Genomic DNA, 115,343 nt, shown 5'->3' with positions numbered 1-115,343 from the left:
TGTCGCTCGCATCAAGGAACGTGCAGTTGGACAAGATGTTTTGAAAAGCTTAACGCCAGGACAAATGGTTATTAAAGTGGTAAATGAAGAGCTGACTGAGCTTATGGGCGGTAACGTCTCCAAGCTAGCTGTCTCTAACCGGCCACCGACTGTTATTATGATGGTTGGTCTACAAGGTGCGGGGAAAACAACCACAACCGGTAAACTGGCTAAGCTATTACAAAAACAAAATCGTAAGCCTATGCTAGTTGCTTGCGATATTTATCGCCCTGCTGCAATTAAGCAGCTACAAGTACTAGGTGATCAACTGAGTGCTCCTGTATTTTCTATGGGTGATCAAGTCAGTCCTGTAGAAATCGCTACGAAAGCGATTGAACATGCTAAAGAAAATCACTACGATTACGTGATTCTTGATACGGCAGGTCGTCTGCACATTGATGAAACTCTTATGGAAGAGCTTCAACAAGTGCGTGAAGTGGCAAAGCCAGATGAGATTTTGCTGGTTGTGGATGCTATGACTGGTCAGGATGCAGTCAATGTAGCAGAGAGCTTTAACAATCAATTAGAGCTTACAGGTGTGATTCTTACTAAGCTAGATGGAGACACACGTGGTGGTGCGGCCCTTTCCGTTAAAGCAGTGACTGGTAAACCGATCAAGTTCGCAGCAATGGGTGAAAAGCTTGATGCCTTGGAACCATTCCATCCCGATCGTATGGCATCACGCATTCTGGGTATGGGCGATGTACTGAGCTTGATAGAAAAAGCACAGGAAAACGTCGATGTGGATAAAGCAAAAGAGATGGAGCGCCAAATGCGCCAAGGGGAATTCACTTTTGACATGTTCTTGGATTCCATGCAGCAAATGCGCCAGTTAGGACCTCTTGAGGACCTATTGGGAATGTTGCCTGGCATGAATAAGATGAAGGGCATGAAAGATCTAAAGGTGGATGAAAAGCAAATTGCTCGTACGGAAGCCATCGTGAAATCGATGACAAAGGAAGAGCGCGCTAACCCTGATGTCATGAATGCAAACCGTCGCAAGCGTATTGCTGCTGGTAGCGGAACCACGATCCAGGAAGTGAATCGTTTTATCAAACAGTTCGAAGATATGAAGAAAATGATGAAGCAATTCACAGGCATGACGGACAAAATGAAAAAGAAAAGCAAGAAAAAAGGCGGATTCCTTCCATTTAAAGGAAATTCACCAATCGATCCGTTTGGTGGCATGGGTGGAGATACCGATGATAAAAAAGGTGGCTTCAACTTCCCATTTAATCCGTTTAAATAATGTAGGCTTGAACTCTCTTCGCTCTATAAAGGCGATAGTTCAGATATATAGACACATACAACGTTTATCGTTGATTCTTTTAGGAGGTGAACAACATGGCAGTTAAAATTCGTCTAAAGCGCATGGGTTCTAAAAAGGCTCCTTTCTACCGTGTGGTAGTTGCGGATTCTCGTTCCCCACGTGATGGTCGTTTCATTGAAGAGATCGGCTATTACAATCCAGTTGCTCAACCAGCAGTGGTTAACATTGACAGCGAGAAAGCTGTTCAATGGATCATGAACGGAGCGCAACCTACCGATACAGCTCGTAACTTGCTTTCTCAAGTAGGCGTACTTGCGAAAGTACACGAAGCAAAAATCGGCAAGAAGTAAGATTGGGACGGTGATCTTTAGATGAAGGCTTTGATCGAAACGATCGCGAAAGCTCTTGTGGATCATCCGGAACATGTGAAAGTGAACGCAGTGGACAAGGAGCGTATCTTGGTTTTCGAGCTTTCCGTTCATCCAGATGATATGGGTAAGATTATTGGAAAACAAGGTCGCATTGCGAAAGCCCTGCGGACGGTTGTAACGGCTGCTGCAGTGCAGACTGATAAGCGGATTACCGTTGAAATCGTATAAAAAAGACTGGGGGTTTCTCCAGTCTTTTTTCGTATCTACATACGTGTTAATCCCACATGCAAAGGTATAACGTTACTAAATGTGTTTATATAAACGAAAGCAACGAAATAACTTTCTTAGCTGTCGGGAGGCGGGGCCTATGATCAGCATTGAGAGATTGGTGCATGTAAAAGTTGTTTTAACGGAGAAAACAAAGGCGTTATTACGGGAAGAATACGAAAGAAAAGCACAATATGTGCATATGGAATTGGAGCAATGGCGATTCCAGCGTAAAAAAATATTAGCTGAAGCAGAAAAAAGAGGAAGCGAAGGGGTTCGTTTAGCTTTGGAACGGTTGGATCAGGAAGAAGGAACCTTACGTGAAAAATTGGAACTTATTTCTATTCAACTGAAACAAGTAGAAAGGCTTCCCTTAGAAAGTGAACTCCATCAGCAAACCCTTAAAAGTCAAGTTGAAATGGAAGTAGGGGACCGTTGGAATGAAAAAATGGCGGATGCCGAAATTATTATTCGTGATGGGATCGTAATAGAAATACGTCAAGGAGGCAAAAGCTCGTGACACAACCAAAATTTTATACGGTAGGGAAATTGGTTAATACACAGGGATTACGTGGAGAAATGCGTGTTGTTTCTACAACAGATTTCCCAGATGTTCGTTTTAAAAAAGGTAATAAATTGCATTTGTTCCATCCAAGCTTGACTACACCGGTAATCGTTGAAATTGCTTCGTATCGTGAACATAAAGATTTTATCATCTTAACCTTTAAAGGGTACTCATCTATTAATGACGTAGAAAAGTATAAGGGTGGGGAATTAAAGGTTCCTGAAACGGAACTACTAGATCTGGAAGAAGACGAGTTTTATATCCATCAGCTCATTGGTTGCGAAGTAATTACGGACACAGGTGAAGTATTAGGCAAGATTACAGAGGTTCTACAACCAGGTGCCAATGACGTTTGGGTGGTAAAAGGAAATAATGGTAAAGAAATCATGCTACCTTTCATTGATGATTGCATTAAAAAGGTAGATGTTCAGAATAAAAAAGTAATTTGCCACATCATGGATGGATTGCTGTAGAGGAGAGTTAGATCATGCGTATTGATGTACTAACACTGTTCCCAGAGATGTTTACAGGGGTATTCTCTACCAGTATTTTAGGAAAAGCAGCAGAGAAAGGAATCGTCGATTTTGGAGTGATTAACTTTCGCGATTATTCGAAAAGCAAACATGGAAACGTAGATGACACTCCCTATGGAGGCGGTGGTGGCATGGTCTTAAAGCCTGACCCGATCTTTGATGCTGTGGAAGGCCTCTCAGTTCATGAGGGTGCTTCTAAACCGCGCGTTATATTAATGTGTCCGCAGGGAAGACGATATGATCAAAAAATGGCAGAAGAGTTGGCTCGGGAAGAGCATCTCGTGTTCATTTGCGGTCACTATGAAGGCTATGATGAGCGTATTCGTGAGCATCTGGTGACGGATGAAATCTCTATAGGTGATTATGTGCTAACAGGTGGAGAATTAGGTGCTATGGTTGTGATTGATAGTGTTGTTCGCTTACAGCCAGGAGCTCTAGGTAATGAAATGTCTGCTGTAACAGACTCTTTTTCTACGGGACTTTTAGAGCATCCTCATTACACACGTCCTGCTGACTTCAGAGGCTGGAAGGTGCCTGATATTCTATTATCTGGACATCATGCGAACATTGAAAGATGGAGATTGAAAGAATCTCTAAAGCGCACCTGGCAACGCCGGCCAGAGTTACTGGAGAAGATCGAGAAAACCAAAGAAATCGAAAAGTTGCTAGTAGAAATTCAGCAAGAAGAGAGTGACTCTTAATGCTCACAAGCAAGGAAAGGAGAATTATACCTGAACCTGATTGCCACTGATTTTTATAGTCCGGTTATATCAGTAGATTGAGGGAATTTTATCCTTGATTATTTTCTAATAATGCTTGTTAATAGCCTTTAATTATGCTAAAATATCACTTGTGGCAATTTTGCCGCTGACTTCGACGGTCCGCTACTTGTTCGTTAACCTAACTAGAGGTTTAGCAATAGAGGCGAGTAAGAACGTCTGTGTGGAAGGAGTGAATCATGATGAATCAAATTATTCGTGAATTGGAAAAAGAACAACTGAAACAGGATCTTCCTGCGTTCCGTCCTGGTGACACTGTACGTGTACACGTTAAGGTTATCGAGGGTACTCGTGAGCGTATTCAGGTGTTCGAAGGCGTTGTTATCCGCCGCCGTGGTACTGGTGTAAGCGAAACTTTCACTGTTCGTAAGATTTCTTACAACGTGGGTGTTGAGCGTACATTCCCACTACACACACCGAAGATCGACAAACTTGAAGTAGTTCGCCATGGTCGCGTACGTCGTGCGAAATTGTACTATCTTCGCGATCGCGTAGGTAAAGCTGCTCGCATTAAAGAAATTCGTCGATAAGAATAAGAGGGGGGCTGCTTGCCAGTCCCCCTTTTTTCAGTTACATTCGGTTTTGAATGCCCTCAGTTCTCTAGAAAATACAGTTCATTTCAGATAGATGCACTTATAAAGTGTAAAGATATCTTCTGTCATATATAATAGATAAATGAGACTCTAGAGCAGGAGGAAAGATTATGAGCGAAAACGCCTCGACTACCAAGAAGAAAAATGAAGCTTGGGAATGGATTAAAGCGATTGTTATAGCAATAGCTTTAGCATTCTTCATCCGTACTTTTTTATTTGCCCCGTTTATCGTCGAGGGTCATTCCATGGATTTTACTTTGCATAACGAAGAAAAACTCGTGGTTAACAAAGCTCTCTATCATCTAAGAGAGCCACAGCGTGAGGAAATTATCGTATTCCATGCGTCTGAAAAACGTGATTATATTAAACGGGTCATCGCTGTTGCGGGAGACACCGTTGAAGTAAAAGACGATGTTTTGTATGTTAATGATAAGGTAGTGGAAGAGCCATACTTAAAAGAGAAACGTGATCTTGCGGAAAAAGAGAAGGATCTACCACTAACCACTCCTTTCGAAAAACTAACGATTCCACCTGGGCATATCTATGTGATGGGGGACAATCGCCAAAATAGTTCAGATAGCCGAGAGTTTGGTCCAGTTGAAGTAAGTAAAGTGGTAGGCCGGGCAGAGTTCGTCTTCTGGCCGTTAAAAGATATACGCATGACACGCTAATCAAGTAAACAGCTGTGTAAAAAAGTAGGTGAATGTACGATGACAATCCAATGGTTTCCAGGGCATATGGCCAAAGCTCGTCGCCAAGTAACGGAAAAATTAAAGCAAATTGATGTGGTCATCGAGCTTCTGGATGCAAGGCTACCTTTGTCTAGTCGTAACCCGATGATCGATGAGATCGTGGCAGAAAAACCACGTTTGATATTATTAAACAAAGCAGATCTGGCTGATCCAGCTGTAACAGAAATGTGGACGAGATATTTTAAAGAACAAGGCGTCCGTACGCTACCGATTGATGCTTTATCAGGAAGAGGAGTTAATAGACTCCCTGAGCTATGCCAAGAATTAGCTTCAGATATGTTACAAAAACGTGCAGATCGTGGAATGCTGGCAAGAGCAGTACGAATCATGATCTTGGGTATTCCAAACGTTGGTAAATCTTCACTGATTAATCGTCTAGCCAAACGCTCTGTTGCACAAACAGGAGATCGTCCTGCTGTTACAAAATCACAACAATGGGTAAAAATGGGCGATACACTGGAGCTTCTGGATACACCAGGTATTCTTTGGCCTAAGTTTGAGGATCAAATGGTAGGACTACGCTTAGCTGCAAGTGGTGCTATTAAGGATGAACTAATTGATTTCTCAGAGGTGGCCTTGTACGCAGTTCGTTATATGATGCATTACTATCCAGAGCGATTAAAAGACCGCTATAAGCTAACTGATCTACCTGAAGATGGCGTAGAATTACTTGAAATGATCGGAAAAAAACGTGGCTGTATGGCATCAGGTGGTCATATTGACTATGACAAAGCTTCCGAGTTATTGTTACGTGAACTACGCTCAGGAAAGATTGGTCAAATTACGTTAGAGCGCCCGATTGATTGGGAAATGGAAGTAGCGATTGGCGAACCGCGTTCTATCTATGATGAATAAATAAAGTATGTATGGACCCTTGCCGCAATGGCAGGGGTTTTTGCTTGTTTGATCCAAAGAGATGAAATGTTTTGGATCATCCAATTCGTATTGCTTACTGAGCTGATGCAAAAGATTTTGGCAACGAATAATCATTACTGTTTTATTGATTGATAGTAGTAGATTATTTGAATGACTGTAGACGTGAAAAATTTTTGTCGCAAGGCTAGTCTTACGATAAAATAAAGAGAGAAAGTAAAGGAAGTCGGGAGAGAAAATTAATGAACATAGCGGAAATGTCGATACAAAAGATAAGAGAATGGGTTGAAGGGGCAGATCAGCTGTCTTCTGAGGAACGCTTGAAACTCTCTACAGATCAAAGAAAAGGTGTTCAAGCAATATGGCGCAGATTTATTACTCAGGAAAATCATTTGAAAAAGCAACAAGCCCTTTGGAAAGCTATGACCGAAACAGAGAAATTGTACTGGTCACAAGGTAATGAATACATAGTAGGTATCGATGAAGTAGGAAGAGGCCCCCTAGCTGGTCCAGTTGTTGCTTCAGCCGTTTGTTTGCCCGTTGATTTTTATCTTCCAGGTTTAAATGATTCCAAAAAAGTGAGTGCCTCTATGCGAGAAGCTTATTATGAAGTAATTATGCGAGAAGCAACAGCTGTGGGTATTGGGATCGTTTCTGCTGAGCGCATTGATGAAATTAATATCCTGGAAGCGACGCGCGAAGCAATGTATATAGCAGTAAAAGAGACAGGAATTACTCCAGACCTGTGCTTAATTGATGCTGTACACTTACCACGTTTAGAAACCCCACAGCTCTCTATTATTGGCGGTGATGGCAAAAGTGTTTCCATCGCGGCTGCATCAATCGTAGCTAAAGTGACGCGTGACCGTCTTATGGAAGTATATGCTACAGAGTATCCGGTATATGGCTTTGAACAAAATGCTGGTTATGGTACCGCGGAACACTTACAGGCTTTACGAACGTATGGTCCTTCAGCATTGCACCGCAAGACCTTTGGGGGAGTTAAGGAACTTATTACCGGATAGAGCTGTAATCAGATACGCTCGAGCAAGGCCAAGAATCTTTACTGATCACAACCAGCATTGATGAGGATCTTTCTAGCCTATTTCGTACATAAATATCTCTTTGGAATAATTTTTTAATTGTTTTTACATGAAAGGAGAACGAACGATGATCCAAGCTGGTCAACTGCTATCTAACATGTTGCAACAAACCCGCACAAGTGGAAACAAACAGATCGAGCTAAGCCCTAACCAGGTGGTAAAGGGAACCATAGTAAAAGTACTTCCGGAACAAGGGGCTATCGTCCAAATTGGCGGAATGCAAATGGTTGCTAAAATGGAGACGAATTTGGAAGCGGGTCAAAAAGCATGGCTACAGGTTCAAGGGAATACAGAGCCACTTACTTTGAAGGTGGTTCATACGGAGGCAGGTCAAACCACCAAAGAAGCCTCTCAGGAGGGCTTATTACGCTCTTTTGGATTACCTAATCAACCGGAATTAAAAGAAGCCCTGCAATTTTTACTCGATAAAAATTTGCCTGTAAACAAGCAAACATTAATGGAGCTTGGTCAAATTATAAAAACACAAGGATCAGGTTCAGATGTCATGCAATCCGTGCAAACAGCACTTACTAAACAAATTCCAATCACGCAGGATGTAGTCATGGCGTTGCGCAGCTTTTTATTTGGAAATAATATTTCTGACTCTATTCGTGCTTTTTTACAACAGGTTACTGATACGCTAGCTACACTCCCATTACAGAGTGAGGCAGCAGGAGCTGCTGAGCAGACTCAAACAGCATCGCAAGGCTCCTCCTCAGCTTCTACGTCACCACAATTGCAACAATCTTTACGAACTCTTGCCACCTTATTACAATCATTACCGCTACAGCTAAATGAAGAAACGCCATTGCTAAATGGGAACTCAGGAATGGTGCCAAAGCAATTGATGGGGAATCCTTCGCAAACGTCATTACAACAAAATATAAGTAACCAAGAAGCTGGGACAGGGCAACAAACAGGAGTAGGATTACAAAATGGAGCCTCATCTGTTGGATTAGGTCAGCAAACAGGGCAACAGCAGAATCTTTCGAATCAATCACCAATCCAACAGAAGCTTATGTCATCATCCTTAGCCGATGACACAACTACTTTTTTGTCCACTCAAGGGTCAAATGTGCAAAAAGGAGTAAATGCTGGAGTTATAAGTGGAGCAGATGCAGATGAGCAAACCCAATTGAATGGGAATATTAATGGGGGAAGAGGACGGGCTGCTTTGCAACAAACAGAAGGTACAAGTCAATCATCTTCACTTCCTTCATCTGGAACGACACGCACTCTTACAGAATCAGTCATTACCACAGGGAATAGCAACCAAACAATCAATGCTAGAGGGGATTCTAACCAAAATAGTCAACAACAATCCAGTGTTCAAGCCCCTGTGCAGAATTCTACTGTGAATACGACGATCCAGTCTTCTGGCATGCTTGCCTCAGAAGAGTCATCTAACCAACAATCTATCGTAAATAATCAGGCAGTATCCTCCCAATCAAATGAGGGATCATCAGTGGATCAATCTCATTTACGGAAGAGTACTGGAATATTGCAACAAAAGCTGGAATTGCTAGGTGTCACTAATGAAAGAAATATTTTTCAAGCTGGACGGACAGGCACAGAAACAATTGATCAACAGCAATTACAAAATATAAAAAGTTTGTTATTACAAATTACACAGGCTTCACAAGGCGTATCTTTAGCATTAAAGGAAACGGCAGAGCAATTGCTCCAACACATTACTGGACAACAATTAATGATGTCGACATCTCAGCAGACGCAACCACTGACGCATGTGATGATGCAAATTCCAATTAAGACTGAGCAAGGAGAAGATACGGCTTTTGTACAAGTGGAAGCTCGTAAACAAAAAGGTGGGCAATTAGACCCAGGAAATTGTAGATTATTTTTTCAATTAGATTTACATGCTCTGGGTATGACCATGGTTGATGTAAGCATTGTCAATCGAATTACAACTATTCAGGTATATAATGATCAAGCATGGTTGGAGCAACTGATTCAGTCAGAAAAGCAAACGTTTACCCAGCAACTCCAGGAAGTGGGCTATCAGCTATCTATTTTACGTGTACTGCCACTACCAGATGCCAAATCTGGAAATGGCGGACTTACAAGAGAGACAGAGCAAATGAAAAGTAACTACACAGGTGTTGATTTTCGTATCTAATAAAGAAAGGGGGGAACGTTATGGAACGATCATTTAACAACAATGCCTTTCAAGAAAATCCGGTACCACGATTAAAGAAAGCAGTCGCGTTGCGATACAAAGAAGATCAAGACGATGCTCCACGCCTGGTTGCTAAAGGGGGCGGTTATATTGCCGAGAGTATTCTACAAAAGGCAAAAGAACATAACATTCCTGTTCAGGAAGATCCTTCGTTATTAGAGGTTCTGTCTAAATTGGATTTACAGCAGCAAATTCCCCCTGAATTATATCAGGTGGTAGCAGAAATTCTTGCTTTTGTATATCGATTAGATAAGAAAGAGTGGGGGTAATGACAGATCGAAGAAGACTGATTGGTCAAATCGGGGAAGGTAGAGCGAGTGATTATCTTGAAAGCCTGGGCTATAGTATTATTGGTCGTAATGTTCGGCTCTCTCAAGGTGAGATCGATATAGTTGCGATGGAACAGCGGACAGTTGTATTTGTTGAAGTTCGGACTCGAATAGGCAAAAGAGGAGTTATTCCAAAGTATGGAAGTCCTGTTGAATCTATCACTCCACGTAAACAACAAAAATTGCGACAGCTAGCTCTAGCCTACCTTCAAAATCATAATCAGTCCTATGATACATTTCGGATTGATGCTATTGCAGTATGGATTTCCCCTGATCTTTCACAGACCGAAGAAGGTCTTGAGCATTACAAATATATCTAGTTGATAATGCGACAATTATCTAATTTGTAAGAAATAGGCGGTTCATAGTGATTTATCTACATCAATAGTTAATCTTCGAGCGTAAAATACAATGTACTCGACAAGTTGTAACTCCTCCATATTAGGTAATACATCTGGTTTGGCTGTCTTTAGTCAGAAATGACGTAATGACAGCCATTTTTTTTTGTGCAAGAACTATATTTTACCTGGTGAAATAAAAAAACCGTTTTCTTCCGAAGAAGAGAACGGTTTCTTTGATAATACATAAAGGAAAACATAAATAGTGCGTATGTAACAATAAAAAATTATTCTTTCGTGCCAACAGGCATATCATTCAGACAATCATGGCAAATGATTTTACCTTTGAAGTGAGTAATTTGGTCTGCGTTTCCACAGAAGATACAAGATGGTAAGTATTTTTTCAAGATTACGCGTTCTCCATCTACATAGATCTCCATAGGATCTTTGATTTCAATGTTTAATGTACGTCTCAATTCAATAGGAAGAACGATACGTCCTAGTTCATCCACTTTTCTTACAATACCTGTTGATTTCATAGGTGTAAATCCCCTCTCTGTCAGATGTATTTAGTCAAAATTCGACAGGTTATCTGATTATTATCGTACCAATATTTAATAAATAAGTCAATCTTTACTTCTTTTAAAAAAGTGAATATTCTACTAACATTTATAACTTTGATTCCGCTTACACGAGACTATTTACTTATTATGGTTCCTGCCCATAAAAATAGTACTCAATTTGTTACACTTTGTATTGTGAATACGTCGCTATCTTATCGAAGAGATTTTTTTTGTTTGTTTTATGAATTCACTTCGATAATAGGTAGGAAACATACCCAACAGTTATTTACCCAAAAATGGCGCATGGTTACCTTGTCTGTAAGAGATATTTTTGGGTCATGCGAAAATAGCCTTATCCAATGAACGATATTGAATTGCTTCTGCTACATGCGAAGTTTTGATATCCAGAGAACCATCTAAATCAGCAATAGTACGAGCAACTTTAACAATACGATCATATCCACGAGCACTCAGCCCTAGTTTATTAAAAGCAATGCTCATTAACTCTTGTCCGCCTTTATCAAGTGAGCAATATGTTCGTAATTCTTGTCCAGTCATCGAGCTATTAAATGAAAAACGTTTGTTTTGACGGTAACGCTGAGATTGGATACTACGGGCCATCTCCACACGTGTGAGGATTGAAGCTGAATTTTCCTCCCCTTCTCGCTTTGTTAACTGTTCCACTGAAACACGAGGAACCTCCAAATGAATATCAATGCGGTCTAGTAAGGGACCAGAGATTTTGGAACGATATTTTAATACTTGTAAGGGTGAGCATCGACAGACATTTTGATCTTTGGAACCATAATACCCACATGGACAAGGATTCATAGATCCAATTAGTAAGAAACGTGCTGGATACATATAGGCTTGTTTGGCCCTACTGATGGTAATTTGACCATTTTCGAGAGGTTGTCGTAATACTTCAAGTACCCCCCGAGAAAATTCCGGCATTTCATCAAGAAAAAGGATTCCACCGTGAGCCAGACTACACTCTCCCGGACGTGGGATTTGAGATCCACCACCTGCTAAAGCGGCTTGGGTGATTGTATGGTGTGGTGCACGCAAGGGGCGGGTGACAATGAGTCCATGCCGAGTTGTTAAGCCCGCAATGCTATAAATCTTGGTTACTTCAAAGGATTCCTCCTGGGTCATTTTAGGCATGATGGATGGAATGCAGTTGGCCAATAAAGTCTTTCCTGATCCAGGAGGACCAACTAGCATTACATTATGAAATCCAGCTGCTGCAACTTCCAGACCCCTTTTTACGAAATGTTGTCCCATTACATCAGCAAAATCGTAAGAAGGAATCACATTAGGATGTCTACTTTCGTTTCTAAGCTCAATGGAGCTTGGATGAGTGTAGTCAGTATTAACTAGAGTAGGATCGATTACATGGACCCATTCGTTCCCTTTATTAGCCTCCACAGCTGTTCGTAAATGAGGTACAGGCATGGTTTCTAAAGGAACGAGCTCTGCTTCTGCTTGATTAGCAGTGGGTAAAATTACTCTCGAAAAACCTCTTTGATGAGCCTCCAATAGCATGGGCAAAACACCTGGAATGGGGCGTAAGCTACCATCCAGTGCTAGTTCACCGATAATGAGTGGAATAGCTGATGTCATTTCAATTTGTTTAGATGCTAGTAAGATTCCAAAGGCAATCGCTAGGTCAAAGACTGATCCTTCTTTTCGCACATCTGCAGGGGCTAGATTAACGGTAATACGCTGCATAGGGAAGTCGAATCCAGAATTTCGTATGGCGGATCGGACACGATCCCGTGCTTCTTTAACAGCGCTACCACCTAAACCAACCACTTCAAAATGTGGCAATCCATTAAAAATATCAACCTCTACCGTAACTAGCATGCCATCTATTCCATGAATAGTAGCTGAATAAATTTTTGCATACATGTTAGATATCCCCTTTACCAGTCATTACAAGTTGATTTGAACTAGATGCAATCCATTTTCAAGTCATCTGAATAAGGAAAATAAAATCAAGTTCAAACCTATCAATGTATACATTAGATGTAATGTAAGCTCAAATAGAGCGATCCTATGCTATAAACCATCTAATTTTGACTGTATAAAAAGTTAAAGGGTATCTGCAACAAAAATGATTTCGTCTTCCAAAATCGTGCTAGCTGTTCCCATTAGGCCTGTCATTTTGTACAATGAGAAGTAAGTCCATGTACGATAACAACATTTTACTCTACGTTTCGTTAAAAACAGATTTTGTAGAGTATTACGAACGGACATCTTATATAGAAGTAAGGATGATCAGATTGAATATACTAACAGTGGATCATATTAAAAAAAGTTTTGGAGAAAAAATCTTATTTGACTCCATTTCCTTTCATATTGCTGAGAACCAGCGAATTGGTTTGATTGGTGTAAATGGTACAGGTAAGTCTACCTTGCTTAAAATTCTTGCGGGTATTGAGGAAGCTGATCAGGGGGAAATCCTTCATTCCAATCATTTTCGAGTAGAATATTTGCCACAGAATCCAGAATTTGATGGAGGTTCAACTGTCCTAGAGCAAGTATTTTATGGAGATACCCCTCTCATGCAGGCATTACGAGAATACGAGGTTTCTTTGGAAGAACTACAGCAAGATCAGGAGAACGAGCGCAAGCTACAGCGGTTATTACGTGCCCAGCAACAAATGGACGCAACTAATGCTTGGGATGCAAATACCAAAGCAAAAATGATACTCACCAAGTTAGGAATTACCCAGTTTGCGCAGAAAGTAGAGAAGCTTTCTGGTGGACAACGTAAACGGGTAGCGATGGCCCGTGCGCTAATTCAACCTGCCGATTTACTAATTTTAGATGAGCCAACCAACCATATTGATAATGAAACGGTAGAATGGTTAGAAGAGTACCTCTCTTCCTTTAAGGGTGCATTATTACTAGTAACCCATGATCGTTATTTCCTTGATCGAGTAACAAATCGAATTTTTGAATTGGATAATGGTAAGCTGTATAGCTATGAAGGTAACTATGCATCATTTCTAGAAAAGAAGGCAGAACGAGAAGAAAATGAAATGGCTCAAGAAAGCAAGCGACAAAATCTGTTGCGTAGAGAACTGGCATGGCTGAGAAGAGGAGCTAAAGCACGAACCACTAAACAAAAAGCACGGGTACAGCGAGCAGAAGAGCTACGTGACAAGAAAGTAGACGGTCCACAGGCCAAGCTTGATATTGCTTTGGGGGCAAGTCGTCTTGGTAAGAAGGTAATTGAAGCAGAGAAGGTCTCTAAAGCATTTGGTGAACGTACACTCCTTAGCGATTTTAGTTATATTGTAGTACCTGGAGATCGAATTGGAATTATTGGACCTAATGGTAGTGGAAAATCAACGCTGTTAAACATGCTTGCAGGTCGCTTACAACCCGATAGTGGGACTATCGAAACAGGAGAAACGGTTAAGCTTGCGTTCTACACACAAGAAAATGTGGAAATGGATGAAAACGTACGAGTCATTGAATACATTAAAGAAGTGGCTGAACAAATCAAAACAGCTGATGGATTCACCTTGTCCGCTTCGCAGATGCTGGAACGATTTTTATTCACCCCCAATCAGCAATGGACGTACATTTCTAAGCTATCTGGTGGGGAGCGTCGCCGTCTGTATCTGCTACGGACGTTAATGGGCGAGCCAAATGTTTTGTTCCTTGATGAGCCTACGAATGATCTGGATATACAAACGCTTAGTATTTTAGAAGACTATCTAGATAACTTCCCAGGGGCTGTTATTACTGTCTCACATGATCGTTATTTCTTAGATCGAACGGTTGAGCATCTGTTTGCTTTTGAGGGGCAAGGAACAATTCGTCATTATATGGGAAATTATTCTGAGTACCTAGACGAGAGTAAGCAAGAGAAAGCATTAGCTGAAAAAGCGGCTAAAGGAAGAGCGGAGGAACAAAGATCAGATCAATCATCCACTCAGGCCACTAGAGGTGGAAATCGAACCAAAAAATTATCCTATAAAGACCAACGAGATTGGGATGAAATAGAAGATCGCATTGCTGAATTGGAGGAAAAGCTCTCAGAGATAAAAAATCAGGTTGCAAATGCTGGTAGTAATGTGGAGCGAGCGCAGGAGCTGTTCGCGCAGGAGCAAGAGATAGCCAGTCAATTGGAGCAAGCTATGGAACGCTGGACGGAGCTTTCTCTCATGGTGGAAGAATTAGAGGAAGCAAATAAACGAGAGTAACAAAATATGGAAGGTCTAACATCATTCAAGTAATTGTTAGATCATTGGAGGGAAGGTTGAAAAGACCTTCCTTCTTTTTTTTGAACAATCATAAACTGATTCATTCCTATGTAAAATGTGTAAAATTATGCTACAAGTGCATCATATAATTTTTCACATTCAATGAAGAATGGGATTACCAGAACCATCATAATATATTTTCAATGGTATTCAGGCAAAAGTCCTAAGACAAGAATGGGTGAAATTACCTGACAATAAACGGTGGACTCACCTAGCAATTTACAGTATATTCAAAAGGAAATCACGCACGTTTATGGTAGTACACCCATCATTTTCTGTGCGTGTAGTCGGAATAAAAGAATTACATGATGATTTGATTAAAAACCTGTGGAAGAGAGGGAATTAACATGAAAAAGCAGAGTAGAATACAACTGTTAGTAGCGGGTACCATGATATTGTCTTCAGTGATAGTACCTCAGGCAATTCTGGCGAAGCCTGTAGCAGTGAAGCCAGTTCAAACTAAGACAGCATTTACGCAAGGAACTGGTTATCAAGCTGGGACCTATGATTATCAAGCAGCACAACCTTCTACATATAATTGGACCCGCCAATCACGTTATAATGTTGCTCCTAACCCAGTAGAGAAATGGTCAATTACTTCGGGAAAATCTATTAAATCCTCACCTGTGGTTACAGCCAATGGAACAGTCTATGTAGCCTCTAATGGAGGAGAACTTTATGCCTATCAAAACGGGCGTGTTAACTGGAAAGCTCTGCTAAAAGGTGATTTGTCTAGTAGTGTAATCGGAAAGGATGGAACGATTTATACGGGGTCGTCTGAACATTCCTTGTTTGCTGTTTACCCAAGTGGAGTGAAAAAATGGGAGAAACGTACAGTTGGTGAAGTAACTACGTCACCTGCACTTGGTTCAGATGGAACGATCTATGTAGGAACTGGCGATGGTAAATTACAAGCTTTTAACGAGAATGGATCCGAAAAATGGACATTTAGTGCAAAATCACCTGTAACTACAGCCCCCATCATTTCAAAGGATCAAGTGGTCTACCTGGGGACTTCTGACGGTAAATTGTATGCTGTCCATGCTGCATCAGGAAAAATGAAATGGACGTTGACATTAAATACTCCTATGAAGCAATCACCAGTAATCGGAAACGACGGTACTCTGTATTTGGGTACAGAGGATGGAACGATATATGCGATTGCATCCAATGGGAAAGAAAAATGGTCTACATCTGTTGGAAAAAAAATAACCTCGTCACCTGCGATTGATTCTAACGGAACACTTTATGTTGGAACAGATAGCGGTATGTTTATCGCATTTGATTCTAAAAACGGTAAATCAAAGTGGTCCTTTAACGGAGGACATCAGATCGATTCAGCACCAATCCTTGACGCCAATGGGGTTATTTATATGGTAACAGGAAACGGTATGTTGCGTGCCCTTGATCAAAAAGGAAACCGAATTTGGGAATACAACATGAAAGACAATACAGTCTCAGCACCTGCTATTGGTGCGGATGGTACTATTTATCTTGTGTCTCAAAATGGACGTGTAACAGCAGTTGGCAAGTAAGCAGATATAAAAATAGGTAAGAGGAAAGCTAACACATATAAATGAATGGGAAGGGAATCGCTTCTGTATGATAAGTGATTCCCTTTTTTGTTGACTAAAATTTCGATAATGAATAGTCTTTTCTGAATACCTGTAAAAATCAGGCGCGAATTATGCTATTTTTGAATAGGTTCATTTTAGATAAAGCGGTCCATTATGGGGCGCTTTTTCTGTGAAAAAACAGTAAGAACGGAGAAATTGAAATCAGATCAGTTTTTGTCTTTGTTTTGTAATATTACTTTAGTATGATAAGAAAAATTAATTGAAATGAGTACAGGTAACATAAACTAAAAAAGAATAAGATATGTAAAAGTAAGGAGCCTCCTAACGGGAAAGAAGATTGATTTGACCGAAAAGCTTGCATAATGAACATCTTCATAAAAACAGTGGAAAGGCAACGGGGTGAATGATGAAATCCTTATGTACTTTTCTTGCAGAGATCCATCGTGTCTCGGAGAGTGAAATTCTGTTTGATTTGTTCCATGATCGTCTTCCTTCCATACATCCAATGCTACTTAAACGGTTACTTGTTTTACCACGTGTATATTTTGACTTTCTTATTGAAAAAGGGGTTTTGCAGGTAAGGGGAGTGGATACTTATCAACCTACCTATCGTAACAGTGTCGCAGTTGGAATGAACATGAAGTCGTTAGGGAGCACGGTTCTATTTGATATGTGTTTTTCTAAAGAAACCTATCAGCTATGGCAAAAGATGGATGCAGTCATTGAAGATATATCATTACCAGCCGATCTATTTGAAGATTATGTTTATCGATTAGGAGCGCTGAGTCGTTTTCGCCATTTAGGCAGATTGGATGACCCTATAATAGCTACTAAGCTGGGTGAAAACGATATGATTGAATTTAAGCAGGACTTCTTAAATTCAAAGCAAGCGATCATCAAAGCGATTGTCGCCTTTGCCAATAGTAATAATGGTAATATATTTTTAGGCATTAGCGATGATTCAAAGATTGTGGGCGTGAACGATGAGCTAGCTCATTATGGTGATCCTGATAAATACTTACTTGCTATCACGCAGTATATTCAAATTAAGACTACGCCGATTTTACACCCTTTTCCCAAAATCTCCTTACGGGAGGTAGAGGGAAAATTTGTAGTTAGTATATTCGTAGAGATTGGTAATGAATTGATGTGCGGACTAGATAAAAATAATGAAAAATATGTCTCGATTCGAACAAACAATCGCTCCTTCATTGTCAAAGATCCTCATCAAATCGGCGAAATTTATGTAAAACGTAAATTAGGCAGCGATATTAGCCGTCGCCTAGGACTGCTGTAGATATACAGCAAAGAAACAGATCAGGAGGGGACATGCGTGAAAAAAAGCTGGCATGTTTGCTTGATGTCCGTTATATGGACTTGTTTCGTCGTTGTTGGTTGCTCCACGCAATCAAGCGGTTATGGATCAGAGGAGAAAGTAGACCTTTCACAGGTTTTTCAGGCACTGGTAGGTGTCTCTGTCCTCACTACAACCGGACAAGAAATACTATTATCTATGGAAGAGTTTGAGAAAAATTTTACAGGTCGTCGCCTATCATTGATGATGTCAAAGGATAGGCTGGAGGATCAGGAGATTAAATTTAGACTAATTGCCTATAGACAAAAAGAAGCTCCACTGGTTATGGAGGTTGGAGAGCATGGTTTCACCTATGCAAACAATACATATCGAGGTGAAAATGCAAGTGTGTTCTATCAAACCGCTCGAAAGCAACTTGGGCTAGCTATTATAGGTGTTCAAGAACTGGATGGGTTAGAATTCAAAGCTCTAGACTTACCCCAGACAAATACCCTGACAGTGCGAGGGGCAGTAGCCCATGAGGCTATTAAATTGTTATCAGAGAGCAAAATGGTAGACCGACCTGTTCAGGTGTACCCACTTTATCCTTCCTATCAGGTGAGCTATCCTCAGAGACAGAACGAACTTCATTATGAACTACTCCAACCAACATTACTTCGTTGTGTGGTAGGAAGAGAAACGATTTATTATCAAACAAATTCCTCCTTGTATCAACTGGTAACCAAGTTGTTGCCAGAGAGTCCTAAAAAGACAGTATGGGAGGAATTATATGAAGCAACACGATTGGAAGCGAAGAATTACCGACAACAAGACAATAGGAGAGAAGCTCACCTTAACAAACAGAACCTTATGCAACAGGGTAGAATACATCAAGTAATTCGTGTACTTACACGTACACAACATTCCACCTCTACCATTGTACGTCAAGAAAATTCGACAACATCATTGAATCTGATCTTCTATATCAATAAACAACAGTATCAAATGAAGATAGAGGGAGATTATGTTTTCTATCGAGGTAAGCAATACTATTGGCCTAATTTACAAACGAATCTTGAATCTATTCTATTTACGATGGAAGACTAAATAATTTACTTAGTTCATAAATGATAACGTACCATTAAGTGAGTGACTTTTTTCATATCTTATCGTAAAATAAATACGTCATAACATTGACACTTTTTGCCCGACCAGAGCCTATTAGGGCTGGTTTTTGCTTGGTCTAGCAAGAAATTATACTTTTGCTCACCATTATTGATTCAAACTGCCATAGGAGGTTGCAGAATGAACATTCATGAGTATCAAGGAAAACAGATACTAAAACAATACGGAGTAAAGGTACCGGAAGGCCGAGTAGCTTTTTCCGTAGATGAAGCAGTGAAAGCAGCAGAAGAGCTTGGCACCCAGGTCGTAGTGGTAAAAGCACAAATTCATGCTGGTGGTCGCGGAAAAGCTGGTGGTGTTAAAGTCGCTAAGAATCTGGATGAAGTCCGTACATATGCGAACGAAATTCTTGGTAAGGTGCTTGTAACCCATCAAACAGGTCCAGAAGGCAAAGAAGTTAAGCGCTTACTAATTGAGCAAGGCTGTGACATTAAGAAAGAATATTACGTAGGGGTAGTAGTTGATCGTGCCACCAATCGTGTTGTCATGATGGCATCAGAAGAAGGCGGTACAGAGATTGAAGAAGTAGCAGCCCATACACCTGAGAAGATTTTTAAAGAAGTAGTTGATCCTGTTACGGGTTTACTACCATTCCAAGCTCGTCGTTTGGCTTTTGCGATTAATATTCCAGCTGAGTTAGTAAATAAAGCAGCTAGTTTCATGATGAGCTTATATCAAGCGTTCGTTGACAAGGATTGTTCCATCGCTGAGATTAACCCGCTAGTTGTTACAGGTGACGGCGAAGTCATGGCTTTGGATGCAAAATTAAACTTTGATAGCAATGCCCTCTATCGTCATTCTGATGTATTGGAATTACGTGATTTAGAAGAAGAAGACGAAAAAGAGATTCAGGCCTCTAAATATGATCTATCCTATATCGCCCTAGATGGTAACATCGGTTGTATGGTGAATGGGGCTGGTTTGGCAATGGCAACTATGGATATTATTAAATTCTATGGTGGAGATCCGGCCAACTTCCTAGATGTTGGGGGCGGTGCGACAGAAGAGAAAGTAACGGAAGCTTTCAAAATCATTCTGTCAGACCCTAAGGTGAAAGGTATTTTCATCAATATCTTTGGTGGTATTATGAAATGTGACATTATCGCAAGTGGTGTAGTAGCAGCAGCGAAACAAGTAAGTTTGGACAAGCCTCTAGTCGTACGTTTGGAAGGTACAAACGTTGATCTTGGTAAACAAATCCTGAAAGATTCAGGGTTAGATATCGTTGCAGCTGATTCCATGGCTGATGGGGCCGAGAAAATCGTTGCTCTCGTAAAGTAGGATATTGTCCGTTACAGAAGCAAGAAGACGATAAAAAGGTGGGAAACATACGCGATGAGTATTTTAATTAATAAAAATACTAAAGTGATTACACAGGGGATTACAGGCTCTACAGCTTTGTTCCATACTCGCGGTGCTGTTGAATACGGAACACAAATGGTAGGTGGCGTACGCGCTGGAAAAGGTGGACAAGAAGTAGATGGGATTCCTATTTTTGATACCGTTGTGGAAGCTGTAGAAAAAACAGGTGCCACTGTATCTGTGATCTACGTACCGCCAGCAGGTGCAGCAGATGCCATTATGGAAGCTGTAGATGCCGAGCTTGATTTGGTTATTTGCATCACTGAAGGAATTCCTGTTCTTGATATGGTTAAAGTGAAACGGTACATGGAAGGCAAGAAGACTCGTTTAATCGGTCCGAACTGCCCAGGGGTAATCACTCCAGGTGAGTGTAAAATCGGGATTATGCCAGGGTACATCCATACACCAGGTAAAGTGGGAATTGTATCCCGCTCTGGTACTTTGACATATGAAGCAGTACATCAAACAACAACCCGTGGTATGGGGCAATCAACAGCAGTTGGTATTGGTGGCGATCCAGTCAACGGCACCAACTTTATCGATGTATTAACATTATTTAATGAAGATCCTGATACAGAAGCGGTTATTATGATTGGTGAAATCGGGGGTACAGCAGAAGAGGAAGCGGCTGAATGGATTGCAGCTAACATGAAAAAGCCGGTAGTTGGATTCATCGGTGGTCAAACAGCTCCTCCAGGCAAACGCATGGGTCACGCAGGAGCGATTATCTCAGGAGGCAAAGGAACTGCTGCTGAGAAAATTGCTAAACTAGAAGAATGTGGCGTACGTGTTGCTAAAACCCCTGCTGTTATTGGAGAAACATTAGTAGAATTCCTTACAGAAAAAGGAATGCTAGACAAAGTAATGAGCAAATAATTACTTCCAAAAAGTCAACAAGCTGAACTACTCCAAAAACAAGATTTGGAGCAATGTTTGGGTTTGCTTGGCTTTTTGTTTTTTTTTATTTTTGTGCTATCCCTCTTACTCTTTTTATAATGAAGAAAAAGAAAGAGTGAAGATAGATGAAGGAGCTAGAGGACCGTGATTGGATATATACATTGAGTAGACATCGTGGCGTAGGTAGAAAAACACTATGGGCTATATATGAAGAAAAGAGAAGCTTTGAGCCTCCTTATAACCTGGACTGGCTAGGAAGAAGAGAACGAGATAGGGGCTTTCTTACTGGTATTACTGCAAAACAGGTATATGAGGAAAAGGTAGAGAGGAAACGAAAGGGAATCCAATTCATCACGTATTGGGATCAAGAGTACCCAGATCATTTACGGGAGATACCTGATCCACCTATTCTTTTATATTATCGTGGAAATGTGGACTTACTACGTAAAATCTCAATCGGTGTTGTGGGCACAAGAAATCCTTCAGCTTATGGTCGAGATGCTTGTAAGATGCTGGTAAGTAGTCTAGCTAAATCCGGAATGGTCATTGTGTCAGGTGTTGCTAAAGGGATTGACACCATTGCTCATCAGACGGCCCTCCAACATCAGGCAGAAACAATTGGTGTTCTTGGAAATGGACTGGATCAGATTTATCCTGCTCAAAATAGGTTATTATATGCTCAAATGGCACAACATGGCTTGGTTGTATCTGAATATTCAGATGGCACTGCTCCAAGAACTGGTTTTTTTCCTGAACGCAATCGGATTATTAGTGGACTTTGTTGGGGGACAATAGTTGTGGAGGCAGCAGCGAAAAGCGGATCACTTATTACTGCGCGTTGTGCCTTGGAACAAAATAGAGAGGTATTTGCTGTTCCTGGTTCCATTTTTGCTAAAGGAAGTGAAGGGACTCATTATTTGATAAAAGAAGGAGCGAAACTAATAGGTTCATTAGAAGACTTCATAGAAGAATTACCCTATCATTTACAAGTTACATTCCAAAAGAAACCTTTAGATACGGAGGCAATGGATTTGTCAGCAGGTGAGAAAGCCATACTATCTAGTATGAAAGAAAATAGTCTTCATATAGATGAAATAAAGCTCAGAATATCAAAGGATTTTCAGAAAGACTTTCATATTTTTTTACTTTTATTGGTAGGAAAAGGTTTGATCGAAGAGGAAGCTGGACAATTTTATAGAAGAAGAGAAGTATAGAAGGAAAATATTAGAAGTTTGACAAATGGATATCTCGTATTGAATAATAGGGGAGATTCATTTTGTAAGGGGGAAAAAATAGAATGGCTGATACTCTCGTTATCGTCGAGTCCCCGGCGAAAGCAAAGACGATAGGTAAATATCTGGGCAGCAAATATGTCGTGAAAGCGTCAATGGGCCATGTACGCGACCTTCCTAAAAGTCAAATGGGGGTTGATGTTGGTAACCATTTTGAACCCAAATACATAACCATTCGTGGTAAAGGTGACATTTTAAAAGGATTGAAAGATGCAGCTAAGAAAGTGACTAAAGTATATCTCGCAGCTGACCCGGATCGCGAAGGGGAAGCTATTGCTTGGCATTTAGCCACATATCTTGGTCTTGATATATCAAAGCCTCTACGTGTAGTGTTTAACGAAATCACGAAAGAAGCTATCAAAGATGCTTTTAAGCATCCAAGACACATTAATATGGATTTGGTTCACGCTCAACAAGCTCGCAGAATTTTGGACCGTCTCGTGGGCTATAATATTAGTCCTATCTTATGGAAGAAGGTACGCAAGGGCTTGAGTGCAGGTCGTGTTCAATCTGTAACAGTGAAAATGATAAATGACCGAGAAAAAGAGATTCAGCAGTTTATTCCTGAAGAGTATTGGACGATTACTTCTACATTAGAATCCAACAAAAAACCATTTGAAGCTCGTTTTTATGGATATGCTAATGAGAAAGTAGAACTCTCTTCAGAAGAGAATGTGCAAGAGATTTTGAGAAAAATCAAGAAAGACGAATACAGAGTCGTAAAAGTGCAAAAGAAGGAACGCAAGCGTCATCCAGCTCCTGCTTTTATCACAAGTTCCTTGCAACAGGAAGCGGCTCGCAAGCTTAATTTCCGTACCGCTAAGACGATGATGATTGCTCAACAATTATACGAGGGTATTGATTTAGGTAAAGAAGGTACTGTCGGTTTAATTACGTATATGCGTACAGATTCAACACGCGTATCACAGACCGCTCAAGACGAAGCGAAAGAATTCATTACGAACCAGTATGGGCAAGAGTTTTCTCTAAAAGAAGCTCGTCAAGCACCTAAAAAAGAGAATGCTCAGGATGCACATGAAGCAGTCCGCCCTACGTCTGTCTTACGCACGCCTGATGACATGAAGGAACACCTAAGTCGAGATCAACTTCGATTGTATCGCTTGATATGGGAGCGTTTTTTGGCAAGCCAAATGGCCTCAGCCGTTCTTGATACAATGAGCGTAGATATAGAAAACAATGGTGTAATGTTTCGTGCCAGCGGTTCTAAAGTACAATTTGCGGGCTTTATGAAAGTGTACATTGAGGGAAATGATGACGGCTCCAATGAAGATGATAAGCTGTTACCTCCGATTGAAGAAGGGCAGATTCTATCTGAACAAGCAATCGAACCAAAACAGCACTTCACACAACCACCACCACGGTATACGGAAGCAAGATTGGTCAAGACGTTGGAGGAAAATGGAATAGGTCGTCCCTCCACATATGCTCCTACCTTGGAAACGATTCAAAAGCGTGGGTATGTTGCTTTAGAAGAGAAGAGGTTTATACCTACTGAACTTGGTCAGATAGTCATCTCTATGATTGAAGAGTTTTTCCCGGAGATTTTAGATGTAGAATTTACATCTGGAATGGAGGGAGGGCTCGATCAGGTTGAGGAAGGGATTGCAGACTGGGTAAAGGTTCTCGATTCTTTCTATCAAGGCTTCGCTGAACGGGTTAAAGTTGCAGAAGAAGAAATGAAGGAAGTGGAACTAAAAGATGAAGTTTCAGATGAGATTTGTGAACTATGCGGAAAGCATTTGGTTTACAAATTAGGTCGCTTCGGAAAGTTCCTGGCTTGTTCTGGATTTCCAGACTGTAGAAATACAAAACCAATTGTCAAACATATTGATGTTAAATGCCCTAGCTGTAAAAGTGGTGAAGTAGTAGAGCGGAAAAGCAAAAAGAACCGTATTTTCTATGGATGTACCAACTATCCGGAATGTGAATTTTTATCCTGGGATAAACCAATTTCCAGACCTTGTCCAAAGTGTGGCGAGATGCTTGTTGAAAAGAAACGAAAAAAACAAGGCGTAAATATTGTCTGTACAAAATGTGATTACGAAGAAGAAGGGGATTCATAGAACTTTTTGTTCTATTCCCCTTATCAATTAAATAGTAGGTATAGAGAGGATTTTTCACCATGACACAACCTTTTGTAACTGTGGTTGGAGCAGGTCTTGCTGGTAGTGAAGCTGCTTGGCAAATCGCTCAGGCTGGTGTTGCTGTGAAGTTGTACGAAATGAGACCAGTGAAGCAAACCCCTGCGCACCACACAGATAAATTTGCTGAATTGGTTTGCAGTAATTCACTACGAGCTAATTCATTAACCAATGCTGTTGGGGTTTTAAAAGAAGAAATGCGTCAATTTGATTCTGTAATCATGAAGGCAGCAGATCGATGCCAGGTTCCTGCTGGTGGAGCTTTGGCTGTTGACCGTCATGAGTTTGCAGAGTATGTTACTGAAGCCGTACGCAACCATCCGTTAATTGAGGTAGTGAACGAAGAAATTACGGAAATCCCTGAAGGCATTGTAATCATTGCATCTGGTCCGCTTACTTCACCAGCACTTTCTGAGAAATTAACGGAGCTTACGGGAGAAGAGTATCTGTATTTCTATGATGCTGCGGCACCTATTATCGAGAAGGATTCAATTGACATGGAGAAAGTGTTTGTTGCCTCTCGATATGATAAAGGGGAAGCAGCATACTTGAATTGTCCAATGAACGAAGAGGAATTTAATCGTTTTTATGATGCATTAATTTCTGCGGAAACTGTTCCTCTGAAGGAATTTGAAAAGGAAGTCTTTTTCGAAGGGTGCATGCCGATTGAGGTCATGGCTTCTCGTGGGCGTCAAACAATGCTATTTGGTCCATTAAAACCAGTAGGGCTAATTGACCCACGCACCGGAGAACAGCCGCATGCTGTTATTCAGCTTAGACAAGACAATAGTGCTGCAACTTTGTACAACATCGTAGGGTTTCAGACTCATTTAAAATGGCCAGAACAAAAAAGGGTTTTTCAATTGATTCCAGGACTGGAAAATTGTGAAATCATTCGTTACGGAGTTATGCATCGAAATACGTTTATCAACTCACCAAAACTATTGCGGCCAACTTATCAATATAAAGAGCGGGATAGTTTGTTTTTTGCGGGACAGATGACTGGTGTTGAGGGTTATGTTGAGTCTGCAGCTTCTGGGTTATTAGCGGGGATTAATGCGGCGCGTCTTGCTAAGGGAGAAGAGCAAATGGTTCTTCCGGAGGAGACTGTAATGGGCAGTATGGCACATTATATCACAACAACCAACGCCAAACATTTCCAACCAATGAATGCTAATTTTGGTCTTTTGCCAAGTTTAGGAATTAAAATTAGGAACAAAAAGGAAAAAAACGAAAAGATCGCTGAACGGGCGCTTGGCAGTATTCAGAATTTTACACATAAAAGACATAATTAAAGTTGTTTCATTGTTTAACGCTATGTTACTATATATGTGATTTGGGAGGAGTACATCTCAGATGGACAATTCGTCAGAGTTTTCCGCATGGATCACATCTTACATCCATTACCTAAAGGTGGAAAAAAACGTCTCTCCTCATACGCTGAAGCAATACGTAGCAGATATCAATGAATTTGTCGTATTTATGAAACAGCAACAAATCAATGAATTTGCTGCTGTTTCTTATTTACATGGTCGGTCTTTTTTGGCTCATCTTGCGAGAAAAGGTCTTTCCCGTCGAAGTATTGCGAGAAAATTGTCTAGCTTGCGGAGCTTTTATCGCTTTTTAATGCGTGAAGAGCATCTGGATCAAAATCCGTTTCAGATGGTATCTACACCAAAAGTAGAGAAGAAGCTACCTACCTTTATGTATCCGCATGAAATAGAAACTCTATTAGGTGTAGTTGATACATCTACACCGCTTGGTCTTCGTGATTTCCTTATTATGGAACTTTTATACGCAAGTGGAATGCGCGTGTCTGAATTGGTTACAATGTCAATGAATGATGTTGACCTTCAGAATGGAATCGCTCTTGTTTTCGGTAAAGGTGCTAAGGAAAGGTATGTGCCAATTGGGAGTTTTGCTATTAAAGCCATGCAAAAGTACTTACAGGCAGGTCGTCCGATGTTACTATCCAAGGCTGAAAAAGATAGCCCAATACTCTTGTTAAATTATAGGGGAACCCCTTTATCTGATCGTAGTGTGCGCCGAATGGTAGATAAGTATCTACAGCAAGCAGCCCTTCATCTAGGGATTTCACCGCACAGTTTCCGTCATTCTTTTGCCACTCATTTACTAAATGCAGGGGCAGATTTGCGGACGGTACAAGAGCTATTAGGACATGTGAATATCTCCACTACACAAGTATACACCCACATCACAAAAGAAAGATTACGGGAGGTATACGATACTGCACATCCGCGTGCAAATTTTCACAGGGGGTGAACGACTATGGAACAATTTCATGCTACAACCATTTTTGCTGTCCAGCATAAGGGTGAAGCGGCGATGGCAGGAGACGGTCAGGTTACGTTTGGCAATAGTATGGTAATGAAAAATACAGCCAAAAAAGTACGAAGACTATATCGGGAAGAAGTTATGGCAGGATTTGCTGGCTCTGTAGCTGATGCAATCACTTTGTTTGAGCTTTTTGAAGGCAAACTAGAAGAGTATCATGGGAATTTGCAGAGAGCGGCGGTCGAGCTGGCCAAAGAGTGGCGTTCAGATAAAGTATTACGCCGTTTGGAAGCTATGATGATTGTGTGTAATCGCAAGCATCTTCTTTTAATCTCAGGTAATGGGGAAATTATTGAACCGGACGACGGCATTTTAGCCATCGGATCAGGCGGAAATTTTGCCCTTGCAGCGGGACGGGCTTTGAAGAAATTTGCACCAGAGCTTACAGCTAGGCAAATTGCTGAAGCCAGTCTTTTAACAGCCGCTGAAATTTGCGTCTTTACGAATACGAATTTAGTAATTGAAGACATGAAAATGGAAGGGTAGGGAGAGATGTCCTTGTTATTAAATTGGGAGCAATTGACCCCCCGCTTGATTGTAGAACATTTGGATAAATACATTGTAGGGCAGCAGCAGGCCAAACGTGCCATTGCTGTAGCGCTTCGCAATAGATATCGTCGCAGTCGCTTGCCGGAACAAATTCGGGATGAAGTGATTCCAAAAAATATCTTGATGATTGGACCCACTGGAGTCGGAAAAACGGAGATTGCACGCCGTATCGCAAAGCTAACCGGAGCTCCGTTTATAAAAGTAGAAGCTACGAAATATACAGAAGTCGGTTACGTAGGTCGCGATGTAGAATCGATGGTACGCGATTTAGTCGAATCGTCTATCCGGATTGTCAAAATGGAAAAGATGGAAAAAGTCAAGGAACAGGCGGAGAAAAATGCTGAAGAAGCGCTAGTTCAGCTTTTACTTCCTTCAAAGAAACAGCAAAACAACTTTAAGAATCCGTTTGAGATGTTATTTTCTAACCAGCAACAAACCGAAAAAAACGATCAGGAAGATCCAAACCTGGAGCAACAGCGCAAACAAGTGGCCTGGAAGCTGGCGGCAGGTCAGCTGGAGGACGAAGAGATCGAAATAGAGGTAGAAGATCAGTCGCCGTCCATGCTTGATATGTTGCAAATTCCTGGTGCAGAGCAGATGGGTAATCAGATGCAGGAAATGTTTGGAAGCTTGATACCTAAGCGAACCAAAAAACGCAAGCTGGCCATCCGAGAAGCACGTAAAATCTTGATTCAACAAGAAGCTCAAAAACTGGTAGATATGGATGAAGTGACTCAAGAATCAATATCTCGAGCAGAACAATTTGGGATTATCTTTATCGATGAGATTGATAAAATCGCCGGAAAAGATAGCCGTGGACCTGACGTGTCACGCGAGGGAGTCCAACGTGACATTTTACCGATCGTGGAAGGTTCTACGATTATGACCAAGTATGGACCAGTGAAAACAGATTATATGCTTTTCATGGCTGCTGGGGCGTTCCATGTAGCCAAACCATCTGATCTAATTCCGGAATTACAGGGGCGTTTCCCGATTCGAGTAGAGCTTTCAAGCTTGAAAGTTGAAGATTTTATAAGAATATTGACAGAACCTAAGAATGCTTTAATTACACAATATCAAGCCCTTTTGGAAACGGAAGGAATTAAAATTGTGTTTTCTGAAGATGCTATACATGAGATAGCACGATTGGCAACAGAGGTGAATCAAAGTACTGATAATATCGGAGCAAGAAGGCTACACACCTTATTAGAAAAATTGCTTGAGGATTTATCATTTGAAGCACCAAATATTAATCTGAGTGTGATCAATATTACCGCTCAATATGTACAAGAAAAGTTAAATAGTATTGTACAGAATCGCGACCTAAGTCAATACATTTTATAGAGAGAAAACATATATTGGCGATCTATTTGTGAGAAGATGTCAGGAGGAAATATACGATGGATTTACTAACAAAAACTAGAAGGATTAACCGTATGCTTCAAAAAACGGCTGGTAACGCGGTTAATTTTAATGAAATGTCTAGCGTACTAAGCGACGTTATTGAAGCGAATATTTTCGTTTTAAGTAGAAAAGGAAAATTGCTGGGATATGCAATTGCGCAAGAAATCGATAATGATCGTATTCGCAAAATGCTTGAAGATCGCCGTTTCCCAGAAGAATATAGCAATGGTCTATTAAAAGTAGAAGAAACATCTGCAAACCTAGATGTTAACAGTCCACATAGTGCCTTCCCAGTGGAAATGAAAGAAGTATTCCCTACAGGTTGGACTACAATTGTTCCGATTATGGGTGGCGGAGATCGTTTGGGTACATTGATCTTGGCACGTGTAAACAAAGAATTTGTCGAAGGTGACCTAATTCTAACTGAAGTAGGCGCTACTGTAGTAGGTATGGAGATCCTGCGTGAACGTGCGGAGGCAATCGAAGAAGAAGCGCGTAGTAAAGCTGTTGTACAAATGGCTATTGGTTCTTTGTCCTATAGTGAACTTGAAGCAGTTGAGCATATTTTCCAAGAGCTAGATGGGAAAGAAGGCCTACTTGTTGCTTCAAAAATTGCTGATCGTGTAGGCATCACACGTTCTGTTATTGTTAACGCTTTGAGAAAATTAGAGAGTGCTGGTGTAATTGAATCTCGTTCTTTGGGTATGAAGGGTACATTTATTAAAGTTCTGAATGGCAAACTTCTTCCGGAATTAGAAAAGCTTAAAACGCCATAAACTGACATAAAACCCAGTTGTTATGCGCTTTATTGAAAAATGAAGAAGGGGGTCTATTGACCTTCTTCTCTTTTTTTTCATATTTATCACTTATTTATATAGTATTCACAATAAGTATTCACATTATTAATACATTTATGAAACGAATGTGACAAAATTGGTAAAAAGCACTGTTTTTATGGGCGTTTTCACCAATTGAGACTTTTGTAACATTTTTCCTAGTCCTAGTAAGATAGGGCTTTCTTAGTAGTTTTCTTCATGGTATTATAGGTGCGTGTTAGATGTCGAATTGCAAAGAAAATAGAAGAAAAATGTAAGCTTAGGCACAAAGGAGGGGAGAGAAACTTGATTCAATCTACGCAATTAAATGTACTAGAAAACTCATTGGACGCCGCTATGCTTAGGCAAAAAGTGATTGCCAACAATATTTCTAACATTGATACCCCTCATTTTCAAAGCAAGCACGTAGTGTTTGAAAGCTTGTTGAAGGAGGCATTGGAAGGAAATAATGGTCGAACCTTGGAAGCATATCGAACGAATCAGAGACACATTCCATTTGGCACAGGTTTAGGTAAAATCCCTCAGGCCCAGACTATGACGAACAACGAAACGTTAATTCAAAACAATGGAAACAATGTGGACATTGATTTTGAAATGAGCCAACAGGCCAAAAACACCATCTGGTATAATGGCCTCGTTCAGTTAACAAATGGATACTTTACCAAAATGAAGAGTGTTGTTGAGGGAGGAAGATAGTAGATGAGTCTGTTTCGTGGAATTGATACAAGTGCCTCTGCCTTGACTGCCAATCGGCTAAGGCTGGATACGATTGCTTCTAATATCGCAAATGCCAATACGACGCGTGGGAAATTCGTAGATGGAGCGTGGCAACCGTACCGACGTAAGATGGTAGAATTATCACCAAGAACAGGAGAGTCTTTCGACAATCTTCTACAAGCGGCAGTCGGGAATGTAGAAGGCCGTCAGGAGTCGGGGGTACATGTTACCGGGATTAAGGAGGACAATAGTCAATTCCAGCGGGTCTATAATCCTGAGCATCCTGACGCAGACCTAGATGGCTATGTCCTGATGCCTAATGTAGATGTGACAAAAGAAATGATTGACATGATTTCTGCTTCTAGGTCTTATGAGGCAAACGTTACAGCTATGAATGCACTAAAGGGCATGATGCAAAAAGCACTAGAGATTAATGGTAAATAATAAAGGGGTTGGCTGACAGATGGAAATTAATAACATAGGTTCAGTCATAAATGCACAGCCGCTACAAGTAAAAAACACAGCTTCACCGGCTGAAGTAGCACGAAATTTCTCGGCCTATATGACCGATGCCCTGGATCAAGTGAATCGGGCTCAGTTAGTTTCAGAAGAAATGTCAATGAAATATGCAGCTGGAGAAGTGACTGATGTCCATCAGGTGATGGTAGCGGGTCAAAAAGCTTCTCTAATGTTACAAATGACGATGCAAGTACGTAACAAAGCGATCGAAGCATATCAGGAAATCATGCGCATGCAGGTGTAAGGTTCCAAACTGGTATGCAGCTCTGTAGAGGTGAACCATGAACGAACGTTTATTGTTATATCGAGACAAGGTAAAGACAATGTGGGACAAGCTCACGAAAAAACAAAAACTATTGATAGGTGCTTCAGCTCTTTTCCTACTTATCGCGCTTTCCCTTTATTTATACATAGCTTCTCGTCCTGTATATGTAAATTTATATGACAGATTGAGTGAGCAAGAAGTTGGTGCGATCAAACAAGAACTAGAAGCAAAAAACATCCCATATCGATTAACAGGGAATGGGACAGGCATTGAGGTGCCACAAACGATGGCACAAGATGTCATAGTTGATTTGGCAGCACAAGGAATTCCCAAAGATGCCGGCATCAGCTCAGAAATTTTTTCTAATAATATGTTTGGCATGACCGATCGCCAGTTTGAAGTGATGAAGAAAGATGCTCTTCAACAGGAGATTCGAAAAATCTTGGAAAAAGTAAAAGGGGTTCGCACGGCTCAAGTTATTCTAACCATGCCGGAAGAAACCACGTTTGTTACAGATAACACAGATAAAGCCACAGCATCAGTCATGGTAGAGGTAGACCCAAGTACTCAATTAAACGATGCACAAATCAAATCCTTATATCATATTGTTTCACGTTCAGTGAAAAATTTGCCTGTAGAAAACATAACGATTACCGATCAATATTCCAATACGTTGGAGTTAGCTGGTAAAGAAGAGGGCAGTTCCATGACTGCTTTCGAACAGCAAGAGCGGATACGTAACAAAGTAGAAAGAGAAATACAGAAAAATTTATTCAACATGCTGTCCACCATTATGGGACGAGATAAAGTTGTCGTACATACAATGGTACAAATGGATTTCTCAAAAGAAAACCGAGTCGAAAATTTGGTTTCACCTGTTGTAAATGATGAAGGCATTATAATTAGTTCTCACCTGTTGTAAATGATGAAGGCATTATAATTAGTTCTCAAAAATTATCAAAAGCATATACCGGACAAGGTACCCCTCCTATTGGTGGAGTAGCCGGTACAGGTGATAATCAGGTTGGTAGCTATCAATCTGCTACAGCTCAAGGTAGCAATAGTGAATATGAAGAGCTATCTGACACTGTCAATCGTGAAGTAAATCGTATAACGAAGAACGTAACCGCTAGTCCATATCAAATTGTCGATATTTCTATCAACGTTGGGGTTGAGCCTCCAAATGGAGGAACGTTGGATGACGCTACCAAAGAAAACATACAAAAAGTAATTGGTAATGTTGTTCGTGTAGCCGTCAGCAATAAGAATTTACCCGATGATGAAGTGAACAAGCGTATTTCTGTTTTTGCAAAACCGTTCTCCGGCAAGCTAGACGATAACAACAATGGCTTCTTTACTCCAACCATGATGTATGGAGTTGGGGCAGTTGCATTATTAGCCTTAGGAGCACTAGCATTCGTGCTTATTCGTCGACGCAAACAGCAAGAGCAAGAAGAGGTAGAGTTCGAAGAGGAATTTCCTTTCACTCCATCGCTTGATATTCCAGATCTATCTTCGTTGGAAGATGATACAGATGAAGCGATGGTTCGTAAACAGCTGGAAAAATTGGCTCGAAGCAATCCAGACGAGTTCGTCGTTCTGCTTCGTACGTGGCTAGCAGAAGACTAAGGAGTGAGTATAGTGGCTCGTGTCGCAAAAGAGTTAACCGGAAGGCAAAAAGCTGCGATTTTGCTCATTTCGCTTGGTCCAGATGTCTCGGCACAGGTATTTAAGCATTTACGTGAAGATGAGATTGAACAACTTACACTGGAAATTGCCAGTGTACGTAAAGTGGATCATGAAGAAAAAGGCAAAATACTAGCAGAATTCCATCAGATAGCAGTTGCCAAAGAAGTAATAGCGCAAGGTGGTATTACGTACGCTAAAGAAATTTTGGAAAAAGCATTAGGAGAGAGTAAGGCGCTAGATATCTTGAACCGTTTGACAGCCAATTTGCAAGTGCGCCCGTTTGACTTCGCTAGAAAGGCGGACCCTAGTCAAATCCTTAACTTTATTCAAAATGAACATTCACAAACCATTGCATTGGTACTAGCTTATTTAGAACCACAACAGTCATCTATGATCTTGTCATCACTGTCACAGGATCGTCAGGCAGATGTAGCTAAACGGATTGCTTTAATGGATAGCACATCTCCAGAGGTAATTGCTCAGGTAGAACAGGTATTGGAACAAAAACTTTCTGCAACTGTAACCCAAGATTACACACAAGCGGGTGGTATCGAATCCATTGTAAACATCTTAAATGGTGTTGACCGTAGTACGGAACGAACCATACTTGATTCACTAGAGATTCAAGACCCAGAGCTTGCTGAAGAGATCAAAAAGCGGATGTTTGTATTCGAAGACATTGCTACACTCGACAATCGTTCCATTCAACGCGTTATTCGCGATGTGGACAACAACGATTTGCAACTTGCGCTTAAAGTGGCAAGTGAAGAAGTACGCGAAACGGTTTTCCGCAACATGTCCAAGCGGATGGCAGATACCTTCAAAGAAGAAATGGAGTTTATGGGACCTGTGCGATTGCGTGATGTCGAAGAGGCACAGTCCCGCATCGTTGCTACCATTCGCCGCTTAGAAGAAGCTGGAGAAATCATCATCGCCCGCGGTGGAGGAGATGATATCATTGTCTAGGATTTTTAAGGCAAATCGATATGTCCAGTCTGTGGATACCTATGTACTTGAAGTGACTCAGCAAATGAATGCCGCTATACAAGTACAGACGGATGAAGTAGAAGAAATGTTGCTGGAAAATAAAGTTATGGAACATCAGAAACTGCAAGAAGAAGCAAAGGCCATTATACGAGATGCAGAAGAGTTAGCTGAGAGTATTATGGCTGATGCTTCTACTCAAGCAGAGCAAATGCGCGAGCAAGCTCGGCAGGAGATAGCCGAGTGGTGGGAGCAACAGCAAAAAGCAGCAGAGGAAATGGCGCAGGAGACCAAGGAAATGGCTCGTGTAGAAGGTTACACTCTTGGACAGGAGCAAGGCTTGGAGAGTGCACGCCTCGAACAAGAAGAAAATGTTCAAAAGGCTAAGTATGTTTTAACCCAAGCGTATGAGACCAAAGAGGGTATTATAGCGGAAGCCGAGCCATTCCTAGTTGAGCTAAGCTTGGAAATCTCTCGTAAAATCATTCATGATGAGCTGGTGCTAGCACCAGAGAAAGTCGTTGAGATTGTTCGACAGGCTTTAAAAAGCTCACGTTCGCATGGGGTTGTATCTATTTTGGTGAATCACAAATTGTATCCTTTTGTCGAAGAGCATCGTGAACAGCTGCTTTCGTTAATCGATGGGCAAGCGGAACTAGGCATTTATCCAGATTATGCGGTAGAAGATGAAGGCTGCATTATCCGGACAGCCTACGGAAGTGTGGATGCCAAAATTGATACCCAACTAAAAGAAATAAAACAAATTCTGATGGACGTAGCGCGGGGAAGTGAATCCCAATGATTACATTAAATGCAGAAAAATATAAAGTTGCTATGCAAACAATCACTCCTCACCGCATAAATGGTAAGGTGACGCAGGTAGTGGGACTTACTGTAGAGTCCCAAGGACCTGAGGCTAAATTAGGCGAAATATGTATGATTGAATCGCCTCATCACAAAGAACCAATTATGGCTGAAGTGGTGGGGTTTCGAGATACGAAGGTTCTATTAATGCCACTTGGTGATTTATCGTATATCGGTCCTGGATGTGATGTAGTAGCTACAGGTAGACCTTTATCAGTGAAGGTAGGACCCGAAATTTTAGGAAGTATTCTTGATGGGCTTGGTCGTCCTTTGTCAAATGAATCACTTCCATATGGGCTAACGAACTATGCAACTGATAACACGCCTCCTAATCCATTGACAAGGCCGAGGATAGCAGAACCGCTAAGCCTAGGTGTACGAGCTATAGATGGCCTATTGTCCATGGGAAAAGGCCAGCGTGTAGGTATCTTTGCCGGCTCTGGTGTAGGGAAAAGTACTTTAATGAGCATGATCGCTCGCAATACGACTGCTGACATTAATGTTATTGCTCTTGTCGGAGAACGTGGACGTGAAGTGCGTGATTTTATCGAACGTGATTTGGGCGAAGAAGGATTAAAACGGTCTGTAGTTGTAGTTGCTACATCAGATCAACCAGCAATGATCCGTATTAAAGGTGCGATGATTGCTACTGCGATTGCTGAATATTTTAGAGATCGTGGACTTAACGTGATGTTAATGATGGATTCTGTGACGCGTTTTGCTATGGCCCAACGTGAGATTGGCCTCGCCATTGGTGAGCCACCAGCTACACGTGGATATACCCCGTCTGTGTTTGCTATGTTACCTAAGCTATTGGAACGTTCAGGTACTTCAGATAAAGGTAGTATTACCGCTTTGTATACCGTATTGGTAGACTCTGATGATATGAATGATCCGATAGCTGATGCTGTACGTGGGATATTAGATGGTCATATTGTTTTGGATCGCAAAATTGCTCAACGAGGACATTTTCCAGCGATTGATATTTTGCAAAGTGTAAGTCGGGTAATGAGTGAGATTTGCTCTCCTCAACATTTACAAGCAGCTCAGGAATTAAAACGACACATGGCTACATATAAAGAGGCAGAGGATTTAATTAATATTGGAGCGTACAAGATGGGGACGAATCGAGAAATTGATGCCGCCATTCGCCATAGAGAGACTATCCGAGCATTTACGGCGCAGGGGGTTAACGAACCATCCGATTTTAATACGACTCTACAAGCATTAACCGCTCATTTTGGGAGTGTGATGTAACGTGAAGCCTTTTCGCTTTCATATGCAAAAAGTACTTGATTTAAAGGAAAAAGAAACAGAACAAGCACAATGGGCATTTGGTCGATCGGTACAACAAAAGCAACAAGAAGAGCAAAAGCTATACCGACTTGTTGATAAGCGAAATGATATGTCCGATTCGCTTGTGGATATGCAACATGATGCATGTAGCGCATCAGATTTATTAGCCGTTACGAGATTTCAGCAGGTAGTAGACCGCCAGATTGCCACGCAAAAGCGTCGCATTATTGGTTGTGATAAAGAAATCGAACGATGCAAGGAAAAATTGCATTTCCATTTGCAAGAATCCAAGCTATGGTCAACCCTGCGTGATAAAGCTCAAACCAAGTATATAGAATGGCAAAACCAGGTAGAACAAAAAGAAATGGATGAGATCGGTACGAATCGATTCCGCCGACAATTGAAGCAGGGGTGAAAGGAGGCGTCTTCATGGAAGAGGAAATCCAGGAGGAACGCGAGTATAACAGGCTAGAGTGGCTCTTATACATCATTGTTATTCCTGCCTTATTTGCTAGTTTGTTAGCTGGAATCTTGGCAAGCCTCCTTGGCTACAATGTCGTGGGAAGCGTAAAAGATTGGCTAAATAGCGTTCCATATGTAGAAAAGCTAATACCAGACGATGCACCAACTAGTCAAACGGTAGAGGATAACAAAACAGAACCAGCAAAGGCTCAGGTAAATGAGGAAGCAGCGAAAAGTAAACAGGCCGCTGAACAATTGCAAAAAGAAGTAAGTCAAAAAGATACCACGATTGCGGCTTTACAAAAACAAATTGTTAATTTACAAAAAACAACTGAAGAAAACCGCATAAAAGAGGAAGAAAGACAAAAGCAGTTTCAGGATTTAGCTAAGATCTATAGTTCTATGTCGGCTAAAAATGCAGCTGCGATCGTAGGGAACCTTAGCAAGGAAGAAGCCGTCGTTGTTCTTTCAAAGATGAAAACGGAGGAACAGGCTCAGCTGTTGGCGAAGATGGACCCGAAGAAGGCTGCGGATATTTCTATCCTGCTTAAGGATAATCAAATTTCAAAAGATGATGACATCGCTGCCTTACAACAGCGGGTCCAAATTTTAACGAAAGCCTTAAGTGAAACTAGAGAATCAAGCAAAATAGATGCAGAGAGATTAATTAAAAGCTTTGAGTCAATGAATACAGGAGATGCGTCTAAAATTTTAATCTCATTGTATAAAATCAATACAGAACGCGCTTTAAGTGTACTGGGACAAGTATCTGACAATAAACGGGGCGAGTTATTAGGTGAAATTAGCAAGTCAAACCCCGAATTAGCAGCGCGCATAACGAATGCGTTGCCTCGATGAAGTACAAATGTTCTTCATCGTTTACATAGCAACGAAATTATATAGGAGGTGATTAGATGAATATTGGAAACATGCAAACTGTAATGCCTATGGGAACTGGTACGCCAGGAGTTACTCCTGCATTAAATGGAGGACAAGCTTCTGTAGCCGGCCAAGAACAAGGAGTTTTTTCTTTGCAATTAGGCCTAGCGGTTGGAGCCTTTACTAACATGGCTGAAGTGGAATTTCCTGGTCTTTCTGAAGAAGATGCAAGTGCATTAGGAGACCTTATGGCGATGCTTCAGCAGTTGCTAGGAACCAATCAACAGATGCTCTTGCCACAAGAACAGCAAATCAGCAATGGGGATGGACAAGCTGAAGAAGCTCCTGAAGGCAAGCTTCCAATCATCACACTTACAACGGTTGAGGGAAAACAAACCCTACTTCAGGCTTTGACAGCTCAAGGAATGTCTAAGGAAGATGCTAACAAATTAACTGATTTGTTGCAGAAACTGCCGACGATGACACCTGATCAGGCAAAAGGAGATTATCAAAAATTGCTTGAAACTGTGCAAAAAACGTTGGGACAAATGGGGATTTCTTTACAAAAGGATGGGGTTCTTGAAGAGCAACAATCCGTATTGGTTACTCCTCAATTGAAAAAGCAGTTGACTCCTACTACAGCTAATCGAGTAGAGGTTTCAAATCAAATTTCTACCCAAATGCAACCGGTTCGCGTTCATCATGCATTGAGCCAATATGGACAGGAAGCGGGCATTCAGGTGAAATCGTTCCAATCTACATTACAGGAAGCGATCGCACCAGTAGCTATGAATCCGGAGACAGCTGATGTCGATGTAGACACGACAACTCAACTCCAAGTGGAGAACATTTCAACTACTCCAGTACAAAAACAAGCAGGAACAGCATCAGAAATGAAAAGCTTCCCTGTTCGAGCAGAACAAATGCCACAACAGGTTACGGATATATTTGTCCGTCAGCTGAAAGTGGGTACACTCCAAGGGGTTACGGAAGCGAAACTAATCTTGTATCCACAGGAGCTTGGTAAAGTTGATGTGCGCATTAGCTCACACAATGGTGTGATAACCGCTCACTTTATTGCAGACTCCAAGCACGGTAAAGACATGCTGGATCAACAAATGGCTCAACTCAGAACCGCTTTTGCCCAACAGGGAATACAAGTGGATAAGTTAGAAGTAAGCCAACAAAATAATTCCACTCCATTCTCTTTTGATCAGGGCAAGGAGAATGGTGGTCAGCAGGCTCGTGAGCAATCTCAGGATCAAGGTGCACAGAACGAGCAAGCAGAGGCTTCCTTTGACAGTGTTCTCGAAGGTGAACGTGAAAGCAATACAAGGCTGGGAGCATCTCGCGTAGACCTGAACGCATAAAGGGTATAAGGATGGAGGGATAGCTTTGAACCATCACATACGTGTAGGAAGCACCTATTATCCTTCGCGGCTCTCCACTCCTAAGCAGACGGGGGCTTCGCAACCAACGACTAAGCCGTTTGATCAATGGCTTTCTGATTCCTTAACGACCCAGCAGAGCTCCTCTCCAAAAGCTCTCTCCTTTAGTCAACATGCTGTACAGCGGATGCGAGAGAGTGGAATCGAGTTGCAACCAGAAGATATGCAACGGCTGGAGAGTGGATTTCAAAAGGCGAGGGACAAAGGAGCACGAGAGTCCCTAATCTTAATGGATAATGTCGCCTATGTCGTAAGCATCTCTAATCACAAGGTAATTACGGCTATGGATGAAAGTCGAATGAAGGAAAATGTATTTACCAATATTGACAGTGCAGTCTTTGTATAAATAGGGCCGGCCCTCATGTAGGAAGCCCACGGATTGCCAAATGACTGAGGTAATCCAAACTTTAAAAAACAGGGAGGTTTATTAATGATTCGTTCGATGTATTCCGGTGTATCCGGCATGAAGGGTTTTCAAACAAAATTAGATGTAATTGGTAATAATATTGCAAACGTGAATACGGTTGGTTTTAAAAAGAGCCGTGTAATGTTCCAGGATATTTTGAGCCAAAAGGTTGGTAGTGAATCAGGAACATCCGAAACAAGAGGAAGTGTTAACCCGATGCAAGTAGGGTTGGGAAGTAAAGTAGCTTCTATCGATGTGGTTCATTCTGTGGGGAGTCCTCAAACGACAGGGCTTTCATCTGATTTATCTATTGAAGGTGATGGATTTTTTGTAGTATCGGATGGCGAAGATGCTAAATATTTAACACGTGCTGGTGAATTTGTACGTGATGTTGAAGGGGAACTTGTTAATCCACAGGGACTTCGATTATTAGATGCTAATAATGCACCTATTAAGATTGACAGAGAAACCTACGTTTCGTATTCAATTGGGGCGGATGGTAGAGTCATAGGAGTTACTAAAGACCAAGAAGTTGAGGAAATTGCTACAATTGGGATAGCAGTTGTATCCAATCCAGGTGGATTGGAAAAGATAGGTGGTTCCCTGTATAAAACAACCGTAGCTTCAGGAAATACAGGAAATGAAATAACCAATCCAACCGAAGCGAATAGCAAAGTCCTCTCAGGTCAACTTGAAATGTCTAACGTAGACCTTAGTGAAGAGTTCACTGAAATGATTGTTGCACAGCGTGGGTTCCAAGCAAATTCACGTATCATTACAACTTCCGATAGTGTTTTGGAAGAACTGGTGAACCTAAAACGATAGGTAACAAACAGTAATTAGAAATAATTTTAAGCATCACAACGATAAGGTATGAGGAGGAATTTCTCCTCCTCTACCACCTTTGAAAGGAGTCGTTCGATGATTCGCTTGACCCGGTTTAACGGAAATACATTTTATTTAAACGCGGTTCATATTGAAGTAGTAGAAGCAACACCAGATACCATTATTACCTTAACCACTGGGAAGAAGTATCTGGTCAAAGAGACAGTCGAAGACATCATTCTTCAAATGAAGCAGTTTTATCAGGAATCGTATTTGGCAAAGACGCTTGAGAACCCAAGCGAATCTAGCTAATAACGGGAGGCCGCTATGTTTCAAAATAAATTAGTAAATATGGCACTTATTATTTTAATTGCTATCACTCTGTTAGGTGTGGCAGGATTCTTTATGTACATGTACACGTTTGCTCCATCGAAACAAGCTAATGGAGCCGAGGTAGTTAAGGCATTAAATGCAGATGAAATGAAGGAATACTCGGTAGATACCGAAGACATTACCACCAATCTTTTAACCAATAACTTTGTGGTGGTACGCTTTAGCATTACAGCAGATGGTAAAAATGGTAAAGCTGAACTAGAAAAAAGATTGCCGCAAGTAAAGCAGGTCATCATTAAAAGCTTGGCTGGATTGACTCCAGAAGATTTAAAAGGAACGGAAGGCATTAACAAGCTTGAGGCCAAAGTTCTAAATGATGTTAATACAATTATGCAAGATGGTAGAATCATTCTCGTTAGCACGACTAACCTAAAAAAGACATAAGAGATGGGAAAAAACGATGAGTGGGATGAAACAAAGCGCAAAAGGAGGTGACCGCCATGGCCGAGGTACTTTCACAAAGTGAGATAGACGCGTTATTAGCTGCTCTATCCTCTGGAGAAATGGATGCTAATGAACTAAAAAAAGAAGACGCTGAGAAAAAAATCAAGGTATACGATTTTAAACGAGCGCTTCGCTTCTCTAAGGATCAGATCCGTGGACTGACGCGAATTCACGAGAATTATGCCAGACTCTTAACTACCTATTTTTCAGCGCAGCTTCGGACCTTCGTGCAAATTAATGTCGCCTCTGTTGACCAGTTGCCATACGACGAATTTATCCGATCTATACCGAAAATGACCATCCTAAATATCTTTGAGGCACCGCCTTTAGAAGGTAGAATGGTAATGGAAGTAAATCCAAATATCGCTTATGCGATGTTGGATCGATTATTGGGCGGTCAAGGAATGATCCCTGATAAAATGGGAGCATTGACCGAGATTGAAACGACCGTAATGGAACGCGTCTTCAGCAAGGCGCTAGATAGTTTTCACGAAGCTTGGAAGCAAATTATTGAATTAGATCCATATTTGGAAGTTCTTGAAATGAATCCGCAATTTATGCAGATTGTTTCACCTAATGAAATTGTTGCTGTTATTTCCTTTAGTACCAAGATTGGTGATACGACAGGGATGATTAACCTCTGCTTGCCACACGTGGTATTAGAACCGATCATGCCAAAATTATCTGGGCAATACTGGTTCTCAACACAGCGACGACAACGAGATGAAGCAGAGAGACAGCTTTTAGAAGAGCAAGTCAAAACTGCTAAGTTGCCGATTTGTGCGGAACTAGGAACAAGCAGCATCACCGTACGAGAATTTTTACAACTAACACAAGGTGATGTCATTCAATTGGACCAAACCATTGATAACAGGCTACATGTCAAAGTGGGCGATTGCTTAAAATTCTACGCTCAACCAGGTACGTTAAAAGGCAAGGTAGCTGTGCAAATCGATGAAGTGATAGAGGAGGGGGAGGAAAACTATGAGTAGAGATATGTTGTCTCAAGAAGAGATTGATGCCTTGCTAAAAGCCAACGATAACCTCTCTGAGGAGCCAACGCAAGTGGAGAACAACATCCCTGATGTTGATGAATATCTCTCTCCCTTTGAGCAAGATGCATTAGGCGAAATCGGTAATATTTCGTTTGGCAGTGCAGCAACCGCGTTATCTACTCTGTTAAGTCAAAAGGTAGATATTACGACACCAACAGTCTCCATCGTGAAGAGAAGTGAGTTAGTCGATGAATTTCCACGACCTCATGTTGCGGTGCATGTTGAATATACGGATGGATTTCAAGGTATCAACATGCTTGTTATTAAGGTAGCAGATGCCACTGTCATTGCAGATTTAATGATGGGTGGCGATGGTCGAAATAACGCGCTTGACCTATCAGAAATGCATTTGAGTGCTGTGCAGGAAGCGATGAACCAAATGATGGGTTCTGCGGCAACCTCAATGTCGACCATTTTTAATCAATTAGTCAACATTTCTCCTCCTGGGATTGATATGATGGATTTACAGAATGGCCAAGGAGAAGAAGGATTGCCTAGCGGTGAGGAGCTTGTCAAAATTTCCTTCCAAATTAAGGTTGGAGATCAAGGAGAGCTAATTGATTCTAATATTATGCAGCTTTTACCAATTGATTTTGCCAAACAAATGATTAGTCGTTTGATGGGAAGTGAAGGACCGGAGATGGTTGAAACATCAGCAACAGCTTCTATCATGCATGAATCTTCTATGGATTTTGGAAAACCAGCTGCAACTCCGCAAGCAACACCTGTAGCAGCAGAAGCGCCAATGCCAGCATCAGCGCCTCAACCACCAGTAATGGAACAAGCACCTGGTATGCCGATGAGTGCGGCTCCGAGCGGTTATGAACAACAACCACCGCATCCGTATCCACCGCAACCAGCACCATATGGCTACCCACCAAATCAAGGGTATGCACCATATCCGTACCCATATCCGCCGTACCCACAACCATATGCGCAGTCTCCGCAACAGGCTGGGGGAGCGGTTAACTCACAGGTAGCGGCAGCAAATGTTCAACCAGCACAATTTACACCATTCCAGGGGAATAATGTTGCTCAACCAGATGAGCAGAACCTAGGATTGCTATTGGATATTCCGCTTCAGGTAACTGTTGAGTTGGGTCGTACAAAAAAACTAATTCGCGATATACTAGAGATGTCTGCTGGTTCTATTATTCAGTTGGACAAATTAGCGGGCGAGCCTGTTGATATATTAGTCAACAACAAGCTGATCGCAAAAGGTGAAGTCGTTGTCATTGACGAAAACTTCGGAGTGCGTGTAACCGATATTATTAGTCAATGGGATCGTGTACAGAAGTTACAATAAGCAGATTTCTTTAAGGAGGAACAGTAGGATGTCTAACAAAGTGTTAATCGTGGATGATGCAGCATTTATGAGAATGATGGTAAAGGAAATCTTGACGAAAAATGGTTTTACGGTAGTTGGGGAAGCGAGCGATGGTGCGCAAGCAGTTGAAAAGTATAAGGAATTAGGTCCTGATTTAGTAACCATGGATATTACAATGCCAGAAATGGATGGTATCACAGCTTTGAAGGAAATTCGCAAGATGGATCCTAATGCTCGTGTTATTATGTGTTCCGCAATGGGACAACAATCCATGGTTATCGACGCTATTCAGGCTGGTGCGAAAGACTTTATCGTAAAACCTTTCCAAGCGGATCGAGTAATCGAAGCCATCAAAAAGACGTTGAGCTAAACGATTATGAATGCAATGAACATTCGTAGTTTGTTCGTGGCAATGTTACTAGTTTTTGCTGTAGTAGCGCCTTCACCAACAGTTAGTTATGCGGAGGCGAAACAGACAGAAGGATCGGCTTTTGACTGGTTACAGCAGGATGCAAAACAGGGAAAACAAGGGACTGGGGGAGAGTTATCTACGGATTCTCCAGTTCCAGAAAGCCCTAGTATTCTTGGATATGTGGTCCAAATCGTCTTTTCATTGGCAGTAGTTGTCGGGCTAATCTATCTCTTATTCAAATGGTTAGGAAAGAGACAAGCTGGAGGTTTTCGAGAAAGTGGTCCATTTCGCACTGTAGGAGGCTATTCTCTTGGAACAGGTAAGTCCATTCAATTGGTGATGATTGGCGACTCGCTATATGTGTTAGGTGTAGGGGATAATATTCAGCTTATTCGCCAGATTCCACCCGGCGATGAGTTGGATGTTATTTTAGCCGATATCGAGAATAAAACAGCTCCTGACTGGTCATGGAATAAGCTTGGACATTTGTTTCAAGCACAATCTAAGACTACATCCACGCACACTCAACAAACAGATGCCTCTTTTGATCAGCTACTGGACGAACAGTGGCGGGAAGTCTCCCATGCGGAGCAACAAAAGAATCAATGGGAACAGAACCGCCGCAAAGGGGATTAGTCATGAACAGATTTTTGCCACTTCTACTATTAATATGTGCAACGTTTCTTTGTTTGATGACCTATACACAAGTTGCTGAAGCAAGTACATCAGATGCAGCGGGGCTTTTGAACAAAATTCCACAGGTAGAGTTTAAAATCGGTGGGGGAGCAGATAGTCCCGAGAAAACGGCTTCTTCTATTCAATTGCTGTTAATGTTTACGGTTCTAGCCTTAGCGCCAAGCATCTTAATTTTAATGACTTGCTTTACGCGTATTGTAGTGGTGTTGTCGTTTGTACGTACCGCATTGGCTACTCAACAAATGCCACCTAACCAGGTGATTGTGGGCATGGCGTTGTTCCTAACTTTCTTCGTCATGGCACCTACATTTCAAACCATTAATGATACAGCAGTAAAACCGTTTATGGAGGGAAAAATCACGGAGCAACAAGCATTAGATAAAGCAGTTACTCCGTTAAAATCGTTTATGCTAAAGCAGACTAGACAAAAGGATTTAGCGTTATTTTTACAATACTCGAAATCTGAAAAACCAAAGTCAATTGAAGATGTATCTCTTGTAGCCTTGGTTCCTGCTTTTGCAATCAGCGAATTAAAAACAGCTTTTCAAATCGGTTTTATGTTGTTTATTCCATTTTTGGTTATCGATATGATTGTCGCTAGTATTTTGATGGGTATGGGGATGATGATGCTTCCACCTGTCATGATTTCACTACCGTTTAAAATCCTGTTGTTTATCATGGTGGACGGTTGGTATCTCGTTGTGAAATCACTCTTTTTAAGCTTCTAGGAGGCCTGATGAAACATGACATCAGATATGATCTTACAAATTGCGCAATCCTCGGTATATACCATATTGATCGTGCTTGCCCCTATTTTGGGAATTGCGTTGTTAGTCGGGCTAATGGTGAGTATTTTTCAGGCAACAACACAAATTCAAGAACAAACGTTGGCGTTCATTCCGAAGATCGTGGCTGTGTTTCTTTCTTTGCTTATTTTTGGGCCGTGGATGCTACGTATTGTCATTGAATTTACAGCAAATATCATGGGTAACCTGTACAGATTTGTGGGGTAGAATATGCAACTGATTGAAACGTTCTTGCCCATGTACCTGCTGGTATTTGTGCGAATTATATCCTTTGTGGTATCGGCTCCACTATTTACGCAACGCGGTATGCCTAACCAGTTTAAGATCGGCTTTGCTGCTGCTATGGCGTTCATCAGTTTTGCTTATGTACCCATTGTGGATAAAATTCCGCTTGATATCACTTTTGCTGCTTATGTAGTAAAAGAAACGATCGTGGGCTTGTTATTGGGGTTCTTGTTACAGCTCATGTTTTCGGCTGTACGGGTAGCGGGTGGACTCATGGATATGCAAATGGGTTTAGCTATGGCTAACGTTGTAGATCCTGCTACGGGTGCTTATGTACCAGTCACGGGTCGTTTGAAAGAAATCCTAGCTACCTTATATTTTTTGAGTATTAATGGACATCATTTGATGATTCAAGGCATTCTCAAAAGCTATCAGACAATCCCTATTAGCAAATTGGGAATTTCGTTTTCTTCGGAAGCATTTGGAGAGTTTATGCTAAAGGCTTTCTCGCAGATGTTTTTGAGTGCCTTCATGATGGCGATTCCGATTGTCATTGCTTTATTTCTGGTAGACCTCTCCCTTGGTATTATCGCCAAAATGGTGCCACAATTTAATATCTTTGTGGTTGGTTTGCCTTTGAAACTGTTAATTAGCTTTTTAATGCTCATTTTCGTAATGCCTGGATTCTTTTTAGTACTTAGTAATTATATTTCCAAGATGTTTCAGGCCATGGCGGAATTGATCGGGATTTTGGGAGGAGCATGATGAGTCATCCACGTTTTTTTGTGACAGTAGATCTGCAATTTTTTAACGGCGAAAAAACAGAAAAAGCAACTCCTCAAAAACGTCAGGATTCTCGTAAAAAAGGGCAGGTTGCTAAAAGTTCAGATTTGGCTCCCGCTTTTATGATCAGCTCCGTGTTTTTTCTGTTGATGATTGCTGGCTCTTGGATGTTGGGCATCTTTGAAGGCATTCTACGCGAATCGTTGGGCAGTTATGCGACCTGGGAAGTAAATGCTGAAAATCTTCAGGTGATTACCCTGCAGGTCGTCAAAGAGGCAGCCAAGATTCTGAGTATGGTGTTTGGCGTCTGCATGTTGGTCGCGTTAGTGGTCAACTATTTGCAAGTCGGGGTGCTTTTTTCTTTAGAACCAATTCAATTTAAACTAGAAAAACTAAACCCAATCGAAGGATTTAAGAAAATCTTTTCGATGCGGACCATTGTTGAATTGTTTAAATCCATTTTAAAGATCACAGCAGGAATGATTGTTGTTTACATGATCTTATGGGATATCAAGGATAAGATTCCACGGCTTTCTTTTTCCACCCTTGAAGCAGTGCTGGAGTTTACGGGCTGGCAGGTCGTCAAATTGGGAATTTCAGTCGGTATGCTGTTGGTTATCCTAGCGTTCCTTGACTATCTATATCAACGCTACGAATATGAAAAGAATCTGCGCATGTCCAAACAAGACATTAAAGATGAACATAAAAAAATGGAGGGTGACCCCCTCATTAAAAGTAAAATTAAAGAACGACAAAGACAGATGGCCATGCGCCGTATGATGCAGGAAATTCCTAACGCAGATGTCATTATCACCAACCCGACACACTTTGCGGTAGCGATTAAGTATGATTCTGCTGAAATGATGGCGCCGACGGTGATTGCTAAAGGTCAGGATTTTTTAGCTCTGAAAATCCGAGAAATTGCCAAGAAGCACCGCGTAGTTACCATGGAAAACAAACCACTTGCCAGAGCATTATACGCACAAGTGGAGATTGGACAGACAATCCCAGAGGAACTGTTCAAAGCGGTAGCAGAGGTATTGGCCTATGTCTATAAACTTCAAGGTAAAGTGAAACGATGAAAGGAGGAGACGAGATGGGTGCAAAACAGTTGGGCATGATCATCTTCGTGTTAAGCATTGTCGTAATGATGGTAATTCCTTTACCATCCGGATTGTTAGATATGCTACTGATTGTTAATATATCGTTGGCCCTGGTTATCCTGCTCGTCTCGATGTATACCAAAGAGGCTCTGGAATTTTCCATCTTTCCTACATTATTGCTATTAACAACACTATTCCGATTGGCTCTAAATGTTTCAACTACGCGTAACATTCTATCCACTGGACAGGGTGGAACAGTTATCGAAGCGTTTGGAGATTTCGTAGTAGGTGGTAACGCTGTTATCGGTTTTGTTGTATTCCTAATCTTGATCATCATCCAGTTTATCGTTATCACGAAAGGTTCGGAACGTGTAGCAGAAGTAGCTGCTCGTTTTACATTAGATGCGATGCCAGGGAAGCAAATGAGTATTGACGCAGACCTAAATGCAGGAATGATTAGTGAACAAGATGCGAGACAGCGACGTCGTAAAATTGAGCGAGAAGCGGACTTTTACGGCTCCATGGACGGGGCAAGTAAATTCGTAAAAGGGGACGCTATTGCAGGTATCGTTATCTTTATCGTCAATATTATTGGTGGTTTTATTATCGGGGTAGCTATACATAAATTAAGCTTTATGGAAGCTTTAAGTACCTTTACACTACTTTCGATTGGTGATGCCTTAGTAAGCCAGATTCCTGCGCTACTTATTTCGACAGCAACAGGTATTATTGTGACACGTGCTTCTTCAGAAGGTGGTTTGGGAGAGGATATTACAGAACAATTGTTTGCTCATCCTAAATTGCTGTACGTAGTTGCTGCAGCGATGCTTCTACTCGGATTGTTAACACCAATAAGCTTACTTCCTACAGCTGTAGTAGCAGTCATATTAATTATTGCGGCAATGAAATTAACGAAACAGCAGAAGAGCGAATTAGCGGAATCCTTTACACAGGAAGAAGAGCAACAGCTTGAAGAAGTTCGAAGTCCAGAAAGTGTGGTTAATCTTCTACAAGTTGATCCGATTGAGTTTGAATTTGGCTATGGATTAATTCCGTTAGCAGATGCTAAGCAGGGTGGAGATTTGCTCGATCGAGTCATTATGATTCGTCGCCAGTGTGCACTTGAATTGGGACTTGTTGTACCTGTTATTCGTATTCGCGATAACATTCAACTAAAGCCGAATGAATACATTATCAAAATTAAAGGCAATGTGATTGCAACTGGTGAGATTTTGATGGATCACTATCTAGCAATGAGCCCTGGATTTGAAGATGAATCTGTAGAGGGCATCCCGACGATGGAACCAGCGTTTGGCCTACCAGCTCTTTGGGTCTCTGAGGAAAATAAAGATATGGCTGAGTTGTCTGGCTACACGGTTGTCGATCCGCCATCTGTAGTTGCTACGCATCTAACAGAGATTATTAAACGCCATGCTCATGAATTACTTGGACGTCAAGAGACACGAGCGCTAATAGATAACGTACGTGAATCAGCACCAGTGTTAGTAGATGAATTAATCCCATCCTTACTTTCGATTGGAGATGTTCAGAAGGTTCTACAGAAATTATTGAAAGAAAAAATTTCTGTTCGTAATCTTCCTGTCATTTTGGAAGCTTTGGCCGATCACGCTATGTTCTCCAAAGATCCAGAAGTATTGACCGAATATGTGAGACAGGCATTAGCTAGACAAATTACGTTACAGTATACGCAACCTGGGGAACCGCTCCGAGTCATTACAGCAGGGCCAAGTTTGGAAAAAACCATTTCCGAGAGTGTTGAGCAATCGGAACAAGGCAGTTACTTAGCCATGGACCCTGATACCTCTCAGCGCATCTACCAAAATGTGTCTGAGCAAGTAAATCGTATGGTAAACATGGGTCAACAGCCTGTTATCCTGTCTTCTCCTATGACTCGCATGTATTTACGACAATTGATGGAGCGTATGTTGCCTGACATTCCTGTTCTGTCGTACAGTGAATTAGAACCTCATGTTGAAGTGCAGAGTGTAGGAGTGGTGAATGTATAATGAAAGTCAAACGATACTTGGTTGAATCAATGCCAGAGGCCTTAGAAAAGATTCGTGTCGAACTCGGGAAAGATGCTGTCATTTTAAATACGAAGCCAGTTAAGACAGGCGGCTTCATGGGGATGTTTAGGAAACAGCAAATCGAAGTGATCGCAGCAGCGGAAACCAAGGAAGAAAAGCAGGCCCCAGCAAAGCCTGCTACTTCCGTTCCTAAACTGGATAGGCAAGAGAATGGGAATCCATTTGTAGGCAAACAAGGGTACCAATCGCCTAACAAAAATGAGCCATCCTCTGTTGGACAGCGTCCCAAGGTTATTCAAACAGCTTCTCATTCCAACGCAGCTCCTCACACAAATTCAAAAGAGGGGCTATTGGTAACTCCTGCACAAGATGGGGATTTTGTGCAACAAGAGGAGCAACCAAAGTCATTGGCAGGGGCACTTGCAGCCATCCGCTACCAACAAGCAATACATACCTTAACAGATGCCAATCAGCAATCGGGCACAGTTTTACCCAGTTCAACTCCAGATACTGTTCCTCTAGTACAAGACCGAGAGGAAGGGAAGGAATTCATAGCACCGCAATTGGGTGAAGAGACTTCTACTCCTATCGAAGGAGAGTCTTCATTACCAGATCGTTCTCAGAGATTTGAACCCTCGTTAACAATGAATCAGCCTGATGCTACTGTTCCTACAGAAAGAATGGAGCAAGAAAAACGGCTTGATCAAGCGACAGGTATGCAGGAATATCGCGACATGATTGGGGAGCTTAAAGATATGAGAGTAATGCTTCACAAGCTCTTGTTTGCTAAACAGGCTAGCGAGCAATTACCCCCATCGCTTGCAGAATGGCGAGAGAAGCTATTGCAAAATGAAATGCAGGAAAGTACGATTGCTACTCTATTACATGATATTTTACTAGAGCTACCTGATCCTTATCATGCTACTCAAGAAGAAGTAGATAACCTAATGAAACGCAGGATAGCAGAACGAGTAGCTAAGCATGTTCCTGATGATTCGAAGACTAGGAACCCTCAAAAATATCTATTCTTTTTTGGACCAACAGGAGTGGGAAAAACGACAACAATCGCCAAGCTGGCAGCCTGGCATATGTTAAAAGAGAAGCGAAAGGTAGGGTTTATTACTGCCGATACTTATCGGATTGCAGCAGTGGAGCAATTGAAGACATATGCCAATATTTTAAATGTGCCGTTGGAAGTTGTTTTCTCTGCAAATGAAATGGAGAATGCCTTGGACAAAATGCAGGGCTATGATCTTATTTTTATTGATACAGCTGGACGAAACTATCGAAATGATGAATTTGTGAGTAAAATAAAAGAGTATTTACAATGGGAAGAAATGAGCGAGCATTTACTAGTCATGAGTCTAACTTCCAAATTTGCGGACATGCAGGCAATCATAGAGCAGTTTAAAGATGTGCCTATCTCGCAGGTTATTTTGACGAAAGCTGATGAAACGCTACATTACGGACCAATCTTGTCGTTACTCGAACAATTTGATCTTCCTCTTTCTTATTTGACTACAGGACAAAATGTTCCCGATGATATTGAAGTCATCACAACGGAGAAACTGACCAAGTTGATCGTGGGGGAAGAGGCATATGCATGATCAGGCTCAAAAGTTGCGAGAACAGTTTCAACGAAAGCAGCAAATGCATGATGCAAGTAATATAGAGACACGAAAAACGCGACTCGTAGCCGTTACTAGCGGAAAGGGTGGCGTTGGTAAATCAAATGTCACTCTTAATTTAGCCTTGGGTCTCATGGAGCAAGGAAAGAAGGTTCTTGTATTTGATGTTGATCTAGGCTTGGCTAATCTTGACGTTTTAATGGGAGTTACCCCCAAGAAACATTTATTTCATCTTCTTGAAGCAGACCATACCGTATGGGATATCATTGAAAAAGGTCCTAAAGGTTTGGAGTTCATTGCAGGTGGCTCAGGCTTTAGTGAAATGTCTCAGCTACAAGATTGGGAATTGAGTAAGGTTTTTGATGAATTAGGAAAATTACAAGGTTATGCCGATATTATCCTTTTTGATACAGGAGCTGGGCTCAGCAAAGAATCTCTACAGTTTCTAATGGCATCTGATGAAATTTTGCTGGTGACTACACCTGAGCCTCCAGCTATCACTGATGCGTATGCAATGATGAAGATGGTTCATTTGCAAAAACCTGATGCTAAAATCAAGTTAATTATAAATCGTGCTTCTACAACACGGGAAGGTCAGCAAACCGCTGATAAACTGATTACAGTAGCCCAACGCTTTTTAGAATTTCCTATAGGAATGCTTGGAATATTGCCCGACGACTCGTATGTCTCAAAGGCAGTCAAGCAACAGCACCCCCTTTTACTCGTTTATCCACAGTCTCAGATGGCAAAAGGTATTCGCCAACTGGCTGCAAAATATACTGCCGAGCTCAATCCTTCTTCAACAGAACCGGAAGAGCAAGGTGGACTAAGAGGATTTCTTGCCAAATTACGAAATTGGATGTAACAGATGGTGTAAACGATTGAAGTGACTAGAAGGGAGCGGTAACATGACGAAAATCAAAGTAATAGTGGCAGACGATTCCGCTTTCATGCGCAAGGTCATTTCTGACATTTTGACAAGCGATCCTACCATTGAAGTGGTGGCTCGTGCTCGAAATGGAATGGAATGCTTAGAAAAAGTAAAGGAACTACAACCAGATGTGGTTACACTTGACGTGGAAATGCCTATCTTGGATGGACTTGCAACATTAGAGAGACTGATGGTAGAGCATCCTTTGCCTGTTGTCATGTTGAGTAGTTTGACTAAAGAAGGAGCGGATGCCACTTTAAAAGCGCTGGAGTTAGGTGCTTTTGACTTTATTGGCAAACCCTCTGGGCCTATTTCCTTAGATATCCATAAAGTTGGTACACAGCTTGTCGAAATCGTGAAGGAAGCTGCGGCAGCAAAGGGGCGTATCAGGCATAAACAAATAGCTCCAATGGCTAGAGCTCCTGTTAAAAAACCACTGATAGAGCCAAAGAAGAAGCTACTTCAAACAGAAAAGACGAGTGAGCACCTCCCCACTCCTACGAAAGAAAGTATGGGATTGCAACATACGGAATTGCCGGATAAGTCGGGGACGAAAGTTGTGTTTTTGGGAACTTCAACAGGGGGACCTCGTGCTTTGCAAACTTTGTTAACTCAGATACCTGCTTTTTTTCCAGCACCGATATTAATCGTGCAGCACATGCCACCTGGATTTACAAAAAGTTTAGCCCAACGTCTAGATAGTTTGTGCCAAATCACAGTAAAGGAAGCAAGTGATGGGGAAGAAGTGAAGGCAGGTATAGCTTATATTGCACCGGGGGGCTATCATATGGAAGCTACGCAACCATCCGGTGGAAAAATCATCATTACATTACATCAAGAAGCGCCACGTGGCGGTCACCGTCCGTCCGTTGACGTTTTGTTTGAATCAGCGAGCAAACTTACGCATACAAGGCAGTGGGCGGTCATTTTGACTGGAATGGGAGCTGATGGAACAGCGGGCCTACGACAGATGAAGGAAGCTCATCACGTCGTAGGATTGATAGAAGATCAGAGTAGTTGTGTCGTGTTCGGAATGCCACGTGCAGCCATTCAAGCTGGATTAGCGGATCATATCGTTCCACTGGACCACATGGCGGAGACGTTAGTTCGACTCGTAACATGATGGGGGAGGTTATATATACATGGATATGAATCAATATCTTGATATGTTTATTGAAGAGTCCAAGGAACATTTGCAGGCGATTAACTCCAATCTGTTGTCTCTGGAGACCGATCCGCATGACATTGGAATCGTTAATGAAATCTTTCGTTCAGCCCATACCTTAAAAGGAATGGCAGCAACGATGGGCTTTGAAGATTTAGCCAGCCTAACACATGAAATGGAAAACGTACTTGATTTGATTCGTAATCAGAAGCTAATGATTACAAGCGACATTATGGACGTTATTTTCAAAAGTGTCGATATCATGGAAGGTATGGTTCAAAACATCATGGAAGGTGGAGATGGTGCTGCTGACGTTAGCGCGTTAGTAGGAGTTCTCCGTTCAATCGTGGCGGGAGATTTTAACGAATCATCTCCTGAGCCTACCGATATAATGGCTGAAGGTACCGATTCTGATTCTGAAGCGAATGACCAAGTGGAAGAAGTGCAAACCGAGACACGTGATTATCAGCTGGATGATTATGCGATCACGATTATGCGTCAATCGCAGGAAACAGGGAATAATTTGTATTGGATTCGTGTAAGCCTGCAAGCGGAATGTGTACTAAAAGCAGCTCGTGCTTATATGGTGTTTGACCAATTGGACACCCATGGAGAAGTGATCAAGTCAACTCCTTCTGTAGAAGAGATTGAAAATGAGAAATTTGATAAATTCTTTGAGGTTGTTTATATCACTTCAAAATCTTTAGAAGAGATCCATAAAGCAATTAGCAACATCTCTGAAATCGAGGAGGTATTGATTGAAGAGATTAACTTGGCAGATGGTAAAAAGGAAGTGGCTGTGGCAGCTCCTGTCAAAGAAGTCGCTAAGCCTGAACAAGAGCAAAAGCCAGCAACTCCGGCTACACCGGTTAAAAAACCTGCTGCTAGCAAAACCATCCGTGTCGATATTGAACGTCTAGACATCTTAATGAATTTGTTTAGCGAACTAGTTATCGACCGCGGACGTTTAGAGCAGTTAGCAAGAGAAATCGGTAAAACAGAACTACATGAGACAGTTGAACATATGAGTCGGATTAGCGGGGATTTACAAAATATCATCCTAACCATGCGTATGGTTCCAGTGGAGCAGGTATTCAACCGCTTCCCTCGGATGGTTCGAGATTTGGCTAAAGAATTAAACAAGAAGGTAAACCTAGAGATTTTCGGGGCTGAAACAGAGCTAGATCGAACAGTAATTGATGAGATTGGCGATCCGCTCGTTCACCTATTGCGTAACTCTATTGACCATGGTTTAGAGTCTCCTGAGAAGCGTAAACAATCTGGCAAGCCAGAAGAGGGTGTTGTTCAGCTAAAAGCGTATCATAGCGGTAACCACGTCTTTATTGAAGTACGTGACGATGGAGCCGGTATTGATAAGGATAAAGTACGTAACAAAGCGATTAGCCGTGGAGTAGTAAGTGCTGCTGTTGCGGAAACAATGGCGGATAGACAGATATACGAACTTTTATTCTCCTCAGGATTTAGTACTGCTGACGTAGTATCTGACATTTCAGGACGCGGTGTAGGTCTTGATGTTGTTAAAACCAAGATTGAATCGTTGGGTGGCTCCGTGTCAGTGGATTCAGCGCCAAATGAAGGCTCCGTTTTCCGTATTCAGCTACCATTGACTCTTTCTATTATCTCTGCAATGCTGGTTCAGGTTGAGAATGAAAAGTATGCGGTTCCGTTAAGCTCCATTATTGAGACTGCTGTCTTCAAGAAAAGCGAAATCATGATGGCTCATCGTCAACAAGTAATTGACTTCCGAGGGCGCATTGTACCTCTTGTGTCTCTTCAAGAAATTTTCCAAATTCCAACGAGCGGAAAGGCACGTGAGGATGAGGTAGCTGTCGTTATTGTTCGCAAAGGGGAAAAAATGGCTGGTTTAGTTGTTGATTCCTTTATTGGACAACAAGAAATCGTACTGAAATCGCTAGGCAAGTATCTAGTAAATGTCTTTGCTATTTCGGGAGCAACGATATTAGGTGATGGACAGGTCGCATTAATTCTCGATTGTAATGCCCTAATTAAGTAGGTAGGAGGTCATGAGTATGTTGGATATGAAAGCAGCATCTGAAGAAGTGAAAGTAATTATTTTTCGCTTGGTAGACGAAGAGTACGGTGTAGAGGTTCAACAGGTGAAATCGATTGAGAAGCTGGAGCATATTACCCGAGTACCACGCACACCTGAATTTGTAAAGGGTGTTATCAATTTGCGTGGTGTGGTTACTCCAATTATTGATTTACGTAGTCGTTTTCAATTGGCAGAAACAGAATGCACGGAAGCTACGCGGGTGATCATCGTAGCTGTAGACGAACTGGAAGTTGGACTTATTGTTGATTCCGCAAACGACGTGGTTGATATTCCCGTTAATGCAATCGAACCGCCACCAGCCGTGGTTGGCGGAGTAGAAGCAACCTATTTACGTGGTGTGGCTAAATTAGAAAAACGTCTACTAATCTTATTAAATCTGGATAAAGTGTTGAGCACAGAAGAGATTAAACAATTGGATTCGTTTGAGGTTTAGTCTATGACTCATATTAAGAAATTAGGCGAATTTCAATTAGATGTGCTACGTGAAGTAGGCAATATTGGGGCTGGTCATGCTACCACGGCACTTTCGCAATTGATTCAAAAAGAAATCGACATGACCGTTCCACAAGTCAAAATCATCTCTTTCCAGGAAATTGCTGATTTCCTGGGTGGAGATGAAGTGGTGGTAATCGCAGTCTTTTTGCGTGTGGAAGGTGATTGCCCTGGAAATATGTTTTTTATTATAGATATTCCTTCCGCTAAAAATTTGTTGCAGCACCTGCTTGGTATTGTACCGCAAGAAGAGCAAGAAGAGGTTTTTAGTGAGATGGAAATATCTGCTTTGCATGAGATCGGTAACATTATGGCGGGCTCTTATCTGTCATCGTTAGCTGATTTTACGAAGCTTAATATGCAACCGACCGTCCCTGCTCTTGCGATTGATATGGCAGGCGCTCTATTGAGTTATGGACTTATTGAACTAGGTCGGGCTGGTGATTTTGCTTTAACGATAGACACAGCTTTTATGGAAGGTAACGAAAAAATGCAAGGTCACTTTTTCCTCATCCCAGATCCGGATTCATTTGCAACATTATTCCAAGCATTAGGGGTCCCGTTAGATGGAAATTATTAAAGTTGGAATGGCAGACGTAGGAGTAGCTAGTGCCCCCGACCATATTCGTACGACAGGCTTAGGTTCTTGCGTCGGGGTTGTACTATATGATCGTATTAGGAAGATTGCGGGAATGGCACATGTCATGTTACCGGATTCAAGCCTAGGGAAAAATACAGAGACCAATCATTTGAAATATGCTGATACAGCAATTCCTGAATTAATTGAACGAATGAAGAAGTTGGGAGCGCAAAGTCGTTATATGACAGCTAAGCTGGCTGGAGGATCCCAAATGTTTACCTTTCTTTCTACTAACGACGCAATGAGAATTGGACCTCGGAATGTGGAAGCTTGTAAGGTAGCTTTAAAACAATTCGCCATTCAGATAATTGCAGAAGACACTGGTGGAAATTGTGGACGAACTATTGAAGTTGATGCGGAAACTGGATTATTGCAGATCCGGACCGTAAATCAAGGGACTAAGGAAGTATAACCATGAACCAAACCGTGAAAAGAAGTCTTTGGTTAGGATGCATTGCATTTCTACTAACGTTTTTGGCAGCCGTTACTGGCAATTTGTTCGTTGTATCATTTTATCGTGGAGTTATGGCTTTTCTGGTCGTATTTATAATCGCTTTTCTTGTTCTGATGGTATTATCATTTCTTTTTCCAAAAGAGGATGCAACCGAGCTGGAGAATAATGATGGTGATGAAGACGTAGACGTAGACGTAGAAACAGTCAGGGAAGAGCAAGAAGACGCTCTAGTTCCAGGGGAAAAAAATGAATCTCCGGTACCAGAAGATGAGTTTATTCCATTAACAGCACAGCGTGTACAAGATGAATCTGCAGAGCATGACCCAAAATTAATTGCCCAAACGTTAAGAAGATTTACTGATGAGTAAAAGGCAGGTGATTAAACCATGGCTCGCGTATATAATCAAGAGAAGGTAACAAAAGAATTTGATAAATGGATGGAATGGAAAGAAAACGGGAGTCGAGAAGCGGAAATAGAACTGGTGGAAAAATTTTTGCCGCTAGTAAATAAAGTGGCAATGCGTCTTTCCATTGGTTTGCCTAACAACGTGGATAAGGATGATCTCATCAGCTATGGTCGATTCGGGTTGCTTGATGCTTTAAACAAGTTTGATTATAAACGGGGCTTGCAATTTGAAACGTATGCCATGTGGAGAATTCGTGGAGCCATGATTGATGGATTACGTGAAAATGATTGGATTCCTCGCACGGTACGGGATAAGGCAAAAAAAATCGAAGAAGCATATACATATTTAGAGCAAAATCTGTTACGTTCTCCCACTGAGAAGGAAGTAAGTGTTCATTTGGGAATAACGGAAAAAGAAGTTCAGCAGGTGATGTATGATACCTCGCTATCCAGTATGTTGTCGATTGACGAAGCAGTAGGTGATGAAGATGAACAGAAAATTGCTCGTCATGCTTATTTAATAGATGATCTTATGCCAAGTCCTGAAAGCGTCGCCCAAATGCAGAATTTGAAGGAAGTTCTAACCCAAGCCATTGATAAACTGCCAGAAAAAGAGCGCCTCGTTGTTTCACTTTTTTACTTTGAAGAGTTAACTCTGTCTGAAATCGCTGAGGTCATGAGCTTATCCCCTTCACGTATTTCCCAGTTGCATTCCAAAGCGATTTTTCGTCTGCGCAATACGTTGGCAAAATGGAGATCGCAGTTGATGTAGAAAACTGGTGGCGCAAAAAAGCGCAGAAAAAGGGGGGTTTTACGTGAATCAATTTGCCGATTACGCGGATATTCACATTTCATCTGACAAACTTATTGCTGAGATTACTTTAAAAGCAGCTAGTGATGTCCCGCTAAAAGAGGAAGACTTGATTCGATTTTGTGAAACAAAAGGTGTGAGATTTGGACTAATAGAAAATCATGTACGTGCCATCTGTTCTACCCCATCTCAATATGTAAATATTCCTCTCAGCATTGCTAAAGGACAGGAGTCGATATCGGGTAAAGATGGTAGCATTCGTTATCTATTTCAAGATGAGTCAGCAGAGAAAACTTCCCCCAAGATGCTTGAAGATGGACGAGTGGATTATTATTCCGTTCTCAACATTGCTAATGTGACACGTGGTCAGCTTTTAGCTGAAAAGATTATGGCAACACCGGGAGTACCAGGTAGAACTGTTACAGACGAAGTGATCCCTCCAAAGCCTGGTAAAGAAGCAATATTAAAATCAGGTAAAGGGATTGTGTTAAATGAAGAACGAACATTGGCATACGCAGTTATAGACGGTCAAGTATCGGTGGACAATGATAAGATTCATGTGTTCCCTGTCTATGAAGTCAATGGAGACGTTGATTTCAGCGTAGGTAATATTGATTTTGTAGGAACTGTTGTTATTCGTGGCCATGTGCCAACTGGCTTTACGATAAAAGCCACAGGTGATATTCGAATCTATGGAAGTGTTGAGGGAGCGGAGCTTATTGCAGAAGGCTCCATTGATATTAAAAACGGTATAGCTGGTCAGGATAAGGGACGAGTTCAGGCAGGAAATAACGTGACGACTTCCTATATTCAAAATGGGAATGTAACCGCTGGGAATAACGTTTTCGTTAAACAAAGCATCATGTTTTCACACGTAAAGGCTGGGAAGCAGGTGGTTTGTAAAGGAACCAAAGGAATTATTATTGGTGGGGTCATTCAGGCAGGCGAGAAGATTATTGCACAAGTAGTTGGCAATATGAGTTCCACGCCAACTAGCCTTGAAGTGGGTGCTAAACCTCAATCCCGCGATCAAGTCAGCCAAATTAAAAAGAAATTAACCGACCTTCATGATCAGAAGCGCAAGGCGGATCAAGGGCTACAGGTATTGATGCAGATGATGCAAGCCTATGGAGATTTGCCTGCTGACAAGAAGGCGTTACAGATTAAATTGAACAATACCAAACTGGTATTGGATAAAGAAATAAAAGCGTTAGAAGAAGAAAAACGAGCGCTTGAGGCAGAACTGGAACAAGAGATGCCTTCCTATATTGAGGTGTCTCAGTTAATTTTCCCAGGAGCAAAACTGGTTTTTGGTAAGCATGTGCGTTTTATTAAACAGGAGTTTAGCCGTACTCGATTTCTAGTTTTGGATGGAGAGATTTCTACTTCCACTCTCATTTAGAAAAGGAGAGAAATGCTGATGAGTTTTAAAGCACTCGAATTGCAGCATGCTATTCCAAGGACTCAAGAGATAGGTAGATGGCAAGAACAACTGCAACAGCGGGCTGCAGCTGAGCAACAGCAAATTAAGGAAGAGCAGAAGAGGTTAGCTGAAGCCAAACGAAATAAAACGGAGAATGTGCATAAATCAGAACAACAGCAAGTTAAAAATAAACAAGAAGAGTCTGCAAAGAAACATGGAGGAGAACATGGACAAATGCAAGAGGGATCAGTAGAAGGAGAAATGAAAGCGCAAACCCATCCGTCGCCTGATCCAATCCGTGGTCATCATATTGATATTTCTTTGTAACTATTCTAACTAGGTGAAAGCAAATGACTCTATTGTTATATATACTACTAGGGATTGGCCTAATCGCAATCATGCTTTCAGGCCTCTCCCTTTGGTTGTCTAAAAGAAAACGTCAAGAATGGATAGGTTCTGATGCAAATTCTTCGATGCAGCATTCAGAGCTCAACAGCCTGGATCGCACTAGCATGGAGACAACACTTAAACGTTTTGTTCAACAAGTAAAAAGGGAAAATGAAGAAATAGCTGAAAATTTGCATGCAAAGATTGAGCAAGTAAGAAAAAGTCAGCAGGAAGTAGTAGCTTCTACTACACAATATGAACAAAAAAACCGTTCTCTACAGCTGGAAATTGAAAAACTACATCATCAATTCATGGAGTTGCAAAAATCCCACGCTTTATTAAAAAAGGGAGTAGAGCAATCTCAAATGTTGAGTCAAGCTAGTGTGAACCAACAACCAGATATTTCTCAAGACGTGTTGGCATTAAAAGATCGGTACCAGCGAGTGTTTGAATTAGTACAACAAGGGCTCACTACTCCTGAGATCGCTAAAAAGCTTGGAGCAGGTCATGGGGAGATTGAATTAATTTTAACACTTGCCGAGCCGATTGAAAGAGAGGCCTGACATGAAAACGAGAATCGGGTGGATGGGTTTTGGACTAGGGATCGGGGTCGTATTCTCTGCTTTATTTCTTCTAGTTTTTGGGCAAAAGGCGATTAGCATGGATGAACTAAAGCAAATTGCCACTACTCAAGGTTGGGTAGTTCTTTCGAAAGAAGAATTTCAAAGCATGCAAGTACAGGTGCCTCCGAAAGGACAGCCACAAGCAACTCCAAATACCAGTAACGAAAAACAAAGCGGACAACCAGCTACCTCTGCCTCAAACGGACAGAAGCAATCAGAGAAAAAGCCTGATACTGTTCCAACAACAAATAGTGAGAAAAAGAAGCTAGCTTCTGAACATGATAATGAAGCAACGAAAGCTTCTCGCTCAGCGACAGAGAAGCAGAAAACCAATGATTTGTCCAGCAAAGATCAAAAGAAGACAGAACAATCTGCCGAGAAATCAGATAAGAAAACGAAAGAAAACGAGAAAGCTACTCAGTCTGCTAAAAGTTCATCATCTACGACACAACCCCAATCGAAGGATGCTTCTAATCAGAATCCTACTCGCAGTTCTCAGGAAACCACTGAGCCATCCACGCCCACTACAGGTGTAAAGGAGTCTGTGAAAAAGCAGGAGCAGCCGATAGAGCAAACGACGAATAATAAATCGGAAGTGGAGAAAAAGGATACGCCAGATAAGTCAACAGAGAAACAAAAAGAGAACACAGATATAACGCCACCCGTTCCTCCGACTCCTCCTGAGCCGCCTAAAACTCCTGTAGCTGATTCCATATCCGATCATAAGTAAGCGACAGATGAAAGTATGAGTACCATAGTAATTTTACTGTAAAGCAGGCTTATTGATCATACGTTGTTCAAATTTTGGATAAAATGGATATGGTTAGGTGAAAATAACAGTCGATTGAAGCAACTTTTCTAACACTCTTTATTGCATTTGTTATTTTGATATGATATAGTTTTCTTCGGTGTTAAATACACACGCAGGCTAATTTCGGCAACGGTGCTACCATTTGGTAGTTTTGCTTGAAAAATGAGGTCCGCGGAGGTTGACACAAAAAACCAAACTAGAGGAGGTGTGAAATATGGCGGTAATCTCTATGAAACAACTTCTTGAGGCTGGTGTTCACTTCGGTCACCAAACTCGTCGTTGGAACCCAAAAATGGATCGCTATATCTTCACTGAACGTAACGGAATTTACATCATCGACTTGCAAAAGACGGTGAAAAAGGTAGAAGAGGCTTACAACTTCATGCGCGAAGTTGCTACTAACGAAGGTAAAGTACTTTTCGTTGGAACTAAAAAACAAGCGCAAGAATCTGTTAAAGAAGAAGCTGAACGTACTGGTCACTACTACATTAACCAACGTTGGTTGGGTGGTACATTGACTAACTTCGAAACTATTCAAAAACGTACTGCTCGCCTTGCTGAACTAAAACGTATGCAAGAAGATGGTACTTTCGATGTTCTTCCTAAAAAAGAAGTTATCGTATTGAACAAAGAAATGGATCGCCTAGAGAAATTCTTGGGCGGTATTGCGCACATGAAAGAATTACCAGACGCATTGTTCGTAATCGACCCTCGCAAAGAGCGTATCGCTGTTGCAGAAGCTCGTAAATTGGGTATCCCAATCGTAGCGATCGTTGATACTAACTGCGATCCAGATGAAATCGACTATGTGATTCCTGGTAACGATGACGCTATCCGTGCTGTTAAACTATTAACTGGCAAGATGGCTGACGCTCTGTCTGAAGGAAACCAAGGCGGAGAGCAAACAACCACGGCGTAATGAATGAGGGTGGACTGAGGGTTTTCAGAACCCCGTCCACCTTTTTCTACGAATACAATTGTATCTCCCGACGAAGAGTTTCACACATTACATACGTAGGCAATAAGATGCTTGCGGATTAGTTGAAGGAGGATGTAATTCAATGGCAATTACGGCACAAACAGTTAAAGAATTGCGCGAAAGAACAGGCGCAGGTATGATGGACTGCAAACGCGCACTAGAAGAAGTAAATGGTGATATCGAAAAAGCGATTGACCTACTTCGTGAAAAAGGTATCGCAAAAGCTGCGAAAAAGTCCGGACGTATCGCTGCTGAAGGTTTAACTGGATTCGCAGTAAACGGAAATATTGGTGCAGTAGTAGAAGTTAACTGTGAGACGGACTTCGTTGCTAAAAACCCTGAGTTCCAACAACTAGTTAAAGATATTGCTGAACACGTAGTAAACGCTCGCCCGGCTACTGTTGAAGAAGCTTTGACTCAAGCTTTCCAAGGTGGAGAAGATTTGGGTACAACAATTAACGCGAAAATCGCAACAATTGGTGAAAACATCAGCTTCCGTCGTTTTGAAATCCTTGAAAAAGCTGACAACGGCGTTTTTGGTGGATACCTACACATGGGTGGAAAAATCGGTGCCTTGGTAGCTTTAAATGACTCTGACAATGAAGCTTTGGCAAAAGACCTAGCAATGCACGCAGCAGCTTCTAGCCCACGTTTTGGCGTTAGAGAAGAGGTTTCTCAAGACGTGATTGATCGTGAGCGTGAAGTATTGAAAAATCAAGCGCTGTCTGAAGGCAAACCTGCTAACATCGTAGACAAAATGGTGGAAGGCCGTATGGCAAAATTCTTCGAAGAATACTGCTTGGTTGAGCAACCATTTGTTAAAGATCCAGACAAACGCGTTTCTCAATTGTTGAAAGAAGTAGGAGCTAGCTTCAAAGGCTTCGCTCGCTTCCAAGTTGGGGAAGGTATTGAAAAGAAACAAGAAGATTTTGCTGCTGAAGTAATGGCGCAAGTGAATAAGCAATAAGATGAAAATAGGGAACACCGCTGTGTTCCCTATTTTTAAAGAAAGACAGGAAATAAGAGCAATACGAAATGAAAATGGAGGTCTTTTCGCATGCCAGACGCTGCATATAAACGAGTCATACTAAAGCTGAGTGGAGAGGCACTAGCTGGGGAACTAGGGTATGGAATCGACCCAAAAGTTATCGCTTCGATTGCAAATCAAATAAAGGAAATCGTAGAGCTTGGTGTTGAAGTAGCCGTAGTAGTAGGTGGTGGAAACATCTGGAGAGGACTTTCGGGAAGCTCCAAAGGAATGGATCGTGCAACAGCTGACTACATGGGCATGCTTGCAACCGTTATGAACGCGCTTGCGATGCAAGATGGGTTAGAACAAGTTGGCGTACCTACCCGTGTTCAAACTTCTATTGAAATGCGTCAAGTAGCTGAGCCATACATTCGTAGAAAGGCTATTCGTCACTTAGAAAAGAGTCGAGTTGTCATTTTCGCGGCTGGAACAGGTAACCCGTACTTCTCCACCGATACTACAGCAGCATTGCGTGCTGCCGAGATCGAAGCAGAGGTTATCCTGATGGCAAAAAATAAAGTGGACGGTGTTTATACGGCTGATCCAAGCATTGACGAAAGCGCTACAAAATATGATAACCTAACTTTCCTTGAAGTTTTAAACAAAGGCTTGGGCGTGATGGATTCTACCGCTTCCAGTCTGTGCATGGATAATCATATACCACTTATTGTTTTTGCCATAACGGAAGAGGGCAACATTCGTCGGGCCGTCATGGGAGAAAAAATTGGGACTATAGTAAAGGGGGATGCTTAAATGCCACAAAACATCTTGAAGGATATGGAAGATCGCATGAGCAAGGCGATTCATACATTAAAAAAGGACCTAGCGACATTGCGAGCAGGTCGTGCAACTCCAGCTATGTTAGATAAAATCGTGGTGGATTACTATGGAACACCGACACCAATCAATCAATTGGCTAACGTAGTTGCTCCAGAACCGCGTATGTTGCAAGTTCAGCCTTGGGATAAGAATGCCCTAAAGGATATCGATAAAGCAATCATGCAATCTGATATCGGACTTACGCCAACCAATGATGGTTCGGTCATTCGTATTGCAGTTCCACCACTTACAGAAGAACGCCGTCGTGACTTAGTGAAAGTTGCAGGCAAGAGTGGTGAAGATGCAAAAGTAGCAATTCGTAACGTACGTCGCGATGCAAATGAAGGTATTAAAAAGTTGGAAAAAGCGGCTTCTATTTCTGAGGATGAATCCCGCGGTCATCAAGAAACGGTTCAAAAAACAACCGATAAGTTTATTGCGGAAGTTGACAAAATCGTAAAAGATAAAGAGAAGGACATTCTCGAGGTATAATGTGAGAAAATGTTCCCCCTCTCTGAAGAGGGGGAGCTATGTCTATGTCTCTCTTTTTGGGGGAAACCTGTATGTTAGAACGGTTAGGGAAAATGTTTAGCGGTAGGCAGGAAGAACGTAAAGACAATACGTTTGATCAAGCAGGAATCATTCCGCACCATGTAGCAGTCATTATGGACGGTAATGGACGATGGGCTAAAAAACGTAATTTACCGCGTGTTGCTGGACACCATCAGGGAATGAAAACCGTAAAAGATGTGGTGAAAGCAGCTGATGAAATCGGTGTAGGTGTATTAACTATGTACGCCTTCTCTACAGAGAATTGGAAACGTCCTAAGGACGAAGTTGAATTTCTAATGAAACTCCCACAGGAGTTCTTGTCGACTGAATTGGTAGAATTAGTTGAACGAAATGTAAGAATACGCATGATAGGTTCTCGAGAAGGATTGCCTTCTCATACTCTAAAGGCTTTGATTGAAGCAGAGGAAAAAACAAAAAATAATACTGGATTACAACTTAATTTTGCCCTTAATTATGGAGGGCGTGATGAAATTTTAAAAGCGACAAAAGAGATTGCTCAATTGATCGCACAAGGCAAGTTAACACCTGAACAAATTGATGAGGAAACAATTGCCTCACATTTATATACACAAGGAATTCCCGAACCTGATTTGTTAATTCGCACGAGCGGAGAAATTCGTATTAGCAATTTTATGTTATGGCAGCTAGCTTATACGGAATTTTGGTTCACGGATGTGTATTGGCCCGATTTTTCCAGAGAGCATTTCGTGCAGGCGATTGCTGAATACCAAGGTCGAGCTCGTCGATATGGCGCAGTTTGATCTGGAGAGGTGGAACAAGTGAAGGAACGGATAATTACCGGATTACTTGGGGGTGTTGGTTTTCTAACCCTAGTATATCTGGGAGGGATTTGGTACTCATCCCTTGTATTACTTATGGCCTTCATCGGCCTTTTTGAATTTTTACGCATGGCCAACATAAAGCCATTTAGTTTTCCAGGTATCCTAGGCTATGTCATTTTAATAAGTGCTTGGCAACCAGATCTCGCAGCTTTATTTTTCCCAGTACTCGGGTTTTTGAAGGTAAGTGGTTTTGGTGCAATCACAGTAGAATGGAGTCAAATTCTTCTTCTACCGTTATTTTTGTTGCTATTTTATACTGTACTTAGCAAAAATCGATTTCATATTGAACATGCCGCTCTGGTATTACTCGGAGCGTTATACATAGGATATGGTTTTCATTACGTTGCCGTGGCTCGTGGGGGCGTAGGTCTAGCTGGATTTTGGCTCACTATTATCATTTTGTTATCTGTATGGTCAACGGATTCTGGAGCCTATTTTGCAGGCAAAGCATTGGGAAAACGCAAATTATGGCCAGATATTAGTCCAAATAAAACGGTAGAGGGAGCGCTTGGAGGTTTCCTTGCCTCCCTTGTAGTTGTTGGTGTAATCGATGCTTTATTGATTTTTTTGCAAGTACCAGGAGCTCTTCCATGGGGACAAGCTTTGGCAATTGCAGCAATTACAGGTATTGTCGGTCCGCTGGGAGATTTAGTAGAATCAGCTTACAAGCGTCATTTCGCAGTGAAGGATTCAGGCCATATTCTTCCAGGGCACGGTGGCATCCTCGATCGTTTTGATAGTATGCTAATTGTGTTTCCGGTACTGTACTTGTTTGGCTTGTTTTAAGTAAAAGTTCTTAGACAATAGGGGTTTTGAGGTGAAATGGGTGAAGAACATATCGCTGTTAGGTTCTACCGGTTCGATCGGGACAAGTACTATGGAAGTAGTGAAACAGCACCCCGATCAATTTAATATCGTAGCAATGGCAGCCGGTCATAACATTGACTTATTGGAAGAACAAGCTTTGTATGCTAAACCGGAACTGATTTCCGTAGGGACAGAAGAGCTCGCACGAGAATTATCGAAACGTCTTGCTGGAGTTTTATCTGTAGAGATTGTGTACGGACTAGATGGCTTGATTGAGGTAGCAACACATCCACAAGCATCGTTTGTGATGTCAGCAGTAGTAGGTAGTGTAGGAGTTAAACCAACTCTGGCTGCTATTGAACGTGGCAAAACCATTGGACTTGCTAATAAGGAAACCTTGGTAAGTGCAGGACACTTAGTCATGGAGGCTGCTCAAAAGCATCAGGCGACGATTGTTCCTGTTGACAGTGAGCATTCTGCCATTTTCCAGGCTCTAAATGGTGAAAATCGACAGGATGTTTCTAAACTAATTATTACAGCTTCAGGAGGATCACTCCGACATCTGTCTCGGGATGAGTTAGCTCATGTTACTCGTGAAGATGCTTTGCGACATCCCAATTGGAGTATGGGAGCTAAAATAACAATTGATTCGGCTACCATGATGAATAAAGGATTTGAAGTATTAGAGGCTCATTGGCTATTCGGAATGCCATATGAGCAGATAGAGACAATTCTTCACTATGAAAGTATTATACATTCTATGGTAGAATACAAAGATAAGGCCGTGATAGCACAATTGGGAACACCGGATATGAAGGTTCCAATTCAGTATGCTCTAACCTATCCAAGTCGCTGGCCGTTACCGACTGAGGCTTTGGACCTCGTTACATGCGGGACGCTTCATTTTAAAGAGATGGATTTCACCCGCTATCCACTCTTAAAACTAGCGTATGATTGCGGTAAGGTTGGTGGTACACTGCCCGCTGTTCTAAATGCGGCCAATGAAGTAGCAGTTTCGCGTTTTTTGCAAGATGAACTAACAATTGTTGGAATTGAAGATGTCGTTCATCAGGTATGTGCACTGCACCAAACAAGTCTACATCCTACCTTAGAAGAGATTGATGAAGTTGATGCATGGGCACGACAAACTGCACGAAACTGGGGCAAGTAAGAGTTGAAGAAACAAGCGAAAAGCTTTGCCAGAGACAGGGTACTGATTAGACGCTATAACTACATATAGTAGAGTAGTGGTCCTGTTTCGATAGAACGGGTGAGTGCTTCTCAATCACGAATTAGAAGGAAAGGTGGCTATATCTATGCAAATGCCTCCCGTACAGATTGGTTTTGGATCGGTAATCGCCTTCGTGGTTATTTTTGGATTGTTGGTCTTTTTCCATGAAATGGGCCATTTTTTGTTAGCAAAACGGGCAGGTATTTTATGCCGCGAGTTCGCGCTAGGAATGGGACCAAAAATGTTCAGCTTTAAAAAAGGCGAGACAGAATATACACTGCGTTGGTTACCTATCGGTGGTATGGTACGAATGGCTGGTGAAGACCCTGAGATGGAAGTATTGCAACCGCATATGGAAGTCGGGGTTCTGTTTAATCAGGCTAATCAGGTTTCTCACATTTATGTTACTCCAAATGATATCCCCGATCATGCAACTATAGGTAATGTGGTCCGCTATGATCTTGAACATGATTTGATCATGACATTGGATATACAGGGAGAAGCGAAGACATTTGCTGTTGATCCTCAGACGATGTTGGTGATCGAAGGTAAGGAAGTACAGATCGCCCCTTTTAACCGCCAATTTAAAGGGAAAACATTATGGCAACGTTTCTTGGCTATTTTTGCTGGACCTGCTGCTAACTTCATTTTAGCTTTTGCTATATTTGTGGTGGGTGGTTTATTCTTCGGAGCTCCGACAAAAGATGCTGTTTTAGGCCAAGTTATTCCAGATGGACCTGCTTATCAGGCTGGGTTGAAACAGGGAGATCGCATTCTCAGCATCGATGGTACAGCAATAAATGAATGGAACCAATTTGTGGGAGTAGTTAATGCATCCCCTAATAAAAAAATTGAAATGAAGATCAATAGGGATGGGCAAGACATTGTCGTACCTGTACAGGTAAATGAACAAGGTAAAATAATGGTTGGTGCTGGTGTCAAGAAAGAGTTTGGATTAGCGATTAAGCATGGCTATGACCAAACAATTTTTTGGACTAAAACAATCTTCACCAATCTGTCTCAGCTCTTTACGGGACATGTAAGTGTGAAAGATTTGAGTGGACCAGCAGGTATCTTTACAATGACAAGCCAATTTGCGCAAAGTGGTCTTGCGGCACTCTTTACATGGACAGCGCTTTTGAGTATTAACCTTGGCATTTTTAACCTGCTTCCAATCCCTGCCCTAGATGGTGGACGCATTGTGTTCATTGCGATTGAGGCACTGCGTGGCAAACCGATCGATCCTAACAAAGAAGGCATGGTTCACTTTGTTGGTTTTGCTTTATTGATGATGCTAATTCTAGTTGTGACTTGGAATGATATACAACGACTCTTTTTACAGTAATTCATCTGTAGAGAGAGACAAATAAAGGAGTGTGCTTACTTTGTTTAAGCGCGAGGAGACCAAACCGGTATTTGTAGGCGGAGTCCAAATTGGGGGACAGAAAAGTGTGGTTATCCAATCTATGACCACCGCTGATACGCGTGATGTAGAAGCTACGCTCAAACAGATAGAGCAATTATATGAAGCTGGGTGCCAAATTGTTCGCTTAGCGGTTATTAATGAAGATGCTGCCAAAGCAATCAAGCAAATTAAAGAACGTTCACCATTGCCGTTAGTAGCTGATATTCATTTTGACTATCGATTAGCGCTTACAGCATTGGAAAGTGGAATTGATAAAATCCGAATTAATCCAGGGAATATTGGTAATCGGAAACGAACACAGGCAGTAGTTGATGCTTGCCGTGAACGAAATGTTCCTATTCGTATTGGTGTAAACTCAGGTTCAGTAGAAAAACGTTTACTAGACAAATACGGATATCCAAGTCCGGAAGCGATCGTGGAATCAGCCATGAACCACGTCGAGATTCTGGAAGACCTAAACTATGATAATATTACGATCTCACTAAAATCTTCAGATGTTCCAACCATGATTCAGACCTATTCGTTAATGGCAGAACGCCGTCCTTATCCGTTACATGTAGGGGTAACAGAAGCAGGTACGCAATTCTCTGGTAGCATTAAATCTGCTGTAGGAATTGGTACGGTTTTATCCATGGGCATCGGTGACACAATCCGTGTATCACTCACGGCTGATCCTGTTGAAGAAATTAAGGTAGCGAAACAGATTTTGCGCAGTCTAGATATCGTCAATAATGATCCAGTTGTTATTGCTTGCCCATCTTGTGGTCGTTGTGCTATTGATCTGATCGGGTTGGCAACTAAGGTGGAAGACGCAGTCAGCACATTGAAAAAACCATTGAAGGTGGCTGTTATGGGCTGTGCAGTTAACGGACCAGGTGAAGCACGTGAAGCCGATGTGGGTGTTGCTGGTGGTAATGGAGAGGGTCTAATCTTCCGCAACGGTGAAATCATCCGTAAAGTAAAAGAAGATGAACTTTTTGAAGAGTTAATGAAAGAGATTAACACAATCATGGAAGAAGAATAGAACGTGTTGATTTGATCAAAGGAGGAACTTGTGTGTTAAGGCAAAGCCAATTACTAATCCCTACTTTACGCGAGGTACCAGCAGACGCAGAAATTGCCAGTCATAAACTGTTGTTGCGTGCTGGTCTTGCAAGACAGTTAGCTTCCGGTATTTATACATTTATGCCGATTGCTCTGCGTGTCCTCCATAAAATTCAAAACATCGTGCGTGAAGAAATGAATAACGCAGGTGCACAAGAGATTTTAATGCCAACGATTCAACCAGCAGAAATTTGGGAGAAAAGTGGCCGGTGGGACCATTATGGTCCTGAATTGATGCGCTTACGTGATCGCCATGATCGTCGTTTTGCATTAGGACCAACTCATGAAGAGGTTGTAGCTACCCTAGTAGCTAGCGAAATCAATTCCTATAAAAAACTGCCAATTAACCTGTATCAAATTCAAACAAAATTCCGCGATGAGGTACGTCCGCGTTTTGGATTGATACGTTGTCGAGAATTTATGATGAAGGATGCTTATTCTTTTGATAAAACTCAAGAAGGTTTGGATAAGAGCTTTGATGATATGTTCTACGCGTACCACCGTATTTTCACTCGTGTTGGACTTAACTATCGTGCGGTAGAAGCCGATGCGGGTTCTATTGGAGGAACAGGGACTTACGAATTTATGGCGCTGTGTGAAATCGGGGAAGATACGATTGCTTATTCTACAGAAGGCGATTATGCAGCTAATCTGGAGAAAGCGGAAGTATTGTATAACGGACCAACTTCTGTAGAAGTAGACGTGGCTCCATTAGAAAAAATCCACACACCAAACACCAGAACCATTGAACAATTAAAAGAAAGTCTGGGTATTGAAGGCAAAGACATCGTGAAAAGCTTAGCTTACATGGTGGATGATCAGTTTGTACTCGTTTTGATTCGTGGGGATCATGAATTGAACGAAGTGAAGTTAAAAAATATGTTTGATGCGATTGATGTACGCATGGCGACAGAAGCAGAAATCACTGAGAAGCTAGGTGCTCCAGTTGGTTTTGTTGGTCCTGTTGGTGCTGGTGAGAAAAAGATTGAAGTAGTAGCAGACAATTACGTTCAAGAGGTAGCTAGTGCCATTGTTGGAGCAAACGAAGTAGATTACCATTTGAAGAACGCGCAATATGGACGCGATTATCAGGTGTCTCGTTTTGCTGATCTGCGAAATATTCAGGAGGGTGATGTTTGCCCACGTACACAAGCTCCAATCACCTTCGCCCGTGGTGTAGAAGTAGGTCACGTATTTAAGTTGGGTACAAAATACTCAGAGCCAATCGGAGCTACCTTCCTAGATGAAAATGGCCGTGAACAAACGATGATCATGGGATGTTACGGTATAGGTGTATCTCGTACACTGGCTGCTGTCATTGAACAAAACAATGACGAGAATGGTATTATCTGGCCAGCATCTGTTGCTCCTTATCATGCACATGTAATTCCGATTAATGTAAAATCGGATCAACAGCGTGAAATGAGTGAAGAGATTACAGCAGCATTGCAAGCTGCAGGAGTAGAAGTGTTGTACGATGACCGTACAGAACGTGCCGGTGTGAAGTTTAAGGATGCCGATTTACTAGGTTTACCACTTCGAATTACGGTTTCCGATAAATTAGAACCAGGTACAGTGGAAGTTCGCATAAGACGTACGGGTGAAGCTACTGTGGTAGCTGTTAGCGAACTTATCCCTTATGTAAAAGAACAGCTAGCAAATCTGTAAGAGTTAGATATCAAAAAGAATGCAGGATTTGCTTTGGATTTTGTAGAAAAGAAAAAGGTACCCCAGATCAGCAAGGGGTACCTTTTCTATGTAGATATTACCTTTGGTTCTGCCTAGTATTTTATCGTAAGGTAGAGAAGGAGAAAAGCGAGAGGTGAGAAAAGTTGGATCTATTAACAGAACAAAAACATAGATTTTCTCTGCTCCTCAAGCAATTAGAGGTTCCCCAAGAGATGGTTGAGCGGTATTTTACCGAGGGGTATATTGAGAAGCTAGAAGTATATAAACAAACTAAGGAATGGATGTTTCATTTCACATTTGAAAAAATGCTGCCAGTTGATATATATCGTGCGTTTACCAAACGATTGCAACAAACATTTGCACACTTAGCCAAGGTTGATGCGATTTTTCGTTATTCCTTACAGCCGCCCGTACATATTGTGGTGGAAGAATACTGGGATTACTTGTTGAACGACCCAGATGCTCATTTGCAAACATTGGTAGGAACCCTAAAAACAGGACGAATGGAGACAGCGGGGGACCAAGTAAAGCTATTGTTACCAACTGAAATGGCAGTAGATATTATGAAATCGAAAAAAGCAGATGAACAACTGACGGAAGCATTTTGGAAGATTGCACAGGTACGCCCGCGGTTTCTATTCCAAGCAGAAGAAAACGATGAGGCTATGCAGGCTTTTATTGAGCAACGTAAAGAAGAAGAACGAGCGTTGGTTAAAAATGTAATGACTCAGCAAGCTCAGGCTGAGAAAGAGCGTCAGAATGGACAAGAGGCTGAAGCGATTACTACTGTTACCATTGGATATGACATTAAGGAGGAACCTGTACCTATCTGTGAGATTCAAGAGGAAGAGAGACGAATTACGATTCAGGGTACAGTCTTTAATGTAGAAATTAAAGAATTAAAAAGCGGACGCCATATCTTAACATTCCATATGACAGATTATACCGATTCGCTGACCGTCAAAATCTTTTCGCGTGATAAGGAAGATGTTAAAGTACTAGAGGCGATTAAAGACGGTATGTGGATTAAAGCACGCGGTAGCGTCCAGCATGATACCTTTATGCGTGAGCTGGTTATGATGGCAAATGATATCAACCAGATTGAACAGCAAGGACGTAAGGACCGAGTAGAGGAGAAACGGGTTGAGTTACACGCCCACACTCCTATGAGCATGTTGGACGGAGTCGTTTCCGTGAAATCTTACATTACGCAAGCTGCTAAATGGGGACATAAAGCTGTGACAATAACCGACCATGGTGTCGTACAGGCATTCCCTGAGGCTTATGGCGTAGCCAAAAAGAACGGTATCAAATGTATCTTAGGTTTAGAAGCCTATGTAGTGGAAGATGGCATTAATATTGTATATAACTTGGATCGTGGAGCAACAAATTATGCTATCGATGACAAGACCCCCTATGTCGTATTTGATACAGAGACAACGGGATTGAATGCGAATGAACATACTATTATTGAAATTGCAGCTGTAAAAATGATTGGTTCAGAAATCATTGAAGAATGGACAGAATTAATTGATCCTGGTATTTTGGTTGGCCCCAAAACCACGGAGATTACAGGGATCACAAACGAGATGCTACGGGGAAAGCAGAAGCTAGACGTTGTCTTGCGCCGCTTTAAAGAATTTGCTGGAGATTCTATTCTTGTTGCCCACAATGCCGAATTTGACCAAGCATTCATTAATGCATGTGCCATTCGAGTGGGAATGGAACCGTGGACAAATTCATTCTTAGACACTTTGCCACTGGCACGTATGATGTATACAGGCATGCGTAATTATCGTTTAGGAACTTTAGCGAAACGTTTTAATGTTGAATTGATCAATGCTCACCGTGCATTGGACGACACCGTCGCACTGGCAAAAGTATTCCAACTCATGTTAAAAGACGTGAAGGAAGCTGAGATCAAAACACTTTCAGAACTAAATGAGCGAAGCAATGCTCAGGCAGATTATAAGAGTACCCGTCCATTCCATGCTACGATATTAGTGAAGAACAAGGAAGGCTTAAAAAATCTGTATAAGCTGGTGTCTATCTCGCATACGGAAACCTTTTTCCGTGTACCACGTATTATGCGTAGCCAGATTACAAAATATCGGGAAGGCTTGTTGATTGGAACGGCGTGTAAAGAAGGAGAGCTGTTCCAAGGTATTCTACGTGGTAAGCCAGAACAAGAATTAGAAGAGATTGCTAGATTTTATGATTATATCGAGTTGCAACCCCTAGATCATTACAAACCATTATTGCGTAATGAGACGATTCCAAACACGGACGTGGTGAAGACATATCATGAAACATTGATACGTATTGCTGACCATTTAGAGCGACCTGTTGTAGCTACGGGTGATGTGCATTTTCTGCACCCTCGAGATCATACGTTCCGTGAAGTATTCTTGTTATCAAAAGGAGACCAAGATGCTAACGACCAACCTCCACTATATTTCATGACCACTGAGGAGATGTTAGAGGCATTCTCCTACTTGGGTGAGCAAAAGGCTAAAGAAATCGTTGTAGACAATACAAATGCCATTGCTGACATGATTGATGAAGTTAGCCCGATCCCAGACCGTTTGTATACCCCTGTCATCGAAGGGGCAGATGAAGAACTACGTGATATGTGCTATAACAAAGCAAAGCGAATCTATGGTGATCCGTTACCAGAGATCGTTGAAAAACGCTTAGAAAAAGAATTGACAAGTATCATTAAACACGGATTTGGCGTTATTTATCTTATTTCACAGCGCTTGGTGACAAAATCACTTAGCGACGGCTATTTAGTAGGTTCCCGTGGATCGGTAGGCTCTTCTTTTGTAGCAACCATGTCCGATATCACAGAGGTTAATCCACTACCACCGCACTATGTTTGCCCGAGCTGTCAGCATAGCGAGTTTATTATGGACGGTTCCATTGGTTCTGGGTTCGACTTAAAGGACAAGGATTGTGAGAAATGTGGTACTAGATATACGAAAGATGGCCAAGATATTCCGTTCGAAACCTTTCTTGGATTTAAAGGAGATAAGGTTCCCGATATCGATTTAAATTTCTCTGGTGACTACCAACCAAGGGCTCATAAATATACGCAAGATCTATTTGGTGTCGATAATGTTTTTCGTGCAGGAACGATAGGTACGGTTGCGGAAAAGACAGCGTATGGCTATGTTCGGAAATGGGCGGAAGAGCGCAAGCTAATGCTGCGCGGAGCAGAAATTGCGCGATTGGTAAATGGTTGTACGGGTGCAAAGCGTACTACTGGACAGCATCCAGGGGGAATTATTGTGTTGCCTGACTATATGGATATGGAGGATTTTTGTCCTATTCAATTCCCTGCTGATGATGTTAAATCTGAATGGCGAACAACGCATTTTGACTTCCATTCCATCCATGACAATTTATTAAAGCTAGATATTCTTGGTCACGACGATCCGACCGTTATCCGGATGCTACAGGATTTGACGGGAATAGACCCAAAACAAATCCCGTTGGACGATCCAAAAACGATGTCTATCTTTAGCTCAACAGAATCGCTAGGTGTAACGGCTGATCAAATCCGTACAAATATGGGCACATTAGGTATTCCGGAATTTGGTACTAAATTCGTTCGTCAGATGTTAGAAGATACAAAACCAACCACCTTTGCTGAATTAGTACAGATTTCTGGTCTCTCTCATGGAACTGACGTATGGCTAAACAATGCCCAGGAATTGATACGTAATCAGACATGTAAGCTTTCTGAAGTTATTGGTTGTCGTGACGATATCATGGTATATCTGATTTATAAAGGATTGGAACCATCACAAGCCTTTAAAATAATGGAATCAGTGCGTAAAGGAAAAGGTGTAAGCGAGGAAGACCAAGAGGAAATGCGAAATCATGATGTGCCTGAATGGTACATAGGCTCTTGTCAACGGATTAAGTATATGTTCCCAAAAGCGCATGCGACTGCTTATGTAATGATGGCGGTTCGGATCGCTTATTGTAAGGTACATTATCCATTGGAATTTTACGCTACGTATTTCACAGTTCGTGCTGATGATTTCGATATTCCATTGATGGTACAAGGATCGGCAGCTATTCGTCAACGGATTGAAGAGATTGAGGAAAAAGGTCACGATGCCCAACCAAAAGAAAAATCCTTACTGACTGTACTAGAGATGGCATTGGAAATGGTAGAGCGAGGCTTTAGCTTTACCAATGTGGATCTATATCGTTCAGATGCTGAGAAATTCCTGATTGATGGAAATAAACTAATTGCACCGTTTAATGCGATTCCAGGATTAGGAACTAACGCAGCAATCAGTATTGTAGAAGCACGTGAACAGGGCGAATTTTTATCAAAAGAAGACCTGCTTAGTCGTTCCAAGATTTCTAAAACAATTTTGGAGTATCTGGACGAACAGGGAGCACTACAAGGTATGCCAGAATCAAATCAATTGTCCTTGTTTTAGTGGTTTGAGAGCATAGCAAATTTTACTAGATAATACTTTTGAAATGGCAACTTTAACGATATATACATCTATCATTACATTATACTTTTGATAGATGTATTGTTGAGGTTGCCTTTTTCTTACTTGATTTTTAAAAATAAAGCAATACAGGTCGAAAGCTTGCAGCACTTGCTATTTCTTTATGCTTCCTCCATTACTGCTCCTTGTGTTTATGCGAGGAAATCTGGGAATGCTATGTATAGAGGTAAAAAGCATCCAAAAGAATGGATGTTGTGGAGCACGATTGGTTTTGGGCTGTTTTACGTAGATGGAGCGCCAAGTCAGAGTCAGAGTTTCCAAACCTCCCTAGTTGCTCTTTTCTCAGGATTTGTGCCACTGCTTTATTTTTCCGTACAACTGAAATGGTAAAAGGAAGCATGCGTCAATTAGCGGCCGTAGAAGCAACACAGTCGATGGAAGTCTTATTTGCTACAGCAGGAGAGGTTATTTGGTTATATGCTAGCTTGCCTACACCATTGGTTGGTGGGACTTCTGTTTATCATGCTTGGAATGGTTCTACACAGCTTCGTTTCGGGGAGGAAAGAAAAGGAAGCATCCCCTGTTAATATATCGGGGTAACCAGTGCAGGCTGTGCTATGATTGGTTTAATGGGGATTCAGCAGAGTTTTGGTAAGTCTGATCAAAAGAGGCAGTGGTTGTCAAGACCCATGGTATTATGCTATAATTTTTTTGGAAATACTGGTTATACACGTACGAGAGTGGGGAGACCCACTCTTTCTTCTTGACCACAGGGGATTTCCTGATAGAAAGCTTCTTATGGCAAAGAATTAGACTTGTGACCACCCGGTGCCACCTTGGTAGCCGGTTACACATTTATAACAGTATGGATATGCTTAAAGGAGGAACTTGCTTGAGCAAGGTAGTGCAAATTGTTGAGGAACTACTGACTCCTATCCTTGAAGAAACAGGATTGGAACTGGTGGATATCGAATACAAAAAGGAAGGTAGCAACTGGTTTTTGCGTATCTTTATCGACAATGATTCGTCCAACATCGATATTGAAGATTGTGGTACCGTTAGTGAAAAACTAGGAGCAAAGCTGGACGAACTGGACCCGATTCCAACAGCATATTTCTTAGAGGTTTCTTCGCCTGGAGCGGAGCGTCCTTTACGTAAAGAAAAAGATTATCACAAGGCTGTAGGCAAACACGTACATATCACCACCAAAGAAGCGGTGGACGGTCACACGTTGTTTGAAGGTACACTAGAATCGTTTGACGGTGAGACGTTAACGATTTCTGAACAAAAAAACAAATATACAATTAAAATGGAACAAATAAGCGAAGCCCGATTGGCTATCGTCTTTTAATTGAGGGGAGGACATTAGTACAATGAATGCAGAGTTTATTACAGCACTGCATGATCTGGAAAAGGAAAAGGGGATTGACAAAGAAGTTTTGATTGAGGCGATTGAGGCAGCGCTGATCTCGGGTTACAAGCGCAACTTTAATTCCGCACAAAACGTCCGTGTTGATGTAAACCGCCATTCAGGTCAAGTTCGCGTGTTTGCACGTAAAAATGTTGTAGAAGATGTGTTAGATGCTCGCTTGGAGATTTCTTTGGAGGCTGCTAATGAAATTGATCCAAACTTCCGCATTGATGACATCGTTGAGATTGAGGTAACGCCTCGTGATTTTGGACGCATTGCGGCTCAAACTGCGAAGCAAGTCGTTACTCAACGCATTCGTGAAGCAGAACGCGGACTTATTTATAATGAATTTATTGATCGTGAAGAAGATATCGTTAATGGTATTGTTCAACGTCAGGATTCCCGCTCCTATTTTGTTGACTTAGGTAAAGTGGAAGCGGTAATGCCTCTAACTGAGAAAATGCCATCAGATGATTTTAAACCACAAGACCGTATCAAAGCATATATTATTAAAGTGGAAAAAACGACAAAGGGTCCACAAATCGTAATTTCCCGTACGCATCCAGGACTATTAAAACGCTTATTTGAACTGGAAGTACCTGAAATTTATGATGGTGTAGTTGAAATTAAATCAGTAGCGAGAGAAGCAGGAGATCGCTCTAAGATTGCTGTTCACTCCACAAACGTGGAAGTCGATCCAGTTGGTGCCTGTGTAGGTCCTAAAGGTCTACGCGTACAAACTATCGTAAACGAACTAAAGGGCGAAAAAATTGACATTGTTCGCTGGTCTGAGGACCCGGCTGAATACGTAGCTAACGCGTTAAGTCCATCTAAAGTGGTTCATGTTGAAGTGAACGAAGAGGAGAAAATGACGCGCGTAATCGTACCTGATTATCAATTATCCCTAGCTATCGGTAAACGCGGACAAAATGCACGCTTGGCAGCCAAACTTACTGGATGGAAAATAGATATTAAGAGTGAAAGTCAAGCTGAACAAGAGGGGATTTCCTATCCTAAGCCTTCCGATGAAGACGCTAGCGATGTGGGTATGGAATGAAAGTAAAAAAAGTTCCGTTACGTAAATGCATTGTTTGTCAGGAAATGTACCCGAAGAAGGAATTGCTCCGCGTCGTTCGAACGCCGGATGAACAAATTTTGATCGATCCGAGCGGAAGGGCGTCCGGACGCGGCACTTATGTTTGTCAAAAAGAGAGTTGCCGCACACCAGATACTTTCACTGCTGGAAAGTGGAAAAAAGTTTTGGAACGTGCGCTAAACACCAGCATTTCACAGGAACAATATGATAACTTCCGCGAGAAATGGCTGGAGATGATGGGGAAATGAATCAAAAAGTAGCGCAATTGCTAGGGTTGGCCATGCGTGCAGGCAAAGTAATAACGGGTGAAGGTCTCGTGATCAATGGGGTTCGTAACGGACAGGCAAAGCTTGTCCTTCTGGCTACAGATGCATCAGCTAACACGACCAAGAAAGTGTCCGACAAATGCCTGTATTATAAGGTGCCTTGTTATTCGCTTTCGACCAGGTACGAACTTGGAAGTGCGATTGGTAAAGAAGCTCGGGTCTCGATCGCCATCACAGATAGTAAGATGGCGAAGAGCATGGAGAACCTTCTCACACCTAATCCATAACAAGGGGTGATTACATGAAGACACGCGTATACGAATACGCAAAGAAACATAACATGAGCAGTAAAGAAATTGTTACTCTCTTGAAGAGAATCAATATAAATGTCAGCAATCACATGAGTATTATGGACGAAGAAACGGTACAAAAATTGGAACAGCATTTGGCAAATTTACGAGCAAATGCTGCCAGTGGTAACACCCAAGCAAAACAAGTGCAACAACCAAAGCAAGATAAGCCACAAACCAAAACGAGCAGCGAGGCGCGAGCCACATCCCAATCGGAAAAATCCCCCAAACAAGACGGTCAAAAACCGCAAATTGCAAATGCTGCTGGTAACACCTCAGCTCAAGCAAAGAGCAGAGGGACGCAAAACCAAAATCAGGGGAAGAATCAGGAGCGAAGAGCAAATACTATGAGTCAAAACAAAAAACAAGATGCAAAGCAAAATGCAAAGCAAAATGAAGTAAAAGAGCAAACGACCAACATTGAGGCAGAACGTAAAGAAGAAACTCTAGCGGACAAAGCGAAAATTCCAGCAAAAGTTGGAATGGAAAAACGCGAAAAAATTAAGAAGGCTCCACAAACTAAAAAAACCTTTGAAGACAACAGAAAAGGACCGCAGTTTAACAAAAACCAAAGACGTTCAAATGGACGTCAAGGTGGAAATACTCCTGCACCACGTCCTGTGTTAGAATTGCCAAGCAAAATTACGTTTACAGAGTCACTTACTGCAAACGAATTGGGTAAAAAGCTAAGAAGAGAACCAGCAGAAATTATTAAAAAATTATTCGCTTTGGGTATCATGGCTACGATCAATCAGGATCTAGATCGAGATACTATTGAATTAATTTGTGCTGACTACGGTGTAGAAGTAGAAGAAAAAATCATCATTGATGAAACAAACTTCGAAACAATCGCTGAAGTGGATGCAGAAGAAGAGCTACGTGAACGCCCTCCAGTTGTTACCATCATGGGTCACGTTGACCATGGTAAAACAACGTTACTAGATGCGATTCGCTCTACAAATGTAGTTGCAGGAGAAGCTGGTGGTATTACACAGCATATCGGTGCGTATCAAGTTGAAATCAAAGGCAAGAAGATTACTTTCTTAGACACACCTGGTCACGCCGCGTTTACAACAATGCGTGCTCGTGGTGCTCAAGTTACGGATATTACAATTCTTGTTGTAGCTGCTGATGATGGTGTTAAACCACAAACAATCGAAGCAATCAGCCATGCGAAAGCGGCAAATGTTCCGATTATCGTTGCTGTCAACAAAATTGACAAACCAAGTGCTGATCTAGATCGTGTGAAACAAGAATTAATGCAATTCGAATTAGTATCTGAAGAGTGGGGCGGCGATACTATTTTCTGCCCGCTATCTGCGAAACAGCGTACTGGTATTGAAGAACTTTTAGAATACATTCTATTGGTATCTGAAGTACAAGAATTGAAAGCCAACCCTGATAAACGTGCTCGTGGTACGGTCGTTGAGGCGGAGTTGGATAAAGGACGTGGCCCTGTTGCAACTGTATTGGTTCAACATGGTACGTTGCGTGTTGGTGATCCAATCGTTGTAGGCTCTGCTTTTGGCCGCATTCGCGCAATGGTGAACGACAAAGGTCGCCGTATGAAAGAAGCACCACCGTCCATGCCAGTTGAAATCACCGGTTTAAATGATGTACCTCAAGCTGGGGATCAATTCATGGTATTTGAAGATGAAAAGAAAGCTCGTTCCATCGGTGAGTCTCGTGCAGTTAAACAACGTGATTCTGAGCGTCGTGCAAGTGCGCGTGTTTCCTTGGATGACTTGTTTACTCAAATCCAAGAAGGCGATATTAAAGAATTAAACCTAATCATTAAAGCGGACGTTCAAGGTTCTGTAGAAGCGCTTCGAGGTTCTTTAGAGAAAATAGAAGTAAATGGTACTCGTGTGAAAGTTATTCATACAGGTGCGGGTGCGATTACAGAGTCTGATGTTACTTTAGCAAATGCATCTAACGGAATTATCATTGGTTTCAATGTTCGTCCTGAACCGAATGCTCGCAGTATGGCTGAGCAAGAGCAAATTGACATTCGTTTACACCGTGTTATTTACACTGTTATTGAAGAGATTGAATCCGCATTGAAAGGGATGCTTGATCCTGTATATAAAGAGGAGATTATCGGTCAAGCGGAAGCTCGTCAGATCTTCAAAGTATCTAAAGTAGGTACAATCGCGGGTTGCTACGTTACGGAAGGTAAGCTAAGCCGTGATGCAGGGGCACGATTGATCCGTGATGGTGTAGTTATTTACGAAGGTAAATTAGATACGCTAAAACGTTTCAAAGACGATGTGAAAGAAGTGGCAACGAACTACGAGTGCGGTGTTACTCTAGAACGTTTCACTGACATTAAAGAAGGCGACATTATTGAAGCCTTCATTATGGTTGAAGTTAAAGCCTAATGGTAGCAGTGACGCAGTTAGAATTGTTTATGCCCTATACGAGTTCTCTTAAGGAAAAACGTTCGATTATTAAAAGCGTCATGAGTCAAATTAGAAATAAGTACAATGTATCAATTGCTGAAATAGACTTTCACGAGCAATGGCAGCGTACCTTACTTGAGGTAGCTGCCGTTGCCAATGAATACTCCTTTTTGCAAAAGGAAATTACCACCATCGTGCGGTTTGTAGAAACATTTTCCGACGTAGAGTTAATTCGGGCGGATACGGAATACTACGACTGAGGTACGATTTACGTTCGGAGGTGAATGAAATGAGCATGAATAAAACCCGAATGAGTCGCGTAAGTGAAGAGATCAAAAAAGAATTGAGCGTTCTTTTGCAACGTGAAATGAAAGATCCACGCATCGGTTTTGTAACAGTAACAGATGTGGAAGTAACTAGTGACCTTCAACAAGCAAAAGTGTATATTAGCGTTTTCGGAGATGAAAGCAAACGAGAGGAATCGCTGAAAGGTTTGCAAAAAGCAAAAGGCTTTCTACGCACAGAAGTGGGGCGTCGTATCAAATTAAGACATGTGCCTGAGCTTCTATTCAAACTGGATGCTTCCATTGATTACGGAAATAAAATCGATAACCTTTTGCGTGAAATCTCCCCAAATGAAGGAGAGAAATAGGATGAATATCGATCAAACTGTTTTCTTAGATGCCGCTCGTTTTGTTCGTGAAAACGAGCGTTTCTTAATTATTTCCCACGTAAACCCTGATGGTGATACGACGGGCTCTGCTCTTGCTATGGCTCTTTTATTAGAACAGATGGGTAAAAGCTATGTGATTGTAAACCAAGGGTCTACACCTGATATGTTCTCCTTTCTGCCGCGCTTCAACCACATCATCAATCTATCTGACCAAACTGTGGATGAGAAATTCTCCTGCGTTATCGCTGTAGACGCAGCAGATAGCAGTCGGATGGGAGAAGTAACTCATTTGTTTAATCCAGATGCACAAATTCTAAATATTGACCATCATCCTACCAATGATGCGTTTGGTACGTACAATATTATCCTGCCTCATACAGCTGCAACAGCAGAGATTATGTATGATTGGTGTGTTGCTTCCTCCTTTTCATTAACAAAAGAGATTGCTACATGTATTTATACTGGATTACTTACGGATACAGGTGGTTTCCGGTATTCCAATACGACACCGCATGTGATGGAAATCGCTTCACATCTACTTACGTATGAAGTTTCTTCAGCCGAGATTGCAGAACGCTGTTTAGAGAGCATTACGTTAAAGCATGTACAGATTCTTAAACGTGCTCTAGCATCTCTGGAGCTTACCAATGAGGGGCTCGTTGCTACTATGCAGATATCAAAACAGGATTTTTTAGAAACCAATTCAACAAATGATGATACAGGTGGTATTGTAAATTACGGGCGTAATATTGAAGGTGTCGAGGTTGGAATATTGCTAACAGAAGTAGAAGAAGGCATTGTCAAAATTAGCCTGCGTTCACGTGCAAAGATAGATGTGGCTCAACTAGCTAAGAATATCGGTGGCGGTGGACATGCCCGCGCAGCAGGATGCACGATGAAGGGTGTAACACTGGAAGAAGCCAAGAAATCTGTTTTGCGATTGGTAGATCAAGTGCTTGGAGTGGAAAGATATGAGTGAGCAACACGGAGTTCTCGTTTTACATAAACCTGCCGGAATGACTTCACATGATTGTGTTGCAAAAATTCGTCGTATTTTTCAAACGAAAAAAGTGGGGCATACAGGTACACTAGACCCTGATGTGACGGGTGTGTTACCTATATGTATAAACAATGCGACACGAATTGTGGAGTATTTGCAGGAGCTTCCAAAAGCTTATGAAGTTGTCATGCGTATTGGTTCAACCACTACGACCGAGGATGCCTCTGGTGAAGTATTGGAGACAGCTACGGTGGACGTTGCTACCATTACTAGAGAACGAGTAGAGGAAGCAATGAAGGAAATGCTTGGGGTAATCGAGCAAATTCCTCCCATGTATTCTGCTATTAAGGTAAATGGGCAGCGTTTATATGATTTAGCTCGTGAAGGTATTACGATTGAGCGAAAGGCTCGCGAGGTTACTATTTATGAATTACAACTACATCAGATTGAATCTAACGAAGAGTACGTAGATGTGTCGTTTTATTGTCTTTGCTCCAAAGGGACGTATATGCGTACGTTATGTGTTGACCTTGGACAAAAACTGGGGTATCCTGCGCATATGGCCAAGTTAGTCCGTGTTAAAAGCGGACCGTTTACAATGGAGCGTGCCCTTACGTTTGAGGAATTGGAAGCATGCATGAACAAGGAGCAAACGACGAAGAGCATTGAGCAACTTGTTATTCCAATTGGAGAAGCCTTATCTTATTTGCCTCGCTATGAAATTACAGCGGACAGAGCTAAGGCTGTACTAAATGGTTTGGAAACAGGTCTGCCAGGCTGTCAAGTTGAGGAAGGAAAGCTCATTTGTTTGTATAGTAATGGTCAGTTACTTGGCATTCACAAGGTGTATAAGAGCCAACGAGGTCTATATGCCAAACCAGAAAAAGTTTTTCGCACATGAGGTGGGGACTTTGAACATAATACGACTATCCTATCCGCTTTCATCTGAGATCGAATTACAACCATGCGCGGTCGCCATGGGATACTTCGATGGTGTTCACATTGGGCATCGTCGCGTCATCCAACGAGCGATTGATCATGCCCAAACTCACGGAATGAAAAGTGGTGTCTTGACCTTTGATCCACATCCACGTGAAGTTCTAGGTAGAAGTGGTTATTCTCAATATATCACTCCCTTGGATGATAAGCTGGAGCAATTTGAAAAAATGGGAGTAGACATCGTTTTTGTCATGCAATTTGACATTGGCTTCTCCTCTATTTACCCTGAGGATTTTGTAGAGGAAGTTATTCTGCCTCTTCAGGTAAAGCATATTGTGGTTGGCTTTGACAATACATTTGCTTATCGAGGCATGGGTACAACACAGACGCTATTAGAACTAAGCAAAGAGCGATATACTGTAGACATCATTGGCCCTGTGAATCGTTTAGGCGAAAAGGTGAGTAGCACCATTATTCGGGAATACTTACACCAAGGCGAAGTAGAGCAAGTACGTCATCTTTTAGGACGTCCTTATAAGGTAAAGGGAACAGTGATTCATGGAGATAAGCGCGGTAGAACCATTGGGTTCCCTACTGCCAATGTCGGCGTGGACGAGCCTTATTTAATCGGGAAAAATGGTGTATATGGCGTTCGAATTACCGTGGATGATCAAACCTATGATGGCGTGATGAATATTGGAATTAAGCCTACTTTTGAATTGGAGAAGCGAGAAAAATCACTGGAAGTTCATATCATAGGTTTTAAAGATGAGATTTATGGTAAAAATGTAGAAGTAGAATTACTCTTCATGATCCGCGATGAAATCAAATTCTCTGGCGTGGAAGCTCTTTTGTCCCAAATCCAACAAGACGTGAACTTTGCTAAAGAAAAATTTTCTAAGTTGGCTTAATTCGCTAGCTGAGTGAATGATTTCCTTTACTTTTTGAAAAAAAGTATGCTATAATCTGTACTGTTCTAAGCAGAACGACCCTCTAGCTTGGCTGTCCGATTCTCACCGACGGCATGCTCAGCTAATGGGAAATTTAATGGAGGTGAGTACGAATGGCACTTACTCAAGAGCGTAAAACTCAATTGATCAACGAATTCCGTACACATGATAACGATACTGGATCTCCTGAGGTTCAAATCGCAATTCTTACGGAAAACATCAACAATCTTAACGAACACCTACGCACACATAAGAAAGATCACCACAGCCGTCGTGGTCTATTGAAAATGGTAGGTCAACGCCGTAACCTTTTAGGTTACCTAAGAGACACCGACGTTGCTCGTTATCGTACATTGGTTGACAAACTTGGTCTTCGCCGTTAATCGGCACGTCTGAAAAAGCGGGTGAATTCCCGCTTTTTCTATTATCATATCTATTTTATTTCTGCCACAGCAGGAAATAATACATAGAGATAGAAAAGAATCATGTTAGACTATGGTCTATTTAAGGAGGACTGCTAAAAGAATGGAGCAACAATATCGTACTTTCGACTTTGATTTAGCAGGCCGAAAACTTACGCTTGAGTTTGGAAAAGTTGCAAAACAGGCACAAGGTTCGGTCTTAGTGCGTTACGGAGATACCACCATTCTATCTGCGGTTACCGTTTCTAAAGAGCCAAAAGACTTGGATTTCTTTCCATTAACGGTAAACTATGAAGAACGCTTATATGCAGTAGGTAAAATTCCAGGTGGATTTATTAAGCGAGAAGGTCGCCCAAGCGAGAGAGCTATTTTGGCGAGCCGATTAATTGACCGTCCAATCCGCCCTCTATTCTTGGAAGGCTTCCGTAATGATGTACAAGTAGTAAATACTGTTCTTTCCGTTGATCAGGATTGTTCAACAGAAATCGCAGCAATGATTGGTACTTCTGCTGCATTAAGCACATCTGAAATTCCATTTAATGGTCCAATTGCAGGTGTTATTGTAGGTCGTATCGATGGTAAATTTATTATCAACCCTACGATTGCTGAGCAAGAGAAAAGTGATATTCATCTAGTGGTAGCAGGTACGATGGACGCTATTAACATGGTAGAGGCTGGTGCAAAAGAAGTACCGGAAGAAATTATGTTAGAAGCGATCATGCATGGTCACGATTACATCAAGAAAATCGTTGCTTTCCAAAATGACATCGTAGCTGAAATTGGCAAACAAAAAATGGAAGTAGTATTGCATGGTGTGGACGAAGAAATTGACCGAGCTGTGCGTGCTTTTGCTGATGCGAAAATACGTGAAGCAGTTCGCGTAGAAGAGAAACACGCTCGTGCTGAAGCGATCGATGCTGTTAAAGAAGATACACAAGCACATTTTGCTGAGGTATATCCAGAACATGCGGGAGAAATTAGCGAAATTCTTTACAACATGGTTAAAGAGGAAGTGCGTCGTCTCATTACGCATGAAAAAGTTCGCCCAGATGGTCGTGCACTTACTGAAATCCGTCCATTGTCGAGCGAAGTGGGTATTTTACCTAGAACACACGGTTCTGGTTTATTTACTCGCGGTCAAACCCAAGCATTGAGCGTTTGTACATTAGGAGCACTCGGTGATGTACAAATTTTGGATGGACTTGGTCTTGAAGAAACAAAACGCTTCATGCATCATTACAATTTCCCACCATACAGTGTAGGGGAAGCACGTCCACTTCGTCCTCCAGGTCGTCGCGAGATCGGTCACGGTGCATTGGGTGAAAGAGCAATTGAACCAATCATCCCTAATGAAGTCGAATTCCCATATACAATTCGTCTAGTATCAGAGGTAATCGAATCTAATGGTTCTACTTCTCAAGCGTCTATTTGTGGTAGTGTACTTGCATTGATGGATGCTGGGGTACCAATTAAAGCACCAGTTGCCGGTATTGCAATGGGCTTGATCATGGATACAGATGGTGAACATTTCTCCATCTTGACAGACATCCAAGGTATGGAAGACCACTTGGGAGATATGGACTTTAAGGTAGCAGGTACGGCTGAAGGTGTTACAGCTCTTCAAATGGATATCAAGATTGAAGGTATCAACCGTGAAATTCTAGAGCAAGCATTAACGCAAGCGAAGGAAGGCAGAATGCATATCCTTGAAAGCATGCTAGCTACGATCAATGCTCCGCGTGATCACTTGTCTCCTTACGCACCAAAGATCATGACAATGTCAATTAACCCAGAAAAAATTCGTGACGTTATTGGGCCACAAGGTCGTATTATCAATAAGATCATCGAAGAAACAGGTGTTAAAATCGATATTGAGCAAGATGGTCGTATCTTTATCGCATCTACGAATGCAGAAGCGAACCTACGTGCAAAACAAATCATCGAGGATTTGGTACGCGAAGTAGAAGTTGGTCAAACTTACTTGGGAACTGTTAAACGTGTTGAAAAATACGGGGCTTTCATCGAGTTGTTTGCGGGTAAAGAAGGACTTTGCCACATTTCACAACTAGCGGAAGAGCGCGTTGCTAAAACGGAAGATGTAGTTTCTGTAGGTGATAAAATCTTGGTTAAAGTAACGGAGATTGATGACCAAGGTCGCGTTAATATTTCTCGTAAAGCTGTTCTGAAAGAACAAGCACAAGCTGCACCACAAGCAACTGAATAATAGATAGCCAAAAAGCTTTGCCGATCATGGGAAACTATGTGGGTGCAAGCTTTTTTTGCTTCTATCGAGAACTTTCTCTACATAGATTGGACAAAGAGGATAGAGAATAAGGAAGAAGAACTCGATAGATAAAAGCAAAGGTGATGAAATTGTGAAACAGCATTCCAAAAAAACAAGAAAATATATGGCGGTAGCAACTGTTTGTGGAGCGTTACTGTTTGGCTTAGTAACCTCATCTCCGGTTAGCACATATGTTACACAACTAAAAGTTGGCGTTACTCCAGTGCAAGGTAAAATTACAATTGAGGAGCCGTTTAGAGAAAAAATAGAGAAGTGGCAAAAGGAGCGAGAGGAAGCACCACAAGACGCATATCTTGATCCTGTTTGGAAAGCGATTCCCGGATATAACGGACGAGTAATCGATATTAACGCAACGATTGCCCAAATGAAGAAAACAGGCAAGCAGGATGAAAGTGCAATTGTTTTTAAAGAGCAGATGCCAAAGGTACAGGTAGAACAGCTAGGGGCTCATCCTATTTATAGAGGTAATCCCAAAAAAGAAGCAGTAAGCTTCATGATTAATGTGGCCTGGGGTAATGAATACCTTGATAAAATTCTTACTACATTAGATAGGCATAAAGTAAAAACCACATTCTTCTTAGATGGATCTTGGGTCAAACGGAACCCCGAGCTAGCGAAGAAAATTTATGACAAAGGCCATGAAATAGGCAACCATGCGTATTCTCATCCAGATATGAGCAAGCTGGGAGAGGCGCGTATTCGCCAAGAGATCAGTAAAACGCAAGACATCATCTCGCAGACAATCGGCTTAAAACCTACTTTATTTGCTCCACCATCTGGTTCCTTTAATCAACGGGTGGTAGAAATTGCACATCAGGATTACCAGATGAAGACGATTCTTTGGACAGCAGATACTATTGATTGGAAGAATCCACCGGTTGGAACGATGGTAGAGCGTATTCGCAAGAAGTTAGATAAAGGAGTACTCATACTGATGCACCCTACTGAACCTTCAGCTCAAGGACTGGATCAAATGTTGACACTAGCTGAGAAAAAAGGATTGAAACCAACGACTGTTTCAGAGGTAATTTCTAGCCGTCGTTTACCGTAGAATCTTGTGGAATATTGTACCGGACGCTATTTTTTGCTATAGTAAGACATGTTATTTTCAATTGAAAGCTAAACGCTTATCAGTAACATGTACAACAGGGAAGCGACTTTATGTTCGCTTCCCTGTGTGGCATAAGCCAGAGATAGCAGATTGATAGAGGGGGATCAGATTTGATTCAAACATATACGTGTGCAAATGGTGTCCGGATTGTTACCGAAAAAATAGCTAGTGTTCGATCCGTTGCTTTAGGCATTTGGGTAGGAACGGGTTCAAAATATGAAAATGAGAAAAATAACGGAATTTCACATTTCCTAGAGCACATGTTTTTTAAAGGCACCACGACCCGCAGTGCGAAAGAGATAGCTGAAGCGTTTGACGAAATTGGTGGGAACGTAAACGCCTTTACGTCCAAAGAATATACTTGCTATTATGCGCGTGTACTTGATCGTCACGCACCGCTTGCTCTCAATATTTTATCCGATATGTACTTTAACTCCGTGTTTGACGCAGAGGAACTGGAGAAAGAAAAGAATGTAGTGCTAGAAGAAATCAGTATGTATGAGGATACGCCAGATGATTTGGTGCACGACCTGATTGCACGCGCTTCCTATGCAGATCACTCGCTCGGGTATACGATACTGGGAAAAGAAGACGTGCTAAAAGGCATGAAACGTGAGGATTTGTTGACATATATTGAGCAACGATACTTACCAGAGAACACGGTAATTACAGTGGCCGGTAATTTTGACGATGAGTTAATTACATTGGTTCAATCATTATTTTCTACGTACCAGCGTACAGGTAAAACAATGGATATCGCTACACCAACCTTTACAGGTCAAAGCATCGTACATCAAAAACAGACCGAGCAGGCTCATCTATGCCTGTCTATGCCTGGCTATGCTGTTGGACATGACGATGTTTATTCCTTAATTATTTTAAACAATATTTTGGGTGGTAGCATGAGTTCTCGTTTGTTTCAAGAGATTCGTGAAGAACGCGGTCTAGCTTATTCCGTTTATTCTTACCACTCCTCTTATAAGGAATCTGGTACATTTAATATTTATACGGGAACAGCACCAGAGCATGTAGGAAAAGTATTCGACATAGTGTCTAATGTTCTACATGACGTTCGTACAAATGGAATTACAGAAAAAGAACTGAACAAAGGAAAAGAACAGCTTAAAGGTAGCTTGATGCTAAGCTTAGAAAGCACTAGCAGTCGTATGAATCGTTTGGGTAAAAATGAACTGTTACATGGCAGACACCTTACATTAGACGAAATTATCGCGAAGGTAGATCTTGTAAGTCAGGAATCTGTTTTAGCAGTGGCTAAAGAATTATTCCACTCCAAAATGGCGATGGCCATGGTTAGTCCGTTGGAAGCATTCCCAGAAAATGTTGATGCAAATGTATTCTTAACTTAAAAAAGAGGTGTCTTTTGTGTTTGTAAACATTAAGAAAATGTCTCCGATGATTGGAACGGATATTCCCTTACCGCATTATGCAACAGCAGGTTCTGCTGGACTTGATCTAGCAGCATGCATTGAACAGGAAATTACGATTGCTCCTGGGGAACGCGCCAAAATTCCTACAGGGATTGCTGTGCAAATGCCTGACGCGAGTATGGTAGGTTTGGTGTTCCCACGTAGCGGCAACGCGTTTAAACACGGTATATCATTAACGAATGCCGTCGGAGTTATTGATAGTGATTATACGGGTGAGATTCAAGTGCTGTTGCAGAATTTGGACACAACTGAACCATTTGTGGTCAGAAAAGGAGATCGAGTTGCCCAATTACTCTTTATGCCAGTGACTCAAGCACGATTAGAAAGTGTTGACGAGTTGGAGAAAACAGAGCGTGGTGCAGGTGGATTCGGTTCTACTGGTAAATAAGTGAGTGGAGAAAGGGTTTCTCCTAAGTCGTAATTAGGCTTAGAGAGAAGCCTCTTTTTTATTGGTAATCTCATCATGATTTTTGAAAAAATTCTCTTTTGCTACATTCTTACGTATAAACTGTTCAGCTTTTTCGTATATTCTGCTGTGAGTGGACAAACAAAGGAGGAAATAAAATGCGATTAAGCGAGTTTAGTGGCAAAGAGATCGTTGATATTGATTATGGAGAAAAACGTGGAGTAGTAGCACAATCCGATATGGAAATTAATCCGATAACTGGAGAAATTACTGCCATTGTTGTTTCAAATAACTCTTTATTTGGAATAGGGAAGAAAAAAGCAGACATCATTATTCCTTGGAAGTCTATTGTACAAATCGGTCCTGATATGATAATTGTACAGTTACAACCTATACAAAACCAATTTTCAAAGGAATCTCCAGTAACGAAACGATAGGTGTTCGAATAGGATGACGGTAGATTAACGAAGTGCACGAAATGTAACTCGACCGTGAACAAAAAACGGTCCGTCAACTATTTTACATTTTCCAAAGGACTTGGAAAAATTCTTTGCGTTTCCAGGTTATCTTGCGTAAAATGTTTGGAAAGGGGAACACGGCATGCTGACGGGAAAACATGTTGCTTTTATTGGCGGTGATGCTCGTCAACTGGAAGTCATTAAAAAATGCATTCAGTTGGACGCCACAGTTACTCTTATTGGATTTGATAACTTGGAGAGTAGCTTTACAGGAGCAACGAAGAAACCATTAACATGCGATGTGTTAAAAGATGTTGATGCCCTGATCCTACCTATCGTCGGTACGGATGACAAAGGAATGATTGAAAGCATTTTTTCTACAAAAAGTATTCAACTCTCTAAGGAGCATTTTGAAGCTTTACCAGAAAAATGCGTTGTCTATACCGGGATGGCGAAGCCTTATCTGAGAGAGCTATTAAAAATGTATAACGTTCCGCTAAAAGAGCTATTAAATCGTGACGACGTGGCTATCTATAATTCCATTCCTACTGTGGAAGGAGCATTGATGGTAGCGATCCAAAACACTGATATTACGATTCACAGCTCTGATGTGATTGTTCTCGGATTAGGTCGAGTAGGAATGTCATTAGCTAGAGCTTTGCATGCATTGGGAGCACATGTTAAGGTGGGGGTAAAACGTCCAGAACACATAGCACGTAGTAATGAGATGGGCATTGATGCTTTTGATCTTGATGATTTTAAACGATATGTATCAAAAGTGGACATTATTTTTAACACAATCCCACATTTGATTATTACATCAGACATCATTGCACAGATGCCACAGACTGCTTTTATCCTAGATATTGCTTCTAAGCCGGGTGGAACCGATTTTCGTTATGCAGAACGTCGTGGAATCAAAGCGATCCTTGCCCCAAGCCTTCCTGGAATCGTTGCACCGAAAACAGCCGGGCAAATTATTGCCAATACCTTAGCGCGACTACTATCGGAGCAAGCTGACAATCAGGAGGGAACATCATGAGCGATCTGAGGGGAAAAACAGTCGGATTTGGGTTAACGGGCTCCCATTGTACATTGGAAGAAACCATGCCGCAAATTCAGCGTTTAGTAGATGCTGGAGCACGTGTTGTACCCATAGCGAGCCAGACCGTGATGACCACTGATACACGTTTTGGAACGACTAACCATTGGCAAAACCAATTAAAACAGATTACAGGCGAAGAGATTATCACCACTATTCCTGATGCAGAACCGCTTGGACCTTCCAAGCTATTTGACGTTATGGTGATTGCTCCATGCACAGGTAACACCACGAGCCGATTGGCGAACGCACTCACAGATAGCCCTGTTTTAATGGCTGCAAAAGCAACCTTGCGCAACCTACACCCAGTCGTCTTGGCAATTTCAACCAATGATGGACTTGGTTTAAATGCGGCTAATATTGCAAAACTTCTAGCTACCAAAAATATTTATTTTGTTCCGTTTGGGCAGGATGCGCCTGACAAAAAACCGAACTCGCTGGTAGCACGAATGGACCTCATTAAAGAAACGTGCGAGCTAGCTATACAACATCGTCAGTTGCAACCTTTGCTTATAGAAAGATTCCATTATTGATGCAGCTAACAGGCTCTTAGGAGGAGAAAAAGATGGAGAACCAACTGAAGGTAAATGTCGCAGTCGTGGGAGCGACAGGAGCAGTAGGACAGCAAATGATTCAGCTTTTGGAGAAACGAAATTTTCCAATCGGTCAACTGAAGTTATTAGCTTCAAAAAGATCGGCTGGTAAAAAGGTGCTGTTTAAAGGTGAGGAAGTGACAATTGAAGAGGCAACACCTGATAGCTTTATCGGTGTAGATTTTGCTCTGTTCAGTGCAGGAGGGGCGATTAGTAAGGAATTAGCTCCACACGCTGTACGTCACGGAGCAGTTGTCATTGACAATACCAGTGCTTATCGAATGGATCCGGAAGTTCCATTGGTTGTGCCCGAAGTTAACATGGATGCAGCACGCAAACACAAAGGAATCATTGCAAACCCTAATTGTTCTACCATTCAGATGGTTGCAGCATTAAAGCCTCTTTATGACCGTTTTGGAATAGATCGGATTATTGTTTCTACGTATCAAGCTGTATCTGGTGCGGGTGCTCAAGCGATCAATGAGCTGTTGACTCAAACCAGAGACATTCTAGATGGGAAAGAGCCGGAAGCAAATGTACTGCCGGTATCTAAACTTCCTGTTCATCATCAGATTGCTTTTAACGCGATTCCGCAAATTGATGTTTTCACAGACAATGGATTTACGTATGAAGAGATGAAGATGGTAAACGAAACAAAGAAAATATTAGGTGACGATCAAGTTTTAGTTGCAGCTACTTGTGTGCGTATTCCAGTAGTAAAAGGTCACAGTGAGTCCGTTTATATCGAATTTAAAAATGACTATGAACTGGAAGAAGTGAAATCTATACTAGCACATGCACCTGGTATTGTGCTTGTCGATTCCCCTGAAGAACAAAAATATCCATTGGCTACCGATTCTGCGGATAAGCTTGAAGTTTTTGTCGGTCGTGTTCGCCGAGATTTAACGCATCCACGAGGCATCCATATGTGGGTTGTATCAGATAATCTATTAAAGGGTGCTGCTTGGAACACCGTACAAATTGCCGAGGAGCTTATCAAGGCCAACAGCTAGGAGAGAGGTTTCATGAAAATTCTTGTCCAAAAGTTCGGGGGTTCATCCTTAACAACGGAGGATCATCGTAATCGGGCAATTGGCCACATTGAAAAAGCACTGGCGGAAGGCTTTTCCTTGGTAATAGTAGTGTCAGCAATGGGGCGTAAGGGTGATCCTTACGCCACTGACACGCTATTACAATTGATCCGTCAAAATGGGGACAGCCTACGGGCACGCGAAAACGACCTGTTATTGCATACAGGGGAGATTATTTCCGCCTGCGTCATCTCCAGCATGCTTAATGAGCGAGGCATCGAGTCCACAATTTTAACGGGTGGGCAAGCTAATATTATAACCACTAATGATTTTAGTAACGCACAAATCCTAACAATTGAACCTGACCGCATTCAACAAGAGCTTGAGCAAGGGCGTGTTGTTATCGTTCCGGGGTTTCAGGGCCGTACGGAAGATTGGCAAGTGACCACTTTAGGTCGTGGAGGAAGCGATACGACAGCAACAGCACTTGGCGTTGCCTTAAAAGCAGACATGGTTGATATCTTTACAGATGTAAATGGTATTATGACGGCCGATCCACGAATAGTAGATGAGGCTAAGTCACTTCATACCGTTACGTATACTGAGATTTGTAACATGGCACACTTAGGTGCTAAGGTTATTCACCCACGCGCTGTAGAAATTGCTATGCAAACAAATATCCCAATACGTGTACGCTCCACGTTTTCAGACGATCCAGGAACATTGGTTACTAGTCTACATGAGTTAGGTCGTTTTAATGAATCATTTAGTGACCGACTTGTTGTGGGGATCGCTCATGTTCCTAATATTACACAGATCAAGGTATTCTCTAAAGAAGGACAATATGATACTCAGCTTCAGGTATTCAAAGCGATGGCACAGCATAATATCAGTGTTGATTTTATTAATGTAAATCCACTAGGTGTCGCTTATACGGTACACGATCACATGGCTGAAAAGGCGGCGACTATCTTAGCTGACATGGGATATGAGCCTCAACTAATGCCGCATTGTGCAAAGGTATCGGTAATTGGTGCTGGCATTGCAGGAGTACCTGGTGTTATGGCTCATATTGTAGAAGCACTCACCAACGAGGAGATACAGATTCTACAATCTGCCGACTCACATACAACCATTTGGGTACTAGTACATGACGAGGATATGGCTAGGGCTGTGCGAGCATTGCATCAGAAGTTTGATTTGTCTAATGCTCGCTTGTAATGTAAATAAGAAAAATAGGAATTAGAGAGCCTATAAGGAAAGTGGAAGACAGAGGAGAGATGAAACATGGCTATTTTCGGGCGTATTGTGACTGCCATGGTAACACCTTTTAATGACAAGGGTCAGATTGATTGGGATCGCACAGAAAAGCTTATCGACTATCTAATAGACACAGGCTCAGAAGCACTCGTGGTAAGTGGTACAACGGGAGAATCACCAACTCTCTCTAGACAGGAAAAGCTTGATTTATTTGCTTTTAGTGTACAAAAAGCTAAGGGTAGGGTTAAAGTAATTGCTGGTACCGGTTGTAATGACACAGAAGAAAGTATCACCTTTTCCAGAGAAGCAGCAAAAACGGGTATAGATGCAATAATGCTAGTAGCTCCTTATTATAGTCGTACATCACAAGAAGGACTTTACCAACATTTTAAGGCTATTAGTGAGGCGGTAGAGCTACCAATCATGTTGTACAATGTCCCTGGACGCACTGGAGTTAACATGACAGCTGACACAACTTTGCGGTTAGCTGAGCTACCAAACGTAGTGTGTATCAAAGAGGCATCTGGAAATCTTACACAAATGGCACAGATCATTGAGCATGCACCTCAAGGCTTTGAGCTATATAGTGGTGATGATGGCTTAACTATACCCGTACTTTCCATTGGCGGAGTTGGAATAGTGAGCGTAACAAGCCACGTAATTGGTCTAGAGATGAAAGAAATGATGGATGCGTTCTTCAAGGGAGATACGTCAAGAGCAGCAGCTCTTCATCGTCAGCTAGTTCCGATATTTGAAGGAGCATTCAAATATCCCAATCCAACACCAATTAAGGCTGCATTAAACAAAAAAGGGATTGAAGTAGGCGGTGTTCGATTACCGCTTATGAATTTGACGGCCGAAGAAGCTAGCTATATAAATGAATGGCTTTAGAGTGTTGCTGTGCAATCAATAATGTTTGGAATGAAATTCGTTATCTTACTAGCATTTTAAGAAATCGTTGGGTATGTCATATCAAAGTGACTACTCAGCGATTTTTTATGTTTATAGATAGAATGCTTGTCTTTTCCTGTTTACAAATGTTTTATGAGGTACACGGTACATGGATGGAGATGCTTAGCTACGCTGTTTGTCCCATATCTTTACAAATATTTGCGAGCGGGATTACTAGGAGAAATGTGTAAACCCCTGTCATTACTGGGCGTAATAATGCTTAGATAAATTTATATATATGCTTTTCTTACTTGTATTCCTGTTTTTAATTCGGATATAATAGAGATAAGCGATTTGGGGCGGTTTAATTTGAGGTGTAATTTGACAACTAAATATAGGAGGTACATTCATTGTCTAAGTTGAATCAAAGTGTTCTTATCTTTGCCCTGGGCGGAGTTGGCGAAATTGGTAAGAACATGTACGTAGTAGAGACCGATGATGACATCGTTGTTATTGACGCGGGTCTCAAATTCCCAGAGGAGGAAATGCTGGGGATCGATATGGTAATCCCCGATATTACCTATTTGGAAGAAAATCGTGATAAAGTACGCGGAATTATTATTACACATGGACATGAAGATCATATTGGAGGACTAAGTTACGTATTGCGTCACCTTAATGTGCCGGTATATGCAACAAAGTTAACGTTAGGTCTGATTGATGTTAAATTGAAGGAAGCGGGTATTCTAAATACAACCACTCGTCACTTGATCAATAGCGATTCAGAAGTAAATCTTGGCAGTACATTAACAGCGACGTTTTTCAGAGTAAATCATAGTATTCCTGATTCAGTCGGTGTATGCTTAGCAACCCCTGAAGGTTATGTCGTCCATACCGGAGATTTTAAGTTTGATCAAACCCCCGTAAACAATCAAAGAGCTGATCTCGGAAAAATGGCGGAAATTGGGGAACGAGGCGTACTCTGCCTGTTATCAGACAGTACGAACGCGGAACGTCCAGGCTTTACTGGATCTGAAAGTTCAGTAGGGAAAGCATTAAAAGAAGTTTTTCATAAAGCGGAGGGGCGAATTATCGTTTCCACGTTTGCATCAAATGTTCATCGTATCCAACAAGTTTTTGATGCTGCTGTTCAATACAATCGTAAAGTAACTTTAGTAGGACGCAGCATGATTAACGTTATTACCATCAGTATGGATTTAGGATATTTACATGTTCCAGAAGGGATAATTGTAGATATCGATGAATGTAATAAACTACCATTAGAACAAGTAGTTATTCTGTCAACAGGAAGTCAGGGAGAGCCTATGTCAGCGCTTACCCGTATTGCCCGATCCGCCCATCGGAAGATTGACATGATGCCTGGAGACACAGTAATCATAGCAGCAACACCAATTCCAGGGAACGAGAAATACGTTTCCCGAACCATCGATCACCTATGCCGAGCAGGTGCAGAAGTCATTTATGGAGGACATGGGCCAAATGGTACCGTTCACGTATCTGGACACGGGAGCCAGGAAGAGCTACGTTTAATGCTTAACCTGATGAAACCTAAATACTTTATCCCGATTCACGGGGAGTATCGTATGCAGCGTATGCATGCAATACTTGCTGAACAGGTGGGAGTAGCATCTGAGAATATCTTCTTACTCGATAATGGAGATACCGTGGAAATTGCAAAGGGTCAGGCAAGATACGGTCCTAAAGTGCATGCAGGCAACGTTCTTATTGACGGACTGGGCGTAGGCGATGTAGGTAACATCGTTCTACGTGATCGCAAATTATTATCCCAAGATGGAATTCTGGTTGTTGTCGTTACCCTCAGTAAACAACATGGTACTATCGTGTCTGGACCTGATATCATCTCTCGTGGCTTCGTATATGTACGTGAGTCGGAAGAATTGATGGAAGAGGCAAATCGTATCGTAGCCCAAACTCTGCAAAAATGTATGGATGAAAAAGTAAATGAATGGTCATCGCTGAAAAATAATGTAAAAGATACACTTGGACGTTATTTATACGAACAAACACGTAGAAGACCAATGATTTTACCTATCATCATGGAAGTGTAATTCCAAACATGACTATAGAGAGTCGGAAATCCTTGTACAGCAAGGTTTTTCGGCTTTTTGTTTTGAAAAAGGTATTTTAACAGCTTCAAAATAAAAAAGAAAGTAATGGGTCATGATACAAGGAAATGGAAGAGTTTAAAACCAGATTTGATGTAGGGAGTAAGTATGATCGTCTGAATTCCTATGAGCAGAGAAAAATCATGATAACAAATACACACAAGCTATTTTCGGATAGTGGAGGGGATATTTTACTACATAAAGTCAAAATCCCAAATAAATAGGTACAAATGATAAATGACTGTTATGATTGCTAGTTAACCTGACTCTATATCATCAGGCTGCGGTGGACATATAATGCTATATTAATTATTATATACAGAATATTTATATAATGTAAATATATTACAAGAATAACTTTCATCAACTAAGCTAGTTAGACCTAAGTAATGCACGTATTTTGCATGCAATGGAAGGAATATGTAAAAAGGAAGCTTGTCTGATCCTTTTTGACATCTTTTATAAATAATGAAGGGAGCTGAACAAGGATAAAATGTAATTGTTTGAAGGATTCAATAAGGAGGAGAGAGGGGGTTACTGATGGCTCAGAATGATGATGAAACACAAAGTGATTTACCTAGTAAGCTAGCCAAGCCGGCAAGACGAGCACTCGAAGGGGCAGGGTATTTCCGGCTGGAACAATTTACACTACTAAGTGAAGCCGAGGTGATGAAGCTACATGGTATGGGTCCAAAAGCAATGGATCAAATCCGTCACGCTTTAGCTGACAAGGGTTTATCATTTGCCAAAGAGATTTGAGCTGTGGATACATTTGGCTTCGATTCATTAGAAATAGGCTCATTGTACGGCTATCAAGATCTCAACCTCAGCTTAAAAGATTTTTAATACAACAAACAAGGGGGACTGTGAGGTTTGTTGGTATGAAATGATACAGTTTAAGCTGAAAAATTAGTTGTTGCTAGTGTAAGGAAAATGAGTTTATTTCCCTTTTTGCTCAGTGCAAATTAGTAAGTGCCTGCGGGCATTTAAAAACATAAAATCTAAGCCTACTTATGCTAATTCATTAGTAGGCCTAGGTCATTTTGCAGAATGCTGATATTCAAAACTATATGATTTGATATGTCCTCATATAGGATGATTACATTTTTAAGTATGGGCATATTCGCGCAAAAACAATTGCGGATACTCTGTGACGATTCCGTCAGTATCTACCTTGATATTTTCTGTAAAACTACCACTTTGATAGGTAAAAATCGATTCAGAATGATTTGTTTTCATCAGAGTATAGGTCTGTTTTACCTGACGATAACATAAATTAGGTACCGATATGTAAACTACAGAGATTTCCTGTTGAGTAGAGAGGGTATACTCTAAGCGATTGATAGGGAGTGTATTGGTAAATGGGGTACAGGATATGTCGATATCAATACATCCTGCTAAAGCGGAGATGACCTTTCCTTGCGCATCTCGCCATTCTCCTCTACCATTAGAGGTCAGTATCAGGGATTGTTCTTTGCCAATACACTGTATTGTTACTTTGCGGACAATCCAATTCGCGTCTAGAATAATTTGATATTGTACACGAAAAATTGCTCCCTCGTCAGACTTTTCAATTACTAAGCTGTCAACCGTTATCTGGTGATCGTCTTTTACTAATTGTAAATGTTCATAGCCACTTCCAATGCTCGGTCTCCAAAAAATATCTGTTGCAGTTGCCATAACACGTCCTCCTATGACCTGATTCACTACCTTTTCCTTTAAGAATACAGGTAAAACGAGCAAATCTCAGAGATTGATATTTTAGTTTGATTTATCTATCTTTTTAGAATTGTACCATTAAATAGATGGTATTGAAAAATCTTAGGCCTATTTTCTTTTTTATCTACGCACGTTCATTTTCTGTGTAATTTCATGTACTGAATTTATTCGAAATTCTAACCTGTAAAAAGCTAAGATGTAAGAATGTGGATCGAAAGGGAAATGAATAAATAATAGACAAAAAATGGAATTTTCTGTTATAATCCAAACACATTTAGGTTTTAGTGGTGCTTTATTCACAGGTAATAGTTTTAACTGATTTCCGTGTGCATTCTGTAGAAAAAACTGAATTGGGAGTAACAGCCTTTATTATAGGAGGGAAGCAAATGGCAAAGGCACTATACATCAGTATGTTGGGAGAAGGTCATGTAAATCCAACGTTAGGGCTAGTAACTGACTTAGTAAAGCGTGGGGAGCATATTGTCTATTATTCGTCCAATCATTTTCAAGAGAAAATTGAACAAACAGGAGCTATATTTCGGCCTGTGGATCAAAGAGCACAAGAAAAACTTCAAGAAATTAGTGATCTTCTGAATTCACAGCCCGAGGAGTTTTTCCTGCAATTTCTACATGCCATGGAAATGATAACGGATACCATACTGAACGAAATTACGAATGAGACATATGACTATCTCTTATACGATGCACAAACGATGGTAGGTACCTGGATTGCTCACCAATGTAAGTTATTATCCATTGCTACTTGGACTACATTTGCATTTTCAAATGATCCTCATGAAAATATGACACTAACAGACTCAGATGATGAAAAAGGGAAGCTAGAGAGGCTGGCTACGCTTCAAAATTTTTTACAATTTGAAAAAACACAAGAACGTAAAAAGCAATTAGAAAGCAAATATAAAGTTCCATTCCCGGGATTTTTTTTATCGAATCCTGGACCAGTTGATTTAAATATTGTGTTCACTTCTTCTTATTTCCAGAGAAATAGTGAGCAATTTAAGGACAACTATATTTTTGTAGGTCCCTCATTGCCAAATAGTAATCACCTTGATGATTTTCCTATTGATGAATTAGAAGGGGAACAAGTCATCTTCATCTCTATGGGAACTATCGTAAACCAACAGCTTGAGCTTTATCAAAAATGCTTTACGGCTTTAAAAGACGTAGAGGGTAAGGTAGTACTTAGCATTGGGAAGAATATAACAATGGAAGAATTAGGGGATATACCGGATAACTTTATTGTGCGTCATTATGTTCCTCAAATAGATGTATTACGTCAAACGAATGTGTTTATTAGCCATTGCGGTATGAATAGCATAAATGAATCACTTTATTTTGAAGTACCAATAGTTATGCTTCCCATTATGAATGATCAACCTACGATAGCAAAACGGGTGAAGGAACTTGGAGCAGGGGTTCTGTTAGATTTTCAAAATCTATCAGCCGAGGATATTAAACAAGCTGTTCATGAGGTTTTAGAAAATCCAATTTATCAGGAAAAGGCAAAAAAAATCAGTCAGTCATTTCATAAGTCTGGAGGACGTGAAAGGGCAGCGGATGAAGTGTTCAAATTTACTCGTACCATAACAAAAAGGTAATTTATTTGTAACCGATGTAGAATGGAATTTTGGACAGGAGGGATAGCTAAATCAACTGGCTAGATCGAAACGATTTAATCAGCATTCTGATCAGTACGTCTTATTCGAGATGGAACTAAAAGACTTATTAATCAGACTTATAGGGATCATTTTAATGACATGCGAGCATTGAAAGCGACAGAAGTGGTTAAGGGTGAATAAATGTAGAAGTCATGCAGGTAGTCTAATCATTTCTTCTTAAAGAGGCATAAAATATATGGCCTGTGGGAACAGGGATACAGTATGAACGACCTGTCAAGATTTCGTTGATGGGTCGTTGTTTTTAGAATAAGAAGTTAACCTGGAAAAGTAATAATAAAAGCCCATATTGTTAATGCTGTTATTTTATATGAATAAAAAAGTACTCATAGTGGTGGCATTGTAGATTTCCTAGTTTTACTTATCATTTTTTAATTTTACTGAAGGAGTACAAAACAAGCATCACATGTGATATACTGTCCTTTTTGTGTCATGGTAAAAAGAAGGAATGGTTCTGTACATAAAGGAGAGACTTGTATGAGAAAAGCAAGAGGGTATATTTTGATGATAGTAGCAATACTTCATTGCGTTACGTTCGGTGCAAATTCCGTCTGGGCAGAATCTACTAAGCAGGTTGATGTAATTGTCGACACCAAACTGCTTAGAAGTGTCGGAGAAGTTATCAAGGGAACTACATTTGTAACATTAGATACGTTACGCAATGATTTCCGATTTCATGTATACTATGAGCCCCAAACAAAACGTATTTCAATCTTATCCTCAAAAAAGGAAATCGTAATGAAGGTAGATGAAAATGCCTATCTCGTAAATGGACATAAGCTGTTTATGGAGGAAGCCCCTCGAATCAAAGACTCTTCCATACTGGTACCTTTACGGGTTATTTGTGAAAACATGGGATACTCTGTTTCACAGGATTCCTTTACGAAAGCTGTACGCACTCATTTTGTATCCGAAAATAACCTACAATTCGAGAATAAAGAACTGGAAATTAACAGAAATAATACAAACGTATCGATACAATATCCGCAATTAAATTGGCTTTCTTCCAATGTAGAAATTCAACGGAACATAAACGATCAGCTAGAAAAGGTTGCACTTGAAACCTTTGAAATGGGTTCTCAAGCTTCTATGGAGATCAGAGAGGGTGAAAATCCTTATGATTACTCACTTGATTACGAGATTACCTATAATCAAAACGGATTAATTAGCATCGTTTTTGATCAGTATACATATACGGGTGGAGCACACGGAATGGTTGATCGGGTTGCATATACAATCGATATCAAAACAGGTAAAATTCTTTCGCTGCAAGACCTTCTCAAAGAAAACCCTGATTATGAAGCAGAGATTACACAACAAATAAAGAAACAATTTCAACAAAAATATGGATATTTACTAACACCGTTCGAAACGATTAATGAGCAACAAGCGTTTTATATCAAAGGAGATTCAGTAATCATTTATTTTGGGCTATATGAATATACTCCTTATTCTGCAGGGATTCCTGAATTTCCTCTTCCACTTTCTTCCCTTTTAAAAGGATCAACGGTTTCTAGATAGCAGATATTTGCCTATCTTACAAAAATGTAATATTGATGAAAGGATATTCAATGTTACATTGGCTAAAACTCCCTTATACTGATCGCAAGAGAATTAGTATAGAGGAGAATGAAAATGAAGAAGGCAATTATTGGGATTTTAGTTTTCTTGATCGTTTTAGGCGGCTTGTATTATCTTTTTGAAGACAATCGATTCAAAAAAATAGGTGCAGACATTTATTATGTTCAGATTATTGGAGACGGTAAACAAGTGTCAAATACAGATTTGTACGAGTATACGTTAACTGGATATGATAAAGATGGAATGGAAAAGACGATCACATTTAATGGTTTGAAACAATTGCGTCAAAAGGCATATCTTAAAGTGTATGTGAAGCCTGATCAAGTAGTTTCCTATACTGAGGTACAAATATCAGAGATTCCTGCTAAGGCAAGCGAAAAATTAAATAAAGGCTTAGAGAGTAAATAGACGATAAAAACACTCCTGTCATGGATGATTGGCTGAATTTGCCATCAAATATGAAAGGGGTGTTTTTTTACAAGGATTTGACTCATGTGAAACAATTTTATCAGCAGGCTAGCATTTCCATCAATGCATGATTTCGGTATGGCTTACCCATACTAAAACCAGCATAAAGGAGGTCGTTAGCCAGATGGATTCTAAAGATTATTTACGTAAGCCGCCATTTACAATGAATAGGATCAATAATGAGGAGAGTCCACAAACACCTCAGGTACAACCAGAACGATCACGGTCACAAGAGCAACCAGAGACAACAGCACCTCAGCAGGAGCCTTCAGAGGAGGCTAAAAAACGTTTAATAGACAATATTACTCAACTTGGTCAGACTAACGTACCCCAATTAGAAAGCAATATTTACTGCCTGACTATTATTGGGCAAATAGAGGGCCATATTCAATTACCACCTCAAAATAAAACAACAAAATATGAACATATCATTCCTCAATTGGTGGCGGCAGAACAGAACCAAAAGGTTGAGGGAGTTATGGTTATCCTAAATACAGTGGGTGGAGATGTTGAAGCAGGTCTTGCTTTGGCCGAGATGATTTCATCTTTATCCAAGCCTGTGGTTACCCTCGTGCTTGGCGGGGGGCATTCTATCGGTGTACCAATATCTGTTGCCGGTAATTACTCCTATATTGCTGAGACAGCGACAATGACTATTCATCCAATTCGGTTAACAGGTCTTGTTATTGGAGTACCGCAAACCTTCGAGTATCTTGATAAAATGCAGGATCGTGTAGTTTCATTTGTTGCTCGTAATTCTGATATTACAGAGGAGAAATTCCGTGATCTTATGTTACGTACAGGCGAATTAAGTCGTGATATTGGTACCAATGTAATTGGTTCTGATGCGGTGAAATATGGTTTAATTAATGAAGTAGGCGGACTTGGTAAAGCTTTAAAGAAGCTGAATGAACTTATTGAGGAAAGACGGAATAAAGAAGGTGTGTTTCAATGATAATATACTCTACTATGCCAATGGAGCTCATATTTGCTAACCAGGAACAGGTAGAAAAACAGCAGATTCAAGAAATTCAAATGGGAGAGGCGGTCATGTTGGTAGAACCCATTAATTCATATGAGGGAAAAATTGTACGTCTCATTAGCCCCAACCCACATGACTATGTCAATCCAGCCTATACACCTGGGCAAATAGTTAAATTCCGTCCTTCATTTGATTAAAAAGGAATTTTGTTAGTAGTTTGTATTTGTAACAATTTCCTGTGGTATACTAATTAAGATAACAAAAACAGCCGGACGCACCAACTCCGGCTGTTTTTGTTCCCTTAAAGCAGGGATTTTCGCTGTTAAAAGGGAATGTTACAAGGGGACTGGAAAAGAAAAAGTAATCATACGTAAAGGAGGCAAGCGTGCCATGAGCAGAAGAAAGAGAAAAACATCTCCATCGGCATGGGCCTCGATCATTAAGCTGGAACTGATTGGTCTTATTATGATCTGTCTCAGTGTGATCGGTCTTTTGGAGAGTGGTTGGTTAGGTCAAAAAGTCCTTTCCTTTTTATTTCGCATGTTTGCAGGATCATGGGATTTTCTGATACCTGTTGCCCTTATTGTCATTTCTGTATATATGATGTTCGTTCGAAAACTCCCCAGAATGAGTCCTAGAATGTTCGGCTTTTTCATCATTTTCATGGGAATTCTGTTATGGGACCATTTGCTGTTATATGAGCTTTTGTCTGGAAATGGACGTTTTGATCAAAATATCATTCAACTAACATGGGAGCGTATTATAGAGGACCAGAAGCAGAAAGTATCAACGGTAAGCGTTGGCGGGGGAATGATAGGAGCTGTCTTATTTACAGTAACCAATGCTTTAATTGGAAAAGTTGGGACAGGGCTTGTTGTTGGTCTCTTCTTTTTGATAGGTATCATGTTTATCTTCCAGCTTTCCTATGTAGATCTTTTCAATGTCATTCGAGGCAAGCTGTCTGCTGGCTATATAAAAACAAAACAATCTGTCAAAGAATCCATGCAGCTATTGCAAGAAGAAAAAGAAAAGAAGAAATCGGAAGAGAAGGTCGGGAATGGATCGAACTTGGAGCATGCCAGTGCAATAGAGGCACCATCGCCATTGATTGTAGATAATAATACCCCTTGGGAAGAGAAAATCGAGAATGAACAAGCAATTGTTTCACCCGTGATAAGAGATTTTACCGAACGAGTCGAGGATACTCTTCCAGAACAGGATATTGCGAATCCACCTCAAAAAGTAGAAACATCCGCCAAGATCACGGTTAAAACAAAGGCTCATTCACAAGGAGAAGATATGCCCGACGTGACGGTGAATTTTCAGACAGAGGATAGTCAGCTTGAAAGCACTTATATAATCCCTGATTTGTCTATGCTTTCAAGACCGAAAAACTCGGCTCAACAAAAAGACGTAGATCATGCTTCAAATGCAGCTAAGCTTGTGCAAACACTGAAAAGCTTTGGTGTAAACGCTATTGTCTCTGAGATCCATCGTGGCCCCGCTGTGACACGTTATGAAGTACAACCTGCAACTGGGGTAAAAGTAAGTCGTATCGTAAGCTTAACCGACGATTTAGCCCTAGCATTAGCAGCAAAAGACATTCGAATTGAGGCTCCTATACCTGGCAAATCAGCCATAGGTATTGAGGTTCCTAATAGTGAAATTTCATTGGTAACACTACGAGAGGTTTTAGAAAGTCCACAATCCAAAGAGTCGGAAGCTAAATTAACTGTAGCTCTAGGACGTGATATCTCAGGAGAGCCGATTTTGGCAGATTTAGCAAAAATGCCCCATTTATTGGTGGCTGGAGCTACGGGAAGCGGTAAATCAGTATGTGTTAATGGGATTATTATGAGTATTTTATTGCGCGCAAAACCGAACGAAGTGAAATTAATGATGATAGATCCGAAAATGGTAGAACTTAATGTTTATAATGGTATACCACATTTACTAGCGCCTGTTGTAACTGACCCCAAACGTGCTTCTGTGGCTCTGAAAAAAGTAGTGGTAGAAATGGAAAGACGTTACAATTTGTTCTCTAAATCTAATTGTCGCAACATAGAAATGTACAACCAGATGGTGAAAACAGCAGAACAAGGGCAACAGACGGCTCCCCTACCTTATATAGTTGTGATAGTAGACGAGTTAGCAGATTTGATGATGGTAGCGCCAGGAGAGGTAGAAGATGCCATTTGTCGACTAGCCCAGATGGCCCGAGCAGCTGGAATTCATCTTTTAATTGCGACTCAACGACCTTCTGTTGACGTCATTACAGGTGTGATAAAAGCGAACATTCCATCGAGAATTGCCTTCGGAGTTTCGTCTATGGCTGATTCACGAACTATTTTAGATATGGGAGGAGCGGAAAAATTACTTGGGCGAGGAGACATGCTGTTCTTACCTATGGGTGCCTCCAAACCAACCCGTGTACAAGGCGCTTTTGTTGGAGATAAGGAAGTAGAAGAGGTTGTATCATTTGTGAAAGAACAACAGGAAGCAAAATACAGTGAAGAGATGATTCCCGAGGAAATAAGCGAGGAGCCACAAATGGTCATGGACGACGAAATGTATGATCAGGCCGTTCAGGTTGTTGCAGAAGCACAGACGGCATCTGCCTCTCTATTGCAAAGAAGACTGCGTGTTGGCTATACGAGAGCTGCTCGATTAATAGATATGATGGAGGCTCAGGGAATTGTTGGTCCGTACGAGGGAAGTAAGCCACGTGAGGTACGAATTCCACGCCCATCCACCGAAACACAAATCTCTTAAAAAAGGTTTTTTATGTTAAACATTAAGAAAACTAACATATTCCGAATGATAGAATAAAAAATTCGCTTGCATATCGCTTCTTACATGGGGTAAAATTTCTACGGGCTGGCGAAAATATTGGATTCATGTCGAAAATGGTGGTTTTTTCCTTAAAAGGAATTGGTAGAGAACAGAATAAGCAAGTTATTGTTTTTTATTATTAATTTGCTCTCTCCAAGCTCTTGGATTAACACCCAGATCTGATAGTCTGATATTTTCTTGTCTACATAAAAACTGATAATTGGGGGTATCACAAGCATGAAAAAGATCCTATCTGTTCTTTCCGTGGCAACCCTAAGTCTTTCACTGGTGCTAACTGGTTGCGGTAAAGCTCAACCAACTGAGCCTAGTAAAGAAAGCGCTTCTCCAGGGGCAGAAAAGAAACTTTCTGCAAAAGTTGGTATGGTTACTGACGTTGGTGGTGTTAACGACAACTCCTTTAACCAAAGTGCATGGGAAGCTCTACAGAAGCTAAACAAAGACACAGGCATTGAAACAAACTATGCTCAAAGTAATGGCGATGCTGACTACGTACCAAACTTGAACAACTTTGTTAAGGAAAAATGGGATCTGACATGGGGTATTGGTTTCATGATGGCTGAACCAATCAAAAAAATTGCTGACCAAAACCCAGAATCGAAACTAGCGATCATCGACGCGGAAGTTGATGCTCCAAACGTAGCATCCGTATTGTTCAAAGAGCAAGAGGGAGCTTTCCTCGCGGGTGTTGTTGCTGCTGAAATGTCCAAAACCAAAAAGGTGGGCTTCGTAGGCGGTGTTAAAATTCCGGTTATTGAACGTTTTGAAGCTGGTTTCCTTGCTGGTGTAAAAGCAGCTAATCCGGAAGCTAAAGTAATATCTATCTACACAGGTGCTTTTGATAAACCTGACCAAGGTAAATCTACTGCTTCTGGTATGTATGCTCAAGGTGTAGATATCATCTTCCATGCTTCTGGTGCTACTGGAGACGGTGTATTCAACGAGGCTGCTGACCGTAAGAAAAAAGGCGAAAACGTTTGGGTTATCGGTGTAGACAAAGACCAATCTCTTAACTTTGGTAACGAAATCACTTTGACTTCTATGGTGAAAAAAGTAGACGAAGCTGTTTACAAAGTATCCAAAGACATGGCTGAAGGCAAATGGGAAGGTGGAAAAGTTGTTAACCTAGGTATCGCTGAAGACGGCGTAGGTTTAGCTTCTACTTCTTCTATCAATGTACCAGCTGAAGTTCTGAAAAAAGTTGATGAATTTAAAGCAAAAATCGTTAGTGGCGAAATTAAAGTTCCAGAAAAAGCTGAAAAGTAATTGATCTAGTTATTTTATTTGTTAAAGAAAATAAGCAACAAGGCTAGTTTCATGACTAGCCTTGTTGTTGCCTTGTGCAGAGTTACTTGTGAATTATTACCCAGAAAAACGGGGTGAGTGAAATGAAAGATGTAAAAACTGTTGTAGAAATGCGTGGAATTACGAAGCGCTTTCCAGGAATTATTGCAAATGATAATATTCAACTTAAAGTAAAAAAGGGCGAGATTCACGCGCTCTTAGGTGAAAATGGTGCGGGTAAATCGACTCTAATGAATATTCTATTTGGGTTGTATCAACCTGATGAGGGTGAGATTTTACTTAATGAAACACCGGTGAAAATCACCAGTCCAAACGTTGCTAACGAAATGGGTATTGGAATGGTTCACCAACACTTTATGCTTGTCGAACCGTTTACCGTTACGGAAAATATTATTCTAGGAAAAGAACCAAAAAATGGTTTGAAGATAGATATCAATTCAGCGGCTAAAAAGGTACAAGCACTTTCTGAACAGTATGGGCTCAAGGTTGACCCTTATGCAAAAATTGAAGACATCTCAGTAGGGATGCAACAACGTGTTGAGATTCTAAAAACCTTGTACCGTGGAGCAAATATCCTCATTTTTGACGAACCAACGGCTGTTCTTACACCGCAGGAAATTTCCGAGTTAATTGAGATTATGCGTAATTTGGTTAAAGAAGGCAAAACGATTATCCTGATTACCCATAAGCTAAAAGAGATTATGGCGATTTGTGATAGTGTCACCATTATTCGCCGTGGTAAGACTATCGATTCTCTAGCTATTAAAGATACGAATCCAGATGAATTGGCATCTAAAATGGTGGGGCGTGATGTAACGTTTACCGTAGATAAAAAGCCTGCTGATCCTAAAGAGGCGATTCTATCTGTGAAAAATGTAACAGCAATTGGCAATCGAGGAGTTAATGCCTTAAATAAAATCAGCTTTGATGTGAAGGCTGGAGAAATTCTTGGAATTGCTGGTGTTGACGGTAACGGTCAGTCTGAATTGATTGAAGTGTTAACAGGGCTACGCAAATGTCAAGAAGGCTCAGTTACTTTAAATGGTAAGGATCTAACAAATAAAACTCCGCGTTTTATTTCTGAATCAGGACTTTCTAATATACCGGAAGATCGACATAAGCATGGTTTAGTTCTTGATTTTAACATGGCTGAAAACATTGTTCTTGAGACGTATTTCCACCCTGAGTTTAATAAAAATGGATTCTTGAACTATGAGGCAATCAACAAGCATGCCGAAAATCTAATTGAAGAATTCGATGTACGTACACCAGGGATACATACCCTAGCACGCGCTCTGTCAGGTGGTAACCAACAGAAAGCGATTATTGCTCGTGAAGTGGACAAGAATCCTGATCTGTTGATTGCAGCTCAGCCGACACGTGGGCTGGATGTAGGTGCGATTGAATTTATTCATAAGCGCCTAATTGAACAACGCGATAATGGAAAAGCGGTTTTACTTATTTCGTTTGAGCTGGATGAAATTCGCAACGTTTCCGATCGTATCGCTGTTATTTATGAAGGTGAAATCGTTGGTATTGTTGATCCGAAAACAACGAATGAACAAGAGCTCGGGTTGATGATGTCAGGTGGAAAACGCATGCAAGGAGGCGAACAGGATGAATAATGTATTTAAGATTTTTACAAAGGATTCTTTCATCGTTCCTGTTGTTGCGATTCTGCTTGGACTCATCGTCGGGGCAATTGCGATGCTGGCAGGTGGATTTGATCCACTGTTAGCGTATGGTTCTTTGGTAAAGAAAGTATTTGGTGACGCTTATAATTTCGGTGAAACGATCCGTCAGATAACTCCTTTGATTTTTAGTGGTTTGGCTGTTGCCTTTGCTTTCCGTACAGGACTATTTAACATCGGAGTAGAGGGTCAATTTATGATGGGAATGATTACAGCTGTTTACCTTGGTGTAAAGCTGGACTTACCTGTCTATATTCATGCTCCACTAACCATTATTGTTAGTACAATTGTCGGTGGACTGTGGGCGGCTTTTGCAGGTTGGCTAAAAGCTGCACGTGGTGTCCATGAGGTTATTACGACAATCATGATGAACTGGATTGCCTTGTATTTGGTAAACTTTATTCTGGTTACCACGTTGGTCCCAGAAGGTCAACAGCGTTCCCCAGAAATTAAGGAATCAGCGTCCATTGCAATTGGCTGGCTGTCTCAAATGTTTGAAAGTGCACGTATGCACTGGGGTACGTTACTTGCTCTTGTTTTAGCTGTTCTTTTCTTTGTTGTCCTCTGGAAAACAAAAACGGGCTTTGAACTTCGTGCGACAGGCTTTAACCCGCATGCAGCTCAGTATGCTGGGATGAATGTAAATAACAACGTTGTAAAAGCTATGTTTATTTCAGGTTGTATGGCAGGTATGGGTGGAGCGGCTGAAATTCTTGGAGTGTTCCATTATCAAGCTATTATGGCCGCTCAACCTGGATATGGTTTTGATGGAATCGCGGTAGCTTTAATTGGTGGTAATACTCCAATTGGGGTAGTATTAGGAGCTATTTTATTTGGAATATTGTCCTTTGGAGCAAATGGAATGAAGATGGGAGCGGGCGTACCAGTAGAGTTAATTCGTGTGGTAATTGCTTCGGTAATCTTCTTCGTTGCAGCTCATGGAATTGTTAGATTTATATTAAAACCTGTTTTATCTAAGAAGAATAAGAAGGAGGTGCTGTAAAGATGCAATGGCTAACCATTGGTGGCGATCTATTACATGATACGATCGTATTTTCCACAGCCCTCATTTTCGCGGCACTAGGCGGTGTTATTTCTGAACGTTCCGGGGTAGTTAACATTGCACTGGAAGGTCTCATGGTGATGGGAGCTTTCGTTGGAGCAGTTGTTACTTACTTTATGGAGCCTGCGCCGTACGCACCTTGGATTGGTTTAATCGCAGCAGGTGTTGCTGGTATTATTTTCTCCCTACCGCATGCAGCAGCTTCGATTACTTTTAAATCAAATCAGGTAGTAAGTGGTGTTGCTCTTAACTTCTTGGCAACAGGTTTGGCTGTATATCTTACCAAAATCATTTTTGATGGTGCTGGACAAACCAAAACGTTGAGCGTTGTATTTTCCAAATGGGACATCCCATTTTTAAGTGATATTCCTTTCCTTGGTCGTGCTTTGTTCCAAGCATATCCAACAAGTTATTTGGCATTCATCACAGTTGCAATCGTTTGGTTCATGCTGTTTAAAACTCAGTTTGGGTTGAGACTTCGCTCTGTTGGGGAACATCCACGTGCCGCTGATACAGCTGGTATTAATGTATTTCGTGTTCGTTACATTGCCGTTATGCTGAGTGGAGCTTTAGCAGCGTTGGGTGGAGCAACCGTTGCTTTAACAACAACCTCAAACTTCTCTCACAACACGATTTCTGGTCAAGGTTTTATTGCACTTGCTGCGATGATTTTTGGTAAGTGGCATCCAGTAGGTGCAATGGGAGCAGCTCTTTTCTTCGGATTAGCTCAAGCTGTTAAGACGCTTGTACAAGTATTCGGGCTTACGAAGTACATTCCAGTTGAATTTATCTATATGCTACCATACGTATTGACAATTTTGGTGCTTGCTGGTCTCGTTGGTAAATCACGTGCTCCAAAAGCAAGTGGTGAACCATATGAAACAGGTTCTCGTTAGTAAACGTTATTTATATATTTCTAATCAGAATATACACGTGTGTAATATGTGATGATAGCGAGAAGATAGATGGCCACCTTTCCATTTGGAAGGGTGGTTTTTCTTGTTAGTCTACTTTTTACCAGTAATTATGCATAGATACCTTTTTATTACCTATGGGATAATGGGACAAGTTTGACCTGGATAAGGAGGCTATTTACATGATGAGATTACGAAGGAGTATGAGCCGTTGGATAGTAAGCAGTATGGTGGGTACTGCCTTGTTATCAATTTCTTGGATTAACCCTATGCAAGTACAGGCTGCTTCTGTGCCACGCATTTTCCTAATGGTAGATGGAAAAGGTATAAAAACGGATGTAGAACCACAAATTGTGAATAATCGTATGTTGGTACCGATTCGAGCTGTGTCAGAAGCTACTCAGGCGGAGGTTACCTATCAGGCATCTACCAAGCAAGTACTTATTAGTACGGAAACAGAAGAATTTACTTATAGGGTGAATCAAAAAACAGCTTGGGGCAACGGGAAAAAGTATAATCTCGATGTTTCTCCAATAGTAAAAGAAGGTCGCATTTTAGTTCCCCTACGTTCGATAAGTGAGTTATTAGGTTATCAGGTAGATTATAATGAACAATCGAAGGTAGCTGTGGTTGCTACTAAAACAACCTCAGCAACTTATACAGTACAAGCAGGGGACTCGCTGTGGTCCATTAGTCAAAAATTCGGTGTTCCCATTTCGTCGATAAAGAAAGAGTCTGGTTTAACAAAGGATGAGATATGGCAGGGAATGAAGCTAACCATTCCAGTGGTTACTATGTATAAACAGACATGGAGCCCATTAGATACAAAAACGAAACAGCAATACATAGGGAACATTGACCAAGCTTTAAATCCTAAACAAAGTGTTTTCCCATTAAAAAAGGGTACTTGGTATGAACAGGTTTACGATACATATGGGGATGGACGGACATGGGGAGCAGACGCTCAAGGTAGAAATCATGAAGGTATTGATATTATGGCTTTTCATGGAGTACCTGTCTTTTCGTCGACGAATGGAGTCATTAATCGCTTAGGATGGAATAACATGGGGGGATGGAGAGTAAATATTACACATTCCTCTGGTAAGTATCGAGTGTACTATGCCCATTTAAGTGCTTTTGCTCCAGGATTAAAAGTGGGGAGTTCGGTTAAAACGGGCCAATTAATTGGTTTCGTAGGCGATACTGGCTATGGATCTAGTGGAACTTCAGGTATGTTTGTGCCTCATTTGCATTTTGGACTGTACAGCAATCAGACAGGCGAAGCTGTTAATCCTTATCCTTTCCTTAAATATCTTGAAACGATAGAAATGGAATCGATTAAGTAAAAAGCTGGTTATACTCATATCCCAAGCATGTAATGGGCACACTAATCTGCGATAAGGAGCATAAGGAGTGTATAAAAATGTGGGAATGTCCATACTGTGGTTTTGCAAATGGTCATGTGTTTTTGGACAGTCAATTACATGGCATTCTATGCTTAAATCCGGACTGTGGTCGCTTTGATTCTAGCGATACTAGTGTAGAAATGCTTGGGGATTGGGATACAAGTGATTTTTAATGAATGTTATTGTCAGAAAGAAGACTGTTGAGTTCAGCTCAGCAGTCTTTTTTTATTGGGATTAGTTATGATGTATAAGTGTACAGTTGAATGGCATACATTTGATGTAATCATTTTGCTGAAAGCTACCTATTTTGGGTAAAATAGAAGATAGGTACGTAAATAAGGAGGGAGACGAATTATATGGCTGAAAAAGCACTGGAAATTGCTTTTACGAAATCTCAGGTAAATGGCATGAATCTACATATTTTACAGACCGAAAAGTTTAAATCAATTACGATGATCGTAAATATTGAACAGGAATTAACTGAGGAATATGCGTCGAAAACCGCTTTGCTTGCCATGGTGTTAAAGCGTGCTACAGCTCGTTTTCCTGAACCCCAAAAGCTTCGTCAGCATCTTGATTATTTGTATGGAGCTATTTTTGACGTAGATGTAGCAAAAAAAGGGGAACGCCAAATTCTACAGCTTTATATGGAGGTTCCTAATGAAAAGTATTTAAGTGGAAACCAGTCTCTAGTTGAAGACGCTATAGAGTTTGTTGGTGATATTCTTACTCGTCCATATTTGGTTAACGACCAGTTTGATAGTACGTATGTGGAAGCAGAGAAAAAATCTTTAACGAAAAAAATTGAAAGCATCGTAAATGATAAAATGAGGTACGCAAATCAACGGATTACGGAAGAAATGTTTAAAGGGGAACCATATGCTACTTCTGCATTTGGTACTATAGCCCATGTAACGAAGATAGATGCCGCTTCGCTTACCGATTATTATCGTCAATTCGTGGAGAATAACCCTCTTGAAATCTTTGTAGTGGGTGATGTGAAGGAGGATGAGATTACCTCTTTATGTAAGAAGCATCTTCAGCTACCTTCCCAACGTAAGAGTAATCTAGACATTCAACAGGTTTCCAAGAAAGTCACGGAACAAAAAGCAATTGTAGATCGTATGGATGTAAATCAGGCTAAATTAAAC

At 41.3% G+C, this 115,343-nt stretch carries 112 protein-coding genes and 1 pseudogene (2 of these 113 cut by a window edge); 110 read left to right on the top strand and 3 right to left on the bottom strand.

Annotation, left to right across the window (positions count from 1 at the left end; all coding sequences use genetic code 11):
- The 13 genes from ffh to ACQV1I_RS17215 form a co-directional block, all read left to right on the top strand.
- Positions 1-1,288: the 3' portion of a signal recognition particle protein gene (gene ffh / locus ACQV1I_RS17275; RefSeq protein ID WP_116333370.1), read on the top strand. 155 nt of this gene lie to the left of the window's left edge; the window shows 1,288 of its 1,443 coding nt (coding positions 156-1,443); its start codon lies beyond the left edge, outside the window; the stop codon is at positions 1,286-1,288.
- 95 nt (positions 1,289-1,383) lie between these two features.
- Positions 1,384-1,659 carry a 30S ribosomal protein S16 gene (gene rpsP, locus ACQV1I_RS17270; protein ID WP_003336873.1) on the top strand — a complete coding sequence of 92 codons (276 nt, stop codon included), beginning with the start codon at positions 1,384-1,386 and terminating at the stop codon, positions 1,657-1,659.
- A gap of 21 nt (positions 1,660-1,680) precedes the next feature.
- On the top strand, positions 1,681-1,908 hold the full coding sequence (locus tag ACQV1I_RS17265; protein ID WP_003336874.1) for a KH domain-containing protein: 228 nt from the start codon (positions 1,681-1,683) through the stop codon (positions 1,906-1,908).
- A 139-nt stretch (positions 1,909-2,047) separates the two neighbouring features.
- Positions 2,048-2,467 carry a YlqD family protein gene (locus tag ACQV1I_RS17260; protein ID WP_094699415.1) on the top strand — a complete coding sequence of 140 codons (420 nt, stop codon included), beginning with the start codon at positions 2,048-2,050 and terminating at the stop codon, positions 2,465-2,467.
- Positions 2,464-2,985 carry a ribosome maturation factor RimM gene (rimM, locus tag ACQV1I_RS17255; protein ID WP_094699414.1) on the top strand — a complete coding sequence of 174 codons (522 nt, stop codon included), beginning with the start codon at positions 2,464-2,466 and terminating at the stop codon, positions 2,983-2,985. The genes ACQV1I_RS17260 and rimM overlap by 4 nt, the downstream gene beginning before the upstream one ends.
- Before the next feature lie 14 nt (positions 2,986-2,999).
- A complete protein-coding gene (gene trmD, locus ACQV1I_RS17250) occupies positions 3,000-3,746 on the top strand; it encodes a tRNA (guanosine(37)-N1)-methyltransferase TrmD (protein WP_094699413.1) in 747 nt (248 codons plus the stop codon).
- Positions 3,747-4,006: 260 nt separating this feature from the next.
- Positions 4,007-4,354, top strand: coding sequence for a 50S ribosomal protein L19 (rplS, locus tag ACQV1I_RS17245; RefSeq protein ID WP_003341429.1), 348 nt, complete (start codon positions 4,007-4,009; stop codon positions 4,352-4,354).
- A gap of 173 nt (positions 4,355-4,527) precedes the next feature.
- Complete coding sequence (gene lepB / locus ACQV1I_RS17240) at positions 4,528-5,088, top strand: signal peptidase I (protein WP_018670796.1); 561 nt, start codon at positions 4,528-4,530, stop codon at positions 5,086-5,088.
- A 39-nt stretch (positions 5,089-5,127) separates the two neighbouring features.
- Entirely contained in the window at positions 5,128-6,024 is an 897-nt protein-coding gene (gene ylqF / locus ACQV1I_RS17235) for a ribosome biogenesis GTPase YlqF (RefSeq protein ID WP_018670797.1), read from the top strand.
- 260 nt (positions 6,025-6,284) lie between these two features.
- Entirely contained in the window at positions 6,285-7,067 is a 783-nt protein-coding gene (locus ACQV1I_RS17230) for a ribonuclease HII (protein ID WP_116333369.1), read from the top strand.
- Between the two features lie 145 nt (positions 7,068-7,212).
- A complete protein-coding gene (locus ACQV1I_RS17225) occupies positions 7,213-9,282 on the top strand; it encodes a hypothetical protein (protein WP_239209050.1) in 2,070 nt (689 codons plus the stop codon).
- A gap of 20 nt (positions 9,283-9,302) precedes the next feature.
- A complete protein-coding gene (locus tag ACQV1I_RS17220; protein ID WP_018670800.1) occupies positions 9,303-9,611 on the top strand; it encodes an EscU/YscU/HrcU family type III secretion system export apparatus switch protein in 309 nt (102 codons plus the stop codon).
- Positions 9,611-9,991, top strand: coding sequence for a YraN family protein (locus ACQV1I_RS17215; RefSeq protein ID WP_018670801.1), 381 nt, complete (start codon positions 9,611-9,613; stop codon positions 9,989-9,991). Before ACQV1I_RS17220 ends, ACQV1I_RS17215 begins: the two co-directional genes overlap by 1 nt.
- Before the next feature lie 305 nt (positions 9,992-10,296).
- Here ACQV1I_RS17215 and ACQV1I_RS17210 read toward each other — a convergent pair whose 3' ends face one another.
- Together ACQV1I_RS17210 and ACQV1I_RS17205 are read right to left on the bottom strand one after the other, a co-directional pair.
- Positions 10,297-10,548 (bottom strand): AbrB/MazE/SpoVT family DNA-binding domain-containing protein, encoded by a 252-nt coding sequence (locus tag ACQV1I_RS17210; protein WP_018670802.1) that lies wholly within the window; start codon positions 10,546-10,548, stop codon positions 10,297-10,299.
- Between the two features lie 360 nt (positions 10,549-10,908).
- On the bottom strand, positions 10,909-12,483 hold the full coding sequence (locus ACQV1I_RS17205; RefSeq protein ID WP_116333367.1) for a YifB family Mg chelatase-like AAA ATPase: 1,575 nt from the start codon (positions 12,481-12,483) through the stop codon (positions 10,909-10,911).
- Between the two features lie 374 nt (positions 12,484-12,857).
- Between ACQV1I_RS17205 and ACQV1I_RS17200 the strand changes: the two genes are divergently transcribed.
- From ACQV1I_RS17200 to ACQV1I_RS16785, 84 genes and pseudogenes are all read left to right on the top strand, one after another.
- Entirely contained in the window at positions 12,858-14,792 is a 1,935-nt protein-coding gene (locus ACQV1I_RS17200) for an ABC-F family ATP-binding cassette domain-containing protein (protein WP_116333366.1), read from the top strand.
- 407 nt (positions 14,793-15,199) lie between these two features.
- Positions 15,200-16,387 (top strand): outer membrane protein assembly factor BamB family protein, encoded by a 1,188-nt coding sequence (locus tag ACQV1I_RS17195; protein WP_116333365.1) that lies wholly within the window; start codon positions 15,200-15,202, stop codon positions 16,385-16,387.
- Positions 16,388-16,835: 448 nt separating this feature from the next.
- Positions 16,836-17,726, top strand: a complete 891-nt coding sequence (locus tag ACQV1I_RS17190; protein ID WP_094699407.1) for an AlbA family DNA-binding domain-containing protein — start codon at positions 16,836-16,838, stop codon at positions 17,724-17,726.
- A 36-nt stretch (positions 17,727-17,762) separates the two neighbouring features.
- The gene (locus tag ACQV1I_RS17185; protein ID WP_116333364.1) at positions 17,763-18,830 is read left to right on the top strand and encodes a hypothetical protein; all 1,068 of its coding nucleotides are present in this window, start codon (positions 17,763-17,765) and stop codon (positions 18,828-18,830) included.
- 198 nt (positions 18,831-19,028) lie between these two features.
- Positions 19,029-20,189: an ADP-forming succinate--CoA ligase subunit beta gene (gene sucC / locus ACQV1I_RS17180; RefSeq protein ID WP_094699405.1), complete on the top strand. Its 1,161-nt coding sequence runs from the start codon at positions 19,029-19,031 to the stop codon at positions 20,187-20,189.
- 54 nt (positions 20,190-20,243) lie between these two features.
- A complete protein-coding gene (sucD, locus tag ACQV1I_RS17175; protein ID WP_018670810.1) occupies positions 20,244-21,146 on the top strand; it encodes a succinate--CoA ligase subunit alpha in 903 nt (300 codons plus the stop codon).
- A gap of 146 nt (positions 21,147-21,292) precedes the next feature.
- Positions 21,293-22,381: a DNA-processing protein DprA gene (gene dprA, locus ACQV1I_RS17170; RefSeq protein WP_116333362.1), complete on the top strand. Its 1,089-nt coding sequence runs from the start codon at positions 21,293-21,295 to the stop codon at positions 22,379-22,381.
- 83 nt (positions 22,382-22,464) lie between these two features.
- Positions 22,465-24,543: a type I DNA topoisomerase gene (topA, locus tag ACQV1I_RS17165; RefSeq protein ID WP_094699403.1), complete on the top strand. Its 2,079-nt coding sequence runs from the start codon at positions 22,465-22,467 to the stop codon at positions 24,541-24,543.
- 59 nt (positions 24,544-24,602) lie between these two features.
- A complete protein-coding gene (gene trmFO / locus ACQV1I_RS17160) occupies positions 24,603-25,916 on the top strand; it encodes an FADH(2)-oxidizing methylenetetrahydrofolate--tRNA-(uracil(54)-C(5))-methyltransferase TrmFO (RefSeq protein WP_094699402.1) in 1,314 nt (437 codons plus the stop codon).
- A gap of 61 nt (positions 25,917-25,977) precedes the next feature.
- On the top strand, positions 25,978-26,904 hold the full coding sequence (gene xerC, locus ACQV1I_RS17155) for a tyrosine recombinase XerC (protein WP_116333361.1): 927 nt from the start codon (positions 25,978-25,980) through the stop codon (positions 26,902-26,904).
- 6 nt (positions 26,905-26,910) lie between these two features.
- Positions 26,911-27,462 (top strand): ATP-dependent protease subunit HslV, encoded by a 552-nt coding sequence (gene hslV, locus ACQV1I_RS17150; RefSeq protein ID WP_018670815.1) that lies wholly within the window; start codon positions 26,911-26,913, stop codon positions 27,460-27,462.
- A 6-nt stretch (positions 27,463-27,468) separates the two neighbouring features.
- Entirely contained in the window at positions 27,469-28,869 is a 1,401-nt protein-coding gene (gene hslU / locus ACQV1I_RS17145; protein WP_104031301.1) for an ATP-dependent protease ATPase subunit HslU, read from the top strand.
- 56 nt (positions 28,870-28,925) lie between these two features.
- Positions 28,926-29,705 carry a GTP-sensing pleiotropic transcriptional regulator CodY gene (gene codY, locus ACQV1I_RS17140; protein WP_018670817.1) on the top strand — a complete coding sequence of 260 codons (780 nt, stop codon included), beginning with the start codon at positions 28,926-28,928 and terminating at the stop codon, positions 29,703-29,705.
- A gap of 345 nt (positions 29,706-30,050) precedes the next feature.
- Positions 30,051-30,461, top strand: a complete 411-nt coding sequence (gene flgB / locus ACQV1I_RS17135; RefSeq protein WP_094699401.1) for a flagellar basal body rod protein FlgB — start codon at positions 30,051-30,053, stop codon at positions 30,459-30,461.
- Between the two features lie 3 nt (positions 30,462-30,464).
- Positions 30,465-30,926: a flagellar basal body rod protein FlgC gene (gene flgC, locus ACQV1I_RS17130; protein WP_104031302.1), complete on the top strand. Its 462-nt coding sequence runs from the start codon at positions 30,465-30,467 to the stop codon at positions 30,924-30,926.
- Between the two features lie 19 nt (positions 30,927-30,945).
- A complete protein-coding gene (gene fliE, locus ACQV1I_RS17125; RefSeq protein ID WP_094699399.1) occupies positions 30,946-31,245 on the top strand; it encodes a flagellar hook-basal body complex protein FliE in 300 nt (99 codons plus the stop codon).
- Positions 31,246-31,282: 37 nt separating this feature from the next.
- Positions 31,283-32,895, top strand: a pseudogene (gene fliF / locus ACQV1I_RS17120) (flagellar basal-body MS-ring/collar protein FliF).
- 12 nt (positions 32,896-32,907) lie between these two features.
- On the top strand, positions 32,908-33,921 hold the full coding sequence (gene fliG / locus ACQV1I_RS17115; RefSeq protein ID WP_031413673.1) for a flagellar motor switch protein FliG: 1,014 nt from the start codon (positions 32,908-32,910) through the stop codon (positions 33,919-33,921).
- Complete coding sequence (locus tag ACQV1I_RS17110; RefSeq protein ID WP_201747389.1) at positions 33,905-34,741, top strand: FliH/SctL family protein; 837 nt, start codon at positions 33,905-33,907, stop codon at positions 34,739-34,741. Before fliG ends, ACQV1I_RS17110 begins: the two co-directional genes overlap by 17 nt.
- Entirely contained in the window at positions 34,738-36,060 is a 1,323-nt protein-coding gene (fliI, locus tag ACQV1I_RS17105; RefSeq protein WP_116333359.1) for a flagellar protein export ATPase FliI, read from the top strand. Before ACQV1I_RS17110 ends, fliI begins: the two co-directional genes overlap by 4 nt.
- A gap of 1 nt (position 36,061) precedes the next feature.
- Positions 36,062-36,514, top strand: coding sequence for a flagellar export protein FliJ (gene fliJ, locus ACQV1I_RS17100; protein ID WP_018670825.1), 453 nt, complete (start codon positions 36,062-36,064; stop codon positions 36,512-36,514).
- 14 nt (positions 36,515-36,528) lie between these two features.
- Entirely contained in the window at positions 36,529-37,419 is an 891-nt protein-coding gene (locus ACQV1I_RS17095) for a MotE family protein (RefSeq protein ID WP_116333358.1), read from the top strand.
- Between the two features lie 56 nt (positions 37,420-37,475).
- The gene (locus ACQV1I_RS17090; RefSeq protein ID WP_116333357.1) at positions 37,476-38,810 is read left to right on the top strand and encodes a flagellar hook-length control protein FliK; all 1,335 of its coding nucleotides are present in this window, start codon (positions 37,476-37,478) and stop codon (positions 38,808-38,810) included.
- Between the two features lie 25 nt (positions 38,811-38,835).
- Positions 38,836-39,234 carry a TIGR02530 family flagellar biosynthesis protein gene (locus ACQV1I_RS17085; protein ID WP_018670828.1) on the top strand — a complete coding sequence of 133 codons (399 nt, stop codon included), beginning with the start codon at positions 38,836-38,838 and terminating at the stop codon, positions 39,232-39,234.
- Positions 39,235-39,318: 84 nt separating this feature from the next.
- Positions 39,319-40,119 carry a flagellar basal body rod protein FlgG gene (gene flgG, locus ACQV1I_RS17080; RefSeq protein ID WP_094699395.1) on the top strand — a complete coding sequence of 267 codons (801 nt, stop codon included), beginning with the start codon at positions 39,319-39,321 and terminating at the stop codon, positions 40,117-40,119.
- A gap of 96 nt (positions 40,120-40,215) precedes the next feature.
- On the top strand, positions 40,216-40,431 hold the full coding sequence (locus ACQV1I_RS17075) for a flagellar FlbD family protein (protein WP_094699394.1): 216 nt from the start codon (positions 40,216-40,218) through the stop codon (positions 40,429-40,431).
- Between the two features lie 15 nt (positions 40,432-40,446).
- Entirely contained in the window at positions 40,447-40,896 is a 450-nt protein-coding gene (locus tag ACQV1I_RS17070) for a flagellar basal body-associated FliL family protein (protein WP_094699393.1), read from the top strand.
- 56 nt (positions 40,897-40,952) lie between these two features.
- On the top strand, positions 40,953-41,948 hold the full coding sequence (gene fliM / locus ACQV1I_RS17065; protein WP_094699392.1) for a flagellar motor switch protein FliM: 996 nt from the start codon (positions 40,953-40,955) through the stop codon (positions 41,946-41,948).
- Positions 41,941-43,317, top strand: a complete 1,377-nt coding sequence (gene fliY / locus ACQV1I_RS17060) for a flagellar motor switch phosphatase FliY (RefSeq protein WP_116333356.1) — start codon at positions 41,941-41,943, stop codon at positions 43,315-43,317. The genes fliM and fliY overlap by 8 nt, the downstream gene beginning before the upstream one ends.
- Positions 43,318-43,345: 28 nt before the next feature.
- On the top strand, positions 43,346-43,708 hold the full coding sequence (locus ACQV1I_RS17055; RefSeq protein WP_018670834.1) for a response regulator: 363 nt from the start codon (positions 43,346-43,348) through the stop codon (positions 43,706-43,708).
- A 6-nt stretch (positions 43,709-43,714) separates the two neighbouring features.
- Positions 43,715-44,386, top strand: coding sequence for a flagellar biosynthetic protein FliO (locus ACQV1I_RS17050; protein ID WP_094699390.1), 672 nt, complete (start codon positions 43,715-43,717; stop codon positions 44,384-44,386).
- A 2-nt stretch (positions 44,387-44,388) separates the two neighbouring features.
- The gene (fliP, locus tag ACQV1I_RS17045; protein WP_094699389.1) at positions 44,389-45,174 is read left to right on the top strand and encodes a flagellar type III secretion system pore protein FliP; all 786 of its coding nucleotides are present in this window, start codon (positions 44,389-44,391) and stop codon (positions 45,172-45,174) included.
- A gap of 15 nt (positions 45,175-45,189) precedes the next feature.
- Positions 45,190-45,459 carry a flagellar biosynthesis protein FliQ gene (fliQ, locus tag ACQV1I_RS17040; protein WP_003336924.1) on the top strand — a complete coding sequence of 90 codons (270 nt, stop codon included), beginning with the start codon at positions 45,190-45,192 and terminating at the stop codon, positions 45,457-45,459.
- 3 nt (positions 45,460-45,462) lie between these two features.
- Entirely contained in the window at positions 45,463-46,242 is a 780-nt protein-coding gene (gene fliR, locus ACQV1I_RS17035; protein WP_094699388.1) for a flagellar biosynthetic protein FliR, read from the top strand.
- Complete coding sequence (gene flhB, locus ACQV1I_RS17030) at positions 46,242-47,342, top strand: flagellar biosynthesis protein FlhB (RefSeq protein ID WP_094699387.1); 1,101 nt, start codon at positions 46,242-46,244, stop codon at positions 47,340-47,342. Before fliR ends, flhB begins: the two co-directional genes overlap by 1 nt.
- A 14-nt stretch (positions 47,343-47,356) precedes the next feature.
- Positions 47,357-49,390 (top strand): flagellar biosynthesis protein FlhA, encoded by a 2,034-nt coding sequence (flhA, locus tag ACQV1I_RS17025; protein WP_094699386.1) that lies wholly within the window; start codon positions 47,357-47,359, stop codon positions 49,388-49,390.
- Positions 49,390-51,018 (top strand): flagellar biosynthesis protein FlhF, encoded by a 1,629-nt coding sequence (gene flhF, locus ACQV1I_RS17020; RefSeq protein WP_116333355.1) that lies wholly within the window; start codon positions 49,390-49,392, stop codon positions 51,016-51,018. Before flhA ends, flhF begins: the two co-directional genes overlap by 1 nt.
- A complete protein-coding gene (locus ACQV1I_RS17015; protein ID WP_116333354.1) occupies positions 51,011-51,904 on the top strand; it encodes a MinD/ParA family protein in 894 nt (297 codons plus the stop codon). The genes flhF and ACQV1I_RS17015 overlap by 8 nt, the downstream gene beginning before the upstream one ends.
- Before the next feature lie 43 nt (positions 51,905-51,947).
- On the top strand, positions 51,948-53,093 hold the full coding sequence (locus ACQV1I_RS17010) for a protein-glutamate methylesterase/protein-glutamine glutaminase (protein WP_094699383.1): 1,146 nt from the start codon (positions 51,948-51,950) through the stop codon (positions 53,091-53,093).
- A gap of 19 nt (positions 53,094-53,112) precedes the next feature.
- Positions 53,113-55,170: a chemotaxis protein CheA gene (locus ACQV1I_RS17005; protein ID WP_116333353.1), complete on the top strand. Its 2,058-nt coding sequence runs from the start codon at positions 53,113-53,115 to the stop codon at positions 55,168-55,170.
- A 16-nt stretch (positions 55,171-55,186) separates the two neighbouring features.
- On the top strand, positions 55,187-55,663 hold the full coding sequence (locus ACQV1I_RS17000) for a chemotaxis protein CheW (RefSeq protein ID WP_018670844.1): 477 nt from the start codon (positions 55,187-55,189) through the stop codon (positions 55,661-55,663).
- A 3-nt stretch (positions 55,664-55,666) separates the two neighbouring features.
- A complete protein-coding gene (locus ACQV1I_RS16995; RefSeq protein WP_018670845.1) occupies positions 55,667-56,302 on the top strand; it encodes a chemotaxis protein CheC in 636 nt (211 codons plus the stop codon).
- Entirely contained in the window at positions 56,289-56,774 is a 486-nt protein-coding gene (locus tag ACQV1I_RS16990) for a chemotaxis protein CheD (protein WP_094699381.1), read from the top strand. The genes ACQV1I_RS16995 and ACQV1I_RS16990 overlap by 14 nt, the downstream gene beginning before the upstream one ends.
- A 2-nt stretch (positions 56,775-56,776) precedes the next feature.
- Positions 56,777-57,184, top strand: coding sequence for a hypothetical protein (locus ACQV1I_RS16985; protein ID WP_116333352.1), 408 nt, complete (start codon positions 56,777-56,779; stop codon positions 57,182-57,184).
- Positions 57,185-57,202: 18 nt separating this feature from the next.
- Entirely contained in the window at positions 57,203-57,994 is a 792-nt protein-coding gene (locus ACQV1I_RS16980; RefSeq protein WP_094699379.1) for a FliA/WhiG family RNA polymerase sigma factor, read from the top strand.
- 43 nt (positions 57,995-58,037) lie between these two features.
- A complete protein-coding gene (locus tag ACQV1I_RS16975; protein WP_116333351.1) occupies positions 58,038-59,435 on the top strand; it encodes a FapA family protein in 1,398 nt (465 codons plus the stop codon).
- Between the two features lie 18 nt (positions 59,436-59,453).
- Positions 59,454-59,783 (top strand): hypothetical protein, encoded by a 330-nt coding sequence (locus ACQV1I_RS16970; protein ID WP_018670850.1) that lies wholly within the window; start codon positions 59,454-59,456, stop codon positions 59,781-59,783.
- Positions 59,784-59,806: 23 nt separating this feature from the next.
- Entirely contained in the window at positions 59,807-60,406 is a 600-nt protein-coding gene (locus ACQV1I_RS16965) for a DUF6115 domain-containing protein (RefSeq protein ID WP_116333350.1), read from the top strand.
- A gap of 1 nt (position 60,407) precedes the next feature.
- Entirely contained in the window at positions 60,408-61,196 is a 789-nt protein-coding gene (locus ACQV1I_RS16960; RefSeq protein ID WP_116333349.1) for a hypothetical protein, read from the top strand.
- 295 nt (positions 61,197-61,491) lie between these two features.
- A complete protein-coding gene (gene rpsB / locus ACQV1I_RS16955; protein ID WP_116333348.1) occupies positions 61,492-62,196 on the top strand; it encodes a 30S ribosomal protein S2 in 705 nt (234 codons plus the stop codon).
- A 142-nt stretch (positions 62,197-62,338) separates the two neighbouring features.
- Complete coding sequence (gene tsf, locus ACQV1I_RS16950) at positions 62,339-63,223, top strand: translation elongation factor Ts (protein ID WP_094699375.1); 885 nt, start codon at positions 62,339-62,341, stop codon at positions 63,221-63,223.
- Positions 63,224-63,313: 90 nt separating this feature from the next.
- Positions 63,314-64,039: a UMP kinase gene (gene pyrH, locus ACQV1I_RS16945; protein WP_018670855.1), complete on the top strand. Its 726-nt coding sequence runs from the start codon at positions 63,314-63,316 to the stop codon at positions 64,037-64,039.
- Positions 64,040-64,597 (top strand): ribosome recycling factor, encoded by a 558-nt coding sequence (frr, locus tag ACQV1I_RS16940; protein ID WP_116333347.1) that lies wholly within the window; start codon positions 64,040-64,042, stop codon positions 64,595-64,597. It begins immediately after the preceding gene.
- 71 nt (positions 64,598-64,668) lie between these two features.
- Complete coding sequence (locus ACQV1I_RS16935; RefSeq protein ID WP_181022667.1) at positions 64,669-65,439, top strand: isoprenyl transferase; 771 nt, start codon at positions 64,669-64,671, stop codon at positions 65,437-65,439.
- Between the two features lie 18 nt (positions 65,440-65,457).
- Positions 65,458-66,306: a phosphatidate cytidylyltransferase gene (locus tag ACQV1I_RS16930; RefSeq protein WP_094699372.1), complete on the top strand. Its 849-nt coding sequence runs from the start codon at positions 65,458-65,460 to the stop codon at positions 66,304-66,306.
- A 40-nt stretch (positions 66,307-66,346) separates the two neighbouring features.
- Positions 66,347-67,498 carry a 1-deoxy-D-xylulose-5-phosphate reductoisomerase gene (locus ACQV1I_RS16925; protein ID WP_094699587.1) on the top strand — a complete coding sequence of 384 codons (1,152 nt, stop codon included), beginning with the start codon at positions 66,347-66,349 and terminating at the stop codon, positions 67,496-67,498.
- A 145-nt stretch (positions 67,499-67,643) separates the two neighbouring features.
- Complete coding sequence (rseP, locus tag ACQV1I_RS16920; protein WP_018670860.1) at positions 67,644-68,903, top strand: RIP metalloprotease RseP; 1,260 nt, start codon at positions 67,644-67,646, stop codon at positions 68,901-68,903.
- 40 nt (positions 68,904-68,943) lie between these two features.
- Entirely contained in the window at positions 68,944-70,008 is a 1,065-nt protein-coding gene (gene ispG, locus ACQV1I_RS16915; RefSeq protein ID WP_116333346.1) for a flavodoxin-dependent (E)-4-hydroxy-3-methylbut-2-enyl-diphosphate synthase, read from the top strand.
- Positions 70,009-70,040: 32 nt separating this feature from the next.
- Positions 70,041-71,756 (top strand): proline--tRNA ligase, encoded by a 1,716-nt coding sequence (locus ACQV1I_RS16910; protein WP_116333345.1) that lies wholly within the window; start codon positions 70,041-70,043, stop codon positions 71,754-71,756.
- 164 nt (positions 71,757-71,920) lie between these two features.
- Positions 71,921-76,237 carry a PolC-type DNA polymerase III gene (locus tag ACQV1I_RS16905; RefSeq protein ID WP_116333344.1) on the top strand — a complete coding sequence of 1,439 codons (4,317 nt, stop codon included), beginning with the start codon at positions 71,921-71,923 and terminating at the stop codon, positions 76,235-76,237.
- 263 nt (positions 76,238-76,500) lie between these two features.
- Positions 76,501-76,842 carry a multidrug resistance efflux transporter family protein gene (locus ACQV1I_RS16900; RefSeq protein ID WP_236645707.1) on the top strand — a complete coding sequence of 114 codons (342 nt, stop codon included), beginning with the start codon at positions 76,501-76,503 and terminating at the stop codon, positions 76,840-76,842.
- Between the two features lie 305 nt (positions 76,843-77,147).
- Positions 77,148-77,606, top strand: coding sequence for a ribosome maturation factor RimP (rimP, locus tag ACQV1I_RS16895; protein WP_018670864.1), 459 nt, complete (start codon positions 77,148-77,150; stop codon positions 77,604-77,606).
- A gap of 22 nt (positions 77,607-77,628) precedes the next feature.
- Positions 77,629-78,723, top strand: a complete 1,095-nt coding sequence (gene nusA, locus ACQV1I_RS16890; protein WP_094699367.1) for a transcription termination factor NusA — start codon at positions 77,629-77,631, stop codon at positions 78,721-78,723.
- On the top strand, positions 78,720-79,010 hold the full coding sequence (gene rnpM, locus ACQV1I_RS16885) for an RNase P modulator RnpM (RefSeq protein WP_018670866.1): 291 nt from the start codon (positions 78,720-78,722) through the stop codon (positions 79,008-79,010). The genes nusA and rnpM overlap by 4 nt, the downstream gene beginning before the upstream one ends.
- The gene (locus ACQV1I_RS16880; protein WP_094699366.1) at positions 79,007-79,315 is read left to right on the top strand and encodes a YlxQ family RNA-binding protein; all 309 of its coding nucleotides are present in this window, start codon (positions 79,007-79,009) and stop codon (positions 79,313-79,315) included. Before rnpM ends, ACQV1I_RS16880 begins: the two co-directional genes overlap by 4 nt.
- A gap of 14 nt (positions 79,316-79,329) precedes the next feature.
- The gene (gene infB, locus ACQV1I_RS16875) at positions 79,330-81,759 is read left to right on the top strand and encodes a translation initiation factor IF-2 (protein WP_116333343.1); all 2,430 of its coding nucleotides are present in this window, start codon (positions 79,330-79,332) and stop codon (positions 81,757-81,759) included.
- The gene (locus ACQV1I_RS16870) at positions 81,759-82,040 is read left to right on the top strand and encodes a DUF503 domain-containing protein (RefSeq protein ID WP_003336961.1); all 282 of its coding nucleotides are present in this window, start codon (positions 81,759-81,761) and stop codon (positions 82,038-82,040) included. Before infB ends, ACQV1I_RS16870 begins: the two co-directional genes overlap by 1 nt.
- A 35-nt stretch (positions 82,041-82,075) precedes the next feature.
- Positions 82,076-82,432, top strand: coding sequence for a 30S ribosome-binding factor RbfA (gene rbfA / locus ACQV1I_RS16865; protein ID WP_026315094.1), 357 nt, complete (start codon positions 82,076-82,078; stop codon positions 82,430-82,432).
- A 1-nt stretch (position 82,433) separates the two neighbouring features.
- Positions 82,434-83,432: a DHH family phosphoesterase gene (locus ACQV1I_RS16860; RefSeq protein WP_116333342.1), complete on the top strand. Its 999-nt coding sequence runs from the start codon at positions 82,434-82,436 to the stop codon at positions 83,430-83,432.
- On the top strand, positions 83,425-84,354 hold the full coding sequence (truB, locus tag ACQV1I_RS16855) for a tRNA pseudouridine(55) synthase TruB (RefSeq protein WP_116333341.1): 930 nt from the start codon (positions 83,425-83,427) through the stop codon (positions 84,352-84,354). The genes ACQV1I_RS16860 and truB overlap by 8 nt, the downstream gene beginning before the upstream one ends.
- The gene (locus tag ACQV1I_RS16850) at positions 84,323-85,303 is read left to right on the top strand and encodes a bifunctional riboflavin kinase/FAD synthetase (protein WP_376786031.1); all 981 of its coding nucleotides are present in this window, start codon (positions 84,323-84,325) and stop codon (positions 85,301-85,303) included. Before truB ends, ACQV1I_RS16850 begins: the two co-directional genes overlap by 32 nt.
- 152 nt (positions 85,304-85,455) lie before the next feature.
- Positions 85,456-85,725, top strand: coding sequence for a 30S ribosomal protein S15 (rpsO, locus tag ACQV1I_RS16845; RefSeq protein ID WP_094699362.1), 270 nt, complete (start codon positions 85,456-85,458; stop codon positions 85,723-85,725).
- A gap of 142 nt (positions 85,726-85,867) precedes the next feature.
- Positions 85,868-87,988, top strand: a complete 2,121-nt coding sequence (locus ACQV1I_RS16840) for a polyribonucleotide nucleotidyltransferase (RefSeq protein ID WP_094699361.1) — start codon at positions 85,868-85,870, stop codon at positions 87,986-87,988.
- Between the two features lie 151 nt (positions 87,989-88,139).
- Positions 88,140-89,120: a polysaccharide deacetylase family protein gene (locus ACQV1I_RS16835; protein WP_116333340.1), complete on the top strand. Its 981-nt coding sequence runs from the start codon at positions 88,140-88,142 to the stop codon at positions 89,118-89,120.
- A 170-nt stretch (positions 89,121-89,290) separates the two neighbouring features.
- A complete protein-coding gene (locus tag ACQV1I_RS16830) occupies positions 89,291-90,547 on the top strand; it encodes a M16 family metallopeptidase (RefSeq protein WP_116333339.1) in 1,257 nt (418 codons plus the stop codon).
- Between the two features lie 16 nt (positions 90,548-90,563).
- Positions 90,564-91,016 carry a dUTP diphosphatase gene (gene dut, locus ACQV1I_RS16825; RefSeq protein ID WP_116333338.1) on the top strand — a complete coding sequence of 151 codons (453 nt, stop codon included), beginning with the start codon at positions 90,564-90,566 and terminating at the stop codon, positions 91,014-91,016.
- A 176-nt stretch (positions 91,017-91,192) separates the two neighbouring features.
- Complete coding sequence (locus ACQV1I_RS16820; RefSeq protein WP_018670877.1) at positions 91,193-91,471, top strand: YlmC/YmxH family sporulation protein; 279 nt, start codon at positions 91,193-91,195, stop codon at positions 91,469-91,471.
- 163 nt (positions 91,472-91,634) lie between these two features.
- Positions 91,635-92,534, top strand: coding sequence for a dipicolinate synthase subunit DpsA (gene dpsA, locus ACQV1I_RS16815; protein WP_094699357.1), 900 nt, complete (start codon positions 91,635-91,637; stop codon positions 92,532-92,534).
- Entirely contained in the window at positions 92,531-93,127 is a 597-nt protein-coding gene (locus tag ACQV1I_RS16810) for a dipicolinate synthase subunit B (RefSeq protein ID WP_094699356.1), read from the top strand. Before dpsA ends, ACQV1I_RS16810 begins: the two co-directional genes overlap by 4 nt.
- A gap of 32 nt (positions 93,128-93,159) precedes the next feature.
- Positions 93,160-94,200 (top strand): aspartate-semialdehyde dehydrogenase, encoded by a 1,041-nt coding sequence (locus ACQV1I_RS16805; RefSeq protein WP_094699355.1) that lies wholly within the window; start codon positions 93,160-93,162, stop codon positions 94,198-94,200.
- Positions 94,201-94,212: 12 nt separating this feature from the next.
- On the top strand, positions 94,213-95,439 hold the full coding sequence (gene dapG / locus ACQV1I_RS16800; RefSeq protein ID WP_094699354.1) for an aspartate kinase: 1,227 nt from the start codon (positions 94,213-94,215) through the stop codon (positions 95,437-95,439).
- Positions 95,440-95,505: 66 nt separating this feature from the next.
- Positions 95,506-96,369, top strand: coding sequence for a 4-hydroxy-tetrahydrodipicolinate synthase (gene dapA, locus ACQV1I_RS16795; RefSeq protein WP_116333337.1), 864 nt, complete (start codon positions 95,506-95,508; stop codon positions 96,367-96,369).
- A gap of 410 nt (positions 96,370-96,779) precedes the next feature.
- The gene (locus ACQV1I_RS16790) at positions 96,780-98,459 is read left to right on the top strand and encodes a ribonuclease J (RefSeq protein WP_018670883.1); all 1,680 of its coding nucleotides are present in this window, start codon (positions 96,780-96,782) and stop codon (positions 98,457-98,459) included.
- A 597-nt stretch (positions 98,460-99,056) separates the two neighbouring features.
- Positions 99,057-99,275, top strand: a complete 219-nt coding sequence (locus tag ACQV1I_RS16785; RefSeq protein ID WP_116333336.1) for a DNA-binding protein — start codon at positions 99,057-99,059, stop codon at positions 99,273-99,275.
- Positions 99,276-99,623: 348 nt separating this feature from the next.
- On the opposite strand, the gene ACQV1I_RS16780 is transcribed toward ACQV1I_RS16785, so the two are convergent.
- Positions 99,624-100,196, bottom strand: a complete 573-nt coding sequence (locus ACQV1I_RS16780; protein ID WP_116333335.1) for a putative glycolipid-binding domain-containing protein — start codon at positions 100,194-100,196, stop codon at positions 99,624-99,626.
- 425 nt (positions 100,197-100,621) lie between these two features.
- Here ACQV1I_RS16780 and ACQV1I_RS16775 point away from each other — a divergent pair, with 425 nt between their 5' ends.
- The 13 genes from ACQV1I_RS16775 to yfmF all read left to right on the top strand — a co-directional run.
- Complete coding sequence (locus tag ACQV1I_RS16775; RefSeq protein ID WP_116333334.1) at positions 100,622-101,854, top strand: macrolide family glycosyltransferase; 1,233 nt, start codon at positions 100,622-100,624, stop codon at positions 101,852-101,854.
- 555 nt (positions 101,855-102,409) lie between these two features.
- Positions 102,410-103,453, top strand: a complete 1,044-nt coding sequence (locus tag ACQV1I_RS16770; protein ID WP_236645706.1) for a PdaC/SigV domain-containing protein — start codon at positions 102,410-102,412, stop codon at positions 103,451-103,453.
- A 114-nt stretch (positions 103,454-103,567) separates the two neighbouring features.
- Positions 103,568-103,921: a YxeA family protein gene (locus ACQV1I_RS16765; protein WP_094699349.1), complete on the top strand. Its 354-nt coding sequence runs from the start codon at positions 103,568-103,570 to the stop codon at positions 103,919-103,921.
- A gap of 184 nt (positions 103,922-104,105) precedes the next feature.
- Entirely contained in the window at positions 104,106-104,936 is an 831-nt protein-coding gene (locus ACQV1I_RS16760) for a ClpP family protease (protein ID WP_116333333.1), read from the top strand.
- Positions 104,933-105,160, top strand: coding sequence for a YlzJ-like family protein (locus tag ACQV1I_RS16755; protein WP_094699347.1), 228 nt, complete (start codon positions 104,933-104,935; stop codon positions 105,158-105,160). Before ACQV1I_RS16760 ends, ACQV1I_RS16755 begins: the two co-directional genes overlap by 4 nt.
- 193 nt (positions 105,161-105,353) lie before the next feature.
- Positions 105,354-107,735 (top strand): FtsK/SpoIIIE family DNA translocase, encoded by a 2,382-nt coding sequence (locus ACQV1I_RS16750; RefSeq protein WP_328207681.1) that lies wholly within the window; start codon positions 105,354-105,356, stop codon positions 107,733-107,735.
- Positions 107,736-108,032: 297 nt separating this feature from the next.
- Entirely contained in the window at positions 108,033-109,079 is a 1,047-nt protein-coding gene (locus tag ACQV1I_RS16745; protein ID WP_116333331.1) for a BMP family lipoprotein, read from the top strand.
- A 122-nt stretch (positions 109,080-109,201) separates the two neighbouring features.
- Positions 109,202-110,743, top strand: a complete 1,542-nt coding sequence (locus tag ACQV1I_RS16740) for an ABC transporter ATP-binding protein (protein WP_116333330.1) — start codon at positions 109,202-109,204, stop codon at positions 110,741-110,743.
- Entirely contained in the window at positions 110,736-111,812 is a 1,077-nt protein-coding gene (locus tag ACQV1I_RS16735) for an ABC transporter permease (protein ID WP_094699343.1), read from the top strand. Before ACQV1I_RS16740 ends, ACQV1I_RS16735 begins: the two co-directional genes overlap by 8 nt.
- Before the next feature lie 2 nt (positions 111,813-111,814).
- Positions 111,815-112,768, top strand: a complete 954-nt coding sequence (locus ACQV1I_RS16730) for an ABC transporter permease (protein WP_018670896.1) — start codon at positions 111,815-111,817, stop codon at positions 112,766-112,768.
- A gap of 200 nt (positions 112,769-112,968) precedes the next feature.
- The gene (locus tag ACQV1I_RS16725) at positions 112,969-114,132 is read left to right on the top strand and encodes a stalk domain-containing protein (protein WP_116333329.1); all 1,164 of its coding nucleotides are present in this window, start codon (positions 112,969-112,971) and stop codon (positions 114,130-114,132) included.
- A 77-nt stretch (positions 114,133-114,209) separates the two neighbouring features.
- A complete protein-coding gene (locus tag ACQV1I_RS16720; protein ID WP_018670898.1) occupies positions 114,210-114,365 on the top strand; it encodes a hypothetical protein in 156 nt (51 codons plus the stop codon).
- A gap of 183 nt (positions 114,366-114,548) precedes the next feature.
- Positions 114,549-115,343, top strand: partial view of an EF-P 5-aminopentanol modification-associated protein YfmF gene (gene yfmF, locus ACQV1I_RS16715; protein ID WP_116333328.1) — the 5' portion only. It continues 501 nt past the right edge of the window; only the first 795 of its 1,296 coding nucleotides appear in the window; it begins with the start codon at positions 114,549-114,551; the stop codon falls past the right edge of the window.

It is taken from the genome of Brevibacillus sp. JB24b, from assembly GCF_051713385.1.
Taxonomy (GTDB): domain Bacteria; phylum Bacillota; class Bacilli; order Brevibacillales; family Brevibacillaceae; genus Brevibacillus_B; species Brevibacillus_B laterosporus.
The sequence above is the reverse complement of the archived record's forward strand: the minus strand, read 5'-3'. Positions and strand labels throughout refer to the sequence as shown.

What these genes read in the sequence shown, in the direction of transcription:
- rpsP (WP_003336873.1), top strand. Translation starts at nt 1,384, where the DNA reads ATGGCAGTTAAAATTCGTCTAAAGCGCATGGGTTCTAAAAAGGCTCCT.
- ACQV1I_RS17265 (WP_003336874.1), top strand. Translation starts at nt 1,681, where the DNA reads ATGAAGGCTTTGATCGAAACGATCGCGAAAGCTCTTGTGGATCATCCG.
- ACQV1I_RS17260 (WP_094699415.1), top strand. Translation starts at nt 2,048, where the DNA reads ATGATCAGCATTGAGAGATTGGTGCATGTAAAAGTTGTTTTAACGGAG.
- trmD (WP_094699413.1), top strand. Translation starts at nt 3,000, where the DNA reads ATGCGTATTGATGTACTAACACTGTTCCCAGAGATGTTTACAGGGGTA.
- rplS (WP_003341429.1), top strand. Translation starts at nt 4,007, where the DNA reads ATGAATCAAATTATTCGTGAATTGGAAAAAGAACAACTGAAACAGGAT.
- lepB (WP_018670796.1), top strand. Translation starts at nt 4,528, where the DNA reads ATGAGCGAAAACGCCTCGACTACCAAGAAGAAAAATGAAGCTTGGGAA.
- ylqF (WP_018670797.1), top strand. Translation starts at nt 5,128, where the DNA reads ATGACAATCCAATGGTTTCCAGGGCATATGGCCAAAGCTCGTCGCCAA.
- ACQV1I_RS17230 (WP_116333369.1), top strand. Translation starts at nt 6,285, where the DNA reads ATGAACATAGCGGAAATGTCGATACAAAAGATAAGAGAATGGGTTGAA.
- ACQV1I_RS17225 (WP_239209050.1), top strand. Translation starts at nt 7,213, where the DNA reads ATGATCCAAGCTGGTCAACTGCTATCTAACATGTTGCAACAAACCCGC.
- ACQV1I_RS17220 (WP_018670800.1), top strand. Translation starts at nt 9,303, where the DNA reads ATGGAACGATCATTTAACAACAATGCCTTTCAAGAAAATCCGGTACCA.
- ACQV1I_RS17215 (WP_018670801.1), top strand. Translation starts at nt 9,611, where the DNA reads ATGACAGATCGAAGAAGACTGATTGGTCAAATCGGGGAAGGTAGAGCG.
- ACQV1I_RS17210 (WP_018670802.1), bottom strand. Translation starts at nt 10,548, where the DNA reads ATGAAATCAACAGGTATTGTAAGAAAAGTGGATGAACTAGGACGTATC.
- ACQV1I_RS17205 (WP_116333367.1), bottom strand. Translation starts at nt 12,483, where the DNA reads ATGTATGCAAAAATTTATTCAGCTACTATTCATGGAATAGATGGCATG.
- ACQV1I_RS17195 (WP_116333365.1), top strand. Translation starts at nt 15,200, where the DNA reads ATGAAAAAGCAGAGTAGAATACAACTGTTAGTAGCGGGTACCATGATA.
- ACQV1I_RS17190 (WP_094699407.1), top strand. Translation starts at nt 16,836, where the DNA reads ATGAAATCCTTATGTACTTTTCTTGCAGAGATCCATCGTGTCTCGGAG.
- sucC (WP_094699405.1), top strand. Translation starts at nt 19,029, where the DNA reads ATGAACATTCATGAGTATCAAGGAAAACAGATACTAAAACAATACGGA.
- sucD (WP_018670810.1), top strand. Translation starts at nt 20,244, where the DNA reads ATGAGTATTTTAATTAATAAAAATACTAAAGTGATTACACAGGGGATT.
- dprA (WP_116333362.1), top strand. Translation starts at nt 21,293, where the DNA reads ATGAAGGAGCTAGAGGACCGTGATTGGATATATACATTGAGTAGACAT.
- topA (WP_094699403.1), top strand. Translation starts at nt 22,465, where the DNA reads ATGGCTGATACTCTCGTTATCGTCGAGTCCCCGGCGAAAGCAAAGACG.
- trmFO (WP_094699402.1), top strand. Translation starts at nt 24,603, where the DNA reads ATGACACAACCTTTTGTAACTGTGGTTGGAGCAGGTCTTGCTGGTAGT.
- xerC (WP_116333361.1), top strand. Translation starts at nt 25,978, where the DNA reads ATGGACAATTCGTCAGAGTTTTCCGCATGGATCACATCTTACATCCAT.
- hslV (WP_018670815.1), top strand. Translation starts at nt 26,911, where the DNA reads ATGGAACAATTTCATGCTACAACCATTTTTGCTGTCCAGCATAAGGGT.
- hslU (WP_104031301.1), top strand. Translation starts at nt 27,469, where the DNA reads ATGTCCTTGTTATTAAATTGGGAGCAATTGACCCCCCGCTTGATTGTA.
- codY (WP_018670817.1), top strand. Translation starts at nt 28,926, where the DNA reads ATGGATTTACTAACAAAAACTAGAAGGATTAACCGTATGCTTCAAAAA.
- flgC (WP_104031302.1), top strand. Translation starts at nt 30,465, where the DNA reads ATGAGTCTGTTTCGTGGAATTGATACAAGTGCCTCTGCCTTGACTGCC.
- fliE (WP_094699399.1), top strand. Translation starts at nt 30,946, where the DNA reads ATGGAAATTAATAACATAGGTTCAGTCATAAATGCACAGCCGCTACAA.
- ACQV1I_RS17110 (WP_201747389.1), top strand. Translation starts at nt 33,905, where the DNA reads ATGATATCATTGTCTAGGATTTTTAAGGCAAATCGATATGTCCAGTCT.
- fliI (WP_116333359.1), top strand. Translation starts at nt 34,738, where the DNA reads ATGATTACATTAAATGCAGAAAAATATAAAGTTGCTATGCAAACAATC.
- ACQV1I_RS17095 (WP_116333358.1), top strand. Translation starts at nt 36,529, where the DNA reads ATGGAAGAGGAAATCCAGGAGGAACGCGAGTATAACAGGCTAGAGTGG.
- ACQV1I_RS17090 (WP_116333357.1), top strand. Translation starts at nt 37,476, where the DNA reads ATGAATATTGGAAACATGCAAACTGTAATGCCTATGGGAACTGGTACG.
- flgG (WP_094699395.1), top strand. Translation starts at nt 39,319, where the DNA reads ATGATTCGTTCGATGTATTCCGGTGTATCCGGCATGAAGGGTTTTCAA.
- ACQV1I_RS17075 (WP_094699394.1), top strand. Translation starts at nt 40,216, where the DNA reads ATGATTCGCTTGACCCGGTTTAACGGAAATACATTTTATTTAAACGCG.
- ACQV1I_RS17070 (WP_094699393.1), top strand. Translation starts at nt 40,447, where the DNA reads ATGTTTCAAAATAAATTAGTAAATATGGCACTTATTATTTTAATTGCT.
- fliM (WP_094699392.1), top strand. Translation starts at nt 40,953, where the DNA reads ATGGCCGAGGTACTTTCACAAAGTGAGATAGACGCGTTATTAGCTGCT.
- fliY (WP_116333356.1), top strand. Translation starts at nt 41,941, where the DNA reads ATGAGTAGAGATATGTTGTCTCAAGAAGAGATTGATGCCTTGCTAAAA.
- ACQV1I_RS17055 (WP_018670834.1), top strand. Translation starts at nt 43,346, where the DNA reads ATGTCTAACAAAGTGTTAATCGTGGATGATGCAGCATTTATGAGAATG.
- ACQV1I_RS17050 (WP_094699390.1), top strand. Translation starts at nt 43,715, where the DNA reads ATGAATGCAATGAACATTCGTAGTTTGTTCGTGGCAATGTTACTAGTT.
- fliP (WP_094699389.1), top strand. Translation starts at nt 44,389, where the DNA reads ATGAACAGATTTTTGCCACTTCTACTATTAATATGTGCAACGTTTCTT.
- fliQ (WP_003336924.1), top strand. Translation starts at nt 45,190, where the DNA reads ATGACATCAGATATGATCTTACAAATTGCGCAATCCTCGGTATATACC.
- fliR (WP_094699388.1), top strand. Translation starts at nt 45,463, where the DNA reads ATGCAACTGATTGAAACGTTCTTGCCCATGTACCTGCTGGTATTTGTG.
- flhB (WP_094699387.1), top strand. Translation starts at nt 46,242, where the DNA reads ATGAGTCATCCACGTTTTTTTGTGACAGTAGATCTGCAATTTTTTAAC.
- flhA (WP_094699386.1), top strand. Translation starts at nt 47,357, where the DNA reads ATGGGTGCAAAACAGTTGGGCATGATCATCTTCGTGTTAAGCATTGTC.
- flhF (WP_116333355.1), top strand. Translation starts at nt 49,390, where the DNA reads ATGAAAGTCAAACGATACTTGGTTGAATCAATGCCAGAGGCCTTAGAA.
- ACQV1I_RS17015 (WP_116333354.1), top strand. Translation starts at nt 51,011, where the DNA reads ATGCATGATCAGGCTCAAAAGTTGCGAGAACAGTTTCAACGAAAGCAG.
- ACQV1I_RS17010 (WP_094699383.1), top strand. Translation starts at nt 51,948, where the DNA reads ATGACGAAAATCAAAGTAATAGTGGCAGACGATTCCGCTTTCATGCGC.
- ACQV1I_RS17005 (WP_116333353.1), top strand. Translation starts at nt 53,113, where the DNA reads ATGGATATGAATCAATATCTTGATATGTTTATTGAAGAGTCCAAGGAA.
- ACQV1I_RS17000 (WP_018670844.1), top strand. Translation starts at nt 55,187, where the DNA reads ATGTTGGATATGAAAGCAGCATCTGAAGAAGTGAAAGTAATTATTTTT.
- ACQV1I_RS16995 (WP_018670845.1), top strand. Translation starts at nt 55,667, where the DNA reads ATGACTCATATTAAGAAATTAGGCGAATTTCAATTAGATGTGCTACGT.
- ACQV1I_RS16990 (WP_094699381.1), top strand. Translation starts at nt 56,289, where the DNA reads ATGGAAATTATTAAAGTTGGAATGGCAGACGTAGGAGTAGCTAGTGCC.
- ACQV1I_RS16985 (WP_116333352.1), top strand. Translation starts at nt 56,777, where the DNA reads ATGAACCAAACCGTGAAAAGAAGTCTTTGGTTAGGATGCATTGCATTT.
- ACQV1I_RS16980 (WP_094699379.1), top strand. Translation starts at nt 57,203, where the DNA reads ATGGCTCGCGTATATAATCAAGAGAAGGTAACAAAAGAATTTGATAAA.
- ACQV1I_RS16970 (WP_018670850.1), top strand. Translation starts at nt 59,454, where the DNA reads ATGAGTTTTAAAGCACTCGAATTGCAGCATGCTATTCCAAGGACTCAA.
- ACQV1I_RS16965 (WP_116333350.1), top strand. Translation starts at nt 59,807, where the DNA reads ATGACTCTATTGTTATATATACTACTAGGGATTGGCCTAATCGCAATC.
- ACQV1I_RS16960 (WP_116333349.1), top strand. Translation starts at nt 60,408, where the DNA reads ATGAAAACGAGAATCGGGTGGATGGGTTTTGGACTAGGGATCGGGGTC.
- rpsB (WP_116333348.1), top strand. Translation starts at nt 61,492, where the DNA reads ATGGCGGTAATCTCTATGAAACAACTTCTTGAGGCTGGTGTTCACTTC.
- tsf (WP_094699375.1), top strand. Translation starts at nt 62,339, where the DNA reads ATGGCAATTACGGCACAAACAGTTAAAGAATTGCGCGAAAGAACAGGC.
- pyrH (WP_018670855.1), top strand. Translation starts at nt 63,314, where the DNA reads ATGCCAGACGCTGCATATAAACGAGTCATACTAAAGCTGAGTGGAGAG.
- frr (WP_116333347.1), top strand. Translation starts at nt 64,040, where the DNA reads ATGCCACAAAACATCTTGAAGGATATGGAAGATCGCATGAGCAAGGCG.
- ACQV1I_RS16935 (WP_181022667.1), top strand. Translation starts at nt 64,669, where the DNA reads ATGTTAGAACGGTTAGGGAAAATGTTTAGCGGTAGGCAGGAAGAACGT.
- rseP (WP_018670860.1), top strand. Translation starts at nt 67,644, where the DNA reads ATGCAAATGCCTCCCGTACAGATTGGTTTTGGATCGGTAATCGCCTTC.
- ACQV1I_RS16900 (WP_236645707.1), top strand. Translation starts at nt 76,501, where the DNA reads ATGGATGTTGTGGAGCACGATTGGTTTTGGGCTGTTTTACGTAGATGG.
- nusA (WP_094699367.1), top strand. Translation starts at nt 77,629, where the DNA reads ATGAATGCAGAGTTTATTACAGCACTGCATGATCTGGAAAAGGAAAAG.
- rnpM (WP_018670866.1), top strand. Translation starts at nt 78,720, where the DNA reads ATGAAAGTAAAAAAAGTTCCGTTACGTAAATGCATTGTTTGTCAGGAA.
- ACQV1I_RS16880 (WP_094699366.1), top strand. Translation starts at nt 79,007, where the DNA reads ATGAATCAAAAAGTAGCGCAATTGCTAGGGTTGGCCATGCGTGCAGGC.
- infB (WP_116333343.1), top strand. Translation starts at nt 79,330, where the DNA reads ATGAAGACACGCGTATACGAATACGCAAAGAAACATAACATGAGCAGT.
- ACQV1I_RS16870 (WP_003336961.1), top strand. Translation starts at nt 81,759, where the DNA reads ATGGTAGCAGTGACGCAGTTAGAATTGTTTATGCCCTATACGAGTTCT.
- rbfA (WP_026315094.1), top strand. Translation starts at nt 82,076, where the DNA reads ATGAATAAAACCCGAATGAGTCGCGTAAGTGAAGAGATCAAAAAAGAA.
- ACQV1I_RS16860 (WP_116333342.1), top strand. Translation starts at nt 82,434, where the DNA reads ATGAATATCGATCAAACTGTTTTCTTAGATGCCGCTCGTTTTGTTCGT.
- truB (WP_116333341.1), top strand. Translation starts at nt 83,425, where the DNA reads ATGAGTGAGCAACACGGAGTTCTCGTTTTACATAAACCTGCCGGAATG.
- ACQV1I_RS16850 (WP_376786031.1), top strand. Translation starts at nt 84,323, where the DNA reads ATGCCAAACCAGAAAAAGTTTTTCGCACATGAGGTGGGGACTTTGAAC.
- rpsO (WP_094699362.1), top strand. Translation starts at nt 85,456, where the DNA reads ATGGCACTTACTCAAGAGCGTAAAACTCAATTGATCAACGAATTCCGT.
- ACQV1I_RS16840 (WP_094699361.1), top strand. Translation starts at nt 85,868, where the DNA reads ATGGAGCAACAATATCGTACTTTCGACTTTGATTTAGCAGGCCGAAAA.
- ACQV1I_RS16820 (WP_018670877.1), top strand. Translation starts at nt 91,193, where the DNA reads ATGCGATTAAGCGAGTTTAGTGGCAAAGAGATCGTTGATATTGATTAT.
- dpsA (WP_094699357.1), top strand. Translation starts at nt 91,635, where the DNA reads ATGCTGACGGGAAAACATGTTGCTTTTATTGGCGGTGATGCTCGTCAA.
- ACQV1I_RS16810 (WP_094699356.1), top strand. Translation starts at nt 92,531, where the DNA reads ATGAGCGATCTGAGGGGAAAAACAGTCGGATTTGGGTTAACGGGCTCC.
- ACQV1I_RS16805 (WP_094699355.1), top strand. Translation starts at nt 93,160, where the DNA reads ATGGAGAACCAACTGAAGGTAAATGTCGCAGTCGTGGGAGCGACAGGA.
- dapG (WP_094699354.1), top strand. Translation starts at nt 94,213, where the DNA reads ATGAAAATTCTTGTCCAAAAGTTCGGGGGTTCATCCTTAACAACGGAG.
- dapA (WP_116333337.1), top strand. Translation starts at nt 95,506, where the DNA reads ATGGCTATTTTCGGGCGTATTGTGACTGCCATGGTAACACCTTTTAAT.
- ACQV1I_RS16785 (WP_116333336.1), top strand. Translation starts at nt 99,057, where the DNA reads ATGGCTCAGAATGATGATGAAACACAAAGTGATTTACCTAGTAAGCTA.
- ACQV1I_RS16780 (WP_116333335.1), bottom strand. Translation starts at nt 100,196, where the DNA reads ATGGCAACTGCAACAGATATTTTTTGGAGACCGAGCATTGGAAGTGGC.
- ACQV1I_RS16775 (WP_116333334.1), top strand. Translation starts at nt 100,622, where the DNA reads ATGGCAAAGGCACTATACATCAGTATGTTGGGAGAAGGTCATGTAAAT.
- ACQV1I_RS16770 (WP_236645706.1), top strand. Translation starts at nt 102,410, where the DNA reads ATGAGAAAAGCAAGAGGGTATATTTTGATGATAGTAGCAATACTTCAT.
- ACQV1I_RS16765 (WP_094699349.1), top strand. Translation starts at nt 103,568, where the DNA reads ATGAAGAAGGCAATTATTGGGATTTTAGTTTTCTTGATCGTTTTAGGC.
- ACQV1I_RS16760 (WP_116333333.1), top strand. Translation starts at nt 104,106, where the DNA reads ATGGATTCTAAAGATTATTTACGTAAGCCGCCATTTACAATGAATAGG.
- ACQV1I_RS16755 (WP_094699347.1), top strand. Translation starts at nt 104,933, where the DNA reads ATGATAATATACTCTACTATGCCAATGGAGCTCATATTTGCTAACCAG.
- ACQV1I_RS16750 (WP_328207681.1), top strand. Translation starts at nt 105,354, where the DNA reads ATGAGCAGAAGAAAGAGAAAAACATCTCCATCGGCATGGGCCTCGATC.
- ACQV1I_RS16745 (WP_116333331.1), top strand. Translation starts at nt 108,033, where the DNA reads ATGAAAAAGATCCTATCTGTTCTTTCCGTGGCAACCCTAAGTCTTTCA.
- ACQV1I_RS16740 (WP_116333330.1), top strand. Translation starts at nt 109,202, where the DNA reads ATGAAAGATGTAAAAACTGTTGTAGAAATGCGTGGAATTACGAAGCGC.
- ACQV1I_RS16735 (WP_094699343.1), top strand. Translation starts at nt 110,736, where the DNA reads ATGAATAATGTATTTAAGATTTTTACAAAGGATTCTTTCATCGTTCCT.
- ACQV1I_RS16730 (WP_018670896.1), top strand. Translation starts at nt 111,815, where the DNA reads ATGCAATGGCTAACCATTGGTGGCGATCTATTACATGATACGATCGTA.
- ACQV1I_RS16725 (WP_116333329.1), top strand. Translation starts at nt 112,969, where the DNA reads ATGATGAGATTACGAAGGAGTATGAGCCGTTGGATAGTAAGCAGTATG.
- ACQV1I_RS16720 (WP_018670898.1), top strand. Translation starts at nt 114,210, where the DNA reads ATGTGGGAATGTCCATACTGTGGTTTTGCAAATGGTCATGTGTTTTTG.